The organism is Mycobacterium sp. M26 (genome assembly GCF_001494595.1).
GTDB lineage: Bacteria > Actinomycetota > Actinomycetes > Mycobacteriales > Mycobacteriaceae > Mycobacterium.
This window is the reverse complement of the sequence record NZ_LN929907.1, coordinates 439,468-550,846: the sequence shown is the minus strand read 5'-3', so window position 1 is coordinate 550,846 and position 111,379 is coordinate 439,468. Positions and strand designations below refer to the sequence as shown.

Genomic DNA, 111,379 nt, shown 5'->3' with positions numbered 1-111,379 from the left:
TCGCTGAGCCGACGGGCGTCCGGGGCGCTCGCCGTAGAGCGGTCGCGCACGTACGAAAACGGGTCACCGGGGTGATAGATCGCCGACCTCACGACGTCCCCGAGAAGTTCGGCTACCCGGCCGCCGCGTCTGGCCGGCGCGAGCAGGTCGACACCCGCGGGTAGATCGACCCCGGACGGAATCCAGCCGTGGGCGAGATCGGTCACCACGACGGTGGTGCCGTCGGTGCGATCACCGACCGCCCAGCGCAGGCCTGGCTCCTGCCGGGCGACGAACTCGAGAAGCCGGGCCAGCCGACTCTCGTCGTCTTCGACCTCGGGAACCGGCGGCGGTTCGGGGGGCTCGTCGTGGACTACCGGCTCCGGCTCCACCCGCTCCGGCTCGATCACCACGGGCTCGCCGTCTTCGACCGCGACGGCCTCGTCGCTGAAGTCGATCAGTTCGGTGGCGTCGAAGGTGGGCCGCGGCGGTGCCGGCTCGGGCGCGACGGTCAGGCTGGCGTACTCGGCGGCGAAACCCAGTGACTCATTGCGCAATTGGCGCACGGTGGATTCCACCCGCAGCACGGCAAAGGCCCGCGCCACGTTGATGATCCGGGCCTCTTCGGCGCGGCGGGCATCCTCGGGGTATCCGGCGAACTGCAGTGCGCGCAGGCGCTCGTTGGCGGAGGTGGCGATGCGCTGCAGATCGTTCTTCAGGTACTCGGCGACCATGGCCGTCTGCGGGGTAACGGTCTCCAGCTCGGCGGGCCACAGCCCGCCGATCACCCAGGGGGTGCAGTCGGTCGGGTTGTCGAAGGTCGGCACCGACAACGCCTGGCGCGTTGCCCTGCGCAGGCGCTGACGTGCCGAATTCCGGCCGAACTTAGCCACGCCGAAAGCGTACCGTCATTCCCCGGACTGTCAGTTCGGCGAAGTCTTGGGCTCGAACGCTTTTGGGCTAGCCGACATCACCCATCACCGCTCCCTCGCGGCGTGGGTCGGCACCGCCGACCCAGCCGCCGGCGGGATCGCGGGCCAGCGCCGAGAGCCCACTGGACTGATCGGCCAGGTTAACGTCATGGCCCAGCTGGCGCAGCCCCTCGACCAGGGGGTCGTGCACCCCGTTGTCGGTGGTATCGATCACCGGATGCTCGCCGCCGACATTGGTCTTCGGGGTGTTGGCCGCACCGAAGTCCACCATCGACACCGCCTGCTGCGGGTTCAGGCCCCAATCCAGCATCCCCACAATCGTTTTGGTCACGTACTGGATGATCGTCGACCCGCCGGGCGAACCCACCACCGCATACAGGGCTCCGCGCTGGCCGTCCGGTTTCTGGTCGAAGACCAGGGTGGGTGACATGGAACTGCGCGGGCGCTTGCCCGGCTGAACCCGGTTGGCCACCGGCACCCCGTCCGGGCCCACCGGGTCGGCGGAGAAGTCGGTCAGCTGGTTGTTGAGCAGGAACCCGTCGACCATGTGGAAAGACCCGAACGCCGCCTCAACGCTGGAGGTGAACGACGCCGCGTTGCCCTCCTTGTCGATCACGCTGACCTGGGTGGTGCCGTGTTCGGGCTGCGGGGTCGCCGGGAGCGCCAGGGGCCCGAACTCGCCGGGCTTGGCGGTGCCCATGCTGCGCTCCGGCGAGATCAGCGCGGCCCGCCCGGCCAGGTACTCGCTGGCCAGCAGCGCCTGTGGTGAGCCGCCCGGCAGCGCCACGAAGTCGGTGTCAGCCACGTAGCGGTCCCGGTCGGCGTAGGCCAGCCGTTCGGCTTCGGACACCAGGTGCACGCCCGCGACGGAGGGCCGGCCGCCGTTGCGGTCGATGTCGGTGGGCCGGTGCGCGGCCAAGTCGGAGAACTGCAGCACCCCGAGGATCTGGGCCACCGCGATACCGCCCGCCGACGGCGGGGGCATGCCGCAGATCTGCTTGTCGCGGTAGCCGGTGCACAGCGGTTCCCGGGTTTTCGCGCGGTAGCCGGCCAGGTCCGCGGTGGTCATGGCGCCGGGGGTTCGCCCCGCCGCGGTGTCGGCGGTCGCCTCGACGATGGCCTCGGCGATCGCACCGCGGTAGAAGTTGGCCGGATCCGACGCGATCGCCCCCAGGGTCTTGGCGTAGGCCGGGTTGGTCAGCATGGTCTTGACCGCCTTGGGGGTGCGGTCGGGGTTGAGGAAGTACTCCGCGCTCGGCGGGTCGAGCGCCAGCTTCGCCGCCTCCGTGGCGATGGCCGCGGCCAGCCGGGGGCTGATCTCAAACCCGTTGTCGGCCAGGCTGATCGCGGGTTCGAACAGGTCGCGCCACGGGGTCAGGCCGTGCGCGGCGTGCGCGTCGGCGAGCAGCCGTACTGCTCCGGGCACCCCTATGGAACGCCCGGATGCCCTGGCGTCGGGTTTGGGCTCGGTGCGATCAGACTCGGAGATCCAGCGCAGATAGTTCTCGGTGGCCGCGGCCGGGGCGGTCTCGCGGCCGTCGTAGGCCTGCACGGCACCGGATGAGGCGTCGTAGTAGACCAGGAATCCGCCGCCGCCGATGCCGGAGGATTGCGGTTCGACCAGACCCAACACCGCCTGGGCGGCCACCACCGCGTCGACGGCCGTGCCGCCGTTCTGCAGCACCCGGCAGGCCGCCTGGGTGGCCAGCGGGTTGGCGGTGGCGACGGCGAAGGTGCGAGTGCGTACCGCGGTCATATCGCTGCGGTAGCCGGTGGCGATCTCCGGGGCGGCCCCGATATCGCGCGGGGTCGCGTCGGCGGCTGTCGAGGTCTTCGGGGTGGGGGTTCCGTTAGCGACGACCTCACAGGGCCCGCCGCCGGGCGGCCCGGCCGTCGTCTCGGTGGAGGTGCCGCACCCCGCGGCCACCAAAGCCGAGGCCAGCACCGGAACCATCATCCGCCTGATGTGACCCGACATCGCAGACGCTGCCATCATTCGACGCTAGGACATCGACTGCTGGTCTGTGCCGGGAACGGACTACAGCGAAGGTCGGCACCGAACTTCGCCACAGCGAAAGCGTACCGTCGATCGTCGCTGTGTCAGTTCGGGTGACATCCCGCTGACCATCGACAATTGCCGGGCATCGAACCGCCCGCCATCAGCGCAACCGCCCGCTACGATGCCAAAAAGGCGGTCACACAAGCGATCATGGGCGCACTGCCCCTGGGTTAGGACGGTTCGTGGAAGCCATCCACTTCATCTCCGGCTTACCGCGATCCGGCTCCACTCTGTTGGCCGCACTGCTGCGGCAGAATCCCCGGTTCCAGGCCGGAATGTCGGGGCCCCTCGCCGGACTTTTCGATGCGTTGCTCGCCCGAATGAGTGCCCGAAACGAGTATTCGGTGTTTCTCGACGACGCCAAACGCGAACGGATCCTGCGCGGACTGTTCAGCAGCTTCTACGCCGACGCCGAAGCTGACGTGGTTTTCGACACCAACCGGGCATGGTGCGCACGAATGCCGGCGATCGCCCAGTTGTTTCCAGAGGCGAGAGTAATCGCCTGTGTGCGAGAGGTTTCCTGGATCGTCGACAGTATCGAGCGCCTCGTCCAGCGCAACGTCTTCAGTCCGTCATCGATTTTCAACTACAGCCCCGGCGGCACCGTCTACACCCGCGCCAACGGCGTCGTGGCTGCCGACGGCATGGTCGGCGCGCCGTATGACGCGCTCAAGCAGGCATGTTACGGAGAGCAGGCGGACCGGTTGCTCTTGGTTCAATACGAAACCTTGACCACCGATCCGGCCAAGACGATGCGCGCGATCTACGAGTTCGTCGGTGAACCCTACTTTGACCATGACTTCGACCATGTCGAGTACGACGTCACCGAATTCGATTCTCGTGCAGGCACTCCCGGTCTACATACAGTTCGCGGCATCGTCGAGGCCCAGCCGCGCAAGACCCTGCTGCCGCCGGACCTGTTCGGCCGATTCGCGTCGGACGCATTCTGGCGCGACCCGCGTAAGGTTCCGCCAGGCCTGAAAGTCATCTAGTCAGCGACTAGAATTGCTCTGGCGCAGAACGCAATTCGTATCCAAACGCTAGCGTCGTCGGCGGTGCGCTGGGCGCATCCGAACCGTTGAGTCCGTTGAATCCGGGGATTCCGTCGTTTCCTTGCGTACAGAAGTCGTCGCCGCAATCGCCACCGAGTCCACCACCCTCCAGGGAGCTCCTGCCGCCCGCGCCGCCGAGGCCGCCGTAGGAACCGCCGTCACCGCCGTTGCCGCCATTGCCGCCCCAGCCACCGTTTCCGCCGAAGTTGTAGCCATAGCCGCCGTTACCGCCGACTTCACCCCCGTAGCCGCCGTCGCCGCCGTTGCCGCCAATCGTTCCTCGGCCGCCTTGTCCGCCGGTGCCGCCCTGGCCCGCCGCACCACCGGCCCCGCCAGTGCTGACGCCGTCGCCGCCCGCTGCCGCCGTTACCACCGGTTCCGCCGTTGCCATTCGTTCCGCCGAGACCTGCGGCGCCACCATTGCCGCCGACGCCTCCGGCGCCGCCGTTGCGGCTTGGGGCATCGATGAACTCGGGGACGGAACCACCGTTACCGCCGTCACCACCGTCACCGCCGGTTCCGGCGTTCCCGGCAGATCCGCTCAAGCCGCCGGCAGCACCACCCAATCCTGCGGCTCCGCCGGCACCGCCCTGTCCTCCATCGGATCCGTTCTGCCCGTAGGGCGCATCGATGGCGTCGCCACCGTCGCCACCATCACCGCCCCGGCCACCCCGCCCGCCGGTGCCATCGACACCCGCTGCGCCGGCGCCGGAACCCGCCGCGCCGCCGGCGCCGCCAGCACCACCGGCACCACCGGTACCGCCGGCCTGGCCGTTCTCGCCCTGCAGTGCTGGGCCGGCCGCGGTGCCGGCCGTACCGTTGCCACCTTTGCCGCCGGTTCCCCCGTTGCCGTTGGTTCCGCCGACACCTGCTGCGCCGCCGTTACCACCGACACCGCCTGTGCCACCCGCGCCACCGTTATGGGCAGATCCGTCGGGGTCCGGAACCGGGCTTCCGTCGGCAGCGTCACCGCCCGCGCCGCCGTCGCCTCCGGTTCCGCCGATGCCCGCGTTCCCGACGCTGCCAGTACTACCTCCGGCTGCCCCGCCTGCCCCTGCCGCACCGCCATCTCCGCCGTTGCCACCATTGGGTCCGTCGACAACGCCGACCGGCGCCGACACCAGTTCCGCGGAGCCGCCGGATCCGCCGTCACCGCCGCGCCCGCCGGTGCCGCCATCACCGTCGGTCCCCGCAGCTCCCGCGCCGTTGCCGGCCGCACCGCCCTGACCGCCGCTGCCGCCGGCACCACCGACGCCGCCGCCGCGGCCGGTTCCGGGGCCCCCCCGCCCCCGCCCACCGCCAAGAGGCCCGTGCTACCGCCATCGCCGCCGGCTCCGCCGACACCGCCGGCGGCCGCCGAGCCGCCGTCGCCACCCTGGCCGGCTTCGCCGTACAGAGACAGCGATCCGGTGTCGCCACCGTTTCCACCGGTTCCCCCGCTGCCCGCGGTGGCAGATCCGCCTGCGCCACCGTTACCAAAGAACAGACCACCGGCGCCGCCATCGCCGCCGTCGACTCCTGATCCACCGGCGCCGCCATCGCCGAACCAGCCTGCCGCGCCGCCATTACCCCCGCTGTAGCCGTCTCCACCGTTGCCGATCAGACCGGCATTGCCGCCATTGCACGCCCCTGCGGTGCAGACGCCGCCGTAACCAGTCCAGCTGTATCCATTGCCGAACAGGATCCCCGCGTTGGGATTGTCGGCCGTGCCGTCGCCGACGAAGATACGGACGAAATCGGCGATCGGGTTGGTCGTCGCTGAGGCTGCCGGTGAAATTAGTTCTGTCGCTGCGCTTTTCGCCGACGGATCAAGCGGCTCTCCGGTAGCCGTCACAGCGGACGTCCGGCCAGAACTGCCTGACGCGCCTACCTCTCGAAGACCGAGGCCCACCACCGACCACAGCAGAACAGCGTTTGCGGCATCGGAGCTGACCGCGGCGTCGCGTCGAGTTCTCGAGATAGCGGCGACGGCTGTCACAGGATCTGGAACTGGCGCAGCTGCCGCCGCCGGTGCCGAAGGGGCGTCCGCTTTGCCGTCGGTGGGGGCGGAGGGTTCGGTCAGGGCAAGCGAATCATCAACGCTCTCTTGAACTTCGGTGTGCCGTAGAGGACCTCGCGTTGAACGAGGGGCCTCGGCGTCGACACCGTTGGGCTTCACCAGCGTCGGCAACATCGGCGAGCTTCGCCGCCTCGGCGAGGCGCCGTGTTGCCCGCCCGTGCCTGACACTCCTCGGCGTGCACGCGGTGCCGAACCCGCCGTGGCGGAGTCCGAGGCGGCCGGCGCTGACGACGGCCCACCCTCGGAAGAGCTTGCAGTTCCAGAGCTGTCAGCCAATGCGGCTGGCAGAGGCCCGATAACGTAGCCAATCCCGAGAGCGACCGCCAAGGCCCCGACGCGGCCTATGTACCGGGCATATCCGACCCGTGGCGCAGTCGCTGTCAGCAATCGTCGGGGGCGCTCGCCCCCGACCCCAGCCCCGCCGCGATCCGCGGACCAAGTGGGCTGTTGAGGCAGGGACATCTGGGCTCCCCCGACGCGGACCTTAATTGACGTGACAAGCAAATCACGGTTTCGAGGTCCTTTCGCAGGAACTCCCCGAAATGTCGAGTGTGCCGCAACCTACAGCGGCGGCCGGTTCTGCCGCACTCCGCCGTAGATACCGCGTCGCACGATCAGGGGCATCAGCACCCGGTCGATCGACCAGGCTGGGAACCGGAACGCAGAACCGTTGGGCGCGAACACTTCCAGGCCGTCAGGCTGGATGCCGATCACCGAACCCCAGCGCCGCCGCGGCGGGGTGTAGGTCTTGAGCGTGCCGCCCTCGAGTTCGGCCCGCACGTTGTGGGCCAGCAGCCCGTCGGCCCGGGCGCGAGCCGAGGCCCGCATCGGGTCGGAGGCCGCCACGTCACCGATGGCGAACACCCGCTCGTGGCCGCACACCCGCAGTTCCGGGGTCACCTTGACGAAGCCGTCCTCATCGAGCAGTTCGGGCGGCAGCCAGCCGGTGTTGGGTTTCACCTTGCCGATCGCCCAGATCACCGCGTCGGCGCTGGCCGGCTCCTGCCCGGTGCTCCATTGCACGGGCGAGTCGGTGATCTCCTCGCCGGTGAAGCCGTCGGGCAGGACCGCGCGATGCCCCGGATGCAGGCCGACGCCGAGCTGAATAAGCCTGCGCTGCACCCGTTCCCAGGTCTTGGGGTGGTGTTCGGCCAGCGCGGTGTCGCGAGGGTAGTACAGGTCGATCTTCTTGTCCGGCCACACCGTCGCCAGGTTCGCGGCGGTGCTCACCGCGGCCGCACCGCCGCCGACCACCATCACCGAGTGCGCCGCACCCAGCCGGGTGTGGGTGGACCTCAGGTCGGCGGCGATGTCGTCGGCGCTCTGCACGGTGGGCCGGCGCCAGAACCCGTTGCTCACCCCGGTGGAGATCACCAGCGCGTCGTACGGTTCGGTGATCGCCGCCCCGTCGGGGGTTTCGGCGTGCACGACGCGCTGTTCGAGGTCCAGACCGGTCAGGGTGGCCTGCACGGTGCGCACCCGGTCCAGGCCACGGAAGTTCTCGAACGGAATCCAGTTGTCCCGGGCCCACTCCCGCGGCCGCGAGACCCGCAGCCCGAGTTCCTGCCCGCTCACCAGTGCGGGTTTGACCGAGATGCCGACGACGTCGGCGTGCCGGGACAGCTTGATCGCGGTGAGCAGCCCGCTGTCACCGAGACCGGCGATGACGACCCTGGGCCGGCTCACACCACGGCCTTGCGCGGTGGGCGGGGAATCAGCTTGGGCACGGTGTCGATGACGGTCTGGTAGTGCGGGCGGCGCTCCAGGCTGCGCTTCTCCATCAGCGGGATGCTGGCCCCGAGGAACATCGCGACCATTGCCACCACGCCGATGAACAGCCACCACCAGTCCGACGGCGAGGCGGCCAGGCCGAACAGCGCCATCGACACCCAGAAGCCGAGCTCGCCAAGATAATTCGGGTGCCGCGACCACGCCCACAACCCCTGATCCATGACGGCACCGGGTTGTTTGGCGGCCACGAAGCGGTGCATCTGGGTGTCGGCGACCAGTTCCAGTGTCACCGCGGCCAGCCCGACGATCAGGGCCACCCAGCTCAGCCACACCAGCCCGTCGCCCGGTGTGGTGACCGCGACGTAGACCGGCAGCATGCCGAGGAACACCTGGACGGTCGGCACCAGGTGGATACCGAACAGGTCGGCCAGGAACTCCCAGCGTCCGGCACCGTCACGCAGCAGCGGGTAGCGCCAGTCCTCGTGGTGCAGGCCGGGGAAGCCGTAGACCCAGTTGCCGGTCAGCCGCACGGCCCAGTACATGACGACAATGGTGGCCAGCCAGCAGCGCACCGAGTCCAGGCCCAGCGGCCCGGCGGCCCACCAGTAGATCAGCAGCAGCGGCGGGATCACGCTCCAGAAGGCGTCGTAGAAGCTGGAGTTCTTGTAGATCCGGCTGAACACGAAGATCACCAGCGTGGCCAGCACGTCGGCGATGAACGCATCCAGCAGCAGACCGCCCGCTGAGGGACCCCAGATCAGCCACGCCGCGCCCACCGCGATGGCCACCACATAGGCCGCGGTGACCAACAGGAGTGAATGCGTCTTGCTTCGTTGGACCGTCACTCAACAGCCTCCTTCGAAACCGGCGGCCAAAAACGTAACACGTTCTAATTTACCGGGTCGAGGGTCGATCTCATGCGATATTGCATGATAAGGTGCGAATATGCCTAAGACGGTGCAGATCCGCGACTTGGACGATGAGGTCTACGCCGCCTTGGTCCGCCACGCCGCAGAAGCGGGTGTCACGGTGCCGGAGCTGTTGCGCCGGGAGGCCGCGCGACTGGCGTCCCGTCCGTCCATGACCGAGTGGCTGTCGCGGATCGGACGCCGACGTTCAGACGTGTCGACCGCCGACGTCCTGGCCACGTTGGACGAGTGGCGCGGCGAGTGGCCCGATGCTCGTCGTTGATGCCTCTTGCCTGTTCGAGGTCGTAGCGGACACCGCACGCGCCCGGGTGATCGGAGAACGCCTCGCCCAGGACACTGATCACGCTGCACCACATGTCATCGACGTCGAGGTCATGGGCGTGATCCGCGCCCAACATCTGCGCGGCCGTCTGGACGCGACTGCTGCCACCCAGGCCGTCGGCGACCTCCGGGACTGGCCGGGCGAGAGGTTCTCCCATCGCTGGCTGATGGACCGTGCCTGGGAACTGCGGGACTCGATACGCGGTTGGGATGCGTTCTATGTCGCCCTGGCCGAAGCATTCGACGCAACGCTGCTCACGCTCGACAGCCGACTTGCGCGCGCTCACGGTCCCACCTGTCGCATCGAAGTCGTCGAGTCCCACTGATCACGGGTCCGCGACAGTAACCCCACGGCGGTCGCAGGCCCCGATATTCGCCGTCAGGTCACTGTCGGCGACCGCACGCGCTAGCGTCCTGCACATGAGACGGATCGGGTGGACGGTGACCGGCGTGCTGCTGGCCTGCGCCGCACCCGCAGGCGTCGCGCACGCCGACGATCTCTACCAGTTCCAGTCGCCGTCGGGGAACATCGCCTGCGTCATGGCGGCGCTGTCGGGGACCACCCCGGAGGTGGCCTGCGAGATCGTCGACCGCACCTGGACCGCACCGGCCGAACCCGCGGGATGCGAGGGTGACTGGGGCGATCGGGTCACCCTCGTTCAGGGCGCCAAGCCGGCGTTCACCTGCCACTCCGACACCACCCGCGGCATCGGCCTGCCGTCGCTGGCCTACGGCGCCTCCCACTCGTTGGCCACGCTCACCTGTAGCAGCGCAGAATCCGGCATCACCTGCACAGATGCCAGCACCGGGCACTTCTTCCGGCTGTCCCGGCAAGGGTACGAACTGCAATAGTTGACACCTGCCAACTAGCGCCGAAATGGCGTTCCCTATCGTGTCGACATGAGCACCGTTGCTGATGCGGACCGGGTTGCGGACCTGGCCCGGCAGGTCGTGGCCGACCACGACCCCAAGAAGGTCCCGATCCCCGAATATCTCGGCGCCTGCTACGACGCCGGACTGTCCTGGATCCACTTCCCCGAAGGCCTCGGCGGCCTGGGCCTGTCGCGCGGACTGCAGGCCGTGGCCGACCGGATCCTGCAGGGCGCCGGCGGACCGGTGCCGCTCGGCCTGAACCCGATGGGCTACGGCATGGCCGCGCCGACGGTGCGCGAGCATGCCCAGAGCGATCAGCTCAAGAAGGACCTGCTGCGCCCGCTGGCCACCACCGAACACATCTGGTGCCAGCTGTTCTCCGAGCCGGGCGCCGGTTCCGACCTGGCCGGTCTGGCCACCTCGGCGGTACCCGACGGCAGCGAGTGGGTGATCAACGGCCAGAAGGTGTGGACCAGCCTCGCGCACCGCGCCCGCTGGGGTCTGCTGCTGGCCCGCACCAACCCCGATGCCCCCAAGCACAAGGGGCTGACCTACTTCGTGCTGGACATGCACGCCCCCGGTGTGGAGACCCGGCCGCTGCGCCAGCTGACCGGGCAGGCCGAGTTCAACGAGGTCTACATCACCGACGCCCGCATCCCCGACAGTCACCGGTTGGGTGCGGTCGGCGACGGCTGGCGGGTGGCGATGACCACCCTGATGAACGAGCGCAGCGCCCTGGGCGGCAGCGGCAGCCGCCGCGGTGACGGCACCATCGCCGAGGCGGTCTCGCTGTGGGCCTCGCGGCCGGACCTGCAGACCCCGGTGTCCCGGGACAAGCTGACCCAGCTGTGGTTGCGGTCGGAGGCCCAGCGGCTCACCTCGGAGCGTTCGCGCGCCTCGGCCACCGTGGGCGGACCGGGCCCGGAAGCCTCGATCGGCAAGATGGTAGGCGCCGAGCTCAACCAGCAGATCTACCAGTGGTGCATGGATTTCCTTGGGCCAGAAGGCATTCTGTACCACAGCTACGCCATGCACGGCGCCAACAGGGACGGTGACTGGCGCGGTCCGATCCAGCAGCGGTTCCTGCGCAGCCGCGCCAACACCATCGAAGGCGGCACGTCGGAGGTGATGCGCAACATCCTCGGCGAGCGCGTCCTCGGCCTGCCCGGCGATCTGCGTGCCGATGCCGGCATGCCGTGGAAGGAGGTCCCCCGTGGCTGACGCGGAATTCAGGTTCACCGATGAGCAGCAGCAGCTGCGCACTGCGGTGCGCAAGTTCTGCGCCGAGAGCTTCGACGAAGCGACGGTGCGACGGCTGATGGAGGCCGACGTCCGCTTCGACCCGAAGGTGTGGAACCGGCTGGGATCCGAACTCGGCGTGCTGGGACTGTCGGTGCCCGAGGCCGACGGCGGCGTCGGCGGCTCTCTGGTCGACCAGGCCGTCGCCGTCGAGGAGTTCGGCGCCACCCTGGCGTGCGGGCCGTTGTTCGGCACCGTCTTCCTGGCCATCCCGGCCCTGGTGGCCGCTCCGGCCGGCGAGGTGCGCGACGCACTGCTCGGCGAGCTCGTCGAGGGCACCAAGACGGCGGCCTTCGCCGTGGCCGACACCGCCGGAGCGTTCGATCCGGCGACGGTCACCGTGACCGCTTCCGGCGATTCCGTCACCGGCCGGGTCGAGCGGGTGGTCGACGCCGATGCTGCTGACGAAATCCTGGTCGCCGCAACCGGATCCGACGGCCTGGGCCTCTACGCGGTGGACGCCACCGGGCCGGGTGTGACGCGCACGCCGCTGGTCACGATGGACCTGACCCGTCCGCAGGCGATCGTCGAGTTCGACGGCGCCCCGGCACGGCGGGTGGCCGGTCCCGAGGAAGCGCAGCGGGTGATCTCGCACGCGCTGCACGTCGGGTCCGCGCTGCTGGCGATCGAACAGATCGGTGCCGCCCAGCATCTGCTGGACCTGTCGGTGGAGTATGCGAAGTCGCGTCTGCAGTTCGGCAGGCAGATCGGCTCGTTCCAAGCCATCAAGCACAAGCTGGCCGACATGCTCGTCGACCTCGAGCACGCGCGGTCCGCGGCGTATCACGCCGTGTGGGCGCTCAGTGACGGCAGCGACGACGCCGCGCTGGCGACCAGCATCGCACAGGCGATCGCCTCGGCGGCGTTCAGCCGGATCGCCGCGGACACCATCCAGGTGCACGGCGGTATCGGGTTCACCTGGGAGCATCAGGCGCATCTGTACTTCAAGCGGGCCGCCACCGACGCCGCGCTGCTGGGCACCGCCGAGCAGCACCGGTCGCGGGTGGCCGACCTGGTCCTCGACACTGCGGTCGCCGATGCGGAGATCGCGCGGGTGGCCACCGGACTGCCGGCCTGAGCATGACTCATTCATGTCACTGTTGACATGAATGAGTCATGACTGCCACAGTCCGAGGCATGACGAGCGATCGGTCGACCGCCGGAATCTTCCTGGGCGCTGTGCGCTCGCTGCTGCCCTGGCGCGGTGAGCCCGGGTTCCCGGTCCGGCCCGGCGATATCGACCTGGCCGCCTTCCGTCGCATCACCGGCCGCACCGACGTCACCGGCGTCGAGCAGATCTACGAGCACCACGGCACCGCACTGCATGTCCGGCTGCGCCTGACCGGCGGGTCCGATTGTCCCGACACGGTTTTCGTCAAGCTCGCACCGGTCAAACCGATCACGCGGCTGTTCAACAACGCGATGAACCTGGCCGCCAACGAGGCCGAGATCTACCGCCGGATCGGACCCGAGCTGGGCGACATCGTGCCCCGCGTCTTCGGGGCCGCCTCGGATCCGCGCAGCGGCCGGGCGGTGATCATCATGGAGGACCTGGCGGCCCGGGGAGCACAGTTCAGCGAGGTCGCCGCCGGGTGCACGGTGGACCAGGCCGCCGCCGTCGCCGAAGCACTGGGCACGCTGCACAGCCGATTTCACCGCTCACCACGGCTCGAACGCGGCGGCGATCTGTCGTTCGTCACCACCCCGACGCCGCCGGCTCAGGTACTGGGCCCCTACACCTGGCGCACCATCCGCACGGTGCCCGAGGTCTACGCCGACCTGGTGCCGGACGGGTTCCTGGCGAAGGCCGCCTTCATAAACGAGCGCCGGCCCGAGGTCGCCGCACTCATCGAGACCTACTCCGACACCCTGATTCACGGCGACACCCACGCCGGCAACCTCTGCTTCATCGACAACCGCCCGATCTTCTTCGACTGGCAGGTGTCCTCGAAGGGGCCCGGCCTCAAGGACCTCACCTACTTCGCGTCGCTCTCCTTGGACACCGCCGACCGGCAAGCCGTCGACAAGGACCTGGTCCGGATCTATCTGGAGGCCTTCAACGCCGGCCGCGATACAACGCTGAGCTTCGACGAGGCCTGGCACGGCTACCGGCTGTTCACGTTCATCGGGTTCATCGGGGCGGTGTTCACTGCCAATCTCGGCCGCCGCCTTCAGGAGGTGGCCACCACGCAGGCCAGCCTGCCCCGCGCGATCGCCGCCCTGGAGGATCTGGAGACCCTCGAGCTTCTCAAGGCAGAGCTGGACCGGTAATCAGTTGTCGCCCCAGGTGTTCCACGACGTGATGGTCTCCACCGGCGGGCGAGCGGCTGGTTTGAAGTCCGTGCCGATGGTGTAGGCGACCGGGAACAGCGCCACCTGGGTGACGGTGTCGGGGATGCCGAGCAGTTCGGCGACCTCACGTTCCTTGGCCAAATGCAGTGTGGTCCAGACCGATCCGAGCCCACGTGAGCGCAGCGCCAGCAGGAAGCTCCACGCCGCGGGCAGGATCGACCCCCAGGCGGCGGCCGCGGCCATCAACGGCATACCGTCCAACCGCTTGTCGATACACGGGATCACGTGCACCGGAACGTCAGCGAGGATCGACGTCAACGCCGCGGCGCTCTCGTAGACACGCCGGGTCTGCGGGTCGTCGGTGGACTGCGCCTTGTGCGCCAGGTAGTCCGCGCCCACGCTGTTGTAGATCTCGGCGATCGCGGCCCGCTTCTGCGGGTCGGTGACCACCACCCAGCGCCAATCCTGATTGTTGGTGGCGGTGGGTGCCTGCGAGGCCAGTTGCAGGCATTCCAGAATGACGTCGCGCGGCACCGGCCGCGTCAGATCAAGCCGCTTGCGTACCGCGCGCGTGGTCGACAGCAGTTCGTCCACCGATGAGATGTCCACCGGCTGTGTCTATCACCTCACCGGAACCGGGTGAGATAGGTCTGCTCATCCCAGGTGGACAGGAAGGTCATCGCGGCCTGGTAGCCGCGGTCGTAGAGGGCGTCGATCTCGGGCTGGGACATGTCGAAGTCGAGGACACCGACGCCGGTGGAGTCGACCCGGACGGTCCGCGCGCTGACCCACGGCAGGTTCAGGTAGGCCTGATCACGCCCGACCAGAACCGTGGTGATGACGTCTTCGAGCAGGCTCGGCCCGCCGAAGAGCTGCAGCGGCGCCAGGGCGGGGATGACCATGTGGTTGTTCTCCGGCAGGTTCGGCAGCAGGGTGACCCCGAAGGTGGGCCAGCGCGGCTTCTTGCCGTCGGAGCGGTCCAGGGATTCGATCGGATAGTTGGACAGCAGCCCGCCGTCGACGAGCGTGGACTCCCGGCCCGCGGCGCTGGTCAAGGTGACGGGGCGGAACACGAACGGGATCGACATCGAGGCGCGCACCGCGTCGGCCACCAGCTGCTCGTCGGGATCGAGCCCGTAGACCCGCTGGTAATCCCACGGCAGCCGGACCAGCTGGCCGGTGGTGACGTCGGCTGCGGTGACGACCAAGCGGTAGCGCTGCTCCTCGGGCAGGTCGTCGTCGTCGAGTCGGAGATCGCCGAACGTCCGCACCCCGAGCGTGTCGAGTTGGTCGGCGACGAACGTGCGGGCGTAGTCGCCCTGATAGAGGCCGCTGCCCTGCAGGATCGCCCAGGACGGGCCGACCAGCGGCAGCCGCTGCACCGGGCCCGGATCGCGGAACTTGCGGTAGTCCAGGCTCAGGGCGAGATCGGCGACCTCCTGGGGAGACATCTGATTGTTCTTGGCCGCGGCAGCCACCAGGGCGCCGACGATCGAACCCGCCGAGGATCCGGCCACCCGATGCGGGCGATAGCCGGCCTCCATGAGCTTGACGACTGCTCCCACCAGACCGATGCCCTTGACGCCGCCGCCGGCCAGAACGAGGTCGACGGGCTTGGTCACCGTTTTGGCCATCACGTTCCCCTCTTCCACACGATCGCATCCGAGTGTCCCCTGCTGCACTGACACCAAAACACCTCGGGCGAGAAACTCAGAAAGTTTCTCGCCCGAGGTGATGACTACGGTCAGCTGTGGTGCCACCCGCGATGGAAGCCGCGGTGGAAGAAGTGGTGGCGGAAGTCACGGCCGCCGTACATCTCTTCGGCGAAGTCCTCGCCGGGGAAGCTCTGGTGGATCGCGGGCTGGCTCAGGTTGGGTCCGGTGTTGGCGTCGACGTTGGTGTCGGCGTGGCTGACGCCGGCGGCGCCCAGTGCGAACAGCGCCGGTGCGACGGTCAGGGCAGCGCCCGCGGCCACTCGCTTGAACCAGGTTGTGGTGCTTGTCATGATGTTTACTCCTGCTGAGTTGTTCTGTGGTGGTGCCGTTTTCGGCATGACTCCACAGTGGTCCAGCTCACGGTCAGATTCCTCATCGGTTTGTCCGATGTATGTGTTGAGGCCGTGGTCCCCCGATCGGAGTACACCGATCAATTGCTGCCAAGCAGCGATCAAGTGCTGCCAGCGGAACTAAATCGGAGATGGGCCGGCGTTGTGAGGGTCAGGTCGGAACGAGAACGCCCCGGCCATCGAGGAAGAGGGAAACAAAGTGAAGAAGTTTGCAGTCACCAGCGCCATCGCCAGCGGACTCGTCGCCGCCGCCCTGAGCATTGCCGCGCCGGCACAGGCTGATTTGGGCCACAACACATGGGTCAACCAGATCGGGCCGTCCGCGACCGCGCCTCAGGTGGACACGTCGGTGCACGGAAGCCGCTGATCGACAACGCATCACAAGAGGGGCACCCCGGATGGGGTGCCCCTCTTGCTTCCCTGGAGAAGGGATCGGACGGAGAGGCGCTTCTTGCCTCTCCGTCCGAGGTCTTCAGCTGGCGATCACTCCGCGTGCCGCCACTGGTGGTGGTGGTGCGACCGGCTGCCCGGGGCGTCAGTCCCGAAGTCCTGATGCGGGAAGGTCGCGTGGTGGGCCGGCTGGTTCATGTTGGCGCCGTTGTCGATGCTGCCGGTGGCGGCATTGCTGGCGCCGGCGGCGCCGATGGCGAACAGAGCGGGTGCGGCGGTCAGCATCGCACCGGCGGCCAGGCGCTTCATCCAGATGGTGGTCATTGTTCTCTCCCTTGTTCTTCAGCTCGTCGCTGTTGATACAAGAATCGCTGACCTGGGACGTTGGCTCCTCGGGCAAACAAACGATGCTCTCAATGATGCTGTTGTCCCCCGATTGGTGGACATGCGGTGTCCCCTGATCGGGGGACACGACGGCGTGAGGTGCTACGCCCCGGGGGAGATGACAGGGAGGCCCTGCGCCGCGGCGGCAGCCGCCAGCCGTAGGTCGTATACGCAGAAGTCGGAGATCGCAGCGCGATGCACCACTGCGGTCGCCAGGTGTATCGCGTCCAGAGTCCTCAGCTCGGCTGCACCGATCGCCTGGGCGGACAACACCACCGCCTCGGTCAGGACTAGCGTGTCGATACCCTGCGAAAGGCGTTGCGCGGCAAGCACTGCAGAATCTCCGATCCGTCGCGCTGCCCTGAGATCAAGTCAGCCGATTCGGACTCGGCGGCAACCAACTTCACGGTCGCCGAGGTGTCTAGGTAGATCGCCGATCGGAGCGTTGCTCGTCGAGAACGCCCGTCAGCGAGGGGCCTTCGATCAGATCGGAGACGGCGAATGCGTGCCGGGGCTCTGGCGCGGGAACCAAGGCGCCAGACTCGATGAGTTGCTCACGGTCCGGGTCGACTGGGTCAATCGGCACCAGAAGGGCGACGGGGCGTCCACGCTCGGCAATCTGAATCGACGCGCCCGCTTTGACTTTGCGGATCCACGTGCTGGCGTGCTGACGCAACTCGCGGATTCCGATCTGCTCCATGTCGCAAAAGTAGCCCATATTGTGCTGCCGCCGGCTCCGAAGAGAAGCAGACAGAAGGATCGGGCGGAGAGGCAGCATGTGGTTTGCCTCTCCGCCCGACGTTCATGGGGTGACGATCACCCAGCGTGGTGGTGCCCCCAGTTGTGACGGCCCGGGGTACCGGGAACTCCCTTGAGGAAATCCTCGTGCGGGAAGCTCTCGTGCTGGGCCGGCTCACTTAGGTGCGGACCGTTGTCCTGGGTGCTGCTCGGCGCGGCGTTACCCACACCGGCGGCGCCGATCGCGAACAGAGCGGGTGCGGCGGTCAGCATCGCACCGGCGGCCAGGCGCTTCATCCAGATGGTGGTCATTGTTCTCTCCCTTGTTCTTCAGCTCATCGCTGGTGATACAAAAGTCGCTGACCAGCACAGATAGCTCTTCGGGCAATCAGACGATGCTCTCGATGGCAGCGCTGTCCACCGATTGGTGGATAACCCATGTCCCCCAATCGGTGGACAGGGTCGGTTAGGCGAGGATGGCGTCGATCGCCCGGTAGATCCGCTGCTCGCTGACCGACCGGGCGGTACCGAGCTGTTGGGCCCACAGGCTCACCCGGAACTCCTCGATCATCCGGGCGATGTCGCGGACATCGGCGCCCGCTGCCCGCGCCGGTGAAAGTGCCTGCACCAGTTCAAGATACGCATCCTCGACGGCATGCACCCGAGCCATCCGGTCGGCATCCGCAGCCAGCCCCTGCGGCAGCTTCTCGAGCCGGCGGACGATGGCGGTCAGATACCGGGCCAGGTCACCGAGGTGCGCCGCCCCGGTGGCGGAGACGAAGCGCTCGGGCAGCAGGCCCTCGAGTTGGGCGCGGATGTCGGCGATCGCCTCGGCGTGGGCAGCGGGCGGCCGATCAGGCAGCGCCACCTGGACGTCGTGCCACGCCGTGAGCACCTTCTCCACGCGGTCCAGCACCTGACGCGTGGTGGCGACGAGCTGGGCTGCCACCCGCTCGCGAAGCGCACCGAACTCGGCCTTGGTCCACACGGGTGCGGTAGCGAGCACGTCGACGGCGGCGTCGGCGCAGTCGTCGAGCAGCGCGGCCAGTGATCCGTCGGGGTTGGCGCCGAGCATCAGCCGGGTTCGCGGGTCCAGCGCCTTCTCCAGCGACTTGACCGGCGAGGTCACCGACAGCCGCACCAGTCGTCGCAGCCCGGCGGCCATGGCCGGATCACGCTCGGCGGCAGTGGCGAACACCCGGATATCCACGGCGGTGCCGGCGTCGGCAAAACCCGGGTAACCCTTCACCAGGTGTCCGCCGACGGTGCGCTCGACGGTGCGGGGCAGCTCATCGAGGTCCTCGGGCCAACCCCGCAATCCCGAGCGTTCCAGCTCCGCGCCGACGCTCTGGGCCACGGCCGCGCGCGCCGAGCCGGCGAGCGTGTGCTGCAGAGCGTCCAGGTCCTTCCCGCGCGCCACCTCGGTGCCGTCGGAGCCGTGGACTGCGAACGTCACCCGCAGATGCGCCGGCAGCTTGTCCAGGTCGAATGCGCTGATCGGCACGAGCACGCCGGTGCGCCGGTGCAATTCACGCTGCAGCGCCTCCAGCAGCGGCTCCTGACCCGGGGTGATCGAGGACAGCACCGCCCGGGCGGTGTCCGGGGCGGGAACGAAGTTGCGGCGCAAGTCCTTTGGTAGCGACCGGATCAGTGCGGTGATCAATTCTTCCCGCAGCGCGGGGACCTGCCACCCGAATTCGTCGCCACCGATCCGGGCCAGAACCTCGACGGGTACATGCACCGTCACCCCGTCGTCGGCCGCCCCCGGCTCGAACCGGTAGGACAGTGGTAACGCCAGATCCCCGGCCTGCCAGACGTCCGGGCGGTCGGTGTCGGCGTCGTCGACGCGCAGCAGATCGTCCCGGGTGAACGTCAGAAGCTCTGGAGTGCGGTGCCGCTGCTTCTTCCACCAGCCGTCGAAGTGGCGGGCTGAGACGATGTCGGCGGGAATCCGCTTGTCGTACAAGGCGAAGATCTCGTCGTCGTCGACCAGCAGGTCACGGCGGCGGGCCCGTTCCTCGATCTCGGCCAGTTCCGCGCGCAGGGCGGTGTTGTCGCGGAAGAAGTGGTGCCGGGTCTGCCACTCGCCCTGAACCAGGGCATGCCGGATGAACAGCTCGCGCGACACCACCGGATCCACCTCGGCGTAGCCGACGCGGCGGCGCACCACCAGCGGCAGGCCGTAGAGGGTCACCCGCTCGTAGGCCATCACCGCTCCGCGTTTGGCGTCCCAGTGCGGCTCACTGTAATTGCGCTGCACCAGGTTTCCGGCGACCTGTTCGACGGTATCGGGGTCGATGCGCGCCGCGATGCGGCCGTAGAGCCGGCTGGTCTCCACCAGGTCGGCCACCACGATCCAGCGCGGCGGCCGCTTGGTCAGCACTGAGCCCGGCGCCAGCACGAACTTCGTGTTGCGCGCCCCGGTGTAGTCGCGGGATTCACCCTCCCGCAGGCCAACATGCGACAGCAGTCCGGCGACCAGCGCCGCGTGCACCCGCGCCGGGTCGGCCGGCTCAGGATCGGTGGACTCCCGGATCCCGATGTCGCGGGCGATGCTGCGCAGCTGGCCGGTGAGGTCCTGCCATTCCCGGATCCGCAGGTAGTGCAGGAACTCCTCGCGGCACATCCGCCGGAAGGCGTTGCCGGACAGTGATTTACGTTGCTCGCCGAGATAGCGCCACAGGTTGAGGTAGGACACGAAGTCGGAATGCTCATCGGCGAAGCGGGCGTGCTTCTGCCGTGCGGCCTCCTCCCGGTCGACCGGGCGCTCGCGTGGGTCCGGGATCGACAGGGCGGCGGCGAGCACCAGCACTTCCCGGACGCAGCCTTCGGTATCGGCCTGCAGGATCATCCGGCCCAGCCGCGGATCGACGGGTAGCTGGGCCAGTCGGCGGCCGATATCGGTGATCGCACCCGAGGAGTCGAACGCCCCGAGTTCCTGGAGCAACTGCACCCCGTCGCGGATGCTGCGCTGATCGGGCGGGTCGAGGAACGGGAAGTTCTCGATGTCGCCGAGTTGCAGGGCGGCCATCTGCAGGATCACCGCGGCGAGGTTGGTGCGCAGGATCTCCGGATCGGTGTAGCGGGGCCGCCCGTCGAAATCGGCTTCCGAATACAGCCGGATGCACACACCGGGGGCGGTCCGCCCGGATCGGCCGGAGCGCTGGGCGGCCGAGGCCTGGGAGATCGGCTCGATCGGCAGCCGCTGCACCTTGGTGCGTCGGCTGTATCGGGAGATCCGCGCCGTACCGGGGTCCACGACGTAGCGGACACCGGGCACGGTCAGCGAGGTCTCGGCGACGTTGGTGGCCAGCACCACCCGCCGGCCGACATGGGGCGCGAACACCTTCTGCTGCTCCGCGGTCGGCAGCCGGGCATACAGCGGCAGTACCTCGGTATTGCGTAACCCGCGCAACGCTTCTGCGGTGTCGCGGATCTCCCGCTCCCCGGACAGGAACACCAGCACGTCGCCGGGCGGTTCGGCTTCCAGTTCGGCGATGGCGTCGACAATCGCCTCGGTCTGATCGCGCATCTCGGTGCGCACGATCTCGTGGTCGGGATCGTCCGGATCGTCGACGTCCTCGGAAACAACGGCGACTTCCAAAGGCCGGTAACGGATTTCGACGGGATAGGTGCGCCCGGACACTTCGACGATCGGGGCCCCACCGAAGTGCGCGGCGAACCGCTCCGGCTCGATGGTGGCCGACGTGACGATCACCTTCAGGTCGGGGCGTCGCGGCAGCAGCTCACGCAGGTAACCCAGCAGGAAGTCGATATTGAGGCTGCGCTCGTGGGCCTCGTCGAGGATCAGGGTGTCGTAGCGCAGCAGCCGGCGGTCGCGCTGGATCTCGGCCAGCAGGATGCCGTCGGTCATCAGCTTCACCAGCGTGCGATCGCTGGCCTGGTCGGTGAAGCGGACGGTGTAGCCGATGGCATCGCCCAACGGCGTGCCGAGTTCGTCGGCGATCCGCTGCGCGACGGTGCGGGCGGCCAGCCGGCGCGGCTGGGTATGGCCGATGGTGCCGCGCACCCCGCGGCCCAGCTCCAGGCAGATTTTGGGCAGCTGGGTGGTCTTGCCCGACCCGGTCTCACCGGCGACCACCACCACCTGGTGCTCGCTGATGGCCTTGGCCAGATCGGCGCGGCGCTCGCTGACCGGAAGGTCGGGGTAGGTGATGTCTGGAACAGCCGCGGTCCGGGTGGCCACCAGCGCCTCGGCCGCGGCGATCTGCTCGACGAGCTGACTGATCTTCTCCGGGGTGACATCGCGCAGCGACTTCAGCCGCCGGCCCAGCCGCGCGGCGTCCCGGATCGTCAGCCCGTCCAGGCGGGCACGCAGCTGGCGCACCTCGCGACGCTCGTCGCCGGACCGTTCGGACACTCGCGCCAGGATATGCGTAGGCTCGAAACCAAATGACCATTGCCATCGTCGTGGGTCTTTTAGTGGTGGGCCTCGGGCTCGTGGCCAGTCAGCTGTTTCGGCTCAAGGACTGGCTCAACCGGCAGCCACCACCTCCGCCTGTCGAGCACCCCACCGACGACACCGACAGTTGAGCGAGCTCCCCGGTGTCGCGGCCATGGCCGGCCGCGGTCCGCAGTGGGCGTCCTGGGTTGCCGCGCTGCCCAAACTGACCCGCGAGGCGATGGCCCAGTGGCAGTTGACCGCCGACGGGACGGCCAGCCACGGCTACTGCTCGCTGGTGCTCCCGGTCCGCGCGCCGGGCGGTGCGGCGGCGATGCTCAAGATCGCCTTCCCCGACGACGAGTCCGAGCATGAGCATCTGGCGCTACGACGCTGGGCCGGCGACGGCGCGGTGCGGCTGCTCAGCGCCGACCCGCACCGCCGGGCGCTGCTGCTGGAACGGCTGGAGCCCACCGATCTGAGCACCGTCTCCGATGTCGAGGCCTGCGAGATCGTCGCCCGCCTGTACCGCCGGATCCACGTTCCGGCGATGCCGCAACTGCGCAGCCTGGCGTCCTACCTCGAACGCTGGAACGCCGAGCTGGCCGCGCTGCCCCGCAGTGCCCCGATCCCGCACCGGCTCGTCGAGCAGGCGTTGGCCCACTGCGCGGACCTGCTCACCGACCCCGCGCCGATGCGCGTGCTGCACACCGACCTGCACTACGCCAATGTGCTTGCCGGCGAACGGGAACCGTGGCTGGTGATCGATCCGAAGCCGGTCAACGGCGATCCGCACTACGAGATCGCCCCCATGCTGTGGAACCGGTGGGACGAGCTGGCCGGCGACGTCCGTGACGGCGTGCTGCGCCGGTTCTACACCCTCATCGACACGGCGGGTTTCGACGAAGACCGGGCGCGGGCGTGGGTGCTGGTGCGGATGGTGCACAACGCGATGTGGGCGCTGCAGGACGGCCCGCGCGCCGAACCGGGCTGGCTGACCACCTGCATCGCGCTCGCCAAGGCCGTGCAGTCGTGATTTCGGCGCGCTTGCCGTCGCTGAGCGACGCAAAGCGCGCCGAAATCCCCATCAGCGCGGCGGGTCGCCGCGCCACATGAAGCTGTTGACGTACTTGCCCATGTCCTGAGCGATCTGCAGGTTCGCCGCTGACGGCGGTCCCGGCCCGAAATCCGGCCCGAACTGATGGAAGGGCCCGACCGCACCGGCCACCAACGCCAGGTCGTTCTTCACCGCGACGACGAGGATGATCCGCAGGTGGTCGGAGTCGCTGACCGTGCCCTTCGGCCAATCGTCGGCGACCTCGCCGTAGCCCGGGTGATAGCCGAGGATCGCGTTGGGCAGCTCGTAAGCCTTCACGGCATCCGGGAACTTGTCGGCCAGCAGGTCGGCGGCAACCTGCTTGGCATCACGGCCCCGCGCCTGTTCGCTGAACAGTCGTAACGTGCCCCCGTCGCCACCGGTCCAGTCGGCGGTGATCCCGGTCGGCTCCTTGGTGACGGTGTAGGCGGTTCCCGGTGCGGGATAAGACACCGAGAACGATCCGTCGGCGGCGAAGAACCGCGGGTTGGTGGCTACCGGCAACCCGGTCGGCGGGCCACCGCAGTCGGGTGGGCAGATGTAGCGGGCCGGACCGGTGCTGATTCGCGTCGCCAGGACGCTCAACCCCATCATCGCCAGCACCAGCAGGATCACCCACGTGCCCACGGTCGCGAAGTACGCGGGTCCGCGCAGCCGGTGGGACCGGTAACGGCCGCGCGGCACGGCATACCCGGAGAACGACTCCTCGGGTCCTTCGACGTCGACAGTCACGAGCTCACCCGCCCATCGACTTGATGACGAGCAGGTCCTTCATCAGGTTGTCGATGTTCGGGCTGCCCAGTCCGGTGATCATGTCGTAGCCCGGCACCACCGGAGTGACGGCGTTGGCGCCCAGCGCGATATCGCGGAAGGCCGGCAGGCCGTAGCCATGGGACAGCTCGTACAGCAGCGGGTTCAGGTCGCCCAATTGCTCCAAACCGCGGTCGGCGAGGAACTGGTTCATCACCGCGGCCAGCCCGGCCCAGATCGGGGCGGACTGCGAGGTGCCGCCACCGACCAACACCTGGCCCCTGAACACGAACTTCACCCCGGTGAACGGGTCGGCCACCGCGGCCACATCCGGAACGAGCCGCCGGTCGTGCGGGCCGGCGCCCTCATGGCCCTCCTGCCAGGCCGGTCGGCCGAACAGCCGGGACACACCACCCCCGCTGCCCTGCGTGAGAGGCACGTCGTACCAACCCTGTTCGGCCAGCCAGCGACCGTCGGCGTCGGTGGACAGCGTGGTCCCGCCGACCGACGTCATCTCCGGCAACGAGGCCACGGCGTCGACGCCGATGTCGTCCTCGCTGGGGGTGTCCGACCAGTCCCGCCCGCCCTTGCACTCCAGGCCCGCCAGATCCCCGCTGGCGTCGAACGCCGTCGTCCCGTTGCGGTGCGCACGTGACAGCGCTGAGCGGACGGGCGCCAGATCCGCGCGGGTCATGATCCGGTCGCAGCCCCACCCGATCGAGAAGCTCCAGACCGCACCGGGGTAGCGCCGATCGATCGACTCCATCAGCTTGCCGAGCTTGACGTAGGCGTTGTCGCCCTCGACGGTCGAGCGGGCGTTGACCAGAACGATCTTGGCCGACGGAGCGATGGCGTGGATCAGCTGGATATCCATGGTCGCCTCGCCGCGCTTCTGCGCGGGCATCCCGCCCACCACCTCCGGGGTGAACCGGGGCAGGGAGAACCAGTCGGCGAAGTTGTCCATATCGCTCTGTTCAAACCCATCGAAGGCGAACACGGCGACCGTGCGGCCCTTGCCGGTGTAGCCGCTGGCCGCCAGGGTGTCGGCGTTGTAGGCGGTCAGCAGTTCGGTGGGCATCAGGCCGCCATCGGGCACATCGAGGGGCGGTGTCGGTGGAATGCCCTCGTGATAGGGCGTGTAGCCGAGAATGCGGCCGAGTTCCAGGACCTCACCGGTGAGGTCGCCCGGCACGGCCGGCTGCTGCGGGGAGGCGTAGAACACCATGCCGTCCTTGCCGCGATAGTCGTGCACTGCCACATCGAGGGCACCGGCGACGCGTCGCGGTGCGCCCGCCACCGACGCCCACTGGTCGCCGTCACGCCACTGCACCGACAGCCCGTGGTCGCCCGCCCACGACATCAACGCCACCGGCCGCGTCGGCTCGCGCAGTTCAACGGTGAGCCGGACCCGTTCTGACCGCGCCGGGCCGAGGTCGACGAACTGGGCGAGCAACCGGGCGTACGGTCCGGCGATGTAGTTGAACGGTCGCGGCGGGCTCACCCGGTCGGCCGCGACAAGCACCACGGCCATCACCATCATGGCGAGCAGTGGCGTCCTCCCCAGCGTGCGGCCACGCCGTGCGCTCATTCCCTCAGCATCACCGGTCGGCTCGGTGAGAACAAGTCGACTGACCGTAAGTCCCCTAGTCTGGTGCGCTGGCGACCGGTGAAGGAGGCTGCGGTGAAACACACCTTGGTAGTGGTGGTGGCGGCGACGTTGACCGCGGGCTGCGGCGGCACCGCCCCGGCACCGTCCACCACGACAGCCGAGGCGACGAGTACCGCGACGTCGAAGGCGGCCAAGCCCACCGCCACTGACGACGAGTCGGGCGCGATGGTGGTGACCTATGAGGACGCCACCACCCCCGAAGCGAGCAAGGGCCGAGATCTCATGGAGCGCACCCACTTTCTCGACGACCTCGCCGCGAGCGTGACCGAATCCTTCCGGTTGCCCTTCGACGTCCCGGTCGTCGGCACCGAATGCGGCGAGGCCAACGACTACTGGAACGTCGAGGAGAAGAAGCTGGTGATGTGCTACGAGGATGTCGACGAGAGCATCCGCGTCTTCACCGAGGCGGGCGACCCGAATCCAGACGACACCGCCCGGCGAATCGGGATCGCGTCGTTCTTCCACGAACTCGGCCACATGGCGATCGACATCTACGACCTTCCTGTCACCGGCCGCGAAGAGGATGTGGCCGACCAGCTTTCGGCCTACGAGCTGCTGTCCCCCGACGATGACGGCAAGGTCGACGAGGATTACGTGCAGGCTGCCCGCGACATCGCCCGCGAGTACACGGTGCTCAGCGACGAGGGCGGCGAGCTGGAGAAGGAGGCGTTCGCCGACGTGCACACTCTCGATCAGGCCCGCGCCTACAACTTCGAATGCTGGATCTACGGCTCGGATCCCAAGGCCAACGCCGACATCGTCGAGAACGGCTCGCTGCCCGAGGACCGCGCCGAGGGGTGCGAGGAGGAATGGGGTCAGCTGACCCGCGGCTGGGGCACGCTGCTGGAACCCCATCTGCGCTAACGACCGCGCATGACCTCGCGATGAACTGGGTACCCAACGTCACTTGAGGTTCTCCGTCGAGGAGGTGGACGATGCGGAAACTCAGCGCACTGGTGATCGGTGCGATCACCGCGATCGGTATCGGGCTCACGACAACGCCGGCAGCCAATGCCGGGTGCCAGGGCTTGTGGACGCCGTGGGGTGGCGGCCAGCGCTGCGACAGCCCGATCGACGCGAACGGGTTCTTCCAGCGCTGCGATTCCGGCGGCGCATTCGGGTTCGCGACACCGCCGACCTGCTACCAGGTCGACGCGAACAACCTGGGCAATAACGCGCCGTGGATCGCGCCCTGACCTAGACCGGGATGGTCAGCTGATTGCGGATCAGCGGGGCGATCTTCTGTGCCAGGTAGGCGTGTCCGGCGTCGTTGGGATGGACCCCGTCGACCCCGATGAGATCAGGCCTGCCGACGAACCAGCCCTCGGCCAGCGGGTCGATGAACGTCGCGCCCACTCCCCTGGCCTGGATGCGCAGACTGTCCCGGATCGCCAGCACCACCTCCGGTGGATTGGCGGTGGGCCACGGCGGTCCGATCACCAGGAACTTCGCCGACGGCGCGACGCGGCGGGCGATCTGGAACGTCTCGCCCACGAGCACCGGGAACCTGTCCTGGTCGACGGGTTGGTCGTTGCGTGATCCGAAGAACACCACCACCGCGTCGTCGCGTTTGACGGCCCTGATGGTCAGGTCCTCGAAAACGCTGCCCTGGTTGCCCCGCACCCCGTATCCGGCTCCGCCTTCGGCGGCCACGTCCGGTTCGACCTTGAACCCTTGGGCGGCCAGCATCTGCCAGGTCTGCGCGGTCCACGATTGTGGCCCGCGGCCACCCTCGTCGGTGCCGGTGGTGTAGGAGTCGCCGATCACCGCGACGCGGTTGTCGGCCGTGCCCCGATTGAGTAGTTGATAGTCGCGCACCTGCGGCGAGTAGCCGAGGACAGCGCCGGCCACCACGGCGGCCGAGACCACCGCAGCTGCGGTTCGGGCAAGTGCATCCCTCAGGGACAAAGACACCTCACTGATTCGCGCCCCGACCGTCACAGTCTAGAGCCGCGCCACCGGTGCGGCCCGGCAACGCGCCGTCGGAGACAGCCGTAAGGCCTTGGCGCACAGCCACGCTCGACAGCGATCTGGGTCACCCGGCGCGGGCTGAGCGGGCTGGCCGGTTGTCGATCGAGGACACCCTGGGGGCGGGGTCCGGTGGCAGTTCGGCGCGGATGGTCTTGACGTCGCGGAAGTCGACCATCCGGCGCATCCAGCGCCGGGCGGGTTCCTCCACGCCGTGGTACAGCAGGGCGGCACCGCCGATGGCCGCCGCGATCAGCGCGACGACGACGATCTTGGCGACCACCTTGGAGAAGTCGAGCTGGTATTCGGCCACCACCCAGTTCCACGCCGTGTGCACCAGCTCGTGAACCATGTAGAGGCTGAACGAGATCTGCCCGCCGTAGACCAGCAGCCGGGTCGACAGCAGGGCGGGCAGACTGCCCACCCCGACCGCCAGCGTGACCACCAGCGGCATGAACAACACGTCGACCACACCACCGGGGTCGATCATCCCGTTCACCGGGTGCGCGTCGTAGTAGTAGAGGATCGCCACGATCGCAGCGGTCAGCAGCACCGCGGTGTACCCGGCCGCCCGCCGGCTGCGATCGGTCAGGCGCAGCCGGCGCACCGCGGCGCACGCCAGCGCACCGGCGAGGAACTGGGCGACGATCCGCGGCAGCCAGCTCCACGGGGTGTAGAAGTGGCCGCTGGCCAGCAGCAGGATGGTCGGCGGCAGGGAGGCCACGAACGCCAGGAACAGCAGAGCCCGGGCCCGGGTCACCGTCGCCATCCGGAAGATCACCAGGATCATCAGGCCGAACAAAAGGTAAGCCAGCCATTCGGCGCTGATCGACCACGCCGGCCCGTCCCAGCTGGTGCCGTCGAAGAACGGCTCGAACCACAGCTGAACCATGAACAGCTGCCGCACATAGCTGATGGCGGTCAGCTTCTCGGCGTCCGGCGACGGCACCGTGCCGACGTGCAGCGTGAAGATGATCCACACCGCGGCGATGTGCATCGTCACCAGATAGACCGGCCAGACCCGGGACAGCCGCAGCCACAGGAAGTGCAGCGTTGCGCGCGTCGACCAGGCCGGACCCATCCGCTCCAGGTAATTCCACGTCAGCACGAAGCCACTGAGGATGAAGAACAGGTCCACGCCTTGGGCGCCGGCGTTGAGCAGCGGCGCCAGGTCGTCCTTCAGCCGCGGCGAGGCCTCCCAGATCAGCGGACGGAAGTGGAACAACACCACCCACAGGGCAGCGACGATGCGAAGGCCGGTAAGCGCTTTGATCTCTCCGGTTCGCACGACACCCATTCCGATTTTCCTGCTGACTTATGCCGATTGCCTGGCAATTCGCGCCGTACCGGCGACCCGGCCGGCCGTCCGCCTCCCCGCTGTCACGTCACCGGCGACGGGGGTGAGTTTATCAGCGCAGACCTCTCGACCCCGGTTGCGCGAGCCTGTGTGGTCGCTGAAAAGCCGGTTCGACAGAACGCCGAAATCCGTTCGCGCACCGCTCTACGCTGACGCCATGCAGCGCCTTTCCGGCCTCGACGCAGCGTTCTGGTGGGCCGATACCCCGAGTTGTCCGATGCACATCGGCGCGCTCGGAGTGTGTGATCCGACCGGTGTCGAGGGGTTCAGTTTCGATGCCGTCCGCGAGCTCATCGTGGCCCGGTTGCCGGAGTTGCCGCTGCTGCGGCACCGGGTAGCCGGCGCCCGCCATGGCCTGGACCGGCCCTGGCTCGTCGAGGACAACGAGCTCGACATCGACTACCACATGCGCCGCGTCGCGCTGCCCGAACCGGGTGGGCGCCATGAACTCGAAGTGCTGCTCGGCCGGTTGATGTCCTATCCGCTGGACAAGACCCGTCCGCTGTGGGAGCTGTGGTTCATCGAAGGCCTGGAAGACGGCCGGGTCGCCTACCTGACGAAGATGCACCACGCGATCGTCGACGGGGTGTCCGGCGCGGGACTCAGCGAGATCCTGCTGGACATCACCCCCGAGCCCCGGCCGCCGGCCGCCGCGCCCGAGGACACCGGCGCGCATCTGCCGGGGGTGGAACGCCGGGCAATGGGCGCGCTGTTCAACCTGGCGGTGCTGACGCCCTACCGGGTGCTGCGTGTGGTGCAGCAGACCGTCACCCAGCAACTGGCCGCCCGCTCGGTGGCCAACAAACCGCCGAACTTCTTCGAGGCACCGGCCACTCGCTTCAACACCCAGCTGACCGCCCGCCGCCGGGTCACGTCCACCAGCCTGCCTCTCGATCGGGTCAAGGCTGTCAAGGAGGTGTTCGGCGTCAAGGTCAATGATGTTGTGCTGGCGACTATTTCAGGCGCACTGCGCAGTTATCTGCTGGAGCGCGGCGAGCTGCCGGACCGGCCGCTGGTGGCCCAGATCCCGGTCTCCACCCATTCCGAAGACTCCACCGGCGGCAATCAGATCACCTCCACCACGGTGAGCCTGGCCACCGATGTCGAGGACCCAGCCGACCGGATCGCGGCGATCTACGAGAGCTCCCAGGGCGCCAAGGAGATGGCTCGCACGCTGTCGGACCACCAGATCGTCGGCCTGACCGAGACCACCCCGCCGGGACTGCTCGGGCTGGCGGTGCGGGCGTATTCGGCGGCGCACCTCGGTGACCGGGTGGTGCCGATCAACCTGGTGGTGTCCAACGTCCCGGGACCGGACTTCCCGCTGTATCTGGCCGGGGCGCCGGTGGAGCGACTGGTGCCGATCGGTCCGCTGATGCTCGACGTCGGGCTGAACATCACCTGCTTCAGCTACCGCGGTGCTCTGGATTTCGGACTCTCCAGCACGCCGGAGATCGCCAACGATATCGACGGGATCTCTGACGCCCTGGAGCCGGCGCTGCGTGAACTCGAGGTGGCCGCGGGCCTGGTGCCGGTGTCCTGACGTGTCAGGGGTGCTCAGGGGTTCTGGGCGAATCCCCAGCAGGTGCCGAAGTGGTTGATATTGCAGGGCACCCCGTTCATCGTGGGGATCTGATTGGGCTGGATGTTCGTCGTCACGTCGCCCGGGTTGATGACCTGGGGCGGCCCTCCGCGGGACTGGCCCGCGGTGCAGACCCCGGGGTAGCGGGTCGGGACCGTGCCGCTCGGGCAGTCTGCCGAGGCAGGCGCCGCAACGGCGATCGAGCCCAGCACGAGCGCCGCCACGCACGTTCCGACGTGGATGTGTCGTTTCACGGATCACCCGATTCCAGCTAGAGGAGTCCCACCACTCAAGCAGGTTATCGGCGGTGGGGCCACCTCCGTTAGCGGTCGCCTCCTGCTACAGCGCGTCGGTGATCTCGTTCTTGAGCACCTCGGCCTGGGTGCCGAAGACGGCCTGCACGCTGTTGCCCACCTCGATGACGCCGGCCGCGCCCATGGCGCGCAACCGATCCTGATCGACCTTGGTCGGGTCGGCGACCTCCATACGCAGCCGGGTGATGCAGGCGTCCACACTGCGCAGGTTCTCCCGCCCGCCGAAGGCGGCGATCAACTGTTCGGCGCGGGTCTGCACCGCGGCAGGTGCGGTGGTCACCGGTGCACCGGCGGCTACTGCCGTCGCGGATTCGGCACCCTCGCTGACGTTGGCCTGCTCCTCCGCCTCGAACTCGCCCTCGGGTTCGCGGCCCGGGGTGCGCATGTTCCACTTCGTGATCGCGAACCGGAACAGCACGTAGTAGACGGCGAAGAACACCAGGCCCATCACGATCAGCAGCGGGATGTTCTTGGCCGCCGGCGCGGTGCCGTACAGCAGCAGGTCGATCAAGCCCGCCGAGAACGAGAACCCGAGGTGGATGTCGAGCAGGTAGGCGATCGCCAGCGACAGCCCGGTGAGCACCGCGTGCACGATGTAGAGCGGGAACGCCACGAACATGAAGGCGAATTCGAGGGGTTCGGTGACGCCGGTGAGGAAGGCGGTCAGCGCCGCGGCGGACAGGATGCCGAAGGCGACTTTGCGTTGCTTCTTGTTGGCGACGTGGATCATCGCCAGCGCGGCGGCCGGCAGGCCGAACATCAGGATCGGATAGAAGCCCGAGGTGAGCAGTCCCGCGCTGGGGTCACCGGCGGCGAACCGGGTCAGTTCACCGGTGACCACCTTGCCGTCCGGGGTGGGATAGCTGCCGTAGATGAACCATACGTAGGAGTTCAGAATGTGGTGCAGGCCAAGGGGAATCAGCATGCGGTTGGCGAAGCCGTAGACGAAGGCACCGAGTGCACCCGCGCCGCCGATGAACTTGCCCAGGCCGGTCAGTCCCGCGTCGAAGATCGGATAGAAGTAGCTCATCGCGAACGCCACCACCAGCGAGGTCAGCGAGACGATGATGGGCACGAACCGCCGGCCACCGAAGAAGCCGAGATACGACGGCAGCTGGATGGTGTGGTAGCGGTCGAACAACCAGGCGGTCAGCAGGCCGATCACGATGCCGCCGAACACGCTGTAGTTGATCTGGGCCTGATCGCCTGCCTTGTCGAGCTGGCCGGCGAGCACGAACGGCGACATCGTCTTGAACACCGCCTGCATCACCAGATAGCCGACGGCGGCCGACAGCGCGGTGGACCCGTCGGCCTTGCGGGCGAATCCGATCGCCACACCGATCGCGAAGAGCAACGGCAGATTGGTGAACAGCGCACCGCCGGCCGCACTCATCGCCTGGAAGAACGGCCCGATGACCGGCGCCTTGATCCGGCCCAGCAGGTCGTCCTGGCCCAGGCGCAGCAGGATGCCGGCCGCGGGCAGCACGGCGATGGGCAGCATCAGGCTCTTGCCGAGCCGTTGCAGCTGGGCGAACCCGGGGATTCTCAGCCCTGACTTCTGTTGTGCCCCCGCCTTTTTGGCTGCATCACTCATGACCGGACGACCTCCCTTTATCGCAGCTCAGCGAAGCTTAGACCACCGGGGGCGCACGTGAGAGGGTGTTTCGGCCACGGCAGGCGGCGTGGAGTATCTATTCTTTGACCACCAGAGCCGAAGGAGTCACTGTGAGCAGCACGCCCGTCCTCGCCCCGGTCAGTGGACGCGCCGTCGCCCTCTCCGACATCCCCGATCCGGTGTTCTCCCAAGGAATGGTCGGGTACGGCGCTGCGGTCGACCCGCCCCGCGAGATCGTCGACGCGGTCGCCCCCGTGGGCGGCCGGCTGCTCAAGCTGATGCCGCACGCCTACGTGATCATGACGCCGGACATCGTCGGCGTCCTGGTGCATCTGGGGCTGGACACCGTCGCCCTCAAGGGCGAGGGCTTTGTCGCCCACGTCGCCGAGGGCGACACCGTGACCGCGGGTCAGACGGTGATCACCTACGACGTCCCGTCGATCGTGGCGGCCGGCCTCAACCCGATCGTGCCGGTGGTGGTCATGGACGAACGCGAGCCCGGCAATGTCGTGGCCGGGGCGGCCGTCACCGCGGGCTCTGACATTGCCTCTGCGGCAGTCCTTTTCACCGCCAACAAATAGGGGGACGTGGTGGAGGTCATCATCACCGAGGACGCCGCCCAGATCGGTGTGCTGGCCGCCGATGCGATCGCGGCGTTGCTGCACCGCAAGCCTGACGCGGTGCTGGGTCTGGCCACCGGGTCCTCGCCGCTGGCCATCTACGACGAACTGGCGGCGCGCTGCGACGCCGGGCGTATCTCGTTTCGCCAGGCTCGCGGGTTCACCCTCGATGAGTACGTCGGCCTACCCGCCGACCATCCCGAGCGCTACCGCACCGTCATCGATTCGGTGTTCGTCTCACGGGTGGACTTCGCCCCGGGCGCGGTCGACGGTCCCGACGGCCTGGCCACCGATATCCCGGCGGCGTGCGCGGCGTACGAGTCGGCCATCCGTGCTGCCGGCGGCATCGATCTTCAGATCCTGGGCATCGGCACCGACGGCCACATCGGCTTCAACGAACCCGGCTCGTCGCTGGCGTCGCGAACCCGGATCAAGACGCTGACCCGCCAGACCCGTATCGACAACGCCCGCTTCTTCGGCGGTGACGTCGATCTGGTGCCCACCCACTGCCTGACCCAGGGTCTGGGCACGATCATGGACGCCCGCCACGTCATCCTGGTGGCCACCGGCCGTACCAAGGCCGAGGCCGTCCATCAGCTCGTCGAGGGACCGGTGAGCGCGATGTGGCCGGCCACCATCCTGCAGCACCATCCCCACGTCACGGTCCTGCTCGACGGCAGCGCGGCCCGCCGGCTGCAGCTGGCCGACTATTACCGCGAGACGTATCTGTCCAAGCCGGATTGGCAGGGCATCTGAGTGCTGCTGACTGCCCAGACCGTCCTGACCGGCCGGGAGTTGTTGCGGCCCGGCTGGATTGAGGTTTCCGGGCCGACGGTGACGGCGATCGGTGCCGGGAGCCCGCCACGGCCGGCCGACCAGGATCTGGGCGCGGTGACGGTGGTGCCGGGGTTCGTCGACACGCACGTGCACGGTGGCGGCGGTGCGGAGTTCTCGGCCGCCCATGTCACGGCGACGCGGGCAGCGGTGGACCTGCATCGCCGGCACGGCACCACCACGCTGGTCGCCTCCCTGGTCAGCGCGGCCCCGGCCGATCTGCTGCACCAGGTGGGCGTGCTGGCCGGTCAGGTGCGTGACGGGCTGATCGCCGGGATCCATCTGGAGGGACCGTGGCTGGCGGTGGGACGCTGCGGCGCCCACGACCCCGCGCTGCTGCGCGACCCCGACGACGAAGTCGCCCGCGTTCTGGACGCCGCGGGCGGGACAGTCACCATGGTGACGCTGGCGCCGGAACGCGACGGTGCCCTGGCGGCGATCGACCGGATCGTGGCCGCCGGTGCCGTGGCGGCCGTGGGCCATACCGACGCCACTTACGAGCAGACCCGGGCGGCCATCGACGCGGGCGCCACGGTCGGCACGCACCTGTTCAACGCGATGCGCCCGATCCACCACCGCGAGCCTGGCCCGGTGATCGCACTGCTGGAGGATCCGCGGGTCACCGTGGAGGTGATCACCGACGGAGTCCACGTCGATCCCGCGCTGTACCGGCATGTGGTGCGCAGCGCCGGCCCGGATCGCATCACGCTGATCACCGACGCGATGGCCGCAGCCGGCATGGCCGACGGGGCCTACCGGATCGGTCGGCTGGACGTGGCGGTCACCGGCGGCGCGGCGACGCTGGCGGGCACCTCGACCATCGCCGGAAGTACCGCGACGATGGATCGGGTCTTCCGGTTCGCGGTCGAGCACAGCGGGCTACCGCACGACCAGGCCCTTGCGGACGCGGTGGCGGCGACGTCGGTGAATCCCGCTCGGGCGCTGGGCCTTCCGACCCCGGTGCTGGCCCCGGGAGCGCGTGCCGATCTGGTGGTGCTGGACGGCGAACTGGGCGTGGACCGGGTGCTGCACGCCGGTGCGTGGCTCTGACCTGGCCTAGAACATATGTTCGACAATTTGTCGGACCCCTCGTGCAAGGTGTCGGTACCACCGACGAGAGGGGACCTCATGTGCTGGATGTGCGACCACCCGGGCAGCACCGTTGCCGACTATCTCGACGTCGTTCGGGCCAAGATCGACAAGCGGGGCTGGGCCGTGCAGTACGTGGAAGATCCGCGGATGCCCTTCGCCTACACCGCGGGGATGACGGCCTACGGCCTGCCTGAGCTGTTGATGACCAACGTGTCGCCGGCCCGCGCGGCCCGGGTTCTCAACGGTTCGGCGCAAAGGCTACTCGACGGCATGACCCTCGCACCGGGGCAGCAGGTCCGCCTTCCCGGTGGCCCCTTGGCCGAGGTCGTCGAGGTCGATCACCCCGACGTGCATCTGCCGGTCGCAGTGGCGATCCACGGTCCGCTGCGCGCTTTCCAGCTGGTGTGGGCCGACGGCCGGGGCCGCTGGCCGTGGTCCGCCGACTTCTGCGATCAGGAGAGCAGACAGCCGGTGGTCGGTATGCGCTCGCCACTCAGTCCCGATGTTCAACGATGTTGAACACGTTGCCGTCTGGAGCCCGTACGAAGAACCGGTGCACTCCCCACGGCTCGACCGTGACGGGATGGACGATCTCGTATCCGGCGCGCAGGGCCTCCCGGTAGGCGGCCTCGAGGTCATCGGTGTGGATCGACGCCACCGAGTCCACGGGTGCGGTGGCGTCGCCGGTCACTAGTTGGACATGCGCTCCGGTGTCGGTGTCGGTGTAGCGGGCCACCCAGCCCAGATTGAACTCCTCGGTGCTCAGGCCGAGGTAGTCGGTGTAGAAGTGCTTGGCCACCTCGATGTCGGCGACGGGAAGGTTGGTGGTGATTCGCAGGACTCGCATAGGTGCTGCTTACCCGCATGCCGCGCTCGTCAGTCAGCGGCGCGGGTCAGCTGCCACGACACCCCGAATCGATCGTTGAGCCAACCGAATCGGGGGCTGAAATCGTAGGCCGCCAGCGGCATGAGCACCTGCCCGTCGACCGACAGCGCCTCAAACATGCGGTCGATCTCCTCGTCGCTGTCACATCGCACGTACAGCGACATCGACGGCGTGAAGCCGAAGCCGTGGGCCACCGCACTGTCGATACACATGAACGGCTGGCCGGCCAACGTGAAGGAGGCCCGCTCGATCGTCCCCTCGGCGCCGGCTGCCCCCGCCCCGTACCGGGTCGCCTCGACAATGCGGGAGTCGTCGAACAACGAGACATAGAAGTTCATCGCCTCGTCGGCTCGGCCTTCGAACATCAAGAAAGTGGTGATCTTCGACAAGGTCGCCATGGTGGCAGCTTAGCCCGGGGGCGTGTGGTCCCAATTATTCAGTGCGTCAATTAGATTGAGTTGAGCCGAGCCGACACCTGGCTGTGAGACGATACCGGCCTCGGCAACGATCGGGGGACTATGGCCGGACGGATTGTCGTGGTGGACAGTGCCACCGCGATGACGCTCGCGCAGGTGTTGCCGATCCTGTTGCTGACGTTCGCCGTGGAACTGCGCCGCACACAACGGCATCGCGGGCTGTCGCGGTTCCGGTTGGGCGTGTTCTTCGTCGTGTTCGGTCTGGTCGAGATCACCCTGGTGCTCTCGATCGACGGTGCGCTCTATCCGTTCGAGTGGTTCGACATCGTCTCGGCGCTGATCATCTTCGCGCTGCTGGCGCTGATCTTCCTGCTGTCGCTGTCGGATCCGGCGGACTCCGACGACATCCCCTAGCCCTCGGCCGCGCCGGCCTGGTCGAAGTTGATCACCTGGCCGCGGTTGATCGACACCCAGTCGCGGGCCTCGAGATACGGCCGGAATGTCGCGGTGATCAGCTCGCCGTCGGCGGCGGTCTTGGGCCGCTGCAGTTCGTACAGGTGCGGGAACTCCGTCCACGCCACGACTGCGTTCCACAACCGGACCGCGGCTTCGCCGGTGGGCGGATCGATCAGCACAGGCCCGAACAGGCACTGCCCGTCAGGGAAGAACAGGGTCGGCACGCCGTAGCCATCGGCGTCGACGACGCGGCGGTGGTCAGCCAGCACCTCGTCATTGGTGGACGGGTCGGCGATGGCCTCGTCGACCAGTCCGGCGTCGAAACCCAACTCCGCCAACAGGTGTCGTGCGACGGCACGCTCGTGCGGTTTATGCCCCTCCTCGTGCAGGGCCCGGGCGGCCCGCTCGTACCAGGCGTCCAGCGCCGCCATCGACTGCCTGCGCAGCAGCGCCCCGATCCGCATCATCGACCAGCCGTAGGACCACTCCCGTTCCCACGGGTGCTTCTTGCCCTCCTGGCGGTTGATCTCCTCGAGGCTGAAGAAGCGCCAGTTGATCACCAGGCCGGTCTGATCGCGGACCTCGCGGATCCACTTCGAGGTCTGATAGGCATACGGGCACATGACGTCGAAGTGGAAGTCCACCGACGTGACTGGCCCGGTCACATCGTGAACCTGAGATTGCGGGCGGCACGGTCGCCGATCTCGCCATCACCGGACCATGTGACGGCACCCGAGTCGATCTGGGCCTGCGGATCGATACGGCCGCAGGCCAGCTGGATGAAGGTGGTCGAGTCGGTCGTCAGCGTGGTGTCCGGGTTGTCCAGATGCTCGACGCGCTGGGCCCGGCCGTCGACGCGGACGTTGATGTCGCGCGTGAGCGGACCGGTGAGCTGGATGGCGAGGCTCTTGCCGTCGGGCAGACCGACCTTCTTGCCGACGATGTAGCCGATCGACCCCTCCACCTCGGCCAGCGAGATCTCCGCGGTGAGGGTGCCGTCGTCGGTGCTGCGACCCAGCGGGGTGGTGATGTCGCGCTCGTGGACCCAGAAGTCGAAGACCCGGATCTCCAGGAACCGCCCGTAGGTGCCGGGGCCGACCGGCATCCACGACGGGCGCTGCAGATCTGCGTCGGTCAGGGCAGCCAGGTCGCGGCGGCGCAGGTCGTAGACGGCCCGGACCTTGTCGGACAGGACGGCGGTGTCCTCGGTGCCGGCCAGGAACTCCGCGGCCTTCTCGAACGGCGGCGGGGTGGTGGTGTCGTCGGGCAGCCACCCGGCCATCACGGCCTCGATGCTGGTGACATGTTTGACGACGTCGGCGACAGTCCAGTCCGGGCACAGCGACTGGGCCTGCCAGTCGGCCTCGCTGAAGTCTGCGCACAGCGCTTCGAACTGCGCGTAACAGCTCAGCAGAGCGGTGCGGATGTCGTCCAGAGATCTCATGTGTTCACCTAACGCCGTTGTCATGCCTCATCGCAGAAGCTACTCCGGGGGATTCGCCGGTTCGCCATCGATCCGGTTAGTGCGCGCGTGGATCCCGAACGTTTCAGCCGGCGGCGTTGCGCAGTAGCGGCGGGCAGTTGCCGGCGGCATCGGTGGCCAGTTCGAAGTGCCACAGTTCGTTGGCGTAGATGCGGCACAGCCCGAACCGGGCACCGTTGGCGATCAGCCACTGATCGGCGCCGACACCCCCGACGTCGACGGCTTGGCCGATGACGTGTTTGGACCCGGCCGGTGTCTGCACCCACTGGCGGGCCGCATCCAGGCTGCCGTAGGTGGCCACGGCGTCGTCGAGCAGCCGCTCCTGGAACTCCGGTGACCGCCAGCCCGAGGTGATGGTCATGGTGATCCCGTCGGCGGCCGCGGCGGTGGTGGCCGCCTGGATCGCGCTGAGCAGGGCTGGATCCAGCCGCCCGATCGCCGGGTTCTGCACATCGAACGCGGTGAGCACCTGGCCGTCACCCAGCGAACCGTCACCCGGTGACACGGTAGCGGGGTCCACGGTAACGGTGTTGTCCACCAACATGATTCGCGGCTGCACCGGCGCAGTGGTCGCAGCCGCCGTGACGGCCAGGCTGGCCAATCCCACGAAGACTGCGCGTATCAGCATCACGTCGGTCCTACGCCAGCAACAGGTCGACGAACCCGCCGAGCCGCTCGTCGACGTACTCCAGCGGCTCCGCGCCACCGGCCGCGGTGATGATGGCCCCGAGCAGCGTCCAGTGCAGCACCTCGACCAGGTCGGGCCAGGCGCCGTACCCCAGCGCCACCTCGATGCGTCGGGACAGCTCGGCCTCGATCTCCCGGCGCACCCGGGTCACGCCGGGGGCCGATGACATCACCGCGTTGGCGCAGGCCGAACCCAGCAGCGGTTGATCCACCATGAGCGTCAGCAGCACATGCAGTTCACCGATGACACGCTCCCGCGGTGACTTCAGCCGCCCGGAACCCAGCGGCGCATCGGCGAGAGCGGCCAGCGAGATCTCGGCGAGCAATGCCTCCACAGACGGGAATCGGTCAGCCAGCTGCTCGTGGGGGACGGCGGCGCGCAGCGCGATCAGGCGCAGCGTCAGCCCGGCCGACGGCAGCTCGGTCAGCAGGGCGTCAACCGATTCGGCGAGCCGACGCGGGTCGGCCCCGCCTCTGATCCATCCGGTCACCTCGTCACCGTGCACGGATCAACACGTTACCAACGGTCCGGGTCACGACATTCCGGTGCGGCGGCCCGGCCGGATAGGCAACACTCGACGCGATGTCTTCTCTTCGGGTGGTCGCGGTGGCTGCGGCAATGCTGGGTCTGGGCCTGGCCGGATGCGGCCACCAGCCGGCGTCACCCGTCGCCTCACACTCTGCCGCGCCTGCGCTGACCACCCCGGCGGCCACCGCGCTGGCGTCGACGACGGCGGTGCCGGCCATCCTGGTGGGCGCCCAGCCACAACTGGCGTCGGATCCCGCCCAGATCGGTGCCGACCTGGTGTCCGACGAGCTGGCCCTGCGTGACCCGGCCACCCCGCAGGACGCGCTGGCCGCCGCCGCGCACCGCGAACAGGTGGCGTACCGGGCGATCGGCAGGAACCCGGAGTGGGACCCGATCATCCGGCCCCAGATTCCGCCCGAACTGCTCGGTTTCTACGACCGCAATATCGAGGCCCGCCGTCAACTCGCGGCGATGGCCATCCCGAAGGACACCCTGCCCGCGTGGCGCATCCAGCCGCCGCCCCCGCCCGAGGAACTGATGGGCTACTACCGGGAGGCCGAAGCCGCCACCGGCGTCGGCTGGAACTATCTGGCGGCCATCAACTTCATCGAAACCCGCTTCGGCAGCATCGACGGCGTCAGCACCGCGGGCGCGCAGGGCCCCATGCAGTTCCTGCCGTCGACATTCGCCGGCTACGGCGACGGCGGCGACATCCGCGCGCCCCGGGACAGCATCATGGCCGCCGGGCGCTACCTGGCCGCCAACGGTTTCGCCACCAACCCCGACGGCGCGATCTTCCGCTACAACCACGCCGACCAGTACGTGGCCGCGGTCAACCAGTACGCCGCCGCGATGGCCGAGGATCCCGCAGCGTTCGGGATCTACCACCGCTGGAATGTCTACTACGTCTCGACGGCCGGAGATGTGTTGCTGCCCATCGGTTTTGATCAGTCCGAACGGATTCCGGTCCAGGACTATCTGGCCAGCCACCCGCAGTAGCGGCTCAGCGGCCCCGGCCTCGGCCTCGGACCTGCCACACCACCCGATAGGAACCCGCCGCCGGAACCGGGCCGAACTGGCGGGAATCGACGACGCCGGGCGCGTGCGGATTGTCCGAGGCCGCCTCGAAGCGCTCTCCTTGCACTGCGGCGACGCGTTTGACCAGCCATCGGGACGGCTTGGTGGGGTCTGGGAACACCCGGACCTGGCCCACCCGGACCCGGCCGCCGCGGATCGCCAACAGCCCGTCGCCGGGGTTGAGGGTGGGCCGCATCGAGTCCTCGACCACGACAAACCGGCGCACCGGAGGGCGCACACGGTGATGTCCCAGCCCATGGTTGTGGCGCACCCTCAAAGGGTAAGTTAGGCACATGCTGCAACGACTTTTCGCCAACGCCACCGAAGCCCATGCCCACTGCGATCTGTACTGCGGCGTCTATGACCCCGCCCAGGCCAAGATCGAAGCGCTCTCCTGCCTGAAGACGCTCCAGAAGTACCACGACTCCGACGACGACCACTTCAAGACCCGCGCCATCATCATCAAGGAGCAGCGCGCCGAAGAGGTCAAGCATCACCTGATGGTCCTGTGGGCCGACTTCTTCACCAAGGAGCACTTCGAGCAGTTCCCCAACCTGCACCAGCTGTTCTGGGACGGCGTCCACGGTGCCGGCGACGTCAAGAAGTCGCTGGACGTGGCCGTCGCCGAGAAGCTGCTGAAGACCATCGACGAGATCGCCGACATCTTCTGGCAGACCGAGAAGGCCAAGGGGATGGGCGTCTACCCGCCGGCCAAGTAACGGCAACCATTCGTCAGCCGAGGCCAGGCCCCACACCCGGGGCCTGGCCTCAGTCATGTCACCCGCGCCGATATTGACGCGCGGTACAGTTCGTTCGGGGTGCGGACCGGAGGGGTCGAATGGCTGACAGACGCGCGGGACGACGGCGCTGGGCACAGGCCGGCGTAGTCGCGGCGGGGATGGGCTTGGCAGTCCTCGGCGGCGCAGCGGTAGCCCATGCCGCACCCGGTGAGCGCGGGACGACGGCGCTGGGCACAGGCCGGCGTAGTCGCGGCGGGGATGGGCTTGGCAGTCCTCGGCGGCGCAGCGGTAGCCCATGCCGCACCCGGTGACGACACCGGCCAGCACGCAACGACATCTGCCTCGCACGGCAGCAGCGCCCGGTCGGCAGCCAAACCGGCCCGGTCCTCCGCGCCGTCGTCGGCGGCTCGCCGGGTGGCGTCGCCGGCTGCAGCCAGCCCCACCCGCACGTCGGCGCAGAGCGCCCGGGCACTCCGTAGCACGGGGGTGCCAGCCCGCGTCGTACCGACCACTACCGCTCAGGCAGCACAGCAGCCGGCTTCGGTCACCGGCGGCTTCGTCGGCCCGGTGCGGGCCGCGATCATCGCCGCACAGGCCTACATCTACGGCTACCCGCTCATGGAATACGAGCGGGTGCGCCAGACCACCGAGAGCCTCAACACGATCTACTCGCTGACCAGCTTCGCCAATCCCGACGTCGACCCGATCTGGAAGGCGATCGGCGGCGGGAAGCGACCCAACACCGACACCTTCTACTCGCTGGCCGAACTCGACCTGTCAGGCGGCCCGGTGGTGCTGTCGATCCCCGACATGGGCGATCGCTACTTCAGTTTCCAGCTCACCGACCCGTACACCAACGTGGTGGGCTATATCGGTTCACGCACAACGGGTTCGGGGCCCGGCACGTACGCACTGGTGTGGTCTGGCGGACCGCAGGGCGATATCCCTGCCGGAGCCCAGGTGGTCGAGGTGCCCTACAGCAGCATCCTGATGCTCGGCCGTACGCTGGCCGGCGACGCGGCCGACCAGCAGCAGGCGATCGCGCTCATCAACCAGTACTCGCTGACCCCCACCGGCGGCACCGCACCGACCGGGCCGCAGCCGAAGCCGGGCCTGGACTACCTCGACGCAATCAGCGCCGCGATGGCAGCCAATCCGCCGCCCGCGCGCGACGACCCCACCCTGGCCACGCTGGCCCGGATCGGCGTCGGCCCAGGGCTGACGGTCGCCGGATCAGGTCTGGGTCCGCTGTCGCGGCTGGCTGCCGACCTGGCCGTCAAGGCCACCGCCGCACTGCTACCCACGCTGGCGAATCTGACCCAGCTGGTGTCGGCGGTACAGCACAAGGGCTGGGCGATCCCCGACTCGTCAATCGGCAACTTCGGCACCAACTACGTGCTGCGGGCCGGGGTGGCCCAGGTCGGGTTGATCGCCAACACCCCGGACGAGGCGATGTACTCCTCGGCGCTGCTGGACTCTCATCTGTTGCCGCTCAACGGCTGCAGCTCCTATGTGCTGCACTTCGCCCCCGGGCAGGCGCCCCCGTCGGATGCATTCTGGTCGGTGACGGTTTACGACGGTGACGGCAACCTGGTGCAGAATCCGGAGAACCGCTACAGCGTCAGCAGCAGCCGGCCCGACGAACTCGTCACCCGTCCCGACGGCTCCATCGACATCATCTTCTCCACCACCGATCCCGGTGATGCGGGGGCGAACTGGCTTCCCATTCCGGCCGGATCGTTCGGGGTGTATCTGCGCAACTACGTGCCTCAGCAGTCGGCGCTGGACGGCAGCTGGACGCCGCCGGGTATCCAACGGCTCTGACGCGCAACTACTTCCAGGCGAAGAGCGGCTGTTCGAGTTCGTCGACCGGATCGTGGCGGCCCTCCAGGCACAGCCACCGCAGCTGCAGCAGCACCGCACCGGTGGGGGCGTGGATGAGATCGTTGCCCAGCGGAATCTGAACCACCGGCCGCGGGCTCTCAGCGATGCTGATGAACCGCGGCGAATCCTCGCGCTGGAGCTGATGCAGTCCGACCCGGTACACGGCGACGACCTCATCGGGTGCAGGTTTGGGGTCCAGCCGACCGCCACCCCAGATCACCACCGGGGTGATGACATAGCCGGACCGGGTGGGGTAGTCGTCGAGCAATCCCAGCACCGCGGAATCCGGCAGCGCCACTCCGACCTCTTCGTCGAGTTCCCGCAGCGCGGCCTGCACCGCGGTTTCCCCATCGTCGAGGCGGCCACCGGGCAGTGCCCACTGCGCGGCATGGGCGCGCAACCGGGATGCTCTGCGGCACAGGAAGAAAGCCGCGCCGCCGGATACGTCGATCATCCGGCCGTCCAGTCCGTCCTCCATCGGGCGCCCGTCAATCCAGTCATCGACGTCAGCCGGGTCGACCCGGTCCTCGCCGGTTTCGGAGTCGACCAGGACGACCGCGACGGCGGCGTGCCGCTTGGTGGGGTCGGTCACGGTGCGTCGCTGATGGCCGGACAGGTGACCACGGATCTGCTCACGCAGCACCTCGTCGTAGATGATCGCCACGCTACGACGATAAGCGGGGCCGTTCCCTGGGAACGACCCCGCCTACCTCAGCCGTGAGATCAGAACGTGGGAACGAATACTCCGTTGATCCACACGCCCCAGTGGTTCCAGCCTTCGTCCCACACCTGCTTGTTGCCGGCGGCCCAGGCCGGCGGGACCGGCTGCGGGGGCGCCCATGCCGGCGGGGTGCCGACGTCAGGCCCGGCCGGCGGCGCGGGCGGGGGCATCGGTCCTTCCGCGTTTGCCGTGGCAAGTCCGGCTCCCATGGCACCTGCGGTCAGTGCGCCTGCGACCGCGGCGCCGGCCAGGATTTCCTTCAACCTCATCGGGATGAAACTCCAATCTGGGTCGGTCCAACGTGCCTTCGCAGCAGGGATAGCCAGATCCGGGAACGCTAAACCCCCTGGTGTGAGCTGCCGAGACAACACCGAGGAATCTGGTATCACGGTGATACCATCGGTGCCATGGCCATGACGCTGCGCTTGACCGAAGACCAGGACCGCGCCCTGACGTTGCTGGCCGAAGCTGACGGCATCAGCAAGCAGGAGGCCGCCTGCCGGGCGATTGTGGACGCTGCGGCTCGTCGTACTCACGACGCGCAGGTGCGTCAATTGTCCGCCGAAGGGCGCACCCGGTACGCGGACCTGCTCGACCGTTTGTCGCGGTGAGTCCCGCTTACCTCTCCCTCGAGGATTTGCTCACGCTCGCAGACGATCTCGGGTGCCTCGATGTCCGGGATATCGGACTTCTGGACTCGGCTGCCCATCGTCCCGCATCGTCAGCCTTCGGCGCCGATGCTTACACCACGCTTCACGAGAAGGCCGCTGTTCTTGTGGAGTCGATCGTCCGACACCAGCCCTTGGTGGACGGCAATAAGCGACTTGGCTGGCTCGCAGCCCTCGTGTTCTACGGAATCAACGGATACACCCTCGACGCACCCGACGACGCGGCCTACGACCTGATTATCGAACTGGCCTCGGGCACGGCCGACTACCACCAGGCCGCAACAGCATTGGAGCTCTGGACCGCCAGCGCGAATTAATCGGCCCCCATGGTGTTCTCGATGGCCTGGGCCATCAGGCGGACCGCGTCGTTGCGGTCCATCGCCGCCAGCATCTGCCCGATACCGCGCATCTGCTCGCCGACGAGCACCGTCGGCCCATTCGTCAGGTTGCTGAACGCGGCGTCGATCACGTCGGCGACGGGAGCGGCGTCCGATGGCGCGTCGTCGAGGGAGGCGAGATTGCCCCGCGCGTGTTCGAGCGCCCGCAGCGCCGGGGTATCGGTCTTGCCCAGGATCAGGCCGATGACGTCGACGCCCTCGCCGTGCAGCTCACTCCACAGCGCCTCGGCGAACACCATGTCGAACGCCTTGGACGCCCCGTACGCGACCATGTTGGGTCCGCCGACGAAGCCCGCACCGGAGCCGAAGATCACGATGCCGCCGCGGCCCCGGTCGACCATCGCCGGCGCGAAATGGTGGCACAGCTGCATGAGCACCACGCAGTTGCGCTGGACCATGGCCTCGGCGGCCGCCAGCGAGTTGGTCAGGAAGTGGCGGAAGTCGGGATCCGCGCCCGCGCAGTACACCAGGAATCCGATCGCCAGGTCTGCGGTGGCCCCAGCGATGACCGCCGCAGCATCCGGCTGTCCGAGATCGATTGCCAGAGTGCGGGTCTGGACGCCGTGGCGGTCCCTGATCCCCTGGGCCACCTCATCGAGGACCGCTTGACGGCGGGCCAGCAGCACAACGTTCACGCCGCGGGCGGCCAGCGCGTCGGAGAACGCCGCACCAACCCCGTCAGAGGCGCCGGCCACCAACGCCCACGGACCGTACTTGTCGGCAAAGTCCACGCTCACCCCTGACCGCCGAAACTGATGCGCACCGAGGTGAAGGTGCGCCGGGCGATCCGCCAGCCGTCATCAGTCCGGACGATCTCGTCGTCGTAGAAACCGGAGGCGTTGACACCGGATGCGTTGTCGGCAGCCATCACCCAGACGTCGACGTAGGAGCGTGCGGTGGCCCGGTCACCGTCGACGTCGATGACCTGGTTGGTGATCCGGTGCAGCAGATGCCCGGCACCGGCGTGCGCCACGTCCATGAATTCGGTGACCGCGTCGACACCATCCCACACCCCGATCTCACCGTAATCGCAGTGACAGTCCTGGGTGAACACAGTGCGGAACAGTGCCCAGTCGCGCCGGTCGATACCGGTGGCATAGCGGATCAGAAGATCCGAAATATCCTGCCGGTCTTGATATCCGCTCATTCCGATTCTCCGTTCGGGTGGACGATGATGCGCGGTGGCCCTTCGGAGCGACGGGCCAGATCGATCGCGTCGGGCACCTCCTCAAGGGTGATGACGCGACCCACGCTGGGCAGCGGGTCCAAGCGCCCGGCGGCGATGGCGTCGAGGGTGCCGTACCAGTCCTGCGGCATCGGTCCCCCACCGAATTGAATGGTGACCCCCTGGCGGGTCGCGGTCGTGATGTCCAGGCTGTCACCGGTGTACCACCCACCGGCGCAATAGATTCGGGTGCCCATCTCGGAACCCTCGACGATTTTCTGGATCAGGCCGGGGGCACCGACGCACTCGAAGACCACCGCCGGACCCCAGAGGTTGCGTTCGGTGCGCAAGGTACGCCAGATGTCGAACGGCGACTGCTCGGCGGGGTCGACTGTGATGTGTGCACCAAAACCATTGCGGGCCAGATCACGCCGCTCGGCGTTGTAATCGGAGACGATGATGGGCTCGATGCCGCGCGCTGCGAGTGCGGCTACCGCGGAGAGCCCGATGGCGCCGGCTCCGATGACAATCGGCACCTCCCCCGGCCGCAGACCGGCGGCGCGAACATAGAACTCCCCGACAGCGAAGGCGTCAACGAGTGCGGCGGCATCATCGGACACCTGCTCGTCGACCGCCCGGGCGATCACTTCGGCGACCACGACCTTCTCCGCGAAGCTGCCCTGGGCTTCGGGATGCTGGCCGATGATGCGCGAGCCGTCGGCGCCACCGTTGACGAGACGGATCGGGATGGAGGTGACGCGGGTCCCGATCGGATATTGGTCGCCGCATCCCGGCCCGTGACCGATCACCTCTCCGACGAATTCGTGGCCCAGGACGACGTCGAGCGACGGATCGTAGAGCGATCGGCCGGTCGGGTCGTCGTTGCTGACCTCGGGATGGTCCATGAAATGGACGTCGGAGGCGCAGATCGCGGTGCTCAGCGTCCGCAGCAGGAGTTCACCCGGACCCGGCTCGGGATCGGCGGTTTCGCGTACCTCCAGCCGACCGTCCCGCAACACCACCGCGCGCATGCCACACTCCCTTGCATTCTCGAATAATCGAGATAGTCTTTCGATAGTTCAAGATGACAGTAGGAAGTGCGACGGGTGGAGTCAAGGATGCGGGGAGCCACCTCGGCCCCGACGGCACGCGTGCTGGATGTGGTCGAACTGCTCGCGCGTCCCGGCAACGAAACCCTGCGGTTCTCCGACATCGTTCGTGAACTGGCCCTCACCCAGGCCACCGCCCACGCGATCCTCAAGACGCTGACCGACCGCGGCTGGATCACCCGCGACCCGCTCACCAAGACGTTCGCCCTCGGCCCCGCCCTGGCCGTGGTGGCAGCGCGCACCGACGCCGTGCGCCCGCTGGCCCACGCCGCGCACGCGGCAGCCATCGAGGTGGGCGCCGACCTCGGCTACGCGGCATCGGTTGTCGAGCGGGTCGACGACGCGCTCATCATCACCGCGTTCGAAGCCGGCGCCGCGGGCTCACACACCACTCGCCCCGGAGAACGCATCGCCTACGCGCCACCCTTCGGGGTGGCCTTCGCCGCGTGGGACAGCCCGGCGGGACAGCGCGCATGGATCGAGCGCAGCGGGTCCACGAACCCCGAACTCGTCGAACGTCTGCAGCGGGTGCTGATCCGGACCCGCGAACGTGGATTCGACGTGGACTGGACCACGCCCGCGCTGGGGCAGATGACCCAGTTGGTCGGCGCGCTGCGCGACGATGTGCCGACTCATGTTCGCACGATGATGGAACAGCTGCTCGTCGAGTTCGCCACGATCGGCCTTGCGCCCGAGGAGGATTCACCTCGACCGCAACCCATTGCCTCGATCTCGGTGCCGGTGTTCGACCATCGGGATCGGGTGCCGCTGATCCTGTCCGTGCACCCATTCAGCGCAGTGCCGATGCAGCGGGTCACCGCGATCGGCCATCGGCTGATAGCGGCTGCCGACGCGATCCGCCCGAACGGCTAGGTCAACGGAGCGATCTGGACGGGAGCAGCACTGGCCACGAGGTTGTACAGCGCGCCGTTCCACGCGGAAGGCGAGTATCCGGTGTGGATGGCGATCGCGGCATCGGACACCTTCGCGGTGTCGTCGTAATCGCAGACCGGGTCGCCGACGTCGCAGATGCTGACGGTGCGGGCACCGACGGCCGGCGGCAGCATCGCCGTGTTGGCTGAGGCCAGCAGCGAGTGCTCCTGGGCGACACCCTTGCCACGGCTGGGTGCGATCGCCGTCGAGCCGAGATTGACGGTGGTATCCACCGGCAGCCGGTCGCCGTCGGCGATCAGCAGGGCAGCGGCCAGTTGCGGGTTGTCGGCCAGGGCGTACAGATTGCGGTGCACCACCATCGCGCCCTGCGAGTACCCGGCGAGGACGACCTTGGTGTCCGGGCAGCGTTCGGTGAATGCGGTGAACTGCTTGGCGACGGCATCGGTGCCGTCCCCGACACTGCCGAGGAAGTCCAGCCAGCCGCCCAGGCCGCCCTTGAGCGGGACGGGAGCCGCCGGGTACTGCACAGCCTCGGCATCGATGGTGCGGCCGCTGGCGAGCAGTTCGCTGCGCAGCTGCTGGTAGGACTGGTAGACCACGTCGCCCATGCCGGCGTTGGTCATCAACGCGACGCCGTCGCGCTGCCCCGAGCCGGCGGCCCCGATCCAGTGGTAGTCGGCACATGACGATGCGGCGGCTGCGGTACCGGTGGCCAGGCCGGACAGCCCGAACACCGCCACCAGCACGGCCCATCCCAAACGGCGAAACACGGCGACATCCCTTCCCTACGGTCAGGAGGTTGATCGCGATGGGATCGACGACCGTTACCCGACACCGCACCAGGTGGCCAAGCTCTCACCCAGCGCGGTGTCGGTCTCCGCACCCACCCAGGCCACGTGCCCGTCCGGCCGCACCAGGACAGCCTCAGCCGCCGGGACCGCGCCGATACCCGGAAGTTCCCACGCCCCAACGTATTCGGCGTCGAGGATGTGTAGCCGATGAGCGTCGGCGATAGCGGCGAACCGCCCGGCCGGGCCCAGGTTCAGCAACACCGAACGCGCGGTATGCAGCAGAGCGAACATCCGGACCGGACCGGCCGCTGTCTGCAGGTCCAGGTCCGGCATCCGACGTCCCAGCAGCGGATGGCCTTCACCCAGGTCATAGCGGATATCCAGGCCCGACATCCTGGCCGCGAGCCGGGTTCGGGGCTCGGTCATCGCAAGCAGGTCGGTCATCGTTTCGCGCAAGGCCTGGCTGCGGTCGTCCGGGCGCAGCAGCAGTCTTTGCGCCAAGGTGTTGCGCAGGACGGCTGCACCCACCGGGTGACGCTCGTCGTGATAGGTGTCCAGGAGGCGATCCGGTGACACGCCCCGGACCACCTGGCCCAGTTTCCAGCCCAGGTTCACCGCGTCCTGCACGCCGGTGTTGAGGCCTTGCCCACCGACGGGGTGATGCACGTGCGCCGCGTCGCCGGCCAGCAGGATGCGGCCCGCCCGGTAGGCGGTGGCCTGCCGGGCCATATCGGTGAACCGGGACACCGAGGTGGGGCTGTGCACCCCGAAGTCGCTGCCGTACACACTGACCAGCCCGGCCCGGAGATCGTCGAGAGTGGCCACGCCGCTGCCGAGTTCCCGTTCGGTGACCATGACCCGCACCGGCCCGTCGTCCAACCTGCTCAGACCGTGGATACCGATGGCGTCATGGCGGATCCCCCACGGCGGCTCCTGCCCCACCTCGACCTCGGCGATCAGATAGCTCGTGGTCGCATCCCACCCGTCGAACGCGATGCCTGCCGACCTACGCACCACGCTGCGCCCGCCGTCACACCCGACCGCGTACCGGCCGCCGATCGCGTCACCACCCGCCAGCACCACCTGGACCCGGTTCTCGTCCTGAGCGACACCGATCACGTCGCACCCGCGGTGGACAGGCACGCCCAGTTCATCCACCCACTGCGCCAAAATGCGCTCGATATGGCTCTGCCACAACGCCAATCCATACGGGTGCCGGGTGGGGAAGTCACTGATATCCAGCCGGATCTGCCCGAAGCCGGCCACCTGCGCGGTGTACCCCGCCGCCAGGAACCGCTCCGCAACACCGCGCTGATCGAGAATCTCGATGGTCCGGGAATGCAGGCCACCGGCCCGCGAGCCCACCACCTCCTGGCCGCCCCGGCGCTCGATGACCGCGGCGTCAACACCGGCCAACGACAGCTCGGCCGCCAGCATCAGCCCGGTTGGCCCGGCGCCGACCACGACCACCTCATGCTCACACAATTGACGCATGCGTCTCCCCCATCGCTGAATTGCCCAATAGGACAGCGATTTTGCGCCCGAGTGGGGGTCTTGCCGCAAGCCCCCCACTGCGCTATACCTTGAAAGGGGCGGGGGTTACCTGCGTGGGGCGTGCTTCTCGTCCAGCAGCGTCCGGGCCACCCATTCGACGTGGGCCAACGAGTCCTCCAATGTCAACCGCCCGGCGAGCAGGCCGCCCAGCGCGCCGCTGAGCGCGGTGTTCAGACCGAAGCTCACGTTCGAAATGGCCTCCGGTGCAAGGCCTTCGAGCAAGCGATTGAACAGCTCGACGTTGTTGAGCTGCATCTGGTCGATGGTGGGCTGCACCTCGGGGTCGGTCGACGTCATCATCTGCAGCATCAGCGCGGTCATCTGGGGATTGCGGGCGAACGCCCGCTGGGCGCGCTGCAGGTAGTCCAGCACCCCCGGTAGCGGATCGGTCCCGGAGGATCCGCCGGACTGCACCCGGCGGGTCAGCCGCTTCTGCCAGTCCTCCAGAGCGGCCGCCAACAGATTCTCCTTGGAGCTGAAGTAGCGGTACACCGTCGCGAGAGCCACCCCGGAACGCTGGGCGACATCGCGCATCTGCACCGCGTCGGCGCCGACTTCCCCGATCAGCCCGATCACCTCTTCGATGACCTTGGCCCGCCGCACCAACTGGTCGCTGGTCATGTCCGTCAGGGCCACCACGTCGGCCTGACCGCGGACGGCGCGGGCCCGCCCGCGCGGGGCTTCCTCGGCGGACGGGACGGCACTGACTGGCGTGTTGACGGCACGACCTCCTCAAGAACCATCTTCTCCGCGGGTGTCGCCGATCTTACGGCAATCTGTCCAGTCGTCCCGGTTTTGCCTGCTGAACGTCTTGCTATTCGCCGGCTGTGGTAGAACCATGTTTCAGTAGACCAACCCTGATCGGAGCGCGCATGGCCGGACCTGTCGGTCTCCCGGTAATCGACACGATGATCGGATTCCCCCACGAGGGCTTCGATCAGTACGACTTCATCCGCCGGCAGACCAAGGACCGCGAGTCCAAGGAGAACTTCGAATTCCCGGTCGAGTACATGTTCAAAGACGTGCCCAAGGACCTGCCGACCGACGACCCGGTATCGCTGCTCCTCGAGCAGATGGATCACTTCGGTATCGAGAAGGCGGTGGTCGGCGTCAGTGACCCGTCGGCGGACAAGGCACTCAAGCTCTTCCCGGACCGTTTCGTCCCGTCCGGGGCAGTGTCAGATCCCAACGACGTCATGGGGTCGGTGGCCGCGATCCGCCGGGAGTACGAGCAGTACGGAATCCGGGCCACGTCGGTGTTCCCGTCCGGCACCTTCCCGCAGGTCCCCATCGATGATCCGAAGATGTACCCGATCTACGCCACCTGCGTGGAACTGGGCATCCCGATCTTCGTGTGTGCCGGTGTGCCCGGACCGCGGATTCCGTTCAAACCGCAGGAGGTCTCGCGCATCGACATCGTGATGTTCGACTTCCCGGACCTGGTGTTCGTCACCCGGCACGGCTGCGAGCCGTGGGAGGACCTCGCCGTCAAACTCATGCTGAAGTGGCCGAACCTGTACTACTCCACCTCGGCGTTCGCCCCGAAGTACTACCCCAAGGCGATCATCGACTACGCGAACTCCCGCGGAGCCGACAAGGTGCTCTACGCCGGCTACTTCCCGATGGGGTTGTCGCTGGAGCGGATCTTCCGTGACCTGCCGAACGTCCCGTTCAAAGACGAGGTCTGGCCGAAGTTCCTGTACGGCAACGCTGCCCGCATCCTCGGCTTGGAGAACTGACCCCAATGGCTTTGGCAATCACCACCGAACAGGAGCAGCTGGCCGACGCGGTCACCCAGTTCGCCGCCCGGCACGCTCCCGTCGACAAGACCCGCGCCGCCTTCGATTCGATCGCGGCCGGTGAACTTCCGCCATGGTGGGAGGAGTTCGCCGCCAACGGTTTCCACGCGGTACACCTCGCCGAGGAAGCCGGTGGGCAGGGCGGAACGCTGGCCGACATGGCCTGCGTCATCGAGGCCGCTGCCGCAGCGCTGCTGCCGGGACCGTTGCTGAGTACCGCGACCGCCAGTGCGGTGGCGAGCCTGGCCGGCGCGGAGGCCGACGCCCTGCTTGCCGACCTCGCGGGCGGGGCCACCGCCGCGGTGGTGCTGCCCGAACATTCGTCGGTGCACGCGATCCGCGACGGAGACAGTTGGCGTCTGAACGGCTCCACGGACACGATTCTCGGAATCTGTTCCGCTCAGTGCATTCTGGTCGCTGCCCACTCCGGCGAAGGTGCCGACCGGTGGTTCGTCCTGGACACCGGGTCAGCCACCGGAATCAGCGTCGAAGCACAGCGCGGCACGGACCTGACCACCGACGTGGGCGTTCTGCATCTGACCGACCACCGCGTCACCGAGGCAGCGGTACTGCCGGATATTCCGACCGAGCGAGCCCGGTGCGTCGTGGTGGCCCTGGCCGCCAGCGCGGCCGCCGGAACCGTGCGGCGCAGCGTCGAGATGGCGGTGGAGTTCATCCGCACTCGTGAACAATTCGGCAAGCCCGTCGGGTCCTTCCAGGCTCTGCAGCACAAAGCCGCTGTACTGCTGGTCAATTCGGAGATGGCCTCGGCTGCGGCGTGGGATGCGGTGCGCGCCGTCGACGAGTCGCTGGAGCAGCATCGGCTGGCCGCCGCGTCGGCGGCGGTGATGGCCCTGGCCACCGGTCCGGATCTGACCCTCGATGCGCTGCTGATGTTCGGGGCGATCGGCTATACCTGGGAGCACGACGTCCACCTGTACTGGCGACGCGCCACCAGCCTGGCAGCCTCACTGGGTCCCACCACGCAGTGGGAGCGTGAAGCCGGCGAGCTGGCCCGAACGGTCAAGCGCTCCACTGCGATTCACCTCGGAGATGTGGAGTCGGAGTTTCGCGCCCGCGTCGCCGCCGTGCTCGACGAGGCGGCCACCCTGCGCAACGAGACCCCGACCGACGACCGCCGGGCACCCGGACTGGCCTACGGCTCGCAGCGCAATCTGCTGGTCGAAGCAGGCCTGGTGGCTGCGCACCTGCCACCGCCCTGGGGTGTCGCGGCCTCGCCGGTGCAGCAGGTGATCCTCACCGAGGAGTTCGACAAGCGGCCCGACATCGTGCGACCGTCGCTCAACATCGCCGAGTGGATCCTGCCGACCATCCTGGAGCGGGGCACCGACCAGCAGCGTGAGCGGTTCGCTTGGCCGATGCTGCGCGGAACCGAGCGCTGGTGCCAGCTGTTCAGTGAGCCCGGCGCCGGGTCGGATCTGGCGGCACTGAGCACCCGAGCCCAGAAGGTCGACGGCGGCTGGCTGATCAACGGCCACAAGATCTGGACGTCCTCGGCGCATGTCGCGCAGTACGGCGCCCTGCTGGCGCGTACCGATCCCGACGCCCCCAAACACCGTGGCATCAGCTACTTCCTGATCGATATGGCCTCTCCTGGCCTGCAGGTCTCACCGATCCAGCAGGCCAGCGGCCACGCAGATTTCAACGAGTGCTTCTTCAGCGACGTGTTCGTGCCCGACGACATGCTGGTCGGCGAGCCCGGCGAGGGCTGGGATCTGGCGATGGGGACGGTGGCCGTCGAGCGGACGGCGATCGGCAACTACGTCAACATCGACCGTTCGGCTGCGCTGCGGCACCTTGCCGCGACCGCGGGCCCCGACCACGACGCGACGGTGCGTGCACTGGGCCAGATCGAGGCCCACACCACGGCGATCAAGGCCATGGTGCTGCGCGAGACGTTGCGACTGGTCGAAGGCCAGAATGCCGGGCCGGCGTCCAGCATCGCCAAGTACGCCATGGTGTTGCTGCTGCGTCGGGCCTCCACCGCGATCCTCGGCCTGACCGGACGCTTGGCGATGCTCGAAAGGTCCGACCCACCGGTCGTCGAGCCGTACTTCGACATGCCCTCGGAGTTGATCGGCGGCGGCACCGCCGAGATCCAGCTGACCATCATCTCCTCGATGATTCTCGGGCTGCCCCGCAAGTAGACCGTCAGTCGCACGAAAGGAGCCCTCGCGATGACGACTCACGTTCCCTTCCAGTTCTTCGACTGTGACAACCACTATTACGAAGCCGAAGACGCCTTCACCCGCTACATCGAGCCGCAATTCAAGAAGCGGGCCATCCAGTGGGCGCAGCTCGAGGGCAGGCAGCGGCTGATCGTCGGGGGCCGGGTCAATCGCTTCATCCCGAACCCGACCTTCGATCCGGTCGGCAAGCCCGGTGCCCTCGACGAGTACTTCCGCGGCCGCAACCCGCGCGGTGCGGACCTGAATTCGCTGTTCGGCGAACTGGAACCGATCCGGCCCGAGTACCGGGACCGCGACGCCCGGCTCAAGGCGATGGACGAGCAGGGGATGCAGGGCTGCATCATGCTGCCCACCCTGGGCGTGGGCATGGAGCAGGCGCTGCTGCCGGACCTCGACGCCACGGTGGCCACGTTCAAGGCGTTCAACCGTTGGCTCGACGACGACTGGGGCTTGGCCTACCAGGAGCGGATCTTCACCGCGCCCTACATCACGATGTGCAAGCCCGACAACGCCGTTCGTGAGCTCGAGTGGGCGCTGGAGCGTGACGCGCGGTTCATCGTGATGATCCCGGGACCCATCACCACCGAGGTCGGCATGCGGCCGCCGGGCGATCCGATGTTCGACGAATTCTGGCAGCTGGCCAACGATTCGGGCATCACGGTGTGCTACCACTCCGGTGAGACGTACTACTCGAAGTTCATGCCGGCCTGGGGTGAACCGGACTACATGATGTCGTTCCAGGCTCTGCTCGGCTTCCGAACCCTGTTCTCCGGCGACGCCATTCAGGACACCTTCGCCAACCACCTGCACAACGGTCTGTTCCTGCGATTCCCCAATCTGCGGATGGCCTGCATCGAAAGCGGATCGGCGTGGGTGTTCCACCTGTTCGAGAAGCTGACCAAGTCCTACGGCCAGATCCCCTTCATCTACAAGGAGGATCCGCGCGAGACCTTCAAGCGCCACGTCTGGGTGTCACCGTTCTACGAGGACGAACTGGCCAGCCTGCTCAAGCTCATCGGTGTCGAGCACATCCTGATGGGGTCGGACTACCCGCACGTCGAAGGCCTGGCCGAACCCGCCTCCTACATCAAGGACCTGGAGAACTTCGACTACACGCCCGAGGAGTGCCGGAAGGTCATGCGCGACAACGGACTCGAGCTGTCCGTGCGCCGACCGGTGTGAAGGTCGAGAAAGCCGGCCTGGTAGCGATGCTGCTGGAGGCCGGTGAGGAGAACGCTGCGGTACTGCTGGCCCGCTCCACACTGCCCGACGAACTCGACACCAGCCGCGATCTCGACGCCCTACTGGCGTTCGGTCTGGAACGCGACCAACTCGACGCGGTGACCCGGCTGGCCGTCGGCACCATCGAGGCTGACGATGTCAACACCCGGCGGCGCCGCGACGAGTTGCAGAAGACGATCTCGCGGCGCTGGGCCGAGCTGGTGGATCGCTGGCAGTCCTAACGTGTCCCGATTCAACCAATCCCCCAGCGAGACTGTAGTTATCGCGCGAAAGTACGAGTAGTCAGCACGATAACTCCAGTCTCGGCGTCGGGACCGCTCACGCGTTGAGTGCGTCAGCGTCGCGGTGCGGCACGATCTCAATGCTGCCTGCCGTCAACTGCTGTGCGCACTGGTCGCACACCAGGCTGGGCACGAAGTCTGCGCCGCAGGTGGTGTGCACCTGTACCAGTGCCGGTCCCTCAGGCGACAGGTACGTCGACTCGGCCCAGTCGATTGCCGTGGCGACCACCGGGTAGAACGCCAGCCCTTTGGGAGTGAGGTGGTATTCCGACCAGTCCGACCGGACGGGATGGGCTGCGGCCTGCAGGACACCGATCGCGCAGAACACCTTGAGCCGGTCGGCGATCACCGCCGCGGGCGCGTCCAGCCTGCTCTGAAAATCGCTGAATCTGCGGGTGCCCAGTAGCGCGGCTCCGATGATGGCTGCGGCGTAGCGGTTTCCGAAGATCGCCATGGTCTGCGGGAAGAAGCCCGCCTGATCGGCGGCGCTGGATCGCAGCCGCCTGCGTGTGGTCGCCCGCGGCACCGACCGCTGCCAGCCGCCGCTCGGCCCCCAGGTGGCCGTGATGGAGCCGACGTCAGCGGCGGTATCGCAGTCCGCACAGTGCAGCTGGGGTGCGAAGTCATTGCCGCAGCGTCGGTGCCGCATGGCTGGCAGGGTGCCGACGTGGTCGTCGACCCAGGTGCGTTCCCAATGCCAGATCGACACCAGTACCGGCCAGAGACCGCGGCAGGCCGGCGTCGGCAGGTAGCCCGCGCGCAGCGGCTGCTGCTGGTAGACCTGGCGTTCCAGCAGCCCGTCGGCCACCAGCGCCTGGAGCCGCGCCGTGAGCACCGCGTTGGAGATGGGCAACCTGGCGAAGTCGCTGAATCGTGTTGCCCCCAGCAATGATTCGCGGACAATCAACAGTGTCCACTCATCACCGAGCAGGGCGAGCATCCGCCCGATCGCGTTGGTGCCGTCCGGTTCGAGCTGGAACGGTGCGGCCTCGGTCACTGGCGGAGGTCGGCGGCGGGCACCCAGGTCGAGTGGGTACCGCTGCAGATCCGCTCCGGCAGGCGCAGCTTGCACACCGGCCCGTCACTGAGCCGGGCGGCGTCGAAGACCAGGCAGTAGGAGGCATCGTCGTTCATGTCGACGGTGAACGTCACCAGGTACCCGTCGTCCTCGCCGGTGGAACCGACGCGCGGTGCCATCGGGGTCTCGCTGCCGAAAACGCCGGGGCCGAAGGAGATTCGCTCCTCGGTTCCGGTCTTGAGGTCGTGCTTGACCAGTCCGTCGAACAGGAACCAGCCGGGTTCGCCGGTGGCCGCGTAGATGTAGCGGTAATCCTTGGTCGCGACATCGGGGTTGACCATGCCGAATTCGGTGAAGCCGTCGCTGAGCTGTTCCTCGGTGGCCTTGCCGGTGGTCAGGTTGAACCGCCAGCGATGCAGCCGGGACTCGAACCCGTCGAGCGCGAGATAACGGAAGGCCGCGTCCTCCAACGACTTCGCACCCTTGGTCGACGGCGAGGGGTTGTGCTGGAAGAAGCCGTCAAGCACGATCTCGTCGCCGTCTTCGAAGGCGTTGGTGAAGTGCAGGACATAGGTGGGATCGGTCTCGAACCACATGACCTTCGACAGGTCGCCACGGCGGGGCACCACGGCGAACCGGGACGGCATGTCGCGATAGAAGCGCGGCAGATGCAGCCCGTGCGGAAGCAGTTCCGGATCCCAGAACAGCGGGAAGTCATTGAGGATCACGTAGTTTTCGGTGTAGGCCATGTCGTGCGGCATGCGCGGCCCGGGCAGGTCCACATCGGTCAGGTGCATCAGGTTGCCGTCTTTGTCCACCGCGCCGTAGCGCAGGTAGGGCGCTTCCTTGCTGTAGCTGAAGAACAGCAGTTCGCCGGTGACGGGGTCGGCCTTGGGGTGTGCGGACACCCCCCATTCGGGGATCTGGCCGTTCCAGGTTTCCTTGCCCAGCGTCTCGCCGGTGCGCGGGTCGACGCGGTAGAGGTCGCCGCACATGAAGAAACTGGTCAGCGCCTCGCCGCGGTGCACCACGACATCCGTGCTCGACGCATCCTTCATCCTGGTGCGCGCACCCCAGCCGGTGGTGGCGATGGCATCGCCCGGTGACTCGATGAATCCCGCCCACAGCGATTTGCCCGCTTCGTTCTCGGCCAGGAAGCCGTCGGTGCGGACGAACTTGTTGTGATAGCTCGCCTTGCCGTTGCCGAAAACGATGCTGTGGATCATGCCGTCACCGTCGAACGGGTGGTAGTGGCTGATCGGCGGGTGCAACGGGTTCTCGGTGTTACGCAGGTACACGCCCTCGAGGTCGTCAGGGATCGCGCCCTGCACCACCTCGACGTCCTCGACGCTCCACTCGTTGCGCTGCGGGCGCCACGGGCCGGTGCGGTACGGATGGTCGTCGTCGGCCGGCAGCGTCGAGGCGAAGGTGGTGAGCAGTTCAGCACGCATGGCGTCACGCTACGATTAGCAGAGTCACTCTGTCAATTGAATCCTGCGACCGTGCGCGGGCTGCCCGCCGTATCGGCGTGTCACCGCGCCGACACGCACGCTCGCGGCGGAGGGGCCTGCTGCGTGCATACCGCTAGCGGGCCAGGTCCCACTGCCCGAAGTCCGGTGCCAGCACGTCGTCGACGTCGACGTGGACGCCGTCGATCATGGCGCCGGGATCCGTCGCGGTGACGACCTCGCGCTGGAACAGCACCGCGGCCGGCTCTCGCTGGCCGCCCGACCACGCCTTGGTCTGCCACGCCCAGCGAAAGCCGGGGCTGCTGGAGAACCCGACCACACCGTCGGCGATCGCCCACCCGCACTGATCCCGCCCACCGTAGATACCGGTGCGCTGGACACCGAGTACCGAGTTGATGCCCTGAAACCACTTGACGCCGAGGTTCTTCCACGCACCAGCATCGATCGGCTCGTCCACACTGAAGAAGATGGGCGCCGAGTCCGGGCCGCCCGCCGCGCCATGCAGTCGCAGTGCGGTCTGTGCGTCGGCCACCCCGCCGTCGTAGCCCCGGGTGAAGTCCGACGGCGAGTTCACCCACCCCGGCTTGCCGAACTGGTAACAGCTGACAACCTGCAGGCCCAAAGCCCGCATCCCATCGGCGAACTCGCGAGTGACCGGCTTGAAATCGAACGTGGCGCCGGGCCGCAGCTCCGAGACGTACACCAGCGCGCCGTCGAACCCGGCAGCTTTGATCTGTTCCGGGGAGACCAGGCGTTCGGCGAAGTCGATGAGCTGGAGTCCGTCGGCGCCGGCGCGCGGGAGCGCCAGACCCGCAGCCAGCGTTCCCGCGCCGGCGAGCGCCAGTTTGAAGGCGTCGCGCCGGGCGATCGAGGGACCCACGGCTAGGAACCGGCCGCGATCAGCGACGGGTCTCCCACCCCGATGGTGATGCGCGGGTCCGCGGCAGGGTCGAGCCAGGTCAGAATCGAGCGCATCTCGTCACGGCCGATCGCCACGCAACCCCAGGTGGGATTGCCGTCGGTGACGTGCAGGAAGATGCCGGCCACCTTGCCCGGGATGCGCTGCGGGTTGGACGTGATGTTCACGGCGTAGTCGTACACCGGCCCGGAGTCGTAGAGGTTCTCCGCGATCCCCGAGGGTTTGGCGGCACTACGCACATGGGTGTTGTAGGTCGGCGACTTGGCGTCCTCATCCCACCAATCGTCATCGGTGGCTTGGAAATACGGCATCTTGGTCCCTGGATCAGGTTGACGGCCGAAAGCCTGGTCGAATCCGAACGTTCCCTCCGGGGTGCGGTAGACACCGTCGGCCGGGGCGCCGACACCGAGTTCGCCGACCTTGGCCGGTGTCGGCCCGAGCACAACCTTCCACTCCGAACCGACCCGCTGGAAGGCGGTGAGGGTTCCGGTGGTGGCGCTGGCCTTGGGTACCCCGACCACAATCCACTGGGTGGGCTGGTCGGCCGCGGCGAGCGGGGCCAACGGCACGCTGGATGCCGCGAGTCCCAGCGCCGCACCGAGCGCCGCAAGTCTTCTGGACAGTCTCACAGTGCGCCCATGGTATCCGCCCGACGCAGCGCTTCCGGCGACCGAAAGAGCTTCGTTACCAGAGGGTTATTCGGTAGTCTCCGGCCAACGCGTGGACAGAAGGGGGCGCGGTGAATCCATCGCTGTTCGCCATCCTGGTCCTGGTCGGCATCGTTCTCGCCGCCGCTCTGGGGTTCCGGCTGCATCGCGTCCGAACGTTCGCCGCGTCCGACGAGGAGTCGCGGTCCTCGATGCGTATTGCGCTCGGGCTCACCTCGACGTTGACCGCCGTGGTCCTCGGCCTGGTCGCCGCGTCGGCGATGAACGACTACGAACGCGGCAACGCGATGGTCGCCGGACTGGCCGTCGACGCCCTGACCCTCGACAACATCCTCGCCAGCTACGGTCCGGACGCCGATCCGATCCGCCAGCAGGTCAAGGAGGGTCTGCAGCGCAGGATTGACACCATCCAGTCACCGGAGAAGTACGACGCGTCGGATGCCCAGACAATCGCCGGGGAACGGGGACCGGGCGGCGGGGTGGAATCGCTCTACGCCGCGGTTGCCGCACTCGCACCGAAAACTGATCTCCAACAGAAATTGCAGAGTCGCGCGCTGGACATGCTCGGCGGGGACACCACCTTCGGTGAGGGAAACGTCGCCCAGAAGCGGTGGCTGTTCTCGGTGCGGCCGGCCACGCTGCCGACCGTCTTCTTTGTCGTGGTCGTGCTCTGGATGTTATTGGAGTTCTTCACCTTTGGGCTACTCTCGCCGCGATCCCCGGCGGTCTACCTCTCGATAGGCGCTGCCGCGATCGTGATGACCACCGCGCTGTTTCTGATCATGGAACTCGACGACCCGCTCGGTGGGCACTTCCAGGTGTCGGTCGAGCCGCTGCAACGGGCGGTAGCTCTGATCGGCAAATGACGGCTAGCCGGTAGCCGGACGCAGCGCACCCCGAGGCGTGGTCAGCGGCAGGTCCAGCGACGAGACCAGGCCAGGCGGGGCCGCCACCACGTAGGGTACGGCGTTCAGGCAGCGCATCGCGGTGGCCACCATCCCTTCGTCACCCGCGCTGCCGTCGCGCCCAATGGTCAATTCGCACTGGACATTCGGGGATCCCTCGATGCTGACCCGGTAGGTGCCGTCTCGCACCGCGGTGGGCCAGTCGGGGGCGAGGTCGAGTGCCATCCGATTGACGTGCTCGATGATGATCGCGTCGCGGCCGTCGACCACGCCGATCGACTCCATACGCACCGCACCGCACGTTCCGGCCTTGATCACCCCGCAGGCCACGGTGAGATCCCTTGGTGTGATTTGGCGTTCGTAGGTTTCACGGATCTCGCCCAGTTCGACACCGAGGGCTGCGGCCACGTACTGCACCGGCGGTCCCCAAGCATGTTGCTGCACACCGGGATACTGCATCATCGGGGTGTAGTCGAGCGGATGGCCGAAGCCGAAGACATCCCGCATCATGAATTCGTCGGGATAGGTGTCGTAGCAGAAGATCTCCTGAGTACGCACCGAGGTGATGGTCCGCGACATCGTGGTCAGCAGAGCGGCCAACTGGTCACCGGCGAACCCCGGTTCCACACCGGAGGCGTACAGCGAAGCCCCGCCGTGGGCGGCCGCCTCGTCCAGTTGCGCCGTCAGATCGGAATTGAACGATCGCGGGTACACCAGGCCGGGTGTGCTGACCGTGACGACGTTGACCCCGGCCCGCAGCAGTCGGCAGTACATCGGAATGTTGACCGCGTCGAGTTCGGGGCCGGAGGCGGTATATACCGCGCAGTCCGGTTTCTGCGCGATCACGTCGTCGAGCTCACGCGTGGTGCGTACGCCGGTGGCGGTTCCGCCGAGCAGTTCGGCGACGTCGCGGTCGGCCTTGTCGGCGCTGTGCACCCACACCGACACCAGTTCCAGCCCGTCGCGCTCGAGAACCGTTTCGGCGACATGCTTACCGACTGTTCCGGTGGCGATGACGGCGATCCGCAGCGCTGGGCTCATGCGGGTCATGCTCGTCGGCGCGCGACCACGACAACAGGTCACTCCCGCTCACCGAGAGCGTCACTCGTCCTCTGCCAGACTCAAAGGATGCAACTAGTCGACGTCGACGACATCCGGGCGGCCGCCGAGCGAATCCGTGGGTCGGTGGTGCGCACACCGCTACTGCCCACGCTGTGGGGTGACCCCGAACGCCCGCTGTGGATCAAGCCGGAGAGCCTGCAGGCGATCGGGGCGTTCAAGGTCCGCGGTGCGTTCAACGCCATCGGCCGTCTCGACGACGAGGCGAAATCCCGGGGTGTGGTGAGCTATTCGAGCGGCAATCACGCCCAGGCCGTGGCGTACGCGTCGTCGCTCACGGGGATCAGCGCCCACATCGTGATGCCCGAGGAGACCCCGGCCATCAAGGTGGAGGCGACCCGCCGGCTGGGCGCCGAGGTGGTGCTGTGCGGCCCGGGCCGACGCGAGGCGGTGGCCGAGGAACTGGTGGCGACGACCGGCGGGGTGCTGATCCCGCCGTTCGACCACCCGGATGTGATTGCCGGGCAGGGCACGGTCGGATTGGAGATTGCCGAGGACCTTCCGGATGTGGCGAATGTGCTGGTACCGGTCAGCGGCGGCGGGCTGGCCTCCGGGGTCGGGACGGCGATCAAGGCGCTGTGCCCGGCTGCCACCGTGTTCGGCGTCGAGCCGGAGCTCGCGGCCGACGCCGCGGAAGGTCTGCGACTCGGACATCGGGTGGACTGGTCCATCGAAAGGCGCAACCGGACCATCGCCGACGGGTTGCGCTCGCAGCCCTCCGAGCTGACCTTCGCGCATCTGCAGCGGGTGCTCGACGATGTGCTCACCGTGACCGAGGACCAGATCCTCGACGCGGTGGCCGAACTGGCCCAACGGGTGCACCTGGTGGCCGAGCCCAGCGGTGCGGTGGCTCTCGCGGCCTACCGCAACGCCGTCCTGCCGCCCGGGCCCACCGTGGTGGTGCTGTCCGGCGGCAACATCGAACCCGCGCTTTTGGCGACGGTTCTGGCGCGCTAGACCGCTGCGACGAACGTCGCCCAGGCTGTCGTTATCGAGTGAGATCGCGAGTAACCCGCACGACAGCGACAGGATCGCTGAATCAGCGGCTCGGGAGACTAGATCCCCGCGTTGCGGGCGAGGTTGATGGCGTACTGGTTGATGAACCGGCCGGCGCCCGGTTCACCGCGGCCGCAGGAGCCGTCGGACTCGCCGGGGCGCTTGACCCACAGGAACGCGTCGATGTGGCCGTTGCCGGTGTCGGTGGTGGGTCGGACGCCGAGCGCACGGCCGGTCGGGTTGCACCAGTACATCGAGTCGCTCTCGACCGGGCCGGCGCCGTTGCGCGAGGTGTCGATGACGTAGTGGGCTCCGCCGGTCTGGCCCGAGATGGCCTCGCCGTAGCCGATCTCCTCGTCGGTGGTGAAGAAGTTGGCGGTGTTGAGGCTGAAGCCGCGGGCCTTGCCGACCCCGACCTGGTTCAGCCGGTCAGCCATCACGTCGGCACTGACCCAGCGGGAGTGACCGCCGTCGACGTAAACGGCGGTGGCCGGGTTGGCGGTCAACGTGTCGACCGCATAGCGGATCAGGTCGAAACGCTCCTGACGCGCGCTGCCGGACAAGCAGTCGGCCATGGCCAGCGCGTCGGGTTCGAGGATGATCGCGGCGGGGCCGGAGCCGATGGCGGCGGCCACGCTGTTGATCCAGCCCCGGTAGGCGTCCCCCGAACCGAACCCGCCCGCGGCGAAGTTGCCGCAGTCGCGATGCGGGATGCCGTAGAGGGCCAGCAGCGGCATGGTGCCGGCGGCCTGCGCGGTGCTGATGTATTTGGCGTCGACGGACGGGGTGGACAGCTGGTCCATCCAGTAGGCCTGCGGGGTGTTGGCGATGTAGGCCAACTCCGGGCTCGACGGGTCGGCGGCGGAGGCTCGCATGGCCGCCGAGTTGGGGTTGACGTACAGCGGCAGGCCGGCCAGCGGATTGGCCTCGTCGGCCAGCAGCGCCCACGGCCGGTCGCCGACGTGCGGCGGCCCGGAGACCAGGGCGGTGAGGGCCACGGCCATGACCGTGATGAGGGGGACGATCCATCGCGCGACTGCACCGGCAGCTGAGGACACCACGCCATGGAAAGTAACGGGGTACGTCAATATGCGCCAATTCGCCTGCGCGGGCCGGGCTGACACTGAACACCATGGGACACATCAGCCACAGGGGCCACGGCGGCTACTGGCGACGAACCTCGATAGGCAGTCAATTCTGACTGAATCTGTAGGCTTCCCGTCATGAGCGAGGTGGCGGGGCATCGAACGCACGGGGTGCGGCGCGCGGACAGCAGAGCCATCATTCTGGAGGCCGCGGTCCAGGCCCTGGTTGCGCACGGCTACGGCGGTGCGACCACGGTGACGGTGCAGGAACTGGCCGGGGTGTCCCGCGGCCGGCTGTTGCACTACTTCCCGTCGCGCGAGGCCTTGCTGGTCGCCGCCGCGCAACATCTGGCCCACGTTCGGATCGAAGAGATGGAGCGGTCCTTCGATCATGTGCCCACCGAGGCAGCCAGCGGCGCCGCCCGCATCGATTACGCGGTTGAACTGCTCTGGAGCACATTTCGACAGCCCTACTTCTGGGCCGCCATGGAGCTGTGGATGGCCGCGCGCACCGATGCCGGGCTTCGGGAGGTCTTGGCCGACAGCGAACGGCGCCTCGGCCGCGCCATCGAACATGTGATCGCGACGATGTTCGGCCCCGTCCACAGCAGCCATCCGGCCTTCGACGACCTTCGCGAACTGTTGTTCAGCAGCATGCGCGGGGTGGCGTTGACCTATGCGCTGGACGCCCGGGATCCCCGCACCGACCCGCACCTGGGACTGTGGCGCAATGCGGCCAGAGCGGCCTTGCTCTCCGATCACCAATAACAGTCAGTATTGACTGTTATTCTACGGTCATGAAGGCGATATTCGCGGTGCCCCGCACCCAGGATCAAATGACCCATGACGTGTGGCTTCCCGACGAGATCGTGGCGCTGCGATCCGAGGCCAGAGCCGCCGTGGAGAAAGCGGTCGCGCCGCACGCCCGGGAGATCGGGCAGGCCCGCGAGTCCGTCGACAGCTTTCCGTGGGCTGCGTTCCGCGGATTGGCCGACGAGGGCATGTTCGCAGTGCCGTTCGGGGCCGACTACGGGCGCGGTCTGGAACACCCGATGCTGGGCACCTGCACGGTGGCCGAGGAGATCGCCTACCACTCGTCATCGATGGCCGGTGTCTACGACGGTCAGTGCCTCCTGGTGCCGCAGACCCTGCAGTTCGCCAGCGAGGAGCTGCGCGCGCGACTGATCCCGGAACTGGTGAGCGGCCGGGTGGCGTTCTCATTCGCCACCACTGAACCGGAGTCCAGCTCCGACCTCACTCCCGAGCGCCTTCGGACGGTGGCCGAAGAGACCGCCGATGGGTTCATCCTCAACGGCTGCAAGCGATGGATCACCAATAGTGTTGTCGCGGGCTGGGTTTCGGTGCTCGTGCGGGCAGGCGCCGACAGCAACCGGGCCTCGATGCTGCTAGTGGATCTGTCCTCACCGGGCGTCCGGATCGGCACACCCGACATCAAGATGGGCCACCGCGGCCAGATCACCGCCGACATCGTCTTCTCCGACGTGCACGTGCCCAGGATCAACCTGCTGGGCACCGTGGGCGGCGGGATGGGTGTGGCGCTGTCCGCCCTGGTGCGGCGGGGGTGGGCGTGGCACAGGCAGCGCTGGATCTCGCGGTCCACCGCCTGCGCACCCGACAGGTGTTCGGCGGCCCACTCGGTGCGATGCAGCACTGGCAGTTCGTCATGGCGCAGCGCGCTACCGAGATCGAATGCGCACGCACGCTCTATCAGAAGGCGGCCACCCTGATCGACCGTGGTGATCGCGCCGCCGAGCCCGAAGCAGCCATGGCCAAGGCATACGGCACCCGGCTCGCCAATGACCTTGTCCGCGAGGCTATTCAGATTCACGGTGCGCTCGGTTTCGCCCAGCAGGTCGGTGAGACCGGCGAATCGGTTCGCCTCGAGGAGATGTACCGGGACGCCAAGATCCTGGAGATCTTCGAAGGGGCCAACGAACTTCAGCAGTGGATCATCGCGCGGCAACTGATCGGCCGCGACGTCACGGGCTAGCCGGCGTCGCCCGACTCGTCGGCGGTGTTCTCGATGGCCGCGGCCAGGATCGTCGCGATCTCGGCCTCCACGGCGGACTCGATGGAGAACGCCAACGTGGCCGTCACCGCCGCCACCGCCTGGGTGCGGAAGCGCACCAGCATCGTGATCAGCTCCGCCATCTCCGGATCGGACGGCAGCGGTGCGCCGGGAGCCAGCCGGTTGGCGAGGTGGTCAACACCGGCGCGGACCAGCTTGGCGCTGATCTGGTCGATCAGCGGAGCGATCTGCTCGTGGAGGTCGATGAGGGTGTCGGTCGCGACACCGTATTGGCGGACCTCGTTGAACGCTTCGAGGAGCTTGGGCCGCACAACGGTGGCGTCGGTGCCGTCCTCGTCGAGCCGGATCAGGCCCAACTCGACCATGCGGTCGAATCCGGCGTCGTCGTCGACCAGTCGGCGCGCCTGGGTCAGGCTCATCCGCTCCGGCTTCTCGGCCGCCCAACTGCCGGCGATCGCCGACTCCACCCCCAGGACGTCGCCGAGGTTCTTGCCCTGCTGCCAGGCCGAGAGCATCTCGTGCACGTGGGCGATGGTGTAGCCACGATTGAGCAGCGAGGTGATGAGCCGAAGCCGGGTGAGGTGGGTGTCGTTGAACAGAGCGATCCGCCCGACCCGCAACGGCGGATGCAGCAGGCCGCGATCCCGGTAGACCCGGATGTTGCGGGTGGTGGTGCCGGCCAGCCGCGCCAGCTCGTCGATCCGGTACTTGCCCGAGGCCACCTCGCCGTGCGGCTGGACTGCCGCGTCGAACAGCTGAGAGACCGCGGTCTCGATGACATCGCGGGAACCGCGCCGGATCTGCCGGGGGGCGCGACGGACCCCGGCCAGGATGGCCGAGATCGCACCGGTCTGAGCGCGGGGCTGCTTGGGCTTGGACATGTCAGGCCGACGAGGCGACGGCGTGCGCGGGTGTCCGCGCGACCGCGACGTAGTCGGACTGCTGGAATTCCCGCATCTGTCGAAGATACTGCGTGGCAAACCCGGGATACATCGTGGCGTTGAACCCGTCGGCAGTCAGATACCAGCTGGTGCACCCGGTCATCCAGGTCGTCTTGCGCAGCCGCCGCTGCAACTGCTTGTTGTGCCGGTACTGCACCTCGGCCCGCACGTCGAGATAGCGGAGGTCCTCGCGCAGGATGCGGGTGATCGCACTGACGGCGTAGTGCAGTTGGCCTTCCACATAGACCAGCAGCGAGTTGTGCCCTGGACCGGAGTTGGGTCCGGTCATGAAGAACAGGTTCGGGTAGCCGCTGGACTGGATGCTCTTATAGGCCTGCGCGCCGCGGCGCCACTCGTCGCCCAGCACACGTCCGCCCAGTCCGGTCACCGGGTACGGCGGACCGCCGAGATGCACGTCGTATCCGGTGGCGAAGACGATGGCGTCAAGGTGGTGCTCGATACCGTCGCTGGTGCGGATGCCGGCCGGACTGAGCGTGGCGATCGGCCAGTCGATGAGCTTGCAGTTGTCCCTCTGCAGGGCCGGGTAGTAGTCGCTGGAGACCAGCAGCCGCTTGCAGCCCGGGGTGAAATCGGGCGTGAGCTGGCGACGCAGCCAGGGATCCTTGACCTGCCGGCGCAAGTGCGCCTTGCCCAACCGGGCGACCAGCCCGGTCAGCGGGGTGTCCCAGACCATCGCGGTGGCGCTGGCCTCGTGACCCCAGAACAGCAGCTGTCGTGCCAGCTGTTGGCTGGCAGGCACTTTCGCGAACACTGTCTGTGCCGCGGCAGGCATGGGCACATCGAGGCGGGGGATCACCCACCCCGGGGTGCGCTGGAAGACCTTGACGAACTCGGCCTTCTTGACCAGCTCGGGCACGATCTGGACGGCGCTGGCTCCGGTTCCGATGACGGCCACCCGTTTCCCGGCGAAGTCGTAGTCGTGGTCCCAGCGGGCGCTGTGGATCTTGTGGCCCTGATAGGTGTCGAGGCCCCGGATGTCGGGCCAGCTGTGGTCGGACAGCGGACCGGAGGCCAGGATGACGGTCCGCGCCTCGAAGGTGCTGCGGGAGTTGGTCGCCACCGTCCAGGTCCCGGCATCTTCGTCGAAGGACAGGCCGGTGACCTCGACGCCGAACCGGATCTGCTCGCGCAGCTCGAAGGAGTCGATCATGTCGTCGATGTGGCGGCAGATCTCGTCGGCCGGCGAGTAGGCGCGCGACCAGTTCGGGTTGGTGACGAAGGAGAACGAGTAGAGGATCGACGGGATATCGCATGCCGCACCGGGATAGGTGTTGTCACGCCAAGTTCCGCCGGCCCGGTCGCTGCGCTCGAGGATGACGATGTCGTCGATGCCGGCCTCGCGGAGCTTGATGGCCGCGCCGACACCGCTGAACCCGGCGCCGACGATGAGGGTGTCGTAGACCTTGGTGGCCACAGTCGTCGTCGCCATGTCAGGCCGCCGGCTCGTGGGTGAGTTCCTTGAACCACGACGGGATCGGTGGCAGCAGGGTCTTGGGGTAGCGGTCGGATACCCACACCATCGGGTTGGCCACCCAGTGGTAGGGGTTGTCGGGTTTGACGACCATGCGCGAGTGGAGTTTGAGAATCTGGTATGTCGGTACCCGCCAGGTGTTTTCGCTGCGCTCACCAAGAGTCTTGAAGCGCTTCATCGCGTTGTAGAGCTTCTCGGGCTCCAAGCCCATCGCCACGATGTTGTTGCGCATCCGGTTGAGCAGCGGCACGTACATGATGGCCCCGATGATCAGCGCCGGTGAGGCGACGTTGCCGACGAACTCGACGGCCAGCCTGCGTGCGGTGGCGTGGCCGATCATGTCGAGGACCCCGAAATCGACCGCGATATGCCGGGATTCGTCGTTGTTGATCTTCTCGAAGACCTGGTGACACACCGGATCGTGGACCTCTTCAAGCAGGAACTTCAGCAGTGCACCGTCGAGGGCGACCTCGAGCATGGGGATGACGGTGCCCAGGATGGACAGCGACATCTCGTCGGAGTAGCGGTCCAGCCACTCGATGGCCAGCCGGATGTTGACATTCGGTTCGGGCATCTCACCGTCGTCGAGCATGCCCCAGCGCTTCATCAGCGCGAGTTCGGCGTTGGCGTGCCGTTGTTCCTCGGCATGGAAGTAGCGGTAGATCTCAGCGATCGTCGGTGTCGGCGCCTTCTTGGCCAGCGCGGCGAATCCGCGAGCCCCGATGTTCTCGATCCAGCACAGGTCGGCCATGAAAGCCTTGAGCTTCGGCCGCTGTTCGTCGGTGATCCGCTCCGCGCCCGGCGCCTCCCAGTCGATGTCGGCCAGCGCCCACTGCCGGTCCTTGATCTTGGCCAGCATCTGGTCCATATCGATCGCCATCTGATCCTCCTAGTTGGTGACGCGAGTGGTCAGCCCGACGGCGCGGGTGTACACCGTGGGTGTGAAACGTTTGATGCCCCAGCCGATCCGGGCGTCTGGCTGGGGCATGCAGTACAGGCCACCGCGATCGTGGGTGTCCAGACACATCCGTGCGACCCGCTGGGGGGAGAAGCCCGTCCACTTCATCAGCCGCTGCGCGAGGTGGGTGGATTGTGTTGATATCCGGCCGGATTCGACGATGTTAGTTTTGACGAACGTCGGGCATAGCACCGTGACATTGACGCCGCTGCCGGACAGTTCGGCCGCCAGCGTCTCCGACAGCGAGAGGACCCCTGCCTTGCTGACGTTGTAGGCGGCCATTCCGGGTGCGGCGCCGAACGCGGCAGCCGAGGCCACGTTGATGACGCCGCCGTACCCGGCGTCGCGCAGCAGCGGGGTGAAGACGTGGCAGCCGTGGATCGGTCCCCACAGGTTGACGTCGAGCACCCAGTGCCAATCATCCAGTGGCACTTCCCCGATGGGCTGCCCACCGGCTCCGACGCCGGCGTTGTTGATCACCAGGGTGGGTGGACCGTCGAACCAGGTCTGCGCATTCTCGGCCAGCCGTTCGACATCACTGATGTCGGAGACATCGCAGCGCACCGCGGTGGCCCGCCCACCCAGCTCGGTGATCGCTCGGGCGGTGGCGTGCGCGGCGTCCTCGTCGATGTCGCTGCACAGGATCTGCCCGCCGCGGCGGTGCAGCTCGGCGGCGAACGCCGCTCCGATACCGCTCCCTGCGCCGGTGACCACGGCGCGGGCACCGTGGCTGCGCTTGGTACCGAAGATTCCCATGGCGTTCAGTCCTGTCCGTCAGAAGTGCTCAGGCCCAGCGCCGTTCGGATGAATGACGCCGCCTGCCGCATGGCCGGTGCCGCCTCCGGACTCAGGCGCGGCAGCGCCTGGAAGACGTGCACCTGGTCGGGCCAGATCTGCAGCTCGCAGTCCCCGCCCGCAGTCGTGATGTCGGCGGCCAGCCGACGGGCGTCGTCGACGAGCATTTCTCCGCTGCCGGCCTGGATCAGGGTGGGTGGGAGCGTCCGCCCGCCGGCCACATCCAGGCGCAGCCGAGGGTGCTCGGCATGGACACCCCGGCAGTACAGGCCAAGCAGGCGTTGGGCGTCAGCGGCCCGGATCGCCGGGTCGCGGCGGCGACGCTCCCGGTCCCGTGCCAGCGATAGCGTGAGATCGAACAGCGGCGAGAACCCGACCAGCGCGGCGGGGTGCGTCACATCGTGTTGCAGCAGCAGGTCCACGGCGAGGTGGACACCGGCGGAATCCCCGGCAACAGCCAGCTGCCGTTGTCCGTAGCCCTGCTGCACCAACCAGTCCCAGCCAGTACGCACGTCGTCGGCAGCGGCGGGAAAGCGGTGCCGGGGAGCCAACCGGTAGTCGACGCTGAACACCGGAGCCCCGGTCAGCTGTGACAGCCAGGCGACCAGGCGGCGGTGCGTCCGCGGCGAGCACAGGGCATAGCCACTGCCGTGGACGAAGTAGATGGCGGCGTCTGCGGGGCGGCAGATGCCGGGGCCGGTGACCCACTCCCCCACCAGGCGGCGCCCGTCAGGCAACGTCGTATCGACGGTGTCGACTGTCGTGTCTCGCAAGGACGGCCCGAAGCCATCCATCACCGCGGCGACGATCTGCCGTGAGGTCCAGAGCCCCCATGCCTGCTCCGGCGGAAGCACCGCGCTGATCTGTCGCAGGGTCACCATGCTCGTGGTGGCCGCGACTCTGGATCGGATCGATCCCCGTGCCGGGATCTCCTGACTCAGCACCCATCAGACGCAACCACCATTGGTGACATTTGTCAATGTCACCAATGATCAATGGTGTAATTGCGCGGGGGTATCCCTTCAGGGATACGAACACTCCCCAATCGGCCTCTGACCCTCGCTCAGCTGGCCTGTTTGCATGGTGAGCACCATCACATCGAGCAGCAGGAGCGGGCTGAATCATGGGTTTCTTCGCCGACCAAGCAGAAGTAGATGAGTACATCGGCGGGGTGTTCCGCGACGCCGGTGCCCATCCGGAATCCGGGCCGAAACTCAAGGCCGCCAACATCGTGATGCGGGTGATCTACACCGATCCCGACTGTGAGATGACGATCGTTCTGCGTCCGGATTACCAGGTGATCGCGGGCCCCACCGACATCAAGCCGGACGTGACTCTGCTGATGCGCGGCGACACCGGAGACCAGTTCTGGCGCGGTGACTACAACCTGGCGATCGGACTGGCCAAGGGTCAGGTGAAGGCCAAGGGCCCGGTCAACAAGATCCTCAAGCTCGTCCCCCTGACCAAGCCGATGTTCCCGATGTACCGGGAGCGAGTGGCCAAGAAGGATGCCGCGATCAATGGCTGACACCATGCGGGCGGTCGTTCTGCGCGCACCCCATACCGTCGAGGTCGCCGAGGTCCCGGTGCCCCGGATCACCGAGCCCACCGACATCCTGGTCAGAGTTGAACGCACCGCGATCTGCGGAACCGACCTGCACCCGTACGAAGGCCGGCTGGATGTCGAACCGGATATCGTCCTCGGCCACGAATTCCTGGGCACCGTCGTGGATGTCGGCGAAGCGGTAGGTCAGTTCTCCGAAGGCGACCGGGTGGTCAGTTCGTGTGTCGTCAGCTGCGGGTCCTGCTACCAATGCCGTCGCCACCAACCGGGGAACTGCGCTGGGTCGCGGATCTTCGGCCTCGGTCTGGCGCTCGGAGATCTGGCGGGCGGCCAGGCCGAGTACGTCGTCGTTCCCAACGCCGACCTCAATGCCCGCCGGATTCCCGAGCTCGGATCGGCCGAGGATTCCCGGTTCGCCGAGGACGTCCTGTTCGCCGGCGACATCATGACGACCGGGTATGAAGCGGTGGCCCGGTCCATGCGTCCCGGTGACACCGTCGCCGTAGTCGGTGCGGGGCCGGTGGGACTGTGCGCGGCGATGGCTGCCCATGCCTTGGGTGCAGGCCAGGTGATCGTCGTCGACAAGGTCGCCGCCCGGCTCAAGGAGGCCGAGAATCTCGGCGCGATCGCCGTCAACGCCGACGAGGCGGCGCCGGCAGACGCCGTGCTGGATCTGACCGACTGGCGGGGGGCCGACGTGGTGGTCGACGCAGTCGGGCACGAATCGGCTCTGCTGTCGGCGATCACCCTGGTACGAGCGGGCGGAACGCTGTCCATTCCCGGCGTCTACACCGAGGACGCCATCACCATGCCGTTCGGCGAGCTGTACCTCAAGGGCGTCACGGTCCAGATGGGCGTCGCACACATCACCGAGTACATCGACGAGGTGCTGGCGTTGACCGCGGCGCGCAAACTGACACCGAGCTCGATCATCTCGCATCGCATGGGCCTCTCCGAGGCTGCCGAGGCCTATCGCATGTTCTCCGAGCGAGAAGCCACCAAGATCGTGCTGACCCCGGGGAGCTGAGATGACAACCGTTGAAGTGAAGCACTATTCGATGCGGATCGGCGGCAACGACGTCGACTCCGACGACAAGATGCCGATCGTCGACCCCGGTACCGGTGACGTGATCGCAACGGTCGCCCGGGGCGATTCGAGCCACATCGATGCCGCCGTCGCCGCGGCCAAGGCCAGCTTCGAGGCGGGCGTGTGGCGTTCGAAGACTCCCCAGGAGCGAGCGGCCATCATGCGGCGGATCGCCGCTGCCGCCAACGACGTTGCTGAAGATCTGGTGGAGCTGGAACTCAGCGCCAACGGGGCCACCGTGCGCCAGGCTACCGGCTTTCACATCGGTTATGCGTTGGCGCACTTCAACTATTTCGCCGACCTTGCCGAGACATACCGCTGGCAACGACCCGCGCCGATCTCCACCTTCCCCGCACTCGGTCAGGCGGTGGTGCACCGCGAGCCGATCGGTGTGGTGGGGGCGATCGCGCCGTGGAACTTCCCCTTGCTGCTGGCCCTGTGGAAGGTCGGTCCAGCTCTTGCCGCCGGAAACAGCGTCGTCGTCAAACCCGATGAGCACACTCCACTTTCGATACTGGAGTTCAGCCGCATCGCCGAGGCGAACGGCCTGCCACCCGGCGTCCTCAACGTAGTGCCCGGCAATGGGCCCGACGCCGGGGCGCGGCTGGCGAGCCACCCCGATGTCGGCAAGATCGCCTTCACCGGCTCCACGGCGGTGGGCCGCGAAATCATGCGCCTGGCGTCTGACACCGTCAAACAGGTCACCCTCGAACTCGGTGGGAAGGGCCCCTCGATCGTCCTCGATGACGCCGATCTGGACATGGCTGCCGACGGCGTGCTGTACGGGTGCTTCGTCTACTCCGGGCAGGTGTGCGAATCCGGCACGCGCGCTTTGGTTCCCGCACATCTGCATGACGAGTTCGTTGATCGGCTGGTCAGCCGGGCCGCCACGATCCAGCTGGGGCCGACCCGCGACTGGGAGACCGACATGGGACCCGTGATCGACGGGAAGCAGCAGGCCCGGATCCTGCGCTACGTCCGAGAGGCAGTCAGCGAGGGCGCGCACGTGGCACTCGGCGGTCAAAAACTCGATCAGCCCGGGTTCTGGGTACAGCCGACGATCCTCACCGGGGTGAACAACACCATGCGGATCGCGCGCGAGGAGGTGTTCGGTCCGGTGCTGGTGGTCATCCCCTACGACAGTGACGACGAGGCGGCGGCGATTGCCAACGACTCGGAATACGGACTGGCAGCCAGTATCTGGAGCTCCGACAACGCCAGAGCACTCGACCTTGCTGAACGCATCCAGTGCGGCAGCGTCTGGATCAACGACGCCCATCAGATCAACTGTCAGGTTCCGTTCGGCGGCTACAAGCAAAGCGGTGTGGGCCGCGAACTCGGACCCGACGCCCTCGACGCGTACACCGAAGTCAAAACCGTGCATGTGGACCTGTCCGGCGACCGCGCCGCCAAGCCCTACGACATCTTGCTCAGCCATACCGATTAGCACTGGAGATAACCGATGACGACAGCCGAAGGCGAACTGTTCTCCGCCGATCTCGATTGGGACGACGACGATTCCGTCGATGTCCCGCCCACCAACGAGGTGGCCGCAACACGGTCCTACGACCCGATCAACGTCAGTAGCGACGCGTTCTGGTCCATCGACCTTCCGGAACGCGAGCCGATCTTCGCCGAACTACGCCGAGACCGGCCCGTCAGCTGGCAGCCGCCGATCGAGACCGCGGTATCGCCGGATCCCGACGATCCGGGCTACTGGGCGGTGGTACGGCACGCCGACATCGTCGAGATCAGCCAGAACAACGACGTCTTCGTATCCCGCTACGGCGTCATGTTCGACATGTTGCCCCCGGTTTTCCTGGAGATGGCCATGTCGTTCCTGGCCATGGACAACCCGCAGCACCACAAGGTGCGCCGCCTGGTCAGTTCGGTGTTCACGCCGCGGCAGGTTCGGCGCATCGAAGGCGATATCGCCTCGCGCTCCGAACGTATCGTGGCCGCGGCGGTGGCCAAGGCCCGCGACGGCGAACCGGTCGACTTCGTCGCCGACCTGGCTCGGCACCTGCCCACCGAGATGTTCGGTGACATGTTCGGCTTCCCCGAGGAGATGCGAGCCGACGTGGTGCACGCAGCCGACGAAACCCAGGCCTGGGCTGATCCGGTGCTGCTCGCCGGCCGTGATCCCGCCGAGGTCCAGGTCGAGGCGGCGCTGCGCATCCACGAGATGACCGAAGGGCTCATCGAGTTGCGCCGGGAGAAGCCCGAGGAGGACCTGCTCAGCGCGCTGGTGCATGCCGAGGTCGATGGAGAACGCCTGTCGGAGTTCGAAATCGGTGCCACCATGGTGCTGTTCTCGGTCGCCGCGAACGACACCACGCGACACACGACGAGCCTCGCCGCGAAGGCACTCAACGACTTTCCCGATCAGCGGCAGTGGCTGTGGGACGACTTCGATGGGCGCATCGGTGTGGCGGTCGAGGAGTTCCTCCGCTGGGGCTCGGTCGTGCAGAACTTCCGACGCACCTGTGTCAGCCCCTACGAACTCGGCGGCCAGCAGATTCTGCCCGGCGACAAGGTCGTGATGATGTATGCGTCCGGCAATCGGGACGAGGCCGTCTTCGACGAGCCGAACCGTTTCAACCTCGACCGGCGCCCCAACCCGCACATGGCCTTCGGTGGTGGCGGCATCCACTTCTGCCTCGGCAGTCAGCTTGCCAAGGTGATGCTGCGGTCGGTGTTCCGAGAAATCCATTCGCAGATGCCCGATTTCACGACCGGGGAGCCGGAACTGGTCCGCACCAACTTCATCCGCGGCGTTCTCAGCATGCCGTTCGATCCGGGTCCGGCACGATGAGTCGCTGCCGCGTCACCGTCGATCTGGAGCGCTGCTCAGGCATCGGGCTCTGCGAGGCCGGCAAGCCGGACCTGTTCGAGGTCGGCGACGACGGCCGCGCCCGACTGCTGCGCGAGGACGTGAGCGCCGACGAACTCGCCGAACTCGAGGACGTTGTCGCGCAGTGCCCGACCCAGTCGGTGTCGGTCGAACTGGTGGATTGAGCTTCAGGCCCGATCGGATTGGTAGAGCAGCGAAACAGCTTCGACCCGGTTTCCGGCACCGAGCTTGCGCAGAATCCGTTTGACGTGCTGTTTGACGGTGCCCTCCGAGATGAACAGCTTGGCGGCGATGGCCGCGTTGGTGCGGCCCTCTGCCATGTGTTCGAGGATCTGGGCTTCACGCGCGGTCAGAGTGCCTCGTACACCGCGTACCGCCGCGCGGGTGGCCCGCGCCGAGACCCCGCTACCAGAGCGGTCACTGTCCGGATCGAGCGTGAAATCCTGTGGTGCCGAGGTGGTCTCGCTGCAGTCGTCAGCTGCCGATCGCAGGAGAGCGCCCAGCGAATCAAGCTGCTCGACGGCGCGGGCGCGACTGAAGGCGAAGGCCAGGCCTCGGGCATAGCAGGTCAGCAGATCGCAGTCACTGCCGTCGGTGTCGCGGCCCTGCCGATAACGATCACCGTGCAACAGTGCGACGACCCGGCCGCCCGCCAAGACCGGTGCAGCGACGTAGGAGGTCGACCGCGAAGCATCGGCGATCGGCCGGTGCACGCGCGCGTCGTGCTGAACATCGCTCACCATCCTGGCCTCGCGCCGACGGACGATCTCCGTCTCGTGCAAGCCAGGTACGAGCGGCTGCGGTTGTTCCTGACCCACTCGGTTGATCTCGGCGGCCCACTCCGGGTCATCCGGAACACACACCGACTGCGAGATCCATACGCCGTCGACGATTCGGGAGAAGATCGCCCGGTCGAATCCGAGCTCGGTGACCAGCTGCGGGGCCAGGTCCATCAGCTCGGGAATCTGGCACGGCGCCGCCTCCAACTGATCGAGCACCGCACCGATGCGCCGAGAGGTGTCGCGCGAGCGGGCCAGGGCCGCATCGCTGCGCGCCACGGCGTGCAGCGACGCCAGGATCGCCGCCGCGGCCGGCCTCTCGGAAAGGGCATCGGCCAGCGTCGCCCAGCCGTCCTCCATGACCGCACGGGCGTCGGCGGAACTCGGGAGCCAGTTCGGATCGTCCGGATCGGCCATCGTCCGCAATGCAGCGAGCAGGTACTGCAGCCGCTCGTCAGCATCGCTGTGATCCACCACACAAGAGTAGAGCCATTCCCGGTAAAGGACGAGTGAATGTACCCGGCAATCCACGCCATCGAGAGTCCCGAGAAACCGGCCGTGATCATGGTCGATGACCGAACCTGCCTCACCTACCGTGAACTGGAGGAGCGCTCGGTCCGGTTGGCCAACGGGTTGCGCGATGCCGGACTCGAGCGAGGCGATGTCGTCGCGCTGCTGTCCACCAACGACGTCGAGATGTTCGTTGTGTACTGGGCCTGCCTGCGAAGCGGGCTCTACCTCACCCCGGTCAACTTCCACTTGACGCCCGCCGAGGCGGGCTACATCATCACCGACTGCGGAGCGCGGGCCCTGATCGTCTCTCCGGACCTCGGCGCCCTGGCGCTTCAAGCGGCCGCAGACGCACCCGCGCTCAGACTCAGGTTGGCCTATGGGGGCGGCACGCCGGGCTTGGGTTCCTACGAAGCTTTCCTGGCTGCGGCATCACCGACACCCCCCGCCGACCAACCACGGGGCGCGGACATGCTCTACAGCTCCGGCACCACTGGGCGTCCCAAGGGCATCAAGCCGGTCCTGCCGCAACGCCAGGTGGGCGATCCGGGTGATCCTTACGTGTCGGTGTTCGGAAGTGCCTACGCGATGTCGAACGAAACGGTGTACTTCTCCCCCGCCCCGCTGTATCACGCCGCGCCACTTCGATTCGGGATGATCGTGCAGTCGCTGGGCGGCACGGTCCTGTCGATGCGGAAGTTCGACGCGATGACTGCGCTGGAGGCGATCGGTGACTACCGCGTTACCCATAGCCAATGGGTGCCAACGCATTTCGTCCGCCTGCTTCGGTTGCCGGGTGATGTCCGGGCGCACTGCGCGGTGGACTCCCAGACGCACGTGATCCACGCCGCGGCGCCATGTCCGGTCGAGGTCAAGAAACAGATGATGGGATGGTTCGGACCGGTACTCCACGAGTACTACTCGTCGACGGAAGCCAACGGGGTGACCATGATCGGCCCCACCGAGTGGTTGGAGCGCCCGGGGTCGGTGGGGCGCGCCAAACTCGGCATCATCCACATCTGTGACGACGACGGCAATGAAGTGGCCGCCCATGAGACCGGCTTGGTGTACTTCGAGCGCGACGAGTTGCCGTTCGAATATCACGGAGACCCTGACAAGACCCGCGCGGCATGCCATCCCAAACACCCCACCTGGTCGACGTGTGGTGACATCGGTTATCTGGACAGCGACGGCTATCTGTTCCTTCGGGACCGCAAGGCTTTCACCATCATCTCCGGCGGTGTGAACATCTACCCGCAGGAGATCGAAGACGCGCTCACACTGCACCCGGACGTGTTCGACGTGGCGGTCATCGGCGTTCCGGACGCCGAGTACGGCGAACTCGTCACCGCCGTCGTACGTCTGCACGACAGACGTCAACCAGAAGCCGAGGTGGCCGACCGGTTGACGACCTTTCTCCGTGCCCGGATTGCGGGGTACAAAGTGCCCCGCCGGTTCGAGTTCGTCGACGATCTGCCCCGAACGCCGACCGGCAAGCTGGTCAAAGGGACATTGCGGGAGCGGTTTTCGGACGCGTCCTGATGCCCTGGTAGGGCATCAGGTCCGCTGGATACGGCCGCACGTTAGGGTTCTCTGATCGGCATGACTGAAGACGCCGATCGGAAAGTTGAGCACATACATGACTGCACCAGCAGAGACATCGGCACTCGCAGCCCGAGTCGGCCACTACTACCAGATGGCTGGCACGTATCTGGTGGGCCGGGAAAAGCTGCGCGAGTACGCCCGCGCCGTGCAGGACTACAACCCCGCACACTGGGATGTGGCCGCGGCCGCTGAGCTGGGCTATTCCGATGTGATTGCCCCGCTGACGTTCACGTCGGCCCCGGGTATGCAGTGCAACCGGCGGATGTTCGAAGAGATCGTCGTCGGTTATGACACCTACCTGCAGACCGAAGAGGTTTTCGAGCAGCACCGCCCGATCGTGGCCGGCGACGAACTGCATATCGACGTCGAGCTCACCGACGTGCGCCGGACTGCGGGCCGCGATTTCATCACCGTCACCAACACCTTCACCGATGCGGCCGGCGAGCGGGTGCACACCCTGCACACCACCGTTGTCGGCGTGACCGGAGAGGACATTGACGCCGGGGTCAAGGCGGCCGTGCAGAAGGCGATGATGCACGACATGAACATCCTCGACATCCCGGGGTCGGATGGCGCCTATGAGAAGGAAGTGCGGCCCGCGGGCGAGATCCGGATCTCCGAGGGCGGCCTGACCCGCACCCCCGGTACGCCGTCCTTCGATTCGCTGAATGTCGGCGACGAGCTCCTGGTACACCACACCCGCCTGTCGCGCGGCGACCTGGTCAACTACGCCGGGGTGGCCGGTGACGCCAACCCCATCCACTGGGACGAGGACATCGCGAAGCTCGCGGGCCTGCCCGACGTTATCGCGCACGGCATGCTGACCATGGGCCTGGGCGCCGGTTTCGCATCGTCGTGGACCGGCGATCCGGGTGCGGTGACCCGCTACGCGGTGCGGCTGTCCCAGCCGGCCATCGTGTCCGCCAAAGAGGGTGCCGACATCGAGTTCAGCGGCAAGATCAAGTCACTGGACCCGGAGACCCGCAGTGGTGTGCTGCTCGTCGGGGCCAAGTCCGACGGCAAGAAGATCTTCGGGCTGGCGACACTGCACGTCCGCTTCAGCTGACCGCACTTCGCGACTCGCGGCCCGGATTCGACCATGACCGAAACCCCGGCCGATAACTCCCCGTTAAGGCGGACTCTCGGCCTACCGCTGGTCACCCTCTACGGACTCGGCAACATCCTCGGCGCCGGCATCTACGTCCTGATCGGGAAGGTGGCCGGGTTCGCAGGGTCGAGCACCACGCTTGCCTTCCTCATCGCGATGGTCACTGCGGCGGTCACCGCGCTGTCCTACATGGAACTCGCGGGGCGCTACCCGGTGAGTGCCAGTGTGTCGATCTACCTGCACCGCGCCTTCGGCAAGCGTTGGTTGTCCACGGCCGTCGGTCTGACGATGGTGGGTGGCGGAGTGGCCTCAGCTGCGGCTCTGGCGCAAGGCTTTGCGGGGTATCTGATGTCGCTGATATCGGTACCCACCGCGGTCGCCAGTGTGGGGCTTTTGGTCGTCATCGGAGCGGTCGCGATCAAGGGAATCGGTGAATCCGCCACCGCGGCTGCCTTTCTCACCGGCCTCGAGATCCTGGGCTTGGTCCTGGTCATCTGGTTCGGCCGAAACGCCTTCTCCCACATCGATACCGGCAGCCTGCTGGCAATCGATCCGGCGGTTGGCCTCGGCGGTCTTGCTGCCGGTGCCTTCCTCGCGTTCTACGCGTTCATCGGCTTCGAAGACATGGTCAACGTCGCTGAAGAGGTCAAGAATCCGCGCCGGACAATGCCGGTGGCGATCCTCATCGCACTACTGGCCTCAACCCTGCTGTATCTGCTGGTCGTCCTCGTCTCGACGACACTCGTATCGCCGGCCGAGCTGGCCGGCAGCGAAGCGCCCCTGACGCTGGTGCTCGAGCGAAGCGGAGCACGTTTCGGCATTCTCCTGAGCGCCATCGGCATGATCGCTGCAATCAACGGCGTCATCGTTCAGATCATCATGGGTTCACGGATCCTCTACGGACTCGCCAACGAGGGCTGGATTCACAGCAGATTCGCCCGTGTTCATGGAACATTCAAGACGCCGGTACCGGCCACACTCCTCGTCGTAGCCGCCATGATCATCGGCACCGTCGTGCTACCACTGGTGTCACTGGCCCAACTCACGAGTCTGCTGGTACTCACGATCTTCACGCTGGTGAATGCCTCGCTGATCGTCATCAAACGGCGCCAGCGCGAGCACGGCGGCTTCATCGACGTGCCGGTCTTCGTCCCCTACCTGGGGGTCCTGCTCTGCGTGGGAACCGTCGTCTTCCAGATGTTCAACTGGTCCGTGCGGTGACCATGGGCCTTCGAAAGGCCGTCAGCCGCGCGGCCACACGATCATCGGCACCGGTAGCGCCCGCATGATCTTGCTGGCCGAGTGACCGAGGAACAGCCGCTTGGGTTGGGCCAGCCGGCTGGATCCCACCAGAACGACCTCACTGTCCTCGAAGTCCAGGTCGAGTACGGCGTCCTCCAGCGAATCCCCATGGCCGACAACACTTGTCACCGCATCGGCGGGCAACGTTTCGGTGGCCTTCTCGACCAGTCCCGCCGCGTGCTGACGGGCCAGCGCCGACCATTCCTCGCGGCGCTCCTCGCTACCGCCCTCGCCGACGGCGATCAGCGACATCAGGCGCAGCGGCACCTTCCATTCGGCGGCCAGGCGCACCGCGTTCTCGAACAGGCTCTCATTGCCCGGCCGCATTCCGATCGCACACGTGATGCGGGTGATCCCCTGCTGCGGTTCGTATTCCGCTGGAGCCAGAGCCACCGGGACTTCGGATGCATGCAGCAGCGCATCGGCCAGGCTGCCCAGCCCGAACCGGCCCCGCACCCGGTGATAGGTGCCGACGACAATCAGCGCCGCCTCGCCCTGATCGGGGTCAGTGGCCGCGTCGAGCAGACCCTCGGCGATCGAGTCAGCCCGGCGTAGATGGCCTTCGGCCTGTACACCCGCCGGCACGTGGGCCAGCCCGTCCTCGAGCCATTCCCGGCCCTGCTCTTCAACTTCGGCGTTGAACGCCTGATCTGGCGAGTACCGGTGGAACGTGGGGGCGTCACTGGGCAACACCGAGACCAAGTCCAGCGTCGCGCCTGAGGACCGGGCCAGGGTGGCGGCGAGATTGACCCCGTCCAGACCGCGTTGGCGGGGGCCATAACCGACGACATACCGCATGCTTGCTGACGCTAACACGCAAGATCGGCCCCGGTGGGCGACTGCACAAACGTTCTTGCTCTGTGACGGGTGGCCGCCAAAGCGCGGCGTAGTCGCCCCTGTTGTGATAGGCCACAACGTACGGATTCCGACGAGACGATGGCGGGTCGAACATGAGTCAGGTTGCCGACGGAGCGAAGGGCACCACCACGCTGGCCCGCACTCTCGGGTTATGGGCGATTGTCGGGTTGGGTCTGGGCTACATGACACCGACGGTCGTCTTCGACACGTTCGGCATCGTCTCGACCGAGACGGGCAACGTGGTGCCGACGGCCTACCTGCTGGCGCTGGTGGTCATGATGTTCACGGCCATCAGCTACGGCCGGATGACGCAGATCTTCCCGTCGGCCGGATCGGCGTACACCTACACCTCCGAGACGATGAGTCCGAACCTCGGCTTCCTGATCGGCTGGGCGGCCCTGCTGGACTACCTGCTGCTGCCATTGGTCAACGCGCTCATCATCCGCAGCTACCTCTACTCGTTCTTCCCCGAGGCGCCCGCCTGGATCTGGGTGGTGGTCTACGTCGCCGTCATCACCGGCATGTGCCTGTTCAGCATGACCAACACCTCACGGGTCAACATGATCCTGGTGGTGTTCGAGGTCGTCCTCATCGGCGTGTTCCTGGTACTGGCCGCCAAGGCCCTGATCGATGGGATGGGCAACGGGACGTTGCTCTCCACTCAACCGTTGTGGCACGAGGGCGTTCACCTGAACCTGGTCATCACCGGTGCGACCATCGTGGCCTTCTCGTTCATCGGCTTCGATGCGATCACCATGTACACCGAGGAGGCCAAGGACGCGTCGATCGTGCCCAAGGCGATCCTGCTGGCCCTGCTGATCGGTGGCGCCATCTTCTTCGTCTCCGCCTTCTTCACCCAGTCGCTGTTCCCCGACGTCTCCAACTTCAGCGAGGAATCCCTGGAGAACAGCGCCCTGCCCGAGATTGCCTTCAACGTCGGCGGTCACCTGTTCAAGATTCTGCTGACCTCAGCGGCGTTCGCCGCGACCGTGGCCTCCAGCCTGGCCTCGCACGCCTCGGTGTCGCGCCTGCTGTATGTCATGGGCCGCAACGGTCGCGGGCCGGTCGGACGTTTCTTCGGCTACCTGCACCCGAGTTTCCAGACCCCGGCCTATGCGATCATCTTCGTCGGTGTGGTGTCGCTGCTGGCGATCTCGTTCAACCTGGACTTCGTGGCCTCGCTGATCAACTTCGGTGCGCTGATCGCGTTCACCTTCGTCAACCTGACCGTGATTGTCTACTTCGCCTACCGGCGGCGGGAAGTCCACGGCGGCAAGCAGATTCTGCGCAACATCGTCCTGCCGGCGATCGGTGTGGCGCTCACTGTCGTTCTGTGGCTGTACCTTTCGGCCGAGTCCACCCGGTACGGGCTGATCTGGTTCGGCATCGGGATCCTCGTGCTGCTCTGGCTGACGCGGTTCTTCCGCCGTCCGCTGAGCGTCAACATGGGCGACCCCGAGGGCTAAGCGACCGCACCCGGCGCGGCTACCGTCGTGTTATGACGCTGAGGTCGCGCCTCATTCGGGGCTACGCCCTGGTGACTGTCGCGCTGGTCGTCCCGATTGCGTCGGCGTGCAGCCGGGGGGTGTCTCCGCCATCTCCTGAGGCAACACGGCCGACCGCCAGCTCGGTGGTCGCGCCGCCGCCCATCCCGGTGGTGCCGGCAGGTGACTTCACCCCCGTGCGTCGGCTGGTGACCGACGCGATCAACGCCCACAGGATGCCGGGTGCGGTGGTCCAGGTCGGGCATGCCGGCAACGTCGTGTACCGGGAGGCGTTCGGCTCACGCAAACTCCCCGGAGAGCCCGGCCTGGACGGCTCGACGCAACCTGCCGAGGCGATGACGGAGGACACCGTCTTCGACCTCGCCTCGTTGACCAAGAGCCTCGCGACGGCGACCGCGGTTCTGCAACTCTGCGAGCAGGGCAGGGTCGGCATCGACGACACCGTGCAGACCTACCTCCCGGAATTCAACCCGGCGAACGATCCACGCCGGGCCCAGGTGACGCTGCGGATGTTGCTCACCCACACCTCGGGCCTGGCCGGTGATCTCAGCATGGGCGGGCCGTGGGGGCTGACGGTCGCCGACAAGGCCGAGGGCATCCGCCGTGCGCTGGCCACGCCGTTGGCTTTCGATCCCGGCGAGGTGTTCCACTACTCCGACATCGGCTTCATCATCCTGGGCGCGCTAGTCGAGAAGCTCACCGGCGAGCCCGAAGACGTCTATGTACAGCGCCACGTGTTCGAGCCGCTCGCGATGACGGACACCCGGTATCTGCCCGCCGATAAAGCGTGCGGCAGACACCGGATCATCGGTACCGCAATCGTTTTCGATCCTGGTGCGCCACCGCCTGACAGCTGCCCGTCGGGGAGCTGGAGCACCGATCTGCTGGCTCGTATCGCACCGACTGCCCACGACGCGGATACCGCCGGCATCAATCCGGATTTCGACCGTCTGCTGCGTGGCACGGTGCACGACCCGACCGCACGGCGGATGGGCGGCGTGGCCGGCAGCGCCGGGGTGTTCTCGACGGTGCGTGATCTCGGCCTGTTCGCCCAAGCGCTGCTCGATCGTCTGGCCGGCCGGCCGAGCCGGTTTCCCCTGAGCGCACCGATGGCGGTGCTGATGACCACCCCGCAGCAGCCCGGGCACACCGCGGGCCAACTCGAGGCGGCCAACGCTGCGGAGCGGGCAGCCCTCGACGCGGCTCCGAACACCCAAGATCCCCTGCTCGCTCCGCGCTATCCGGCGATCCCCGGACAGAACCTGCGCGGGCTCGGCTGGGATATCGATACCGCGCTGTCCAAGCCGCGCGGTGTGCGGTTCCCCATCGGGAGCTTCGGTCAGGGTGGATTCACCGGCACCACGCTCTGGCTCGACCCCGGCTCCGACACCTACGTCATCGTGCTGTCCAACGTCATCCACCAGCGCGGCGGACCACCGGTCGTCACCCTGAGCGGTGAGATCGCCACGGAATCAGCTCGGGCTCTGGGCCTTTACGGCAACTGAACCGAGCACGGCCCCGAACGCGCCTCAGTGCACAGTGACGTGAACGTGGTTGAAGTGATTGGCAACTCGCCACATCGTGTAGGACACCCCGAAGCGTTCGGCCTGGCTTTGCACGTCGGCGTTGATGGCATCCCCGAGCGCCATGTCCGAGCCGATCATGATGTCGATCGCGTGACCGCTCGGATGGTCCGGGAGCGGATCGGCGCGCACCCCGCCGATGGATTGCACACCCGGGTAGGTGGAGATGATGTACGCCGCGAGGGTCCGCGCGTTGGGCACCAGGCCGTTCATCCCGACCGTCGGGATCGCTCCCCCGGGACCCAGCAGAGCCTGCTGCGCCTCCGGTAGCGCGTAGTAGGTGGCCCGCACCAACTTCACCTGGGTGTCGAGCTCAGACTGCTTGTTCTGAAGGTCGGCGCGCAATGCCGCAGCGGCATCGGCGGCCGCTTTGGCTGCGGCCGCGGATTCGGCCGAGGCTGCCTGCATGGTCTCGGCCTGCCGGTTGGCCTCCCGGAAGTTGTGCACGTTGCGGGAGATGTCGTCGGCGATCGCCCGCTGGAACGCGAGCTGGTCGATCAGGATCTGTGGCGACGGGGCGGTCAGCATGGCGTTCACGCTGTCGGTGCTGCCACCCACATAGAACGCGGCGGCCGCCCGGTCGACGAAGCCCTGGTATTCCGCCAACTGCGCACGGCTCGCGTCGAGTCGGGCCAGGTCGGCGGCGTGCCTCTGCTCGGCTTCACTCTGCAGTTGCAGCTTCTTGTCGAGGTCCAGCTCCGCGGCCTGCGTGGCTTCCATCATCTGCTGGGCCTGTTTGGTCAGCTCGTTAAGCTTGGCGAGCTCGTCCACCTCTGGTTCGGCGTAGGCGGCGCCTGCCGACGCCACGCACAACGCCGTCACGATCGCGATCAACGCGGAAGACGGGTGAAACTTCACGACTGCGCATCCTCTGACTGCCGTCGACGCCGTCGGCGTCGTACTGCCGGCTCATGTGCCTCAGGTCTCGAAAAGGTTACGAAACGCTGTGGGTGTTGTCCAACCGCAGGTTTCAGCGGACCACGAGTACCGGACAGTCGGCGTGATGGATGAGGTTCTGGCTGACCGAGCCGAGGATTGCGTCCGCGAGTCGTCCGCGGCCGTGGCTGCCGACCACCACCAACTGTGCTTCTCGGGACAGATCGGTGAGGCCCTTGGCCGGGCTGGTGTCCTGGAAAACCTGGGTGACGTGGGCGTTCGGGTACTTCTTGGCCAGCGGTTCGACCAACTCGTCCATCCGCTGGCGCTGCTGGGTCTCCAACACCTCCAGCAGCGGCCAGTCCATGTTGCCCGCTCCGCCGAGGTCGCCCATGCCGACCGCCGCGTCGAGCTCCCACATGTGCACGACCTGCAGAGGTGCGTGCAGCAGGCGAGCGATATCGAATGCTTCGGCCAGCGCACGGCTTGAGGCATCCGAGTCATCAACGCCGACGACGACGGGCAGCGGCTTGCCGGTGCGCGTGGCGACCGGGGCTCTCCACACCGCCACGGGGCACTGTGCGCGGTGGGTCGTTCGCACCACATGACCGCCCAGCGCGCGATGGTCTGTTGAACCCGAGCCCAGCACCAGGAGCCGAGCAGATTGTGAAGCATCGGCCAGCGCAGTCGCGACGCCGCCGGTCACCTCCACCGGATGAATCGCGAGCTCGGGATGCGCCGAGCGGACGGCGGCTTCGGCGGCTGCCAACACGTGGTCACCTGATGCGGGGTCGGCCGCGTCAGCCGAGGCCTCAGCATGGACGAAGTGCCAGTCCAGTCGCGGGGTGGCATGCAGCAACGTCAACGGCAGCGCATGCCGGGCGGCGAAGTCCGCGGCCCAGCGGGCGGCGCCGAGGGCTGCGTCCGATCCGTCGACGCCGACGACGACAGGCTGTTCGCTCGCTGCGGTGCTCATCTCTGGAGACTATTCGGGCCGCCGACCCACCTACAGTGTGCCGATGACTAGTTCGGGTTTCGCCGTGCCCGCGGACGGCGTACTGATCAGCGATGGCGGCCTGGCCACCGAGCTCGAGGCCCGCGGCCACGACCTGTCCGATGACCTGTGGTCGGCCCGGTTGCTCGCCGAGGCTCCCGAGGAGATCGTCGCGGTCCACGAGTCGTTCTTCCGCGCCGGCGCGCAGTTCGCGACCACCGCCAGCTATCAGGCCTCGTTCGAGGGCTTCGCCCGCCAGGGCATCGACCGGGCGCAGGCCGAACGTCTGATGCGCCGCAGCATCGAGCTGGCCGCCGAGGCCCGCGACGCCGCGGCACCGTCGGCGTGGGTGGCGGCCTCGGTCGGGCCGTACGGGGCGATGCTCGCCCACGGCGAGGAGTACATCGGGCGCTATGGACTGTCGGTTGCCGAGCTGATCGCCTGGCACCGGCCGCGATGGGAGATCCTGCTCGCCGCCAACCCCGATGTTCTGGCGGTGGAGACGATCCCCGACAGCGACGAGGCGCAGGCCGTGGTCGAGTTGGTGCGCGAGTACCAGGTCCCGGCCTGGCTGAGCTACACCATCGACGGTGATACGACGCGGGCCGGACAACCCCTCGACGAGGCGTTCGCCGTGGCCGCCGACGTCCCCGAGATCGTGGCGGTCGGCGTCAACTGCTGCGCACCGGGCGACGTGCTGGGTGCGGTCACGACGGCCCATCGGGTAACCGGTAAGCCGGTGATCGTCTACCCCAACAGCGGTGAGGTGTGGGACGGCGAGAACCGGGTCTGGATCGGCAGCGCCGGCCTGGACACCGGGCAGGCGGCATCCTGGGTCGACGCCGGCGCCCGCATCGTCGGCGGATGCTGCCGGGTGCGGCCGGACGACATCGCGGCGATGGCCGCGGCGATCGGCGAGTTTCCCTCAGCCTGATCCGGATGCCCTCGGACCCGATCGCGGGGCTGTAGTTTCTTCTGGCGCGTGCAAGCAGTGCCGCCGAGACGCAGGAAGAGGGTCGACGTGATCACAGGACACAACTCCGGGCAGCGCTGGTGGCGGGCTGCAGCCGTGGTCGCGGTAGCCGGCAGCCTGGCTCTGGCGGGCTGCTCGAAGAGCACCGAGTCGTCGTCGGGTACCTCGGCGGGTCCGACCAACTCCACTGTCGCCGTCGCCCCGGAGAAGGTCGAGGAGATCGCCGCGACCGTGCCGGAGAACATCCGCAAGTCCGGCAAGCTCGTGGTCGGCGTGACCATCCCCTACACCCCGAACGAGTTCAAGGACTCCGACGGCAAGATCGTCGGCTTCGACGTCGACCTGATCAATGCGGTCGCCGCGACGCTGGGCCTGACCGCCGAGTACCGCGAGTCCGACTTCGCCAAGATCATCCCGTCCATCGAGGGCGGCACCTTCGACGTCGGGATGTCCTCGTTCACCGACACCAAGGAACGCGAGCAGCAGGTGGACTTCGTCACCTACTTCTCGGCGGGCAGTCAGTGGGCCCAGAAGGCCGGCGCGGGGATCGACCCGAACAACGCCTGCGGCAAGAAGGTGTCGGCGATGGCGGCCAGCACCCAGGTGACCGACGAACTTCCCGCCAAGAGCAAGGCGTGCGTTGCCGCCGGCAAGCCGGAGATCCAGATCCTGACCTTCGACGGTCAGGACGCGGTGACCAACGCCGTCGTGCTCGGTCAGGCCGACGCGATGTCGGCGGACTCCCCGGTGACCGCGTGGGCGATCAAGCAGAGCAAGGGCAAGCTGGAGTCCGCCGGCCCGGTGTTCGACTCCGCGCCCTACGGCTGGCCGGTGAAGAAGGGCTCACCTCTGGCGCAGTCACTGCAGAAGGCGCTGGAGCACCTGATCGCCAACGGCGACTACAAGACCATCGTGTCGAACTGGGGTCTTGAGGAAGGCGCCATCGACAAGCCCGTCATCAACGGGGCGATCAACTAGGGCGCGTAGCAGGGCTCCGCGCCCGGGGTGTAGTACGGCAGGCCGGTCGGCGAGATGCACGGCGCCTCGCCGGGGAACGACGGCACCAGCGAGTACGCGTAGGTCTCCGGGAAGCCGTAGCGGGCCCAATCGCCTGCCACCGCGTCGGCCGTGCCGACGGCCACCGCCGCGCCGACGGCGTCACCGGCGATACCCGGGGTACAACCGCCGACGGCAACGTGCCGGCCGCCGACCTCGCCACACACGTCGGCCTGGGCAATGGGGGCGATCGCGGCGGGCACTGCCGACAGGGCGGCCATGCTCAGCAGTATCGCTGCAGTTTTCTTAGACATGCCGCCATTATCGCGGACTAATTGACGGCTGTTACAGCGATTGGTGATGACTTCGGCGACGCGGGGAAGTCTGTCTGTCAAGGGAAACAGTTGACTTCTCAGGAGGGGTTCGTCATGCGTCCACTGCGGTATTCCATCAACCTCACCCTCGACGGGTGTTGCGATCACCGGTCCGGAGTTCCGGACGAGGAAGTGCACCGTCGCGCCGCGGAAACTCTGGGCAGAGCCGACGCCCTCCTGTTCGGCCGGGTGACCTATCAGATGATGGAGACAGCCTGGCGATTGCCGCTGCAGTCACCGATGCCGGAGTGGACGCTGCCGTTCGCCCGCACGATCGATGCGGCCAAGAAGTACGTCGTCTCCTCGACTCTGGACCGCGTCGACTGGAACGCCGAACTCATCGAGGGCGACCTCGGGGAGGCGGTGGCTCGGCTCAAGGCACAGCCGGGCGACGGCCTCTATGTCGGCGGGGTGATGCTGCCGCAGGCGTTGGCGGAGCTGGGCCTGATCGATGAGTACGAGTTCGTGGTGCATCCCCGGATCTGGGGCAGTGGGCCCGCACTGTTCTCCGGATTGTCGACGCCGATCGACCTTCAGCTCGTCGACCAGCTCGAGTACGACTCGGGTGCGGTGGCCCTGCGGTACGTGCCGCGCCGCTGACCGCCGATTCTGATCCACGCTGCCGGACTCGTCCCGCATGCTGGAGGCCTGCTCCCGTGACGAGAGGTTGTCATGACCGACGTGGACCGCTTCCTGGATCGTTTCGCCGGCTTCGGCCGGGCGCCCGATCCCGACAAGTATGAGGATCTCTTTGATCCGGCCGACGGGACCGTGCTGCACCCAGGGATGATTACGCCCCTGCACCGCAACCAGGTTCGCGCCTACATGGCCACCTATCTGGCCGGGGTGCCCGAGTTCCGGTTCGAGATCGTCGAGTGGGCCGAGCGGGACGGCACGGTCTTCGTCGAAGCCCGCAACAGCGGCCGGCCCGGCGGTGCCGAGGTACTCGAGTGGGGCACGGTCTACTGCATCACTTTGCGTGGTGACCGGGTTCTGCGGGGACGCGCCTACGGTGATCGGGTGCCTCTGCTGGCGCGGCTGATGCCTGAGGTCACCCTGGCCCAGGCCGCGGCGCTGGGTGCGCCGGCGCCGGGACTGGACGTGGGAGAGGGCGATTGACGATTCAGCCGGTCACGACTGGCTGGGTCGCATTGCGCCATTCCAACGGGTTGAGCTCGCGGTAGGGATCGCCGTCGCGGATCTCGAGCAGATCCTTCAGCGCGTGCTCGATGGACTCCTGGGTGCGCGCCTTGACGTCGGCGACCCACGAATCATGGTTGCGGCGTGCGGGTTTCGTGGTGTCGATCGGCGGGCAGAACCGAAGGTACATCCGTTGCGGGCGCGGGACCATCGTCGGTCCGAGGCCGCGCGTCAGCGGCAGTCCCATATTGGACTTGCCGGTCAGCCGCTTGGCGACCGAAGTCGTGAACCGGCCCCAGAGGCTGTCGCGGGTGAACAGGCTTTTGTAGACGTCGTCACCGCCGACCAATGCCACCGGCACGACCGGATAGTCGTTCTCCACGGACAGGCGGGCAAAACCGGCCCGGCCCTCCCACAGCAGGGTGTATTCCTCGCCCTTGAACTTCGACATCTCGCGGCCGCCGCCGGGGAAGACGAGGATGGGCTCGTTGTTGTGCATCAACTCGCGCGCGGTGTCGGGGTGTCCAACGACGGCGCCGTAGGCAGCGAGGGCATCGCCCAGGACACCGGGGGTGTACTTGATGGTCCATACGGCCAGCGACCGCACCCGCTTGCCGATCGCGCGGCGCACGAAGTACGGAATGAGGATCACTTCGCCCGCACCGGCAGTGTGGTTGCCCACCAACAGGAATCGCCCGTCGGCCGGCAGGTTTTCCAGGCCGTCGACGTAGGGGCGGTAAAGGTTCATCGCCGGCTCGATTCCGTCGAGAACAGAGTCGACCACGCCCTGCAGCTGCTGCACGCGCGGGGATGGGTTGGTGATCTGGTCGATGTCGGCCAGCGGTGTCATGGTGGTGCCTCCGTTCCCAAGGTGTGTAGCCAGACTAACAGACGAACTAGTTCGTCTGTTAGTCGTTCGCTGTGAGCTGCGTCGCCCGACGACGGGGCGCAGTCGTCAGTCGTTGGTCGGTAGGGGCCGCATCAGCGCAGGTAGAACGAGGTGGCGCCGCATGCGCCAGTCCGATTCGCGGAACAGGGTGGCCATCGCTGCGGCGGTCCCGGCGAGATCGTCGCGTCCGGTGAGATAGGCCCAGCGATGCTCTTCGGGCAGCACGAAGAACTGCTCGAAGAAGCCGGGGACCTCCTGCGGCGGCATGCGCAGCAGCGCTTCCAGTCCGATATGGCGGACGCGGTGGATCGCCTTGGCGGCAGGCGACCACACCGTCTCCCGGGCCGCCTTGAGCGCCCGATCGGGATCGGGCAGGTTCTCGGCGATCGCACGAGCCACCTCAGGCGCGAGGCGAAGCGAAGCGGCCACACTGAATCCAGTGGCCGGGTGGATCAGCGGTGCTGCCGCGCCGAACCCGAGGACTGTGGTGCCGGAGTGCCGCCGATGGTCCACTCGGAACGAAACCTTCTCGGTACGAGCATCTTTCGGTGCCGAGATGCCGTGGTGATCCAGCCGGGCGTGGAGGCGGCGCCGCAGTGTCGCCAGTGGCAACCCGGGGCGACGGGCCAGCGACGTCTCCTCAACGAGGACCTGGCCCTCGCCGAGTGGGACGACGTAGACGAACGTCGGCCAGCCATCCTCGTCATAGTCCGCACGCCAGTCCATGAACAGCGCCTCGCCGGGTTTGACGAGTGGTGTCACGGCGTCTTCGTCCAGGATCACCCCGTACGCGGTCTGTTCAGCGGGCACCGTGCGCGAGGGCCTGGCATCCAGCGGTCGCCATCGGCCCGCGGCATCGACCACCACGGAAGCTGTCAGCGTCGATCCGTCCGCGAGCGCCACCGCGCCGCGCTCGGGAGATCCGACCGCGCGTCCGGCGTGCACGGTGACCCCGGTGAACCGGTCGGCCAGATGTGCACGCAGCGCGTCGATGTCGAGAACCGCGTAGTCCCAACCCAAGCTGTGTTCGGTCAGGGCGATCGCCCGGCCGGCCGCCGTCGCCGCAACCACGGACGGCGGCAGGTCCGGGGGCAATTCGGTGCTCCACATCCCGTAGGTCGCCACCCATGGCCGATCCGGATTGGGGTCGAGGAGTCCGACGTCGAGCCCGAGCCGGCCGCAGGCGGCGGCCAGTGCCATGCCCGCAGGGCCGGCCCCGACCACTAAGACGTCCATGCGTTCCATCGTGTCAGGTGATGCCGGACCGATCGATGACATCTCGGGGACATCGGGGTGGCTCGAGTCAGCTGTCGGTGGCCGGTGGGCCGATGAAGTCGACGCCGGCGTTGATCGCTGGGCGGTGCCGCAGGATTCGGTAGTGCGCCAGCCGGCCGAGCCCGCGCGTGGTGTGCAGTTGCGCGCCGGGCCATACCGTGGCCAGGCGCTCGCTGGCCGCATACGGGCTGTCCGGATCGTCCGGGTCGTGAATGAGAAGCAACTCCGGGTAGCCGGCCCGTGGGCCGGTCCAGGTCAAGTTCGTGTGATGCAGTGGCATGCCGATCCGGTCCTCGAGCCGGCGGTGCAAGCCCGCACGAATCCGGCGGCCAAAATTGTGCCGAGCGGCGAAAAGGTCTAGGTAGAGCGGGAAATCGCCCATCGGCGCCAGGAGGACCAGGCGGCCGACCGGTGCGCCCCGCGACGCCGCCAGGACCGTCGAGTTCGCCCCGAGCGAGTGGGCCACCACCGCATGTGCCGGACCGTGTGCCTCGATCATGGCCGCGATCGCGTCGGCACATTCGATGGCGGTGGTGCGCCCCGGCGCGAGCGCACCCGGATCGGACTCGTTGTGGCTCGGCAAGTCGAACGCGACGACCCGATAGCCTGCTGCCACAAGCGGTTTGACGAACACCGCCAGATGCGCGCGTTGACCGCCCCAACCATGGACCAGATAGATCGGCGGCCCCTCGCCCCACATCTCCCCGGCGACTCGGTGCCCGTCCCAGAACGCCTCGGTGGGTGTCCCGGGTGACACGCCTGGCGGCATGCGCAAGCTCGACTCGAGAACTGGCGGGGTGCACCACAGTTCGACGGCCCACCGGGATCCCACGGCGGGAACCGTGCGCTCCAACGCCCAGAACGTCCGGCGTACCCCCGTCGCGACCGGCGGCAGGACGCCCGAGCCGGCAATGTCCAGCGGCGGTAGGTCTTCGGATGCCCCCTCCGTCATGACCCCCGATTGTAGGGGGCTGCCAGAGATGGCCCTATTCGCGCAGTTCGGGGGCGGATCTCGATGGAAGTTGGTCGAAATTGTCGACTCAGCCCTCAACCGGGATTGATGTTCTACGATGCCCAACAGCCGCCCAGCAACGACGGAATCGTTCAGCAGACGGCGTGTTAACTGCGGAAGGATTCGTCCATGACCACAACGCGCAAAGTCTCGTGCGTTCTCGGCGGTGCCCTGCTGTCCAGTGGCATCGCGGTGATGGGCCTGGGTCTGGCGGCGGGCGCCCAGGCCGATACCGGTCCGGCCCCCCTTCGCCCCGCGCCGCTCCCCCTCGACGACAACGGGTGGGGACCGGCCAAGCAGTGGTGCCCCGGTGATGAGCTCCCCGCGACCGGCAACCACGTCACCGACCCGTTCCGGGGCTGGGACATGACGGTGTGCCACACGTACTACTACCTGTGGCCAGGGATGGGCAACGTATCCAACATGATCTGGGACGGCGATAACCCGCCCCCGAAGCCGGATTCGGGCTACCAGCCACCGCCGCCGCTGCCGCCGGGCCTGTGCTGGCCGACGGGCTCGTTCATCCCCGTGCCGGTGCCCTGCTAGCGGCCCGTCCCTTGATCGCCACCCAGGTCAGGTAGGCGACGAAGCCCCGCGCCTCAAAATCGCTGTGCAGAGCGGATATTCCGGGAGAATGCCCGGCCTGCCGACCCACGAGGGCGCTGCATCTCGACGATGTTCGGTGTCGGCGCACCCGGGGCTCGGTCGAACCGTTTGATCGGGGAACCGAATCCTGTTCGGAGATCGCTGATTTGATGGCGTCTCTCCCAGGCCGTGCTGACGTGCAGACGGAGCGGGAGAGCCAGCGGATGGCCGTGATGGAACGCGGCCGGGGACTGCTGACATCGTTTCGGTGAGCTGACCGGGCCGACGCGCAACGCCGCCGGTGCGCCGCACCACACCACCGGGGCCCTTTCCTGGCACCATTGAGGGTGACCGCGAGTTCGAGAGCCACTCCGTATCAGGAGCATGGTCATGGTCGCTCAGCTGCGGATACACCAGATGGTCGGACCGGCCGTCTACCATTCCACCGGCCACCCGATGGAGAGGACGAGAGTTGAGTTACACCGCGGCTGACATCACCGAGCTCGATGATGTCCAGCACACCCGCCTGCGGCCGGCGGTGAACCTCGGTCTGGACGTGCTGAACACCGCCCTGCGCGAGCTGATCGACAATGCGGTGGAAGAGGTCGCCGACCCCAGCCACGGCGGATCCACCGTCACGATCACTTTGCACGCCGACGGGTCGGTCAGTGTCGCCGACGACGGCCGCGGACTGCCCGTGGACACCGACCCGACCACCGGGAAGAACGGCATCGTCAAAACCCTGGGCACCGCGCGGGCGGGCGGCAAGTTCTCCGCGCACGCCGACGCCACCGGCACCGGGGCCGGGCTGAACGGTATCGGCGCCGCGGCCGCGGTCTTCATCTCGGCGCGCACCGATGTCACGGTCCGCCGCGCCGGAAAGACCTACGTACAGAGCTTCGGCAGCGGCTACCCCGGCGTGTTCGACGGTAAGGACTTCGATCCGAACGCGCCGTTCACCCGGTCGGACACCCAGAAGCTGCGCGGGATCGGCAACCGCAAGCCCGACGCCCAGGGCACCACGGTGCGGATCCTGTTCGATCCGGCCGTCGTGCCGGATTCCACGCTGAACATCGGCGAGGTGCTGCTGCGCGCCCACGCCGCGGCGCGGATGTGCCCCGGCGTGCACCTGATCGTCGTCGATGAAGGCTGGCCGGGCGACGAGATTCCGCCGGCGCTGCTGGAGCCGTTCAACGGCCCGTGGGGTACCGACACCCTGCTGGACCTCATGTGTACCGCGGCCGGCACCCCCACGCCGTCGGTGCGCGCCGTCGTGGAAGGTCGCGGCGAGTACACCACCGGCCGTGGCCCGACACCGTTCCGCTGGTCGCTGACAGCGGGCCCGGCCGAGCCGGCGACGGTGGCCGCGTTCTGCAACACCGTGCGCACACCGGGTGGTGGTTCGCATCTGACCGCGGCGATGAAGGGGCTCTCCGAAGCGCTGGCCGACCGGGCGTCGCGGATCCGCGACCTGGGCCTTGCCAAAGGCGAAGAAGGCCCTGAGGCACAGGATTTCGCGGCGGTCACAGCCCTGGCGGTGGATACCCGCGCCCCCGACGTGTCCTGGGATTCCCAGGCAAAGACAGCGGTGTCGTCCCGCTCGCTGAACCTGGCGATGGCCCCGGATGTGGCGCGCAGCGTCACGATCTGGGCGGCCAACCCGGCCAACGGCGACGCCGTCTCACTGTGGACCAAGCTGGCACTGGAGTTCGCCCGGGCCCGGCGCAGCGCCGAGGGCGCCAAGGCCCGCTCCCGGGCGGCGTCGAAAGCCAAGGGGCTCGGCACCAATCTGTCGCTGCCGCCGAAGTTGCTGCCCAGCAGGGAAACCGGGCGCGGTTCGGGCGCCGAACTGTTCCTCTGCGAGGGCGACTCGGCGCTGGGCACCATCAAGGCCGCCCGCGACGCCACCTTCCAGGCGGCCTTCCCGCTCAAAGGAAAGCCGCCCAATGTCTACGGCTTCGCCCTGAGCAAGGCGCGGGCGAAGGATGAATTCGATTCCATCGAGCGCATTCTGGGCTGTGGGGTGCGGGACAACTGCGACCCCGAACAGTGCCGCTACGACCGGATCCTGTTCGCCTCCGACGCCGATCCCGACGGCGGCAACATCAACTCGAGCCTGATCTCGATGTTCCTGGACTTCTACCGCCCACTCGTCGAGGCCGGCATGGTCTACGTCACCCTGCCGCCGCTGTTCGTGGTGAAGAACGGTGACGAGCGCATCTACTGCCAGGACGAGTCCGAGCGGGATGCCGCGGTGGCCCAGTTGAAGGCGACGTCCAAGAAGCGAGTGGAAGTCCAACGCAACAAGGGCCTGGGCGAGATGGACGCCGACGACTTCTGGAACACCGTCCTGGATCCGCAGCGGCGCACGGTGATTCGGGTCCATCCCGACATCAGCGAGATGAAACTGCACCACACATTGTTCGGCGGCCCGCCCGAGGGACGTCGCACGTGGATGGCCGAAGTCGCCGCCCGTGTCGACACCTCCGCGCTGGACCTCGACTAGGAGTACTTCGTGACCGCCACTCTGGACATTCCCGAACAGAACCCCGACCTGGTGCTCGACCAGAGCGCCGATGACTACTGGAACCACTACCAGCTGACCTTCGCGCTCTACAGCGTCAGCGACCGCGCCATCCCGTCCGCGTTCGACGGGCTCAAGCCGGGCCAGCGCCGGCTGCTCTACCAAATGCACGACTCCCGGCTGCTGCCCGGCAACAAGCCGCAGAAATCCTCGAAGGTCTGCTCAGCGGTCACCGGCAACCTGCACCCGCACGGCGGCGCGTCGATGTATGGCGCGGCAGCGCTGATGGCGGCCGAGTTCCAGCGCGTGAAAGTCATTGACGGCCAAGGCGCTTTCCCCCGCATTCAGGGCGACATCCCGGCCGCCGACCGATACACCGAGATGCGGCTGTCTGCTCCCGGCGCGGCATTGACCGCCGAGCTCGACGACCACGCCGTGCCGATGGTGCCGACGTTCGACGGGGAATGGACCGAGCCGACGATGCTGCCGGCCCAGTGGCCGGTTCTGCTGTGCAACGGTGCCGTCGGCATTGCCGAGGGGTGGGCCACCAAGGTGCCGGCCCACAATCCCCGCGAGGTGATGGCTGCCTGCCGGGCGCTGCTGAAGACCCCAAACATGACCGACGACAGGCTGGTCAAACTCATTCCCGGGCCCGACTGGGGCTGCGGCGCCACCGTCGTCGGGACGGCGGGGCTGCGGGAGTACATCACCACCGGCCGGGGCGCGTTCACCGTTCGCGGCACGATTCAGATCGACGGCAAGAACTGCGTCATCACCGAACTGCCGCCCGGGGTTGCGAGTAACACTGTGCAGGAACGGATCCGGGCTCTGGTTGAGTCCGGCGAGATGTCCGGTGTAGCGGATATGTCGGACCTCACCGACCGGCGCAACGGGCTACGGATCGTGGTGACCGCCAAGCGCGGTTACAGCGCTGAGGACATCCGCGAGCAACTGCTGGCCCTCACGCCGTTGGAGTCGACGTTCGCCGCCAGCCTGGTGGCCCTCGACGAGAACCGGGTGCCGCGCTGGTGGTCGGTTCGTGAACTGATCGCGGCGTTCCTGACGCTGCGGGACTCGGTGGTGCTGCACCGCAGCGAGTACCGGCTGGAGAAGGTGACCGCGCGCCGGCACCTGGTGGCCGGGTTGATGACCATCCATCTGGACATCGACGCGGCCGTCGCGGTGATTCGCGGCTCCGACACCGTCGACGAGGCCCGGCAGGGCTTGCAGGAGCGTTTCGGGATCGACGCGGTACAGGCTGATTATGTTCTGGCACTGCAACTTCGACGGCTGACCAAACTCGATGTCATCGAGCTACGCGCCGAGGCGGAGAAGCTGGACGCCGAGTTCGCCGAGCTGACCGAGCTGGTCTCCAACCCGGACGCCCGCCGCGTGGTGATCGACCAGGAGCTCGTCGAGACCGCAAAACTGTTCAAGGGTCCCGAATTCGACCGCCGCACGGTCCTGGACGCCGAGGCCACCCCGGTGACGTCGAGCAGCGATGAGGACGGACCGCGGGAACGGAAGGTCAACGCGGCCTGGCGCCTGGATGACCGCGGGGTGTTCTCCGACAGCCACGGCGAGCTGCTGACCTCCGGTCTGGGCTGGGCGGTCTGGACCGACGGGCGGGTGAAGTTCACCACCGGCAACGGCTTGCCGTACAAGATCCGCGACATTCCGGTGGCGCCGGACATAACCGGCCTGGTGCGCTCGGGGGTGCTCCCGGAGGGGTACCACCTGGCATTGGTGACCCGGCGCGGCAAGGTGCTGCGGATCGACCCGGCCTCGGTCAATCCGCAGGGCGCTGCGGGTAACGGTGTCGCGGGCGTGAAGCTGGCCGGCGATGACGACGAGGTGATCGCCGCCCTGCCGGTGTCGTGCGGCAACGGTGAGGCGATCCTCTCGCTGGCCGAAAAGAGCTGGAAGGTCACCGAAGTCGCCGACATCCCGGTGAAGGGCCGCGGCGGCGCCGGCGTCGGATTCCACCCGTTCGTCAAGGGCGAGGACGCGCTGCTGGCCGCCTCGATCTCGGCGACCGGTTACGTGCGCGGCACGAAGTCGGTGCGCGCCGAGAACCGCGCCAAGGCGTCGATCAAGGGCTCCGGAGCCGACGTCACACCGGCGGACTAAACCGACTCATCCGCAACGGATCTCCGAACACAGAGAATCCACGTACGGCTGGGCCTCGCGCTCGCGGCTGCTGGTTCCGCTTACGGACCAGGCTGAGAGCACCGCCGGAGGTCCTCGACCACGAACGGCACCTGATCGTCGGGCAGCGCAGCGGCCGCTCTTTGCGGTTGTCCGTGCCGCGCCGTACCTCACGGCCTATCCGGCCTAATTCGAGCGAGACGCGGGGGAAACATGGTGGACACTGCACCGCGATTGGATCTCGCTGACAGTTCAATCTCGTTAGTGAGGCCAGATGCCAGCAAAACCGTTCCACCTCGGATGGTTCCAGACTTTCCAGGCCAACGAGTGGAAGACTCCGTACACGCTGTCGGAGGGGGTTCCGTTCACCGGGGACTTCTACGTCGAGCTGGCCCAGGCGCTCGAGCGGGCCTGCTTCGACTTCCTGATGCTGGAAGACACCGTCGGGATCCCACGCGGTCTGGAAGGCACCACGGCTCGCGCTCTGGAGACCGGAGACTCCTGTCCGAAACAGGATCCGGTGCCGCTGGCCGCGAAGGTCGGCGCGCTGACCCGGCAGCTGGGCATTGTCGCGACGATGTCCACGACGTTCTACCACCCGTATGCGTTGGCGCGCCTGGCCTCGACTATGGACTCGCTCACGAGTGGGCGCTTCGGCTGGAACGTGGTCACCAGCGCGAAGGACGAAGCGGCCCAGAACTTCGGCCTCGATGAGATGCCGGAGCACGATTTGCGCTACGAGATCGCCGACGAGTTTGTTGAGCTGGTGAACGCACTGTGTGACAGCTGGGAACCGGGAGCGATCGTGCGCGATCGCGAGAAGGGAATCTACATCGATCCCAGTAAGGTCCATGACGTCAACTTCGTCGGCAAGCACTTCAAGTCGCGGGGTCCCCTGACGTGCGTCCGCTCACCGCAGGGGCGCCCCGTCTACCTGCAAGCCGGCGGGTCCCCGGCGGGGCGAGCCTTCGCCGCCAAGCACGCCGACGCGATCATCGCCTGGGCGACTGGAATCGAGGGGATGAAGGACTACCGAGCGGATATCCGCAAGCAGGCCGCCGCCGCTGGGCGCGATCCAGATGACGTGAAGGTGATGTTCCTGTTCTCCCCGATCCTCGGCGAGACCGAGGCGGAGGCCCGAGCCAAGATCAAGGCGCTGAACGAGGAGGAGATCCCGGCACTTCTCAAGGCGTTGAGCTCGAACTTCTACGCGGACTTCACCAAGATGGATCTTGACGAGCCGGTCCCTTACTTCGTCACGCGCGGTGAACAGGGATCACTCGCCGGGTTCGCCCAGTGGGGAACTGGCAAGACGCTGCGCCAGTGCATGGCGGCCCAATCGGGAGGCGGCGCCACCTCCTTCGAGGCCATTGGGACGCCGGACCAGGTCGCCGACATCATGGCGGCGGCGATGGAAGAGGTCGGCGGTGACGGCTTCCTGATCCCAGGGGATGGCGGGTCGTTGACGCGTCACAGGATCATCGAGATCTGCGACGGACTGGTGCCTGCGCTGCAGGCGAGGGGTCTGACCCGGACGAGCTATTCACACGCGCTATTGCGGGACAACCTGCGGGCGTTCTGAGCCCTGACCCGCCGAGGGCGATTTGGGTTCGGTGTTTCCTGTTGTGGCTTCTCAAAGGTCGTTCCGGTTACGTCCTGTTGCCGCCAATGTCCCGACCCCGGTGGCTTCGCCGGCATGACATCGGCGTTCATGCACGATGGCGCCGCCGTCGTGATCGGCGGCGCTTCTGGCATGTTCCGGTGAAGGCCCGCGGTGGCGTCACACCGGCCGGCTAGCCGGTGAAGCCCTCCCCCGACGTCGACCGGTCGTGGTGGGTGTAGGTGGACGGGCTGTGGTTCTCGCGGGCGATCTTGTCCAGCATGGCAATTCGCTCGCGGGCAGCCGCGCCGCTCTTCTTCCGGTCCTCACGGATCGGGTTGGACCACGGCAGTCGGTCGGCCACCATCGCGATGCCCACGTTGAACTTGGTGATCTCGGCGAAGTAGCGGGCCCGGCGCTCGAAGTTGTAGCCCAGCGGTTCGAAGAGGGTGCCGGCCACCATGGCCTCGATCTGCTGGTAGCCGAACACGACACCGGCTGGTGCCAGCGCGATGCTGGCGGTGATCTGGTTGGCGTACCGGGACACCAGATTCCGAACCCAGTCGGGCAGCGCCTCGGTCAGCGTGGTCAGGTGCGCCGGACCGGCGATGGCGTCGACCAGCTGAGCCCGCCACGGCGACGGGTTGCCGCCCCTGGCGAGCACGTAGTTCAGCGACTTGATCAGCTCGATGCCGTTCTCGGAATGCAGCAGCTCCGGAGCTCCCCACAACCGCCCGGAGAACGACGAGTACTCGGCGAGGTCCTCGAGCTGCTGCGGGGTGAGCTTGCGGCCGAAGGCGTGGTCGACGAGGCGGCCGAGCAGGAGCCCGCTACCGAACCCGAGCAGCGAGGTGACCGGGATGGGTTCGCCGAACTTGAGATAGACCTCGTCGCCCCACTTCCGACGCAGCCCACGACTGGCCAGGGCGTGCATCAAGCGCACCCGCACCACGTCCTGGAAGGCCTGCGAATTGCGGTCGAAGATGTCGGGCAGCGTGAAGGCGGCGAACACCCGGGCGGTTTCGATGAAGCGTCGCGGACCGTCGTCGGCGAAGCGGCCGGTCGCACCGGTGGCCGCGGAGATGTCACCCGTCATCGCGGTCTCGTAGAACGCCCACGAGCGGATGATCGTGGTGGCGGCCCAGGTGCTCGACAACGCCAGCATCCGGCCCCGCTCGGCGGACACGAGATCGAACTGCGCCGGCAGCTGATCGAGGTGCTCGAAGAGCTCCACGAACTCCGGCGGCGGATTGTCGAGCGTGTCGATGCCACGGGTCAGCGCCTGCTCGAACAACGCCCGGCCTTGCTCGGGGCCGAGGCGCTCGAACGCTTCGACGGCGCCGATCATGTACTCGTCGCGCTGCCAGAAGTAGTCGTCGCGCAGGCGGGTGAGGTCACTGGGTTGGACCTCTTTGTCGATGTCGATCCACTCGCCGAACAGGAACTCGCGCATCCGGCGCCACTGGTCGGCGAAGTAGTCGCGGCCGGGTGGGATGGGCCGCAGCGGCCGATCTGGATGATCGCGGCGATTGAAGTCGACGTCCTCGAGAAGGATCTGCGGACGTTCACCAGTCACGGTCATGAGGCGACGTTAGCGCGGCAGCCATCAGCTGGCAACGACCGTTGTCATTTTTCGCTGATTACAGTGGAGAAGCACCATGGGCGTACCGCGCGGCATCCTTCGTTGGACGATTGTCCTTGCTGTTCTGCTGGTGAGCACCGCCCTTGGGTCGGCTATCGCCGTGGCCGCTGAACTCGGCGACTATCGCTGGGAGCGTCGTCCCCTGCTGGTGTTCGGTCCCACCCACAACGATCCGCGTCTCGCCGAGACGGTGCGGCGGATCGACGCCACGCGCTGTGACTTCACCAGCCGCGACATGGTGCTCGGGCAGGTTCTGGCCGCGGGCGGCAGCACGCTCGATGGTCAACCGATCGACGCGGAGGCGTCACAGCGGCTGAGGGCGCAGTTCGCGATAGACGCGGATGCCTTCACGGTGGTGCTGATCGGCAAAGACGGCGGCGAGAAGTTTCGCGTCACCGGCATCCCGGATCTTCAGCGAATCTATACCGTGATTGACGGTATGCCGATGCGCAGCAACGAGATTCGGACCAACCCACTACGGTGTTGATACCATCGGCAACAACTCCAGGAGCCAGTAGATATGCCAACCTTCATGGTGGTCGCGACGTTCAACCCCGAAACCGACCTTCCTCAGATGCGCACCGTCATCGCCGAGGAGGTCGCACAGGTGAAGGTCCTGGAGAGCGAGGGACGACTCGCCTCAGTCCATATCTCTTCCGCACGCGGCACCGTGTTTCTCGAAGTCGTCGCTGAGGATGCCGACGGTGCGCTGGCCACGGCGCAGACGCTGCCGATGGCGAAGTGGTGGGCGATCGACGTCTTTCCGACAGACAAGCCGCCGGCCTAAGCGGACGTCGAGTTGCCGTAATCCCAGGACAACGTCCGTACCGGCGTCACCCGAATGTAGGCGGCGCCCGGTCGGGGTGCGGTGGGCCATTCGGATTCCGGCACACCGCGCGCCCGCGCCCCGGCCCGCGCGAGTTCGAGAGCTTCATCCGAGCCGCGGACGATGCGGGCGCGCCCCTGGATCATCACGCCGCGGATGTCGGCCATGGTGGAGCCGTCTTCGAGCATGATGCTGACGTTCGGGTTTGCTTCGATATTGGCCACCTTGCGGGTGCCGTCGCGCACACCCAGGATCACGTCGCGGTCGAGGCGAAAGTATCCGAGAGGCACAGAGTGCGGGAAACCCTCAGAGTCGATGGTGCTCAGTACTGCCCAGCCCGGCCGGCTATCCAGATACGCCGCAACTTCTTCGTCACTGAGTTTTCGTGGCATGCCGTGAGGCTAACAAGATCGAATGCGGATCAGGGCGATGGTTCAGCGTGACGAGTCAATGACACTGACGACGAGCTGGAACGGGCCCTCTTGCTTGTCCAGGATGTAGATGCCGACGCGGTTGATGGTCGACGGGTCCAGCGGCGGCGCCGGTACAGGGTTGAGGAACATGCCCACCGATTCGAAGCCGGCGATAGGCAGTTCATAGGCTCGCCGGGCGCCGGCATCGGTGGAGAAGCGCTGGATGTAGGACCAGGGCTGGCCGGTTTCCACTTTCAGGACGTAGGTCTTGCCGTCCCCCAGTGCTCGCACACTCAGCGCGGTCGCGCCGCTGGCCCGAGTACCGATCTCAGGGTCGACCGGACCGCGGGCGGAGGCGAATCCGCCGTTGTTCTCCAACGAGATATTGCCCGCGAAGACCAGCCCACCGTCACCGAACGACACCGACGAGGTCGACCGGCCGCCCATGACGGGATCGTTCACCGTGGTCCAGGCGGCTACCGCGTTGCGGTCGCTGAGGTCGACGAGAACGGCCGGTTCGTCAGCACGGGCGATCGGTCCGAGGTTCACACCCGACATGATCAGGATCGCCAGGCAGGCAATCGCCACACCCGTCCACGACCACCGGCGATGGTGATAGTTGCCCATCACCCCAATGTAGGGACGTTGGCCTAGCTGTCAACGACGCCGTGATCGGGTCTAGGCCCGCAGGATCTCGGCCGGAGACACGGTGGTGACGAAACCTTTTGCAGCAGAAGAAAGTTCGGCGTCTGCCGTTGCGAGGGCGTCTGCCTGGAGCCTGGTCAGTGCGATGTACTCGGCCCGGTAGGTGTCCGACCAGTTCAGCTCGGCAGCGATGCGCCAGGCATGGTCCTGCAGCGTGCGATCGCCGAGAAGCCGGATGCGCAACCCCCGAATGCCGTCGAGAATCGTGCGCCCCGACCTCTCCTCGAGTTCTCCACGCTGGACCGATCCGTACACCAGGGCGAGCACCTGCGATCGCAGCAGCGTAGGCGCAGTCAGACTGTGCTCGGAGGGAATCCGAGCTCGACTGGTGGCGAGATCGATCGCCACCGGCGCGTCAACGACAAAGATCGTCATGACGGATCCCGCGCGGCGTCGCTACTCCGTCGAGCGGAAATAGGGCTCAACCGTGCCACTGCGCTTGACGACCATGGGATTGCCGCGACGATCCTTCGCGGTAGGGATTTCGACACGCACCCAGCCCTCGGCCACGTCATATTCGTGAACGTTGGTTGTGTCGACGCCGTTGAAGCGGATACCCACGTCACGCAGGAGCACCTCTTCGTCGTAGAACGGGCTGCGCGGATCGATGGAGAGGTGGTTGGGCGGAACGTCGGTGTTCTGGTCCTCAGACATGATGGCTTTCGTTCAATCCTGCGTCAGGTACGTGGACGTGCTTCCCGAAGAATCTACGCGCTGGTGCGGAACCGGCTGGCACCGATACGGGTGAGCTTGATCAGAGGGCATCCAGGTCCAGATCGAAGAGCGACACGGGCCCGACGATGACGCCGTTCTCCTCGACGTAGCGGTCCCAAAGCTCGAGCAGTTCTGCCAGCTTGTCGGGCCTTGCGGCGGCCAGGTCGTGAACCTCACCAGGGTCGCGCGAGAGGTCGTAGAGTTGCCAGGTTCCCGGGCCGTACGGCGGGGGCAGGTGCAGCGCTTTCCAGTCGCCCTGCCGAATTGCGCGGCGGCCGAACAACTCCCACCCGGTGCCGGTGTCGGCGTCATGTACCGAGTCCGCCTGCCCGGACAGGTAGGGCACCATCGACCGGCCGCGCATCGGCTCCACCTCCCGGTCCCGGTACGTGGTGCCGGGATGCTCGGCGCCGGCCAGCTCCAGCACCGTCGGGGCGATGTCCATGACGGTGGTGAACGCCGTGCCGATCTCGCCCTGGCGGTCAAAGCCCGGCCAGCTCACGAAGCCCACCACCCGGATTCCGCCCTCGGTGGTGAAGGCCTTGTGCAGCCGCGACGGCGCGGTAGCGGCCTGCGCCCAACGCGGGCCGTACCAGGCCCAGGAGGTGGGAGCGCCGAGGTTGTCCACGCTGTTGTCACAGTGCTTGGCGACGAACGCTTCGATCTCGGGGCCGCGCAGCGGCATCGCCTCGACGATCGTTCCCTCCGCGCCGTTGTCCGACAGAAAGATCACGACCGTGTTGTCGAGCTCGCCGGTGCTGTCGAGATAGTCGATCACCCGGCCGATGTTCCAGTCCATCCGGTCGACCATGGCGGAGTAGACCTCCATCTTGCGGGCGGAGACGGCGCGCTCCTCGTCGGTCATATCCGCCCATTCGGGGGCGCCGTCGGCGACCACCGGGTGCGGCTCGACGTCGGGTGGGCACAGGCCCAGCCGGATGAGCGCCGCCAGCCGCTCCTCGCGCAATGCGTCCGGTCCGGCGTCGTAGCGGCCGTGGTACTCGGCGATGGTGTCCTGCGGCGCGTGCAGCGGCCAATGCGGCGCCTGGAAAGGCAGGTAGGCAAAGAAGGGCTGGTCCTCAGCGTCCTGGGGTCGCTCGCGAAGGTAGCGCAGCAGCGTGTCGGTATACACATCCGACGAGTAGAAGTCCTCGCCGACCGTGACGAATTGATCGTCTTCGGTGAACATCGTCGGCACTGGCGAGAGCCCGCCGCCCCCGCGGGTGCCGTAGTGGCTGGCACCGGCCGGCAGCAGGGCGAAGGAGCGGTCGAATCCCCTTGCCCACGGCGACCTTTCGATCGTGTCGCCGAGATGCCACTTGCCCGCCATGAGCGTCTGGTAGCCGGCGTCGCGCAGCAGCTCCGGCAGCGCCACGACCCGGTCGTTCAGATAGCCCTCGTACCCGGGGCCGCCCTGGAAATCTGGTGCGGCCATCTCGAGCATGGTGCCGATTCCGGCGACGTGGTGATCGGTTCCGGTCAGCAGCATCGCCCGCGTCGGCGAGCAGGCTGGCGCGGAATGGAAATCGGTGAGCCTGATTCCCGAGTAGGCCAGCCGGTCCAGGTTGGGGGTGTTGATCTCCCCGCCGAAAGCGCCGATATCGGAGAACCCGAGGTCGTCGGCCACGATGACCAGAAAGTTGGGACGTGTCACGCTGAAGAATCCTGTCACGGGCCACCCCTGAAGCTGGCGTTCATCTCACTTTCGCCGACCTGCGTGAACTCACCGGTCCGGCCCAGATCCGCCGAGCCCGGGAATCCGGCGAGGTCTAGCGTGAGCGGCATGGGTTTGTTCAGTCATGAGGAGTTCCGGGACCCGGGCGACGGCGTTGGTGGCGGCGCTAGCGGCGGGTCTGTTGAGCGAGCTCGGCGCGCTGAGCTCAGCGAGTACGGGACGGATGAACCGGTAGTCGTGGGTCCGGGGTTGCCGCCTGAGGACGGTTCCTGCGGTCAGTTCGCTGTGCAGTTTCACGTGCCTACGTCAGTGCTGTTCGGATTGAACCGTATTGCGGCTCTCCGCGGGGTGAGTGTGCCGGAGGTATGCCGGCAGGTGATCGGTGTGTTTGTTGCCCAACAGGAGGGTGAGCTGGGTGCATTGCTTGCCGCCGAAGCCGAGGCGGCTGATTACCGGCCGAGTTTGGGTGAGGCGTAGTCGCGCTCGCCGCAGGGACGCCGCCTGGACCTGCTCACTGCTGCGATAGGTCGGTTGAATGCGCGTTATGACTTGCCCCAGGGCGGTTTTGGTGACCGGGATGTCTGGCGTTGGGAAGTCAACCGTGCTGGCCGAGCTTGCCCGCCGCGGCTTCGCGACCGTTGACACCGATGACGGTGGCTGGATCGACGTCGTCGACGGTGAACCGCTCTGGCGAGAGCCACTGATCCAAGGGCTGTTGAACCGACCGCGCGAGGGTCCGCTCATCGTTCAGGGCACGGTCGCCAACCAGGGGCGCTTCTACGACCGCTTTGATGCGATTGTCTTGCTGAGCGCTCCGGTCGACGTTGTGCTGCGGCGCATCGCGGACCGTACGAACAACTCCTTCGGAAAGACAGTGGAGGAACGCTCCAAGATTCTGGCCGACATTGCTGAGGTGGAATCGCTGCTGCGACAAGCAGCGACTCATGAAATACGAACCGACCGCCCTCTGTCGGAAGTTGTCGACACGGTGGCCGACATCGCCTGCGGAGCCGCTTGAATCGAACCACCGGACTCGTTGCCAGATGTTGGAAAGCCACACCCTTTGGAGGCTCGGCTCAGGGCGGGGCAGCCCTTCTCCACGTCACGCGGTTAGTCGGTGAGCTTCGGGAGACCCCTTGTGATCGAGGACGCGAGCACCTTGCCGACCAGTGCCGCGAGCCCGGGGACCGCTGAGTCGAAACCGATCGTGTAGTTCAGTCTCGTACCGCCGCCTGCCGTCGGCGTCAGCTCCTGGCGGCCCCAATGGCCCCTCAGCGGACTGCCCTTCGTGATCTTGTACTCGATAAGCGTGTTCGGCTGGGCCGTTGTCGTGGTCTCCTCGAACGCCGGAAGCGGACCGATCTTGATGCGGCGGACGGAACCGACGCCATTGCGCGAGGTCGCTCCGTCACTGACGCGAGTGATCTTGGCGCCGAAGACCGGGCCGAGGTTCTCGTGCTCGGCGAGCTTTTCGAACACGGTCTGGGGGTCGGACTTGAACTCGTGAGTGATGCGGACTCGTTCGGGAGTGGTCATAGGCTCGGATACTAGGACGCCAACGTGTTGGTCCGGGCACCGCAGGGTAGCGCGAGTGACTGTTCGAGCAGTTCCGACATGAAGTTCGCCCCGAACCCGCTTCGCCGCGCCACGCAGCTTCCGATGCTGCACGCAGCAGCAGCTACAGTTCTGTAGGTTCTCGAATTCCGCTTCATTTCGCCTGCCTCTGATCTGCACCTACCGAGTTTGTCTCACGTCGATTCGTTGGCGTTTCGTCTCACTAAGCGTTTCATTCCCTAGCCGAAACGGAACCCGAGTACGGGGCGCTGGTTGGGCCTATTCCTATTGGGAAGGCGGGAGTCTCAAACTAATCCTGACCCTTAAGACCAGCTAATCCTGATCGTTGAGGCCAGTTCTTAGCTTAGGCTCAGGCAGTTACCCGCCGAGCTCCGCCGCATCGCTATCCAGGTTATGCGTGCCCCGCGCCGGCGCGGCCAGAACGGCTTCGGCCACTTCCGCCTCGATGTCCTTCGCCATGTGCTCGAAGCGGTGAGTTGCCCCAGCGGTGAACTCCACCAGCGGATCCCGTCCGGCCGATGCGCGCCACTGAACGGCATCTCTCAGCGTCTCGAGTTCGTACAGATGGTCTTGCCAACGCCGGTCGACTACCGCGAGGGTGGCGCGTCGCTCGAAATCGATCAGTTGGTCGCGACCCCAATCGCGCTCGCGCGCGGCGAGAATCCGATCGGTGTCGTCGACCAATAGGTCCACGAGGTCGTGCCAGCCGTGCCGGGAGGCAACCACGCGGTCTACTGCGGCACGATCAACGCCAACCGGATACAGCTCGGCCAACTGGTCGAAGAGTGGTGCGGTTTCCTCTTCGTCTTCGCCCAGGTGGCGACGGCCTCGCATGACGGCATCGTGCAAGGCGTGGCGGATCATCGTCCGGATCTGTTCGTGGATGTCGTTGCCGGCCAGCAATTCCCGTCGTGCCTCATAGAATGCGCGGCGCTGCCCGTCGAGGACGTCGTCATACTTCAGGACATGTTGACGTTCCTCGAAGGCGACCGCCTCGGCTTCGGCCTGGGCCATGTCGACTATTGCGGTGAGTCGGGGGCTCCTGATTGCTTCCTCGGGGCTGACGTTCAAACTGCGCAGGAACGCCTTGATCCAGTCAACCTTGAAGCGTTGCAATAAGTCATCTTCAAGGGACAGGTAGAACCGGGTCTCGCCGGGATCGCCCTGCCTTCCGGCCCGGCCACGGAGCTGATCGTCGATGCGCCGTGAATCGTGGCGCTCTGTGCCGATCACACACAGTCCGCCAATGCTCAGCACATACTTGTGCTCGTCATAGCTCTCAGCTCGTTTGCGTTCGAGCACCGGAATCCACTCGCGTTCGTAGGTTTCCGGGTCAGTGACCGGGTCGATGCCTCGCTCCCTAAGTTCGACCTCCGCCTCGAATTCGGGGTTGCCGCCGAGCATGATGTCGGTACCGCGTCCGGCCATGTTGGTTGCCACAGTCACCGCGCCCCGCCGCCCGGCGCGCGCGACGATCGCCGCCTCCCTTTCGATATAGCGGGCGTTGAGCACCTCGTGCGGGATACCGCGTTCGCGGAGCACGTCAGACAATTGCTCTGACTTCTCCACGCTGACCGTGCCAATCAGCACCGGCTGCCCACGGTTGTGCCGGTCGGCAACACTGTCCGCGACGGCGTCGAACTTCGCCCGATTGGTGCGGAATATCTTGTCCTCGCGGTCGATTCGCTGGCTCGGCTTGTGATCCGGGATTTGCACAACGTCCAGGCCATAGGTCCGATGGAACTCCGGGGCGTCGGACCGAGCAGTCCCAGTCATCCCCGACATCCGGCTGTAGCGACGAAAGTAGTTCTGGGCACTAATCGTCCGTAGCGTCTGGTTCTCAGGGTGAATCGTGACGTGCTCCTTGGCTTCAAGCGCCTGGTGCAGGCCGTCGCTGAAGCGGCGGCCTTCGAGCACACGCCCCGTGCTCACATCCACAATCTCTACCTCGTCCTCCGAGACGATGTAGTCGCGATCCCGAACGAAGAGTTCCTTTGCCTTGAGTGCGTTCTCCAGCATCCGAATTCGCCACGCATGCTCAGGCATGTAGAGGTTGTCAATCCCCAGCCTGGCTTCGACGTGATCCATACCGGGTTCCAGCAAGGCAGCGGTGTTGAGCTTGTCATCGACCTCATAGTGATGGTCAGCCACCATCTCCTCAGCGATGGTCGCGAACCGCCCGTGCTCGTCGGGCACAGGGTCAGACAGCCCCGAGATGATCAGAGGGGTTCGGGCCTCGTCGATCAGCACCGAGTCGATCTCGTCGATCAGCACGTAGTTGTGCCCGCGCTGCACGACACCATCCAGCGATGGCGCCATGTTGTCGTTGAGATAATCGAAAGCCAACTCAATGCCTGTGGCGTAGGTGATGTCAGCAAGATAGGCACGCCGACGGGATTCCGGACTCATGTCGGACAACACCACGCCCACAGAGAGCCCGAGAAACCGGTGGATGCGTCCGATCTTCTCAGCGTCGCGGCCCGCGAGGTAATCGTTGACCGTCACAACGTGCACGCCATCGCCGCTCAACGCGTTCAGGTAGGACGGAAGGCTTGCCACCAACGTCTTTCCCGATCCCGTCGCCATTTCTGCGATATGGCCCAGATGCAAGGCCACGCCGCCCATCAGCTGCTCATCGAAATGGCGCTGGCCGAGTGTGCGCCGTGACGCCTCCCGAACTGTGGCGAACGCTTCGGGCAACAACGCGTTCATCGACACCCCATCGTGGAGCCGGCGCCGATAGGCGTCGGTGAGCGCACGCAATTCGGCATCGGTCAGATCCCGATAGTCGCCCTCTATGGCGTTCACCCGGCCGACGAGCTCCTCGATGCGCGCGAACGACCGCCCCTCCCCAACTCGCAACATGCGATGAAGCAGGTTCGACATCAGCACCTTTCAGCCGAAAACGGTTGCCCCCAAGTAGGTATCAGTCCTACTCCATTACTCAGCCGTGTCGGACGATTCTTCTTCGTCATCCTCTTCGCGGCGCCTGCCGGCAATGACCAAGCCAGTTCCCGCGCCGACCAGCGAGGCCGCGATGCCGGCCAGCACACCCACTCCGTCGGCGCCGGTATGTGCCAGCTCGCCTTCGGGTGGAGCGCCAGCGTTGGAGTCGAAATCAGCCGGCGCAGTCTCGATGGTTGACTGGCCACCGTTGTGCTGCGTCGACAAGCCCGACGCCGGCGTTCCGGACGCGGTCTCGTTGGTCAGCTCCCCAACATTGTGCTGCGTCGACAAGCCTCGCGCCGGCGTTCCGGGCGCGGTCTCGTTGGTCAGTTGGCCGCCGTTGTGCTGCGCCGACAAATTCCACCACGGCGTCCCGGGCGCGAGATCACCCGGCACCGCCCCCGAACCCGGCACCGAGGTCTGCCCAACAAGCGTCGGTGCCTGAACCGACGGCGTCCCCTGCACCAGCGGCGGCACCCCCTGCTCCACCGGCGTCGGCGTCTGCTGGCCGGTCACCGTCGGCGGCACCACCTGCGGAGTCTCCTGACCCGTCAGCGTCGGCGGCACCACCTGCGGGGTCTCCTGACCCGTCAGCGTCGGCGGCACCACCTGCGGGGTCTCCTGACCGGTCAACCCCGGCGGCGGCAACGTCGGGGTCTCCCCGGTGTAGCTCGGCGGCACCACCTGCGGAGTCTCCTGACCCGTCAGCGTCGGCGGCACCACCTGCGGAGTCTCCTGACCGGTCAACCCCGGCGGCGGCAACGTCGGGGTCTCCCCGGTGTAGCTCGGCGGCACCACCTGCGGAGTCTCCTGACCCGTCAGCGTCGGCGGCACCACCTGCGGGGTCTCCTGACCGGTCAACCCCGGCGGCGGCAACGTCGGGGTCTCCCCGGTGTAGCTCGGCGGCACCACCTGCGGAGTCTCCTGACCCGTCA

The 111,379-nt window shown here is 67.2% G+C and carries 116 protein-coding genes and 2 pseudogenes (1 of these 118 cut by a window edge); 55 read left to right on the top strand and 63 right to left on the bottom strand.

The genetic code is table 11. The features are described 5' to 3' along the window. Both BN3385_RS02725 and BN3385_RS02720 read right to left on the bottom strand, forming a co-directional pair. Positions 1–872, bottom strand: the 5' portion of a protein-coding gene (locus tag BN3385_RS02725; protein ID WP_059014805.1) for a DUF5631 domain-containing protein. It extends 328 nt beyond the left edge of the window; 872 of the gene's 1,200 nt are visible here — the first part of the coding sequence; it begins with the start codon at positions 870–872; the stop codon falls past the left edge of the window. A 67-nt stretch (positions 873–939) separates the two neighbouring features. Continuing rightward, the gene (locus tag BN3385_RS02720) at positions 940–2,868 is read right to left on the bottom strand and encodes a gamma-glutamyltransferase family protein (protein WP_197415159.1); all 1,929 of its coding nucleotides are present in this window, start codon (positions 2,866–2,868) and stop codon (positions 940–942) included. A gap of 284 nt (positions 2,869–3,152) precedes the next feature. Between BN3385_RS02720 and BN3385_RS02715 the strand changes: the two genes are divergently transcribed. Then, positions 3,153–3,962, top strand: coding sequence for a sulfotransferase family protein (locus BN3385_RS02715; RefSeq protein ID WP_059014803.1), 810 nt, complete (start codon positions 3,153–3,155; stop codon positions 3,960–3,962). Positions 3,963–3,969: 7 nt separating this feature from the next. Here BN3385_RS02715 and BN3385_RS27955 read toward each other — a convergent pair whose 3' ends face one another. From BN3385_RS27955 to BN3385_RS02700, 4 genes are all read right to left on the bottom strand, one after another. Continuing rightward, positions 3,970–4,413 carry a hypothetical protein gene (locus BN3385_RS27955; RefSeq protein WP_156432527.1) on the bottom strand — a complete coding sequence of 148 codons (444 nt, stop codon included), beginning with the start codon at positions 4,411–4,413 and terminating at the stop codon, positions 3,970–3,972. Between the two features lie 150 nt (positions 4,414–4,563). Then, on the bottom strand, positions 4,564–5,856 hold the full coding sequence (locus tag BN3385_RS27950) for a hypothetical protein (protein ID WP_156432525.1): 1,293 nt from the start codon (positions 5,854–5,856) through the stop codon (positions 4,564–4,566). Between the two features lie 786 nt (positions 5,857–6,642). Further along, positions 6,643–7,767, bottom strand: coding sequence for an NAD(P)/FAD-dependent oxidoreductase (locus tag BN3385_RS02705; protein WP_059014799.1), 1,125 nt, complete (start codon positions 7,765–7,767; stop codon positions 6,643–6,645). Beyond that, positions 7,764–8,657 (bottom strand): DUF1295 domain-containing protein, encoded by an 894-nt coding sequence (locus BN3385_RS02700; RefSeq protein WP_197415109.1) that lies wholly within the window; start codon positions 8,655–8,657, stop codon positions 7,764–7,766. Before BN3385_RS02700 ends, BN3385_RS02705 begins: the two co-directional genes overlap by 4 nt. A 100-nt stretch (positions 8,658–8,757) precedes the next feature. Between BN3385_RS02700 and BN3385_RS02695 the strand changes: the two genes are divergently transcribed. The 6 genes from BN3385_RS02695 (at position 8,758) to BN3385_RS02670 (ending at position 13,505) form a co-directional block, all read left to right on the top strand. Further along, positions 8,758–9,003, top strand: a complete 246-nt coding sequence (locus BN3385_RS02695; protein WP_059014798.1) for a hypothetical protein — start codon at positions 8,758–8,760, stop codon at positions 9,001–9,003. Then, the gene (locus BN3385_RS02690) at positions 8,990–9,388 is read left to right on the top strand and encodes a type II toxin-antitoxin system VapC family toxin (protein WP_059014795.1); all 399 of its coding nucleotides are present in this window, start codon (positions 8,990–8,992) and stop codon (positions 9,386–9,388) included. Before BN3385_RS02695 ends, BN3385_RS02690 begins: the two co-directional genes overlap by 14 nt. 94 nt (positions 9,389–9,482) lie before the next feature. After that, positions 9,483–9,914 carry a DUF6636 domain-containing protein gene (locus BN3385_RS02685; protein WP_059014794.1) on the top strand — a complete coding sequence of 144 codons (432 nt, stop codon included), beginning with the start codon at positions 9,483–9,485 and terminating at the stop codon, positions 9,912–9,914. A 48-nt stretch (positions 9,915–9,962) separates the two neighbouring features. Continuing rightward, positions 9,963–11,156, top strand: a complete 1,194-nt coding sequence (locus BN3385_RS02680; protein WP_059014791.1) for an acyl-CoA dehydrogenase family protein — start codon at positions 9,963–9,965, stop codon at positions 11,154–11,156. After that, positions 11,149–12,312, top strand: coding sequence for an acyl-CoA dehydrogenase family protein (locus BN3385_RS02675; RefSeq protein WP_059014790.1), 1,164 nt, complete (start codon positions 11,149–11,151; stop codon positions 12,310–12,312). Before BN3385_RS02680 ends, BN3385_RS02675 begins: the two co-directional genes overlap by 8 nt. 59 nt (positions 12,313–12,371) lie before the next feature. Further along, entirely contained in the window at positions 12,372–13,505 is a 1,134-nt protein-coding gene (locus BN3385_RS02670) for a phosphotransferase (protein ID WP_059014788.1), read from the top strand. Here BN3385_RS02670 and BN3385_RS02665 read toward each other — a convergent pair whose 3' ends face one another. The 3 genes from BN3385_RS02665 to BN3385_RS02655 all read right to left on the bottom strand — a co-directional run bounded on the left by BN3385_RS02665 (position 13,506) and on the right by BN3385_RS02655 (position 15,531). Beyond that, on the bottom strand, positions 13,506–14,135 hold the full coding sequence (locus BN3385_RS02665) for a nitroreductase family protein (protein WP_059014786.1): 630 nt from the start codon (positions 14,133–14,135) through the stop codon (positions 13,506–13,508). It abuts the gene before it with no gap. Between the two features lie 17 nt (positions 14,136–14,152). Beyond that, on the bottom strand, positions 14,153–15,160 hold the full coding sequence (locus BN3385_RS02660; protein ID WP_059016306.1) for a patatin-like phospholipase family protein: 1,008 nt from the start codon (positions 15,158–15,160) through the stop codon (positions 14,153–14,155). A gap of 110 nt (positions 15,161–15,270) precedes the next feature. Beyond that, the gene (locus BN3385_RS02655) at positions 15,271–15,531 is read right to left on the bottom strand and encodes a hypothetical protein (RefSeq protein ID WP_059014784.1); all 261 of its coding nucleotides are present in this window, start codon (positions 15,529–15,531) and stop codon (positions 15,271–15,273) included. 259 nt (positions 15,532–15,790) lie between these two features. On the opposite strand from BN3385_RS02655, the gene BN3385_RS28495 reads away from it, so the two are divergent. Then, positions 15,791–15,958, top strand: a complete 168-nt coding sequence (locus BN3385_RS28495) for a hypothetical protein (RefSeq protein WP_197415108.1) — start codon at positions 15,791–15,793, stop codon at positions 15,956–15,958. A gap of 116 nt (positions 15,959–16,074) precedes the next feature. On the opposite strand, the gene BN3385_RS02650 is transcribed toward BN3385_RS28495, so the two are convergent. From BN3385_RS02650 to hrpA, 5 genes are all read right to left on the bottom strand, one after another. Beyond that, entirely contained in the window at positions 16,075–16,305 is a 231-nt protein-coding gene (locus tag BN3385_RS02650) for a hypothetical protein (RefSeq protein ID WP_059014782.1), read from the bottom strand. Positions 16,306–16,467: 162 nt separating this feature from the next. Further along, a complete protein-coding gene (locus tag BN3385_RS02645; protein ID WP_059014780.1) occupies positions 16,468–16,698 on the bottom strand; it encodes a PIN domain-containing protein in 231 nt (76 codons plus the stop codon). An 88-nt stretch (positions 16,699–16,786) separates the two neighbouring features. Beyond that, the gene (locus BN3385_RS02640) at positions 16,787–17,065 is read right to left on the bottom strand and encodes a type II toxin-antitoxin system Phd/YefM family antitoxin (RefSeq protein WP_082690365.1); all 279 of its coding nucleotides are present in this window, start codon (positions 17,063–17,065) and stop codon (positions 16,787–16,789) included. Between the two features lie 116 nt (positions 17,066–17,181). Further along, positions 17,182–17,415: a hypothetical protein gene (locus BN3385_RS02635; protein WP_059014776.1), complete on the bottom strand. Its 234-nt coding sequence runs from the start codon at positions 17,413–17,415 to the stop codon at positions 17,182–17,184. A 154-nt stretch (positions 17,416–17,569) separates the two neighbouring features. Next, positions 17,570–21,493 carry an ATP-dependent RNA helicase HrpA gene (gene hrpA, locus BN3385_RS02630; protein ID WP_059014774.1) on the bottom strand — a complete coding sequence of 1,308 codons (3,924 nt, stop codon included), beginning with the start codon at positions 21,491–21,493 and terminating at the stop codon, positions 17,570–17,572. Positions 21,494–21,516: 23 nt separating this feature from the next. Here hrpA and BN3385_RS28490 point away from each other — a divergent pair, with 23 nt between their 5' ends. Next, the gene (locus BN3385_RS28490; RefSeq protein ID WP_197415107.1) at positions 21,517–21,657 is read left to right on the top strand and encodes a hypothetical protein; all 141 of its coding nucleotides are present in this window, start codon (positions 21,517–21,519) and stop codon (positions 21,655–21,657) included. Beyond that, positions 21,654–22,541 carry an aminoglycoside phosphotransferase family protein gene (locus tag BN3385_RS02625; RefSeq protein WP_059014773.1) on the top strand — a complete coding sequence of 296 codons (888 nt, stop codon included), beginning with the start codon at positions 21,654–21,656 and terminating at the stop codon, positions 22,539–22,541. Before BN3385_RS28490 ends, BN3385_RS02625 begins: the two co-directional genes overlap by 4 nt. Before the next feature lie 51 nt (positions 22,542–22,592). Here the strand turns inward: BN3385_RS02625 and BN3385_RS02620 are convergent, their stop codons facing one another. Both BN3385_RS02620 and BN3385_RS02615 read right to left on the bottom strand, forming a co-directional pair. Beyond that, entirely contained in the window at positions 22,593–23,333 is a 741-nt protein-coding gene (locus tag BN3385_RS02620; protein ID WP_059014771.1) for a hypothetical protein, read from the bottom strand. Between the two features lie 4 nt (positions 23,334–23,337). Then, positions 23,338–24,939: a S53 family peptidase gene (locus BN3385_RS02615; protein WP_059014769.1), complete on the bottom strand. Its 1,602-nt coding sequence runs from the start codon at positions 24,937–24,939 to the stop codon at positions 23,338–23,340. Positions 24,940–25,032: 93 nt separating this feature from the next. Here BN3385_RS02615 and BN3385_RS02610 point away from each other — a divergent pair, with 93 nt between their 5' ends. Both BN3385_RS02610 and BN3385_RS02605 read left to right on the top strand, forming a co-directional pair. Further along, positions 25,033–25,884: a DUF4344 domain-containing metallopeptidase gene (locus tag BN3385_RS02610; RefSeq protein WP_059016304.1), complete on the top strand. Its 852-nt coding sequence runs from the start codon at positions 25,033–25,035 to the stop codon at positions 25,882–25,884. Positions 25,885–25,955: 71 nt separating this feature from the next. Beyond that, complete coding sequence (locus BN3385_RS02605; protein WP_059014767.1) at positions 25,956–26,216, top strand: hypothetical protein; 261 nt, start codon at positions 25,956–25,958, stop codon at positions 26,214–26,216. A 1-nt stretch (position 26,217) separates the two neighbouring features. Here BN3385_RS02605 and BN3385_RS02600 read toward each other — a convergent pair whose 3' ends face one another. Both BN3385_RS02600 and BN3385_RS02595 read right to left on the bottom strand, forming a co-directional pair. Continuing rightward, positions 26,218–26,928, bottom strand: a complete 711-nt coding sequence (locus tag BN3385_RS02600; protein ID WP_082690364.1) for an Rv0518 family GDSL lipase — start codon at positions 26,926–26,928, stop codon at positions 26,218–26,220. 127 nt (positions 26,929–27,055) lie between these two features. After that, entirely contained in the window at positions 27,056–28,285 is a 1,230-nt protein-coding gene (locus BN3385_RS02595) for an acyltransferase family protein (RefSeq protein ID WP_059014766.1), read from the bottom strand. Positions 28,286–28,502: 217 nt separating this feature from the next. Between BN3385_RS02595 and BN3385_RS02590 the strand changes: the two genes are divergently transcribed. After that, positions 28,503–29,888, top strand: coding sequence for a WS/DGAT/MGAT family O-acyltransferase (locus BN3385_RS02590; RefSeq protein ID WP_059016302.1), 1,386 nt, complete (start codon positions 28,503–28,505; stop codon positions 29,886–29,888). A 14-nt stretch (positions 29,889–29,902) separates the two neighbouring features. On the opposite strand, the gene BN3385_RS02585 is transcribed toward BN3385_RS02590, so the two are convergent. Together BN3385_RS02585 and BN3385_RS02580 are read right to left on the bottom strand one after the other, a co-directional pair. Then, positions 29,903–30,181 carry a hypothetical protein gene (locus BN3385_RS02585; protein ID WP_059014764.1) on the bottom strand — a complete coding sequence of 93 codons (279 nt, stop codon included), beginning with the start codon at positions 30,179–30,181 and terminating at the stop codon, positions 29,903–29,905. A gap of 85 nt (positions 30,182–30,266) precedes the next feature. Beyond that, positions 30,267–31,835, bottom strand: coding sequence for a PTS transporter subunit EIIC (locus BN3385_RS02580; protein WP_059014763.1), 1,569 nt, complete (start codon positions 31,833–31,835; stop codon positions 30,267–30,269). 131 nt (positions 31,836–31,966) lie between these two features. Here BN3385_RS02580 and BN3385_RS02575 point away from each other — a divergent pair, with 131 nt between their 5' ends. The 4 genes from BN3385_RS02575 (at position 31,967) to BN3385_RS02560 (ending at position 34,921) form a co-directional block, all read left to right on the top strand. After that, a complete protein-coding gene (locus BN3385_RS02575) occupies positions 31,967–32,437 on the top strand; it encodes a PTS sugar transporter subunit IIA (RefSeq protein WP_059014761.1) in 471 nt (156 codons plus the stop codon). Between the two features lie 9 nt (positions 32,438–32,446). Continuing rightward, positions 32,447–33,232 carry a glucosamine-6-phosphate deaminase gene (nagB, locus tag BN3385_RS02570; RefSeq protein WP_059016301.1) on the top strand — a complete coding sequence of 262 codons (786 nt, stop codon included), beginning with the start codon at positions 32,447–32,449 and terminating at the stop codon, positions 33,230–33,232. Beyond that, positions 33,233–34,360, top strand: a complete 1,128-nt coding sequence (nagA, locus tag BN3385_RS02565; RefSeq protein ID WP_059014759.1) for an N-acetylglucosamine-6-phosphate deacetylase — start codon at positions 33,233–33,235, stop codon at positions 34,358–34,360. A gap of 87 nt (positions 34,361–34,447) precedes the next feature. Then, complete coding sequence (locus tag BN3385_RS02560) at positions 34,448–34,921, top strand: DUF4262 domain-containing protein (RefSeq protein WP_353612212.1); 474 nt, start codon at positions 34,448–34,450, stop codon at positions 34,919–34,921. On the opposite strand, the gene BN3385_RS02555 is transcribed toward BN3385_RS02560, so the two are convergent. Continuing rightward, positions 34,896–35,249 carry a VOC family protein gene (locus tag BN3385_RS02555; RefSeq protein ID WP_059014754.1) on the bottom strand — a complete coding sequence of 118 codons (354 nt, stop codon included), beginning with the start codon at positions 35,247–35,249 and terminating at the stop codon, positions 34,896–34,898. The genes BN3385_RS02560 and BN3385_RS02555 overlap by 26 nt on opposite strands. A 29-nt stretch (positions 35,250–35,278) precedes the next feature. Further along, entirely contained in the window at positions 35,279–35,686 is a 408-nt protein-coding gene (locus tag BN3385_RS02550; protein ID WP_059014752.1) for a VOC family protein, read from the bottom strand. 120 nt (positions 35,687–35,806) lie between these two features. Here BN3385_RS02550 and BN3385_RS02545 point away from each other — a divergent pair, with 120 nt between their 5' ends. Beyond that, on the top strand, positions 35,807–36,118 hold the full coding sequence (locus tag BN3385_RS02545) for a hypothetical protein (RefSeq protein ID WP_059014750.1): 312 nt from the start codon (positions 35,807–35,809) through the stop codon (positions 36,116–36,118). On the opposite strand, the gene BN3385_RS02540 is transcribed toward BN3385_RS02545, so the two are convergent. From BN3385_RS02540 to BN3385_RS02525, 4 genes are all read right to left on the bottom strand, one after another. After that, entirely contained in the window at positions 36,115–36,825 is a 711-nt protein-coding gene (locus BN3385_RS02540) for a mycothiol-dependent nitroreductase Rv2466c family protein (RefSeq protein ID WP_082690245.1), read from the bottom strand. The genes BN3385_RS02545 and BN3385_RS02540 overlap by 4 nt on opposite strands. Next, positions 36,822–37,604, bottom strand: a complete 783-nt coding sequence (locus BN3385_RS02535) for a maleylpyruvate isomerase N-terminal domain-containing protein (RefSeq protein WP_059014748.1) — start codon at positions 37,602–37,604, stop codon at positions 36,822–36,824. Before BN3385_RS02535 ends, BN3385_RS02540 begins: the two co-directional genes overlap by 4 nt. Before the next feature lie 103 nt (positions 37,605–37,707). After that, positions 37,708–38,271, bottom strand: coding sequence for a M15 family metallopeptidase (locus tag BN3385_RS02530; protein ID WP_059016299.1), 564 nt, complete (start codon positions 38,269–38,271; stop codon positions 37,708–37,710). Between the two features lie 10 nt (positions 38,272–38,281). Further along, positions 38,282–38,821 (bottom strand): TetR/AcrR family transcriptional regulator, encoded by a 540-nt coding sequence (locus tag BN3385_RS02525; protein WP_156432514.1) that lies wholly within the window; start codon positions 38,819–38,821, stop codon positions 38,282–38,284. Between the two features lie 92 nt (positions 38,822–38,913). On the opposite strand from BN3385_RS02525, the gene BN3385_RS02520 reads away from it, so the two are divergent. Continuing rightward, entirely contained in the window at positions 38,914–39,858 is a 945-nt protein-coding gene (locus BN3385_RS02520) for a lytic transglycosylase domain-containing protein (RefSeq protein ID WP_059014744.1), read from the top strand. 4 nt (positions 39,859–39,862) lie between these two features. Here the strand turns inward: BN3385_RS02520 and BN3385_RS02515 are convergent, their stop codons facing one another. Next, positions 39,863–40,207: a S26 family signal peptidase gene (locus tag BN3385_RS02515; RefSeq protein ID WP_286141605.1), complete on the bottom strand. Its 345-nt coding sequence runs from the start codon at positions 40,205–40,207 to the stop codon at positions 39,863–39,865. A gap of 22 nt (positions 40,208–40,229) precedes the next feature. Here BN3385_RS02515 and sodN point away from each other — a divergent pair, with 22 nt between their 5' ends. Continuing rightward, positions 40,230–40,655, top strand: coding sequence for a superoxide dismutase, Ni (sodN, locus tag BN3385_RS02510; RefSeq protein ID WP_059014742.1), 426 nt, complete (start codon positions 40,230–40,232; stop codon positions 40,653–40,655). 228 nt (positions 40,656–40,883) lie between these two features. Next, a complete protein-coding gene (locus BN3385_RS02505) occupies positions 40,884–42,500 on the top strand; it encodes a DUF1254 domain-containing protein (RefSeq protein ID WP_197415106.1) in 1,617 nt (538 codons plus the stop codon). A gap of 7 nt (positions 42,501–42,507) precedes the next feature. Here BN3385_RS02505 and BN3385_RS02500 read toward each other — a convergent pair whose 3' ends face one another. Then, positions 42,508–43,224 carry an NUDIX hydrolase gene (locus BN3385_RS02500; RefSeq protein ID WP_059014739.1) on the bottom strand — a complete coding sequence of 239 codons (717 nt, stop codon included), beginning with the start codon at positions 43,222–43,224 and terminating at the stop codon, positions 42,508–42,510. A 59-nt stretch (positions 43,225–43,283) separates the two neighbouring features. Beyond that, positions 43,284–43,550 (bottom strand): hypothetical protein, encoded by a 267-nt coding sequence (locus BN3385_RS02495; protein ID WP_197415105.1) that lies wholly within the window; start codon positions 43,548–43,550, stop codon positions 43,284–43,286. A gap of 138 nt (positions 43,551–43,688) precedes the next feature. On the opposite strand from BN3385_RS02495, the gene BN3385_RS02490 reads away from it, so the two are divergent. After that, the gene (locus BN3385_RS02490) at positions 43,689–43,892 is read left to right on the top strand and encodes a hypothetical protein (RefSeq protein ID WP_059014737.1); all 204 of its coding nucleotides are present in this window, start codon (positions 43,689–43,691) and stop codon (positions 43,890–43,892) included. Continuing rightward, positions 43,889–44,266: a type II toxin-antitoxin system death-on-curing family toxin gene (locus BN3385_RS02485; RefSeq protein WP_059014735.1), complete on the top strand. Its 378-nt coding sequence runs from the start codon at positions 43,889–43,891 to the stop codon at positions 44,264–44,266. Before BN3385_RS02490 ends, BN3385_RS02485 begins: the two co-directional genes overlap by 4 nt. On the opposite strand, the gene BN3385_RS02480 is transcribed toward BN3385_RS02485, so the two are convergent. The 3 genes from BN3385_RS02480 to BN3385_RS02470 are packed head-to-tail and all read right to left on the bottom strand — an operon-like array spanning position 44,263 to position 46,543. Beyond that, positions 44,263–45,078, bottom strand: a complete 816-nt coding sequence (locus BN3385_RS02480) for an SDR family NAD(P)-dependent oxidoreductase (RefSeq protein WP_059014734.1) — start codon at positions 45,076–45,078, stop codon at positions 44,263–44,265. The genes BN3385_RS02485 and BN3385_RS02480 overlap by 4 nt on opposite strands. 2 nt (positions 45,079–45,080) lie before the next feature. Further along, entirely contained in the window at positions 45,081–45,494 is a 414-nt protein-coding gene (locus BN3385_RS02475; RefSeq protein ID WP_059014732.1) for a nuclear transport factor 2 family protein, read from the bottom strand. After that, on the bottom strand, positions 45,491–46,543 hold the full coding sequence (locus tag BN3385_RS02470) for a zinc-binding dehydrogenase (RefSeq protein ID WP_231748618.1): 1,053 nt from the start codon (positions 46,541–46,543) through the stop codon (positions 45,491–45,493). Before BN3385_RS02470 ends, BN3385_RS02475 begins: the two co-directional genes overlap by 4 nt. A gap of 120 nt (positions 46,544–46,663) precedes the next feature. Between BN3385_RS02470 and BN3385_RS02465 the strand changes: the two genes are divergently transcribed. Beyond that, a complete protein-coding gene (locus BN3385_RS02465; RefSeq protein WP_059016295.1) occupies positions 46,664–47,494 on the top strand; it encodes a helix-turn-helix domain-containing protein in 831 nt (276 codons plus the stop codon). Here BN3385_RS02465 and BN3385_RS02460 read toward each other — a convergent pair. The 3 genes from BN3385_RS02460 to BN3385_RS02450 form a co-directional block, all read right to left on the bottom strand. Next, complete coding sequence (locus BN3385_RS02460; protein ID WP_059014730.1) at positions 47,491–48,285, bottom strand: cutinase family protein; 795 nt, start codon at positions 48,283–48,285, stop codon at positions 47,491–47,493. The genes BN3385_RS02465 and BN3385_RS02460 overlap by 4 nt on opposite strands. A gap of 54 nt (positions 48,286–48,339) precedes the next feature. After that, on the bottom strand, positions 48,340–49,800 hold the full coding sequence (locus BN3385_RS02455; RefSeq protein ID WP_059014727.1) for an FAD-dependent monooxygenase: 1,461 nt from the start codon (positions 49,798–49,800) through the stop codon (positions 48,340–48,342). Positions 49,801–49,905: 105 nt separating this feature from the next. Continuing rightward, positions 49,906–50,481 carry a TetR/AcrR family transcriptional regulator gene (locus tag BN3385_RS02450; protein WP_059016294.1) on the bottom strand — a complete coding sequence of 192 codons (576 nt, stop codon included), beginning with the start codon at positions 50,479–50,481 and terminating at the stop codon, positions 49,906–49,908. Between the two features lie 251 nt (positions 50,482–50,732). On the opposite strand from BN3385_RS02450, the gene BN3385_RS02445 reads away from it, so the two are divergent. The 4 genes from BN3385_RS02445 to BN3385_RS02430 are packed head-to-tail and all read left to right on the top strand — an operon-like array spanning position 50,733 to position 55,332. Then, entirely contained in the window at positions 50,733–51,599 is an 867-nt protein-coding gene (locus BN3385_RS02445) for an amidohydrolase family protein (RefSeq protein ID WP_059014725.1), read from the top strand. Positions 51,600–51,604: 5 nt separating this feature from the next. Next, positions 51,605–53,827 carry an acyl-CoA dehydrogenase family protein gene (locus BN3385_RS02440; RefSeq protein WP_059014723.1) on the top strand — a complete coding sequence of 741 codons (2,223 nt, stop codon included), beginning with the start codon at positions 51,605–51,607 and terminating at the stop codon, positions 53,825–53,827. Positions 53,828–53,857: 30 nt separating this feature from the next. Beyond that, positions 53,858–55,051: an amidohydrolase family protein gene (locus BN3385_RS02435; protein ID WP_059014720.1), complete on the top strand. Its 1,194-nt coding sequence runs from the start codon at positions 53,858–53,860 to the stop codon at positions 55,049–55,051. Then, entirely contained in the window at positions 55,048–55,332 is a 285-nt protein-coding gene (locus BN3385_RS02430; RefSeq protein ID WP_059014719.1) for a hypothetical protein, read from the top strand. The genes BN3385_RS02435 and BN3385_RS02430 overlap by 4 nt, the downstream gene beginning before the upstream one ends. 97 nt (positions 55,333–55,429) lie before the next feature. Here BN3385_RS02430 and BN3385_RS02425 read toward each other — a convergent pair whose 3' ends face one another. The 4 genes from BN3385_RS02425 to BN3385_RS02410 all read right to left on the bottom strand — a co-directional run bounded on the left by BN3385_RS02425 (position 55,430) and on the right by BN3385_RS02410 (position 59,427). Further along, positions 55,430–56,332 carry a winged helix-turn-helix transcriptional regulator gene (locus tag BN3385_RS02425; protein ID WP_082690363.1) on the bottom strand — a complete coding sequence of 301 codons (903 nt, stop codon included), beginning with the start codon at positions 56,330–56,332 and terminating at the stop codon, positions 55,430–55,432. 53 nt (positions 56,333–56,385) lie between these two features. After that, entirely contained in the window at positions 56,386–57,861 is a 1,476-nt protein-coding gene (locus tag BN3385_RS02420) for a carotenoid oxygenase family protein (protein ID WP_059014717.1), read from the bottom strand. A gap of 133 nt (positions 57,862–57,994) precedes the next feature. Then, positions 57,995–58,759: a DUF1906 domain-containing protein gene (locus BN3385_RS02415; protein ID WP_059014715.1), complete on the bottom strand. Its 765-nt coding sequence runs from the start codon at positions 58,757–58,759 to the stop codon at positions 57,995–57,997. 2 nt (positions 58,760–58,761) lie between these two features. Then, positions 58,762–59,427 carry a L,D-transpeptidase family protein gene (locus tag BN3385_RS02410; protein ID WP_059014713.1) on the bottom strand — a complete coding sequence of 222 codons (666 nt, stop codon included), beginning with the start codon at positions 59,425–59,427 and terminating at the stop codon, positions 58,762–58,764. 110 nt (positions 59,428–59,537) lie between these two features. Here BN3385_RS02410 and BN3385_RS02405 point away from each other — a divergent pair, with 110 nt between their 5' ends. Then, complete coding sequence (locus tag BN3385_RS02405; RefSeq protein ID WP_059014711.1) at positions 59,538–60,332, top strand: bestrophin-like domain; 795 nt, start codon at positions 59,538–59,540, stop codon at positions 60,330–60,332. A 3-nt stretch (positions 60,333–60,335) separates the two neighbouring features. Here BN3385_RS02405 and BN3385_RS02400 read toward each other — a convergent pair whose 3' ends face one another. Beyond that, positions 60,336–61,412, bottom strand: coding sequence for an NAD(P)H-dependent amine dehydrogenase family protein (locus BN3385_RS02400; RefSeq protein WP_502688033.1), 1,077 nt, complete (start codon positions 61,410–61,412; stop codon positions 60,336–60,338). A gap of 87 nt (positions 61,413–61,499) precedes the next feature. On the opposite strand from BN3385_RS02400, the gene BN3385_RS02395 reads away from it, so the two are divergent. After that, positions 61,500–62,447 (top strand): threonine ammonia-lyase, encoded by a 948-nt coding sequence (locus BN3385_RS02395; protein ID WP_059014708.1) that lies wholly within the window; start codon positions 61,500–61,502, stop codon positions 62,445–62,447. A gap of 98 nt (positions 62,448–62,545) precedes the next feature. On the opposite strand, the gene BN3385_RS02390 is transcribed toward BN3385_RS02395, so the two are convergent. Continuing rightward, complete coding sequence (locus BN3385_RS02390) at positions 62,546–63,544, bottom strand: glycoside hydrolase family 6 protein (protein ID WP_059016292.1); 999 nt, start codon at positions 63,542–63,544, stop codon at positions 62,546–62,548. 165 nt (positions 63,545–63,709) lie between these two features. On the opposite strand from BN3385_RS02390, the gene BN3385_RS02385 reads away from it, so the two are divergent. The 3 genes and pseudogenes from BN3385_RS02385 (at position 63,710) to BN3385_RS29290 (ending at position 65,582) form a co-directional block, all read left to right on the top strand. After that, complete coding sequence (locus BN3385_RS02385; RefSeq protein WP_059014705.1) at positions 63,710–64,339, top strand: TetR/AcrR family transcriptional regulator; 630 nt, start codon at positions 63,710–63,712, stop codon at positions 64,337–64,339. A gap of 29 nt (positions 64,340–64,368) precedes the next feature. Continuing rightward, positions 64,369–65,016, top strand: a pseudogene (locus tag BN3385_RS29295) (acyl-CoA dehydrogenase family protein); the annotation flags it as partial. 137 nt (positions 65,017–65,153) lie between these two features. Further along, positions 65,154–65,582, top strand: a complete 429-nt coding sequence (locus tag BN3385_RS29290; protein ID WP_353612211.1) for an acyl-CoA dehydrogenase family protein — start codon at positions 65,154–65,156, stop codon at positions 65,580–65,582. Here the strand turns inward: BN3385_RS29290 and BN3385_RS02375 are convergent. From BN3385_RS02375 to BN3385_RS02355, 5 genes are read right to left on the bottom strand one after another with little or no spacing between them, the layout of a single operon-like run. After that, positions 65,579–66,502, bottom strand: coding sequence for a MerR family transcriptional regulator (locus tag BN3385_RS02375; RefSeq protein ID WP_082690243.1), 924 nt, complete (start codon positions 66,500–66,502; stop codon positions 65,579–65,581). The two genes, BN3385_RS29290 and BN3385_RS02375, sit on opposite strands and share 4 nt — an antisense overlap. Before the next feature lies 1 nt (position 66,503). Then, on the bottom strand, positions 66,504–68,012 hold the full coding sequence (locus tag BN3385_RS02370; protein ID WP_059014703.1) for a flavin-containing monooxygenase: 1,509 nt from the start codon (positions 68,010–68,012) through the stop codon (positions 66,504–66,506). A 1-nt stretch (position 68,013) separates the two neighbouring features. Beyond that, the gene (locus tag BN3385_RS02365) at positions 68,014–68,934 is read right to left on the bottom strand and encodes a hypothetical protein (protein WP_059014702.1); all 921 of its coding nucleotides are present in this window, start codon (positions 68,932–68,934) and stop codon (positions 68,014–68,016) included. A 9-nt stretch (positions 68,935–68,943) separates the two neighbouring features. Then, complete coding sequence (locus BN3385_RS02360) at positions 68,944–69,768, bottom strand: SDR family NAD(P)-dependent oxidoreductase (protein ID WP_059014700.1); 825 nt, start codon at positions 69,766–69,768, stop codon at positions 68,944–68,946. Positions 69,769–69,773: 5 nt separating this feature from the next. After that, positions 69,774–70,688: an alpha/beta hydrolase gene (locus BN3385_RS02355; protein ID WP_502688050.1), complete on the bottom strand. Its 915-nt coding sequence runs from the start codon at positions 70,686–70,688 to the stop codon at positions 69,774–69,776. A gap of 242 nt (positions 70,689–70,930) precedes the next feature. On the opposite strand from BN3385_RS02355, the gene BN3385_RS02350 reads away from it, so the two are divergent. From BN3385_RS02350 to BN3385_RS02330, 5 genes are read left to right on the top strand one after another with little or no spacing between them, the layout of a single operon-like run. Beyond that, complete coding sequence (locus tag BN3385_RS02350; RefSeq protein ID WP_059014698.1) at positions 70,931–71,335, top strand: hypothetical protein; 405 nt, start codon at positions 70,931–70,933, stop codon at positions 71,333–71,335. After that, the gene (locus BN3385_RS02345; protein WP_059014695.1) at positions 71,328–72,398 is read left to right on the top strand and encodes an alcohol dehydrogenase catalytic domain-containing protein; all 1,071 of its coding nucleotides are present in this window, start codon (positions 71,328–71,330) and stop codon (positions 72,396–72,398) included. Before BN3385_RS02350 ends, BN3385_RS02345 begins: the two co-directional genes overlap by 8 nt. 1 nt (position 72,399) lies before the next feature. Continuing rightward, entirely contained in the window at positions 72,400–73,905 is a 1,506-nt protein-coding gene (locus tag BN3385_RS02340; RefSeq protein WP_059014693.1) for an aldehyde dehydrogenase family protein, read from the top strand. Between the two features lie 15 nt (positions 73,906–73,920). Beyond that, positions 73,921–75,273, top strand: coding sequence for a cytochrome P450 (locus BN3385_RS02335; RefSeq protein ID WP_059014691.1), 1,353 nt, complete (start codon positions 73,921–73,923; stop codon positions 75,271–75,273). Then, positions 75,270–75,476, top strand: coding sequence for a ferredoxin (locus tag BN3385_RS02330; RefSeq protein ID WP_059014689.1), 207 nt, complete (start codon positions 75,270–75,272; stop codon positions 75,474–75,476). The genes BN3385_RS02335 and BN3385_RS02330 overlap by 4 nt, the downstream gene beginning before the upstream one ends. 3 nt (positions 75,477–75,479) lie before the next feature. Here the strand turns inward: BN3385_RS02330 and BN3385_RS02325 are convergent, their stop codons facing one another. Beyond that, positions 75,480–76,565, bottom strand: coding sequence for a LuxR C-terminal-related transcriptional regulator (locus BN3385_RS02325; protein WP_059014687.1), 1,086 nt, complete (start codon positions 76,563–76,565; stop codon positions 75,480–75,482). 39 nt (positions 76,566–76,604) lie between these two features. Here BN3385_RS02325 and BN3385_RS02320 point away from each other — a divergent pair, with 39 nt between their 5' ends. The 3 genes from BN3385_RS02320 to BN3385_RS02310 all read left to right on the top strand — a co-directional run bounded on the left by BN3385_RS02320 (position 76,605) and on the right by BN3385_RS02310 (position 80,535). Then, positions 76,605–78,143, top strand: a complete 1,539-nt coding sequence (locus BN3385_RS02320) for an acyl-CoA synthetase (RefSeq protein ID WP_059014686.1) — start codon at positions 76,605–76,607, stop codon at positions 78,141–78,143. Positions 78,144–78,240: 97 nt separating this feature from the next. Further along, a complete protein-coding gene (locus BN3385_RS02315; protein ID WP_059014684.1) occupies positions 78,241–79,272 on the top strand; it encodes a fused (3R)-hydroxyacyl-ACP dehydratase subunits HadA/HadB in 1,032 nt (343 codons plus the stop codon). A gap of 33 nt (positions 79,273–79,305) precedes the next feature. Then, complete coding sequence (locus BN3385_RS02310; protein ID WP_059014682.1) at positions 79,306–80,535, top strand: APC family permease; 1,230 nt, start codon at positions 79,306–79,308, stop codon at positions 80,533–80,535. A 21-nt stretch (positions 80,536–80,556) separates the two neighbouring features. Here the strand turns inward: BN3385_RS02310 and BN3385_RS02305 are convergent, their stop codons facing one another. After that, positions 80,557–81,414: a universal stress protein gene (locus BN3385_RS02305; RefSeq protein ID WP_059014680.1), complete on the bottom strand. Its 858-nt coding sequence runs from the start codon at positions 81,412–81,414 to the stop codon at positions 80,557–80,559. A gap of 152 nt (positions 81,415–81,566) precedes the next feature. Between BN3385_RS02305 and BN3385_RS02300 the strand changes: the two genes are divergently transcribed. Together BN3385_RS02300 and BN3385_RS02295 are read left to right on the top strand one after the other, a co-directional pair. Next, a complete protein-coding gene (locus BN3385_RS02300; protein WP_059014678.1) occupies positions 81,567–82,940 on the top strand; it encodes an APC family permease in 1,374 nt (457 codons plus the stop codon). A gap of 32 nt (positions 82,941–82,972) precedes the next feature. Beyond that, positions 82,973–84,484, top strand: coding sequence for a serine hydrolase domain-containing protein (locus tag BN3385_RS02295; RefSeq protein WP_082690242.1), 1,512 nt, complete (start codon positions 82,973–82,975; stop codon positions 84,482–84,484). Between the two features lie 24 nt (positions 84,485–84,508). On the opposite strand, the gene BN3385_RS02290 is transcribed toward BN3385_RS02295, so the two are convergent. Together BN3385_RS02290 and BN3385_RS02285 are read right to left on the bottom strand one after the other, a co-directional pair. Further along, positions 84,509–85,420: a coiled-coil domain-containing protein gene (locus BN3385_RS02290; protein ID WP_059014676.1), complete on the bottom strand. Its 912-nt coding sequence runs from the start codon at positions 85,418–85,420 to the stop codon at positions 84,509–84,511. Between the two features lie 112 nt (positions 85,421–85,532). After that, positions 85,533–86,414 (bottom strand): universal stress protein, encoded by an 882-nt coding sequence (locus tag BN3385_RS02285; protein WP_059014674.1) that lies wholly within the window; start codon positions 86,412–86,414, stop codon positions 85,533–85,535. Between the two features lie 43 nt (positions 86,415–86,457). Here BN3385_RS02285 and mmuM point away from each other — a divergent pair, with 43 nt between their 5' ends. After that, complete coding sequence (gene mmuM, locus BN3385_RS02280) at positions 86,458–87,366, top strand: homocysteine S-methyltransferase (RefSeq protein WP_059014672.1); 909 nt, start codon at positions 86,458–86,460, stop codon at positions 87,364–87,366. Positions 87,367–87,453: 87 nt separating this feature from the next. Beyond that, positions 87,454–88,383, top strand: coding sequence for an ABC transporter substrate-binding protein (locus tag BN3385_RS02275; protein WP_059014670.1), 930 nt, complete (start codon positions 87,454–87,456; stop codon positions 88,381–88,383). On the opposite strand, the gene BN3385_RS02270 is transcribed toward BN3385_RS02275, so the two are convergent. After that, entirely contained in the window at positions 88,380–88,715 is a 336-nt protein-coding gene (locus BN3385_RS02270; protein ID WP_059014669.1) for a hypothetical protein, read from the bottom strand. The two genes, BN3385_RS02275 and BN3385_RS02270, sit on opposite strands and share 4 nt — an antisense overlap. A 114-nt stretch (positions 88,716–88,829) precedes the next feature. Between BN3385_RS02270 and BN3385_RS02265 the strand changes: the two genes are divergently transcribed. Then, positions 88,830–89,375: a dihydrofolate reductase family protein gene (locus BN3385_RS02265; RefSeq protein ID WP_059014667.1), complete on the top strand. Its 546-nt coding sequence runs from the start codon at positions 88,830–88,832 to the stop codon at positions 89,373–89,375. Between the two features lie 72 nt (positions 89,376–89,447). After that, complete coding sequence (locus tag BN3385_RS02260) at positions 89,448–89,894, top strand: nuclear transport factor 2 family protein (RefSeq protein WP_059014666.1); 447 nt, start codon at positions 89,448–89,450, stop codon at positions 89,892–89,894. 4 nt (positions 89,895–89,898) lie between these two features. Here BN3385_RS02260 and BN3385_RS02255 read toward each other — a convergent pair whose 3' ends face one another. The 3 genes from BN3385_RS02255 to BN3385_RS02245 all read right to left on the bottom strand — a co-directional run bounded on the left by BN3385_RS02255 (position 89,899) and on the right by BN3385_RS02245 (position 93,031). Beyond that, positions 89,899–90,765: a lysophospholipid acyltransferase family protein gene (locus tag BN3385_RS02255; RefSeq protein ID WP_059014664.1), complete on the bottom strand. Its 867-nt coding sequence runs from the start codon at positions 90,763–90,765 to the stop codon at positions 89,899–89,901. Positions 90,766–90,870: 105 nt separating this feature from the next. Then, positions 90,871–92,040: a lycopene cyclase family protein gene (locus tag BN3385_RS02250; protein ID WP_231748616.1), complete on the bottom strand. Its 1,170-nt coding sequence runs from the start codon at positions 92,038–92,040 to the stop codon at positions 90,871–90,873. A 67-nt stretch (positions 92,041–92,107) separates the two neighbouring features. Next, complete coding sequence (locus BN3385_RS02245; protein WP_082690241.1) at positions 92,108–93,031, bottom strand: alpha/beta fold hydrolase; 924 nt, start codon at positions 93,029–93,031, stop codon at positions 92,108–92,110. A 189-nt stretch (positions 93,032–93,220) separates the two neighbouring features. On the opposite strand from BN3385_RS02245, the gene BN3385_RS02240 reads away from it, so the two are divergent. The 4 genes from BN3385_RS02240 (at position 93,221) to BN3385_RS02225 (ending at position 99,930) form a co-directional block, all read left to right on the top strand. Continuing rightward, complete coding sequence (locus BN3385_RS02240) at positions 93,221–93,637, top strand: hypothetical protein (RefSeq protein WP_059014663.1); 417 nt, start codon at positions 93,221–93,223, stop codon at positions 93,635–93,637. Between the two features lie 511 nt (positions 93,638–94,148). Then, entirely contained in the window at positions 94,149–96,182 is a 2,034-nt protein-coding gene (locus tag BN3385_RS02235; RefSeq protein WP_059014661.1) for a toprim domain-containing protein, read from the top strand. 9 nt (positions 96,183–96,191) lie between these two features. Continuing rightward, on the top strand, positions 96,192–98,330 hold the full coding sequence (locus BN3385_RS02230) for a DNA gyrase subunit A (protein ID WP_059014659.1): 2,139 nt from the start codon (positions 96,192–96,194) through the stop codon (positions 98,328–98,330). A gap of 292 nt (positions 98,331–98,622) precedes the next feature. Next, positions 98,623–99,930 (top strand): NtaA/DmoA family FMN-dependent monooxygenase, encoded by a 1,308-nt coding sequence (locus BN3385_RS02225; protein ID WP_059014658.1) that lies wholly within the window; start codon positions 98,623–98,625, stop codon positions 99,928–99,930. A gap of 211 nt (positions 99,931–100,141) precedes the next feature. Here BN3385_RS02225 and BN3385_RS02220 read toward each other — a convergent pair whose 3' ends face one another. After that, the gene (locus BN3385_RS02220; protein WP_059014655.1) at positions 100,142–101,530 is read right to left on the bottom strand and encodes an oxygenase MpaB family protein; all 1,389 of its coding nucleotides are present in this window, start codon (positions 101,528–101,530) and stop codon (positions 100,142–100,144) included. A 76-nt stretch (positions 101,531–101,606) separates the two neighbouring features. Between BN3385_RS02220 and BN3385_RS02215 the strand changes: the two genes are divergently transcribed. Both BN3385_RS02215 and BN3385_RS02210 read left to right on the top strand, forming a co-directional pair. Further along, complete coding sequence (locus BN3385_RS02215) at positions 101,607–102,077, top strand: DUF4174 domain-containing protein (protein WP_059014653.1); 471 nt, start codon at positions 101,607–101,609, stop codon at positions 102,075–102,077. A gap of 45 nt (positions 102,078–102,122) precedes the next feature. Next, positions 102,123–102,377: a hypothetical protein gene (locus tag BN3385_RS02210; RefSeq protein WP_156432512.1), complete on the top strand. Its 255-nt coding sequence runs from the start codon at positions 102,123–102,125 to the stop codon at positions 102,375–102,377. On the opposite strand, the gene BN3385_RS02205 is transcribed toward BN3385_RS02210, so the two are convergent. From BN3385_RS02205 to BN3385_RS02185, 5 genes are all read right to left on the bottom strand, one after another. Beyond that, positions 102,374–102,808 (bottom strand): pyridoxamine 5'-phosphate oxidase family protein, encoded by a 435-nt coding sequence (locus BN3385_RS02205; protein ID WP_082690240.1) that lies wholly within the window; start codon positions 102,806–102,808, stop codon positions 102,374–102,376. The genes BN3385_RS02210 and BN3385_RS02205 overlap by 4 nt on opposite strands. A gap of 42 nt (positions 102,809–102,850) precedes the next feature. Continuing rightward, entirely contained in the window at positions 102,851–103,456 is a 606-nt protein-coding gene (locus BN3385_RS02200) for a CIA30 family protein (protein ID WP_059014647.1), read from the bottom strand. Positions 103,457–103,507: 51 nt separating this feature from the next. Beyond that, entirely contained in the window at positions 103,508–103,909 is a 402-nt protein-coding gene (locus tag BN3385_RS02195; RefSeq protein ID WP_059014645.1) for a type II toxin-antitoxin system VapC family toxin, read from the bottom strand. A 21-nt stretch (positions 103,910–103,930) separates the two neighbouring features. After that, positions 103,931–104,188 (bottom strand): DUF3297 family protein, encoded by a 258-nt coding sequence (locus BN3385_RS02190; RefSeq protein ID WP_059014643.1) that lies wholly within the window; start codon positions 104,186–104,188, stop codon positions 103,931–103,933. Positions 104,189–104,288: 100 nt separating this feature from the next. Next, the gene (locus BN3385_RS02185) at positions 104,289–105,902 is read right to left on the bottom strand and encodes an arylsulfatase (protein ID WP_059016286.1); all 1,614 of its coding nucleotides are present in this window, start codon (positions 105,900–105,902) and stop codon (positions 104,289–104,291) included. Between the two features lie 129 nt (positions 105,903–106,031). On the opposite strand from BN3385_RS02185, the gene BN3385_RS02180 reads away from it, so the two are divergent. Next, positions 106,032–106,400 (top strand): hypothetical protein, encoded by a 369-nt coding sequence (locus BN3385_RS02180; protein ID WP_059014641.1) that lies wholly within the window; start codon positions 106,032–106,034, stop codon positions 106,398–106,400. A 58-nt stretch (positions 106,401–106,458) separates the two neighbouring features. After that, the gene (locus BN3385_RS02175; RefSeq protein WP_353612210.1) at positions 106,459–106,941 is read left to right on the top strand and encodes an ATP-binding protein; all 483 of its coding nucleotides are present in this window, start codon (positions 106,459–106,461) and stop codon (positions 106,939–106,941) included. A 92-nt stretch (positions 106,942–107,033) separates the two neighbouring features. Here the strand turns inward: BN3385_RS02175 and BN3385_RS02170 are convergent, their stop codons facing one another. From BN3385_RS02170 to BN3385_RS02160, 3 genes and pseudogenes are all read right to left on the bottom strand, one after another. Further along, the gene (locus BN3385_RS02170; protein ID WP_059014639.1) at positions 107,034–107,459 is read right to left on the bottom strand and encodes an SRPBCC family protein; all 426 of its coding nucleotides are present in this window, start codon (positions 107,457–107,459) and stop codon (positions 107,034–107,036) included. A gap of 396 nt (positions 107,460–107,855) precedes the next feature. Beyond that, positions 107,856–110,384: a preprotein translocase subunit SecA gene (gene secA, locus BN3385_RS02165; RefSeq protein WP_156432510.1), complete on the bottom strand. Its 2,529-nt coding sequence runs from the start codon at positions 110,382–110,384 to the stop codon at positions 107,856–107,858. Between the two features lie 54 nt (positions 110,385–110,438). Next, positions 110,439–111,379 (bottom strand): annotated as a pseudogene (locus tag BN3385_RS02160) (hypothetical protein); the annotation flags it as partial.

Excerpts from the sequence above, each read along its gene's own strand:
- BN3385_RS02720 (WP_197415159.1), bottom strand. The coding sequence starts at position 2,868 with ATGATGGTTCCGGTGCTGGCCTCGGCTTTGGTGGCCGCGGGGTGCGGC.
- BN3385_RS27955 (WP_156432527.1), bottom strand. The coding sequence starts at position 4,413 with ATGGCAACGGCGGAACCGGTGGTAACGGCGGCAGCGGGCGGCGACGGC.
- BN3385_RS02695 (WP_059014798.1), top strand. The coding sequence starts at position 8,758 with ATGCCTAAGACGGTGCAGATCCGCGACTTGGACGATGAGGTCTACGCC.
- BN3385_RS02690 (WP_059014795.1), top strand. The coding sequence starts at position 8,990 with ATGCTCGTCGTTGATGCCTCTTGCCTGTTCGAGGTCGTAGCGGACACC.
- BN3385_RS02685 (WP_059014794.1), top strand. The coding sequence starts at position 9,483 with ATGAGACGGATCGGGTGGACGGTGACCGGCGTGCTGCTGGCCTGCGCC.
- BN3385_RS02680 (WP_059014791.1), top strand. The coding sequence starts at position 9,963 with ATGAGCACCGTTGCTGATGCGGACCGGGTTGCGGACCTGGCCCGGCAG.
- BN3385_RS02670 (WP_059014788.1), top strand. The coding sequence starts at position 12,372 with ATGACGAGCGATCGGTCGACCGCCGGAATCTTCCTGGGCGCTGTGCGC.
- BN3385_RS02660 (WP_059016306.1), bottom strand. The coding sequence starts at position 15,160 with ATGGCCAAAACGGTGACCAAGCCCGTCGACCTCGTTCTGGCCGGCGGC.
- BN3385_RS02655 (WP_059014784.1), bottom strand. The coding sequence starts at position 15,531 with ATGACAAGCACCACAACCTGGTTCAAGCGAGTGGCCGCGGGCGCTGCC.
- BN3385_RS02650 (WP_059014782.1), bottom strand. The coding sequence starts at position 16,305 with ATGACCACCATCTGGATGAAGCGCCTGGCCGCCGGTGCGATGCTGACC.
- BN3385_RS02640 (WP_082690365.1), bottom strand. The coding sequence starts at position 17,065 with ATGGAGCAGATCGGAATCCGCGAGTTGCGTCAGCACGCCAGCACGTGG.
- BN3385_RS02635 (WP_059014776.1), bottom strand. The coding sequence starts at position 17,415 with ATGACCACCATCTGGATGAAGCGCCTGGCCGCCGGTGCGATGCTGACC.
- BN3385_RS28490 (WP_197415107.1), top strand. The coding sequence starts at position 21,517 with ATGACCATTGCCATCGTCGTGGGTCTTTTAGTGGTGGGCCTCGGGCTC.
- BN3385_RS02615 (WP_059014769.1), bottom strand. The coding sequence starts at position 24,939 with ATGAGCGCACGGCGTGGCCGCACGCTGGGGAGGACGCCACTGCTCGCC.
- BN3385_RS02605 (WP_059014767.1), top strand. The coding sequence starts at position 25,956 with ATGCGGAAACTCAGCGCACTGGTGATCGGTGCGATCACCGCGATCGGT.
- BN3385_RS02595 (WP_059014766.1), bottom strand. The coding sequence starts at position 28,285 with ATGGGTGTCGTGCGAACCGGAGAGATCAAAGCGCTTACCGGCCTTCGC.
- BN3385_RS02590 (WP_059016302.1), top strand. The coding sequence starts at position 28,503 with ATGCAGCGCCTTTCCGGCCTCGACGCAGCGTTCTGGTGGGCCGATACC.
- BN3385_RS02580 (WP_059014763.1), bottom strand. The coding sequence starts at position 31,835 with ATGAGTGATGCAGCCAAAAAGGCGGGGGCACAACAGAAGTCAGGGCTG.
- BN3385_RS02560 (WP_353612212.1), top strand. The coding sequence starts at position 34,448 with ATGTGCGACCACCCGGGCAGCACCGTTGCCGACTATCTCGACGTCGTT.
- BN3385_RS02555 (WP_059014754.1), bottom strand. The coding sequence starts at position 35,249 with ATGCGAGTCCTGCGAATCACCACCAACCTTCCCGTCGCCGACATCGAG.
- BN3385_RS02550 (WP_059014752.1), bottom strand. The coding sequence starts at position 35,686 with ATGGCGACCTTGTCGAAGATCACCACTTTCTTGATGTTCGAAGGCCGA.
- BN3385_RS02545 (WP_059014750.1), top strand. The coding sequence starts at position 35,807 with ATGGCCGGACGGATTGTCGTGGTGGACAGTGCCACCGCGATGACGCTC.
- BN3385_RS02535 (WP_059014748.1), bottom strand. The coding sequence starts at position 37,604 with ATGAGATCTCTGGACGACATCCGCACCGCTCTGCTGAGCTGTTACGCG.
- BN3385_RS02530 (WP_059016299.1), bottom strand. The coding sequence starts at position 38,271 with ATGCTGATACGCGCAGTCTTCGTGGGATTGGCCAGCCTGGCCGTCACG.
- BN3385_RS02520 (WP_059014744.1), top strand. The coding sequence starts at position 38,914 with ATGTCTTCTCTTCGGGTGGTCGCGGTGGCTGCGGCAATGCTGGGTCTG.
- sodN (WP_059014742.1), top strand. The coding sequence starts at position 40,230 with ATGCTGCAACGACTTTTCGCCAACGCCACCGAAGCCCATGCCCACTGC.
- BN3385_RS02495 (WP_197415105.1), bottom strand. The coding sequence starts at position 43,550 with ATGAGGTTGAAGGAAATCCTGGCCGGCGCCGCGGTCGCAGGCGCACTG.
- BN3385_RS02490 (WP_059014737.1), top strand. The coding sequence starts at position 43,689 with ATGGCCATGACGCTGCGCTTGACCGAAGACCAGGACCGCGCCCTGACG.
- BN3385_RS02475 (WP_059014732.1), bottom strand. The coding sequence starts at position 45,494 with ATGAGCGGATATCAAGACCGGCAGGATATTTCGGATCTTCTGATCCGC.
- BN3385_RS02470 (WP_231748618.1), bottom strand. The coding sequence starts at position 46,543 with ATGCGCGCGGTGGTGTTGCGGGACGGTCGGCTGGAGGTACGCGAAACC.
- BN3385_RS02455 (WP_059014727.1), bottom strand. The coding sequence starts at position 49,800 with ATGCGTCAATTGTGTGAGCATGAGGTGGTCGTGGTCGGCGCCGGGCCA.
- BN3385_RS02450 (WP_059016294.1), bottom strand. The coding sequence starts at position 50,481 with ATGACCAGCGACCAGTTGGTGCGGCGGGCCAAGGTCATCGAAGAGGTG.
- BN3385_RS02445 (WP_059014725.1), top strand. The coding sequence starts at position 50,733 with ATGGCCGGACCTGTCGGTCTCCCGGTAATCGACACGATGATCGGATTC.
- BN3385_RS02440 (WP_059014723.1), top strand. The coding sequence starts at position 51,605 with ATGGCTTTGGCAATCACCACCGAACAGGAGCAGCTGGCCGACGCGGTC.
- BN3385_RS02435 (WP_059014720.1), top strand. The coding sequence starts at position 53,858 with ATGACGACTCACGTTCCCTTCCAGTTCTTCGACTGTGACAACCACTAT.
- BN3385_RS02425 (WP_082690363.1), bottom strand. The coding sequence starts at position 56,332 with ATGCTCGCCCTGCTCGGTGATGAGTGGACACTGTTGATTGTCCGCGAA.
- BN3385_RS02420 (WP_059014717.1), bottom strand. The coding sequence starts at position 57,861 with ATGCGTGCTGAACTGCTCACCACCTTCGCCTCGACGCTGCCGGCCGAC.
- BN3385_RS02400 (WP_502688033.1), bottom strand. The coding sequence starts at position 61,412 with ATGAGCCCAGCGCTGCGGATCGCCGTCATCGCCACCGGAACAGTCGGT.
- BN3385_RS02395 (WP_059014708.1), top strand. The coding sequence starts at position 61,500 with ATGCAACTAGTCGACGTCGACGACATCCGGGCGGCCGCCGAGCGAATC.
- BN3385_RS02385 (WP_059014705.1), top strand. The coding sequence starts at position 63,710 with ATGAGCGAGGTGGCGGGGCATCGAACGCACGGGGTGCGGCGCGCGGAC.
- BN3385_RS02375 (WP_082690243.1), bottom strand. The coding sequence starts at position 66,502 with ATGTCCAAGCCCAAGCAGCCCCGCGCTCAGACCGGTGCGATCTCGGCC.
- BN3385_RS02370 (WP_059014703.1), bottom strand. The coding sequence starts at position 68,012 with ATGGCGACGACGACTGTGGCCACCAAGGTCTACGACACCCTCATCGTC.
- BN3385_RS02365 (WP_059014702.1), bottom strand. The coding sequence starts at position 68,934 with ATGGCGATCGATATGGACCAGATGCTGGCCAAGATCAAGGACCGGCAG.
- BN3385_RS02360 (WP_059014700.1), bottom strand. The coding sequence starts at position 69,768 with ATGGGAATCTTCGGTACCAAGCGCAGCCACGGTGCCCGCGCCGTGGTC.
- BN3385_RS02355 (WP_502688050.1), bottom strand. The coding sequence starts at position 70,688 with ATGGTGACCCTGCGACAGATCAGCGCGGTGCTTCCGCCGGAGCAGGCA.
- BN3385_RS02350 (WP_059014698.1), top strand. The coding sequence starts at position 70,931 with ATGGGTTTCTTCGCCGACCAAGCAGAAGTAGATGAGTACATCGGCGGG.
- BN3385_RS02345 (WP_059014695.1), top strand. The coding sequence starts at position 71,328 with ATGGCTGACACCATGCGGGCGGTCGTTCTGCGCGCACCCCATACCGTC.
- BN3385_RS02340 (WP_059014693.1), top strand. The coding sequence starts at position 72,400 with ATGACAACCGTTGAAGTGAAGCACTATTCGATGCGGATCGGCGGCAAC.
- BN3385_RS02335 (WP_059014691.1), top strand. The coding sequence starts at position 73,921 with ATGACGACAGCCGAAGGCGAACTGTTCTCCGCCGATCTCGATTGGGAC.
- BN3385_RS02330 (WP_059014689.1), top strand. The coding sequence starts at position 75,270 with ATGAGTCGCTGCCGCGTCACCGTCGATCTGGAGCGCTGCTCAGGCATC.
- BN3385_RS02320 (WP_059014686.1), top strand. The coding sequence starts at position 76,605 with ATGTACCCGGCAATCCACGCCATCGAGAGTCCCGAGAAACCGGCCGTG.
- BN3385_RS02315 (WP_059014684.1), top strand. The coding sequence starts at position 78,241 with ATGACTGCACCAGCAGAGACATCGGCACTCGCAGCCCGAGTCGGCCAC.
- BN3385_RS02310 (WP_059014682.1), top strand. The coding sequence starts at position 79,306 with ATGACCGAAACCCCGGCCGATAACTCCCCGTTAAGGCGGACTCTCGGC.
- BN3385_RS02305 (WP_059014680.1), bottom strand. The coding sequence starts at position 81,414 with ATGCGGTATGTCGTCGGTTATGGCCCCCGCCAACGCGGTCTGGACGGG.
- BN3385_RS02300 (WP_059014678.1), top strand. The coding sequence starts at position 81,567 with ATGAGTCAGGTTGCCGACGGAGCGAAGGGCACCACCACGCTGGCCCGC.
- BN3385_RS02295 (WP_082690242.1), top strand. The coding sequence starts at position 82,973 with ATGACGCTGAGGTCGCGCCTCATTCGGGGCTACGCCCTGGTGACTGTC.
- BN3385_RS02285 (WP_059014674.1), bottom strand. The coding sequence starts at position 86,414 with ATGAGCACCGCAGCGAGCGAACAGCCTGTCGTCGTCGGCGTCGACGGA.
- mmuM (WP_059014672.1), top strand. The coding sequence starts at position 86,458 with ATGACTAGTTCGGGTTTCGCCGTGCCCGCGGACGGCGTACTGATCAGC.
- BN3385_RS02270 (WP_059014669.1), bottom strand. The coding sequence starts at position 88,715 with ATGTCTAAGAAAACTGCAGCGATACTGCTGAGCATGGCCGCCCTGTCG.
- BN3385_RS02265 (WP_059014667.1), top strand. The coding sequence starts at position 88,830 with ATGCGTCCACTGCGGTATTCCATCAACCTCACCCTCGACGGGTGTTGC.
- BN3385_RS02260 (WP_059014666.1), top strand. The coding sequence starts at position 89,448 with ATGACCGACGTGGACCGCTTCCTGGATCGTTTCGCCGGCTTCGGCCGG.
- BN3385_RS02255 (WP_059014664.1), bottom strand. The coding sequence starts at position 90,765 with ATGACACCGCTGGCCGACATCGACCAGATCACCAACCCATCCCCGCGC.
- BN3385_RS02250 (WP_231748616.1), bottom strand. The coding sequence starts at position 92,040 with ATGGACGTCTTAGTGGTCGGGGCCGGCCCTGCGGGCATGGCACTGGCC.
- BN3385_RS02245 (WP_082690241.1), bottom strand. The coding sequence starts at position 93,031 with ATGACGGAGGGGGCATCCGAAGACCTACCGCCGCTGGACATTGCCGGC.
- BN3385_RS02240 (WP_059014663.1), top strand. The coding sequence starts at position 93,221 with ATGACCACAACGCGCAAAGTCTCGTGCGTTCTCGGCGGTGCCCTGCTG.
- BN3385_RS02225 (WP_059014658.1), top strand. The coding sequence starts at position 98,623 with ATGCCAGCAAAACCGTTCCACCTCGGATGGTTCCAGACTTTCCAGGCC.
- BN3385_RS02220 (WP_059014655.1), bottom strand. The coding sequence starts at position 101,530 with ATGACCGTGACTGGTGAACGTCCGCAGATCCTTCTCGAGGACGTCGAC.
- BN3385_RS02215 (WP_059014653.1), top strand. The coding sequence starts at position 101,607 with ATGGGCGTACCGCGCGGCATCCTTCGTTGGACGATTGTCCTTGCTGTT.
- BN3385_RS02210 (WP_156432512.1), top strand. The coding sequence starts at position 102,123 with ATGGTGGTCGCGACGTTCAACCCCGAAACCGACCTTCCTCAGATGCGC.
- BN3385_RS02205 (WP_082690240.1), bottom strand. The coding sequence starts at position 102,808 with ATGCCACGAAAACTCAGTGACGAAGAAGTTGCGGCGTATCTGGATAGC.
- BN3385_RS02200 (WP_059014647.1), bottom strand. The coding sequence starts at position 103,456 with ATGGGCAACTATCACCATCGCCGGTGGTCGTGGACGGGTGTGGCGATT.
- BN3385_RS02195 (WP_059014645.1), bottom strand. The coding sequence starts at position 103,909 with ATGACGATCTTTGTCGTTGACGCGCCGGTGGCGATCGATCTCGCCACC.
- BN3385_RS02190 (WP_059014643.1), bottom strand. The coding sequence starts at position 104,188 with ATGTCTGAGGACCAGAACACCGACGTTCCGCCCAACCACCTCTCCATC.
- BN3385_RS02180 (WP_059014641.1), top strand. The coding sequence starts at position 106,032 with ATGGGTTTGTTCAGTCATGAGGAGTTCCGGGACCCGGGCGACGGCGTT.
- BN3385_RS02175 (WP_353612210.1), top strand. The coding sequence starts at position 106,459 with ATGCGCGTTATGACTTGCCCCAGGGCGGTTTTGGTGACCGGGATGTCT.
- BN3385_RS02170 (WP_059014639.1), bottom strand. The coding sequence starts at position 107,459 with ATGACCACTCCCGAACGAGTCCGCATCACTCACGAGTTCAAGTCCGAC.
- secA (WP_156432510.1), bottom strand. The coding sequence starts at position 110,384 with ATGTCGAACCTGCTTCATCGCATGTTGCGAGTTGGGGAGGGGCGGTCG.